General features: G+C 71.2%; 103 protein-coding genes, 1 tRNA gene, 2 pseudogenes and 1 riboswitch (2 of these 107 running past the window's edge). Of the genes and pseudogenes, 34 read left to right on the forward strand and 72 right to left on the reverse strand.

Annotated elements, in window-relative coordinates; translation table 11 throughout:
• Positions 1 to 103, forward strand: partial view of a hypothetical protein gene (locus OG738_RS01115; RefSeq protein ID WP_329050447.1) — the end only. It extends 740 nt beyond the left edge of the window; only the last 103 of its 843 coding nucleotides appear in the window; its start codon lies off the left edge, out of view; it ends in the stop codon at positions 101 to 103.
• Here the strand turns inward: OG738_RS01115 and ftsY are convergent.
• On the reverse strand, positions 100 to 1371 hold the full coding sequence (ftsY, locus tag OG738_RS01120) for a signal recognition particle-docking protein FtsY (RefSeq protein ID WP_329050449.1): 1272 nt from the start codon (positions 1369 to 1371) through the stop codon (positions 100 to 102). The genes OG738_RS01115 and ftsY overlap by 4 nt on opposite strands.
• Positions 1372 to 1510: 139 nt before the next feature.
• Between ftsY and OG738_RS01125 the strand changes: the two genes are divergently transcribed.
• The 3 genes from OG738_RS01125 to OG738_RS01135 all read left to right on the forward strand — a co-directional run bounded on the left by OG738_RS01125 (position 1511) and on the right by OG738_RS01135 (position 4878).
• Complete coding sequence (locus OG738_RS01125) at positions 1511 to 2713, forward strand: anhydro-N-acetylmuramic acid kinase (RefSeq protein WP_329050451.1); 1203 nt, start codon at positions 1511 to 1513, stop codon at positions 2711 to 2713.
• Positions 2714 to 2728: 15 nt separating this feature from the next.
• Entirely contained in the window at positions 2729 to 4294 is a 1566-nt protein-coding gene (locus OG738_RS01130; protein WP_329050452.1) for a sodium:solute symporter, read from the forward strand.
• Between the two features lie 83 nt (positions 4295 to 4377).
• Positions 4378 to 4878 carry a DUF3455 domain-containing protein gene (locus OG738_RS01135; RefSeq protein WP_329050453.1) on the forward strand — a complete coding sequence of 167 codons (501 nt, stop codon included), beginning with the start codon at positions 4378 to 4380 and terminating at the stop codon, positions 4876 to 4878.
• A 79-nt stretch (positions 4879 to 4957) separates the two neighbouring features.
• On the opposite strand, the gene smc is transcribed toward OG738_RS01135, so the two are convergent.
• Entirely contained in the window at positions 4958 to 8560 is a 3603-nt protein-coding gene (gene smc / locus OG738_RS01140; protein WP_329050454.1) for a chromosome segregation protein SMC, read from the reverse strand.
• Positions 8561 to 8729: 169 nt separating this feature from the next.
• Positions 8730 to 9017: an acylphosphatase gene (locus OG738_RS01145; protein ID WP_329050456.1), complete on the reverse strand. Its 288-nt coding sequence runs from the start codon at positions 9015 to 9017 to the stop codon at positions 8730 to 8732.
• 186 nt (positions 9018 to 9203) lie between these two features.
• Here OG738_RS01145 and OG738_RS01150 point away from each other — a divergent pair, with 186 nt between their 5' ends.
• Positions 9204 to 9830 carry a hypothetical protein gene (locus tag OG738_RS01150; RefSeq protein WP_329050458.1) on the forward strand — a complete coding sequence of 209 codons (627 nt, stop codon included), beginning with the start codon at positions 9204 to 9206 and terminating at the stop codon, positions 9828 to 9830.
• A gap of 143 nt (positions 9831 to 9973) precedes the next feature.
• Here the strand turns inward: OG738_RS01150 and OG738_RS01155 are convergent, their stop codons facing one another.
• A complete protein-coding gene (locus tag OG738_RS01155; protein WP_329050460.1) occupies positions 9974 to 10615 on the reverse strand; it encodes a TetR/AcrR family transcriptional regulator in 642 nt (213 codons plus the stop codon).
• 65 nt (positions 10616 to 10680) lie between these two features.
• On the opposite strand from OG738_RS01155, the gene OG738_RS01160 reads away from it, so the two are divergent.
• Positions 10681 to 11820, forward strand: coding sequence for an acyl-CoA dehydrogenase family protein (locus OG738_RS01160; RefSeq protein ID WP_329050462.1), 1140 nt, complete (start codon positions 10681 to 10683; stop codon positions 11818 to 11820).
• Positions 11821 to 11902: 82 nt separating this feature from the next.
• Here the strand turns inward: OG738_RS01160 and OG738_RS01165 are convergent, their stop codons facing one another.
• Genes OG738_RS01165 through kdpF form a run of 7 tightly spaced genes read right to left on the reverse strand, consistent with a single transcriptional unit; the run spans position 11903 to position 19865 of the window.
• Positions 11903 to 12127: a hypothetical protein gene (locus OG738_RS01165; protein WP_329050463.1), complete on the reverse strand. Its 225-nt coding sequence runs from the start codon at positions 12125 to 12127 to the stop codon at positions 11903 to 11905.
• Positions 12128 to 12157: 30 nt separating this feature from the next.
• Positions 12158 to 12856 carry a response regulator gene (locus OG738_RS01170; RefSeq protein ID WP_329050464.1) on the reverse strand — a complete coding sequence of 233 codons (699 nt, stop codon included), beginning with the start codon at positions 12854 to 12856 and terminating at the stop codon, positions 12158 to 12160.
• Positions 12853 to 15396 (reverse strand): sensor histidine kinase, encoded by a 2544-nt coding sequence (locus OG738_RS01175; RefSeq protein ID WP_329050465.1) that lies wholly within the window; start codon positions 15394 to 15396, stop codon positions 12853 to 12855. Before OG738_RS01175 ends, OG738_RS01170 begins: the two co-directional genes overlap by 4 nt.
• A 4-nt stretch (positions 15397 to 15400) precedes the next feature.
• Positions 15401 to 16012 (reverse strand): potassium-transporting ATPase subunit C, encoded by a 612-nt coding sequence (locus tag OG738_RS01180; RefSeq protein ID WP_329050467.1) that lies wholly within the window; start codon positions 16010 to 16012, stop codon positions 15401 to 15403.
• Positions 16013 to 16016: 4 nt separating this feature from the next.
• Positions 16017 to 18068 (reverse strand): potassium-transporting ATPase subunit KdpB, encoded by a 2052-nt coding sequence (kdpB, locus tag OG738_RS01185; protein WP_329050469.1) that lies wholly within the window; start codon positions 18066 to 18068, stop codon positions 16017 to 16019.
• Positions 18065 to 19726, reverse strand: coding sequence for a potassium-transporting ATPase subunit KdpA (gene kdpA, locus OG738_RS01190; RefSeq protein WP_329050470.1), 1662 nt, complete (start codon positions 19724 to 19726; stop codon positions 18065 to 18067). Before kdpA ends, kdpB begins: the two co-directional genes overlap by 4 nt.
• 37 nt (positions 19727 to 19763) lie before the next feature.
• Complete coding sequence (gene kdpF, locus OG738_RS01195; RefSeq protein WP_247062298.1) at positions 19764 to 19865, reverse strand: K(+)-transporting ATPase subunit F; 102 nt, start codon at positions 19863 to 19865, stop codon at positions 19764 to 19766.
• A 399-nt stretch (positions 19866 to 20264) separates the two neighbouring features.
• Here kdpF and asnB point away from each other — a divergent pair, with 399 nt between their 5' ends.
• Both asnB and OG738_RS01205 read left to right on the forward strand, forming a co-directional pair.
• The gene (gene asnB / locus OG738_RS01200) at positions 20265 to 22106 is read left to right on the forward strand and encodes an asparagine synthase (glutamine-hydrolyzing) (protein WP_329050471.1); all 1842 of its coding nucleotides are present in this window, start codon (positions 20265 to 20267) and stop codon (positions 22104 to 22106) included.
• A 34-nt stretch (positions 22107 to 22140) separates the two neighbouring features.
• The gene (locus OG738_RS01205) at positions 22141 to 22449 is read left to right on the forward strand and encodes a hypothetical protein (RefSeq protein WP_329050472.1); all 309 of its coding nucleotides are present in this window, start codon (positions 22141 to 22143) and stop codon (positions 22447 to 22449) included.
• Between the two features lie 15 nt (positions 22450 to 22464).
• Here the strand turns inward: OG738_RS01205 and OG738_RS01210 are convergent, their stop codons facing one another.
• A complete protein-coding gene (locus OG738_RS01210) occupies positions 22465 to 23475 on the reverse strand; it encodes a Gfo/Idh/MocA family protein (RefSeq protein WP_329050474.1) in 1011 nt (336 codons plus the stop codon).
• Positions 23472 to 24491, reverse strand: coding sequence for a LacI family DNA-binding transcriptional regulator (locus OG738_RS01215; RefSeq protein ID WP_329050476.1), 1020 nt, complete (start codon positions 24489 to 24491; stop codon positions 23472 to 23474). Before OG738_RS01215 ends, OG738_RS01210 begins: the two co-directional genes overlap by 4 nt.
• A gap of 114 nt (positions 24492 to 24605) precedes the next feature.
• On the opposite strand from OG738_RS01215, the gene OG738_RS01220 reads away from it, so the two are divergent.
• The 8 genes from OG738_RS01220 to iolD are packed head-to-tail and all read left to right on the forward strand — an operon-like array spanning position 24606 to position 32848.
• A complete protein-coding gene (locus OG738_RS01220; RefSeq protein ID WP_329050478.1) occupies positions 24606 to 25484 on the forward strand; it encodes a TIM barrel protein in 879 nt (292 codons plus the stop codon).
• 20 nt (positions 25485 to 25504) lie between these two features.
• Entirely contained in the window at positions 25505 to 26500 is a 996-nt protein-coding gene (locus OG738_RS01225) for a sugar ABC transporter substrate-binding protein (RefSeq protein ID WP_329050479.1), read from the forward strand.
• Positions 26497 to 27540 (forward strand): ABC transporter permease, encoded by a 1044-nt coding sequence (locus OG738_RS01230; RefSeq protein ID WP_329050480.1) that lies wholly within the window; start codon positions 26497 to 26499, stop codon positions 27538 to 27540. Before OG738_RS01225 ends, OG738_RS01230 begins: the two co-directional genes overlap by 4 nt.
• Positions 27537 to 28316 (forward strand): ATP-binding cassette domain-containing protein, encoded by a 780-nt coding sequence (locus OG738_RS01235; protein ID WP_329050481.1) that lies wholly within the window; start codon positions 27537 to 27539, stop codon positions 28314 to 28316. Before OG738_RS01230 ends, OG738_RS01235 begins: the two co-directional genes overlap by 4 nt.
• Positions 28313 to 29242 carry a 5-dehydro-2-deoxygluconokinase gene (gene iolC, locus OG738_RS01240; protein WP_329050483.1) on the forward strand — a complete coding sequence of 310 codons (930 nt, stop codon included), beginning with the start codon at positions 28313 to 28315 and terminating at the stop codon, positions 29240 to 29242. The genes OG738_RS01235 and iolC overlap by 4 nt, the downstream gene beginning before the upstream one ends.
• Positions 29239 to 30129: a Cgl0159 family (beta/alpha)8-fold protein gene (locus OG738_RS01245; protein ID WP_329050485.1), complete on the forward strand. Its 891-nt coding sequence runs from the start codon at positions 29239 to 29241 to the stop codon at positions 30127 to 30129. Before iolC ends, OG738_RS01245 begins: the two co-directional genes overlap by 4 nt.
• Positions 30126 to 31016 carry a 5-deoxy-glucuronate isomerase gene (iolB, locus tag OG738_RS01250; protein WP_329050487.1) on the forward strand — a complete coding sequence of 297 codons (891 nt, stop codon included), beginning with the start codon at positions 30126 to 30128 and terminating at the stop codon, positions 31014 to 31016. Before OG738_RS01245 ends, iolB begins: the two co-directional genes overlap by 4 nt.
• Positions 31013 to 32848: a 3D-(3,5/4)-trihydroxycyclohexane-1,2-dione acylhydrolase (decyclizing) gene (gene iolD, locus OG738_RS01255; protein WP_329050489.1), complete on the forward strand. Its 1836-nt coding sequence runs from the start codon at positions 31013 to 31015 to the stop codon at positions 32846 to 32848. The genes iolB and iolD overlap by 4 nt, the downstream gene beginning before the upstream one ends.
• 32 nt (positions 32849 to 32880) lie before the next feature.
• On the opposite strand, the gene OG738_RS01260 is transcribed toward iolD, so the two are convergent.
• A complete protein-coding gene (locus OG738_RS01260) occupies positions 32881 to 34269 on the reverse strand; it encodes a cytochrome P450 (RefSeq protein ID WP_329050491.1) in 1389 nt (462 codons plus the stop codon).
• Positions 34270 to 34348: 79 nt separating this feature from the next.
• Here OG738_RS01260 and OG738_RS01265 point away from each other — a divergent pair, with 79 nt between their 5' ends.
• Positions 34349 to 34921: a TetR/AcrR family transcriptional regulator gene (locus OG738_RS01265; RefSeq protein ID WP_329050492.1), complete on the forward strand. Its 573-nt coding sequence runs from the start codon at positions 34349 to 34351 to the stop codon at positions 34919 to 34921.
• On the opposite strand, the pseudogene OG738_RS01270 reads toward OG738_RS01265, so the two are convergent.
• The 28 genes and pseudogenes from OG738_RS01270 to OG738_RS01405 form a co-directional block, all read right to left on the reverse strand.
• Positions 34911 to 35856 (reverse strand): annotated as a pseudogene (locus tag OG738_RS01270) (hypothetical protein). The gene OG738_RS01265 and the pseudogene OG738_RS01270 sit on opposite strands and share 11 nt — an antisense overlap.
• Positions 35853 to 37082, reverse strand: a complete 1230-nt coding sequence (locus OG738_RS01275) for an MFS transporter (protein WP_329050494.1) — start codon at positions 37080 to 37082, stop codon at positions 35853 to 35855. Before OG738_RS01275 ends, OG738_RS01270 begins: the two are co-directional and overlap by 4 nt.
• A gap of 11 nt (positions 37083 to 37093) precedes the next feature.
• Entirely contained in the window at positions 37094 to 38686 is a 1593-nt protein-coding gene (locus OG738_RS01280; protein WP_329050495.1) for a discoidin domain-containing protein, read from the reverse strand.
• 408 nt (positions 38687 to 39094) lie between these two features.
• Complete coding sequence (locus OG738_RS01285; RefSeq protein ID WP_329050496.1) at positions 39095 to 40162, reverse strand: NAD(P)-binding domain-containing protein; 1068 nt, start codon at positions 40160 to 40162, stop codon at positions 39095 to 39097.
• 296 nt (positions 40163 to 40458) lie between these two features.
• On the reverse strand, positions 40459 to 41685 hold the full coding sequence (locus tag OG738_RS01290; protein ID WP_442875922.1) for a diguanylate cyclase: 1227 nt from the start codon (positions 41683 to 41685) through the stop codon (positions 40459 to 40461).
• 621 nt (positions 41686 to 42306) lie between these two features.
• Positions 42307 to 43053, reverse strand: a complete 747-nt coding sequence (locus tag OG738_RS01295; RefSeq protein WP_329050498.1) for an SRPBCC family protein — start codon at positions 43051 to 43053, stop codon at positions 42307 to 42309.
• Positions 43054 to 43138: 85 nt separating this feature from the next.
• Positions 43139 to 43993 carry an FAD binding domain-containing protein gene (locus OG738_RS01300; RefSeq protein ID WP_329050499.1) on the reverse strand — a complete coding sequence of 285 codons (855 nt, stop codon included), beginning with the start codon at positions 43991 to 43993 and terminating at the stop codon, positions 43139 to 43141.
• Entirely contained in the window at positions 43990 to 46431 is a 2442-nt protein-coding gene (locus OG738_RS01305) for a xanthine dehydrogenase family protein molybdopterin-binding subunit (protein ID WP_329050500.1), read from the reverse strand. Before OG738_RS01305 ends, OG738_RS01300 begins: the two co-directional genes overlap by 4 nt.
• On the reverse strand, positions 46431 to 46955 hold the full coding sequence (locus OG738_RS01310) for a (2Fe-2S)-binding protein (RefSeq protein ID WP_329050501.1): 525 nt from the start codon (positions 46953 to 46955) through the stop codon (positions 46431 to 46433). The genes OG738_RS01305 and OG738_RS01310 overlap by 1 nt, the downstream gene beginning before the upstream one ends.
• Positions 46956 to 47213: 258 nt before the next feature.
• A complete protein-coding gene (locus OG738_RS01315) occupies positions 47214 to 48326 on the reverse strand; it encodes an XdhC/CoxI family protein (RefSeq protein WP_329050503.1) in 1113 nt (370 codons plus the stop codon).
• Positions 48319 to 49431 carry a vWA domain-containing protein gene (locus OG738_RS01320; RefSeq protein WP_329050505.1) on the reverse strand — a complete coding sequence of 371 codons (1113 nt, stop codon included), beginning with the start codon at positions 49429 to 49431 and terminating at the stop codon, positions 48319 to 48321. The genes OG738_RS01315 and OG738_RS01320 overlap by 8 nt, the downstream gene beginning before the upstream one ends.
• Before the next feature lie 199 nt (positions 49432 to 49630).
• Positions 49631 to 49704, reverse strand: a tRNA-Arg gene (locus OG738_RS01325).
• Positions 49705 to 49962: 258 nt separating this feature from the next.
• A complete protein-coding gene (locus tag OG738_RS01330) occupies positions 49963 to 51669 on the reverse strand; it encodes a hypothetical protein (RefSeq protein WP_329050506.1) in 1707 nt (568 codons plus the stop codon).
• A 42-nt stretch (positions 51670 to 51711) separates the two neighbouring features.
• Positions 51712 to 52581 (reverse strand): AAA family ATPase, encoded by an 870-nt coding sequence (locus tag OG738_RS01335; RefSeq protein WP_329050508.1) that lies wholly within the window; start codon positions 52579 to 52581, stop codon positions 51712 to 51714.
• 55 nt (positions 52582 to 52636) lie between these two features.
• Positions 52637 to 53212, reverse strand: a complete 576-nt coding sequence (locus OG738_RS01340) for a nucleotidyltransferase family protein (protein ID WP_329056504.1) — start codon at positions 53210 to 53212, stop codon at positions 52637 to 52639.
• A 216-nt stretch (positions 53213 to 53428) separates the two neighbouring features.
• The gene (locus OG738_RS01345) at positions 53429 to 54259 is read right to left on the reverse strand and encodes an IclR family transcriptional regulator domain-containing protein (RefSeq protein ID WP_329050510.1); all 831 of its coding nucleotides are present in this window, start codon (positions 54257 to 54259) and stop codon (positions 53429 to 53431) included.
• Between the two features lie 9 nt (positions 54260 to 54268).
• Complete coding sequence (pcaC, locus tag OG738_RS01350; protein ID WP_329050512.1) at positions 54269 to 54673, reverse strand: 4-carboxymuconolactone decarboxylase; 405 nt, start codon at positions 54671 to 54673, stop codon at positions 54269 to 54271.
• Complete coding sequence (gene pcaD / locus OG738_RS01355; RefSeq protein WP_329050514.1) at positions 54670 to 55446, reverse strand: 3-oxoadipate enol-lactonase; 777 nt, start codon at positions 55444 to 55446, stop codon at positions 54670 to 54672. The genes pcaC and pcaD overlap by 4 nt, the downstream gene beginning before the upstream one ends.
• A 23-nt stretch (positions 55447 to 55469) precedes the next feature.
• The gene (gene pcaG / locus OG738_RS01360; protein WP_329050516.1) at positions 55470 to 56024 is read right to left on the reverse strand and encodes a protocatechuate 3,4-dioxygenase subunit alpha; all 555 of its coding nucleotides are present in this window, start codon (positions 56022 to 56024) and stop codon (positions 55470 to 55472) included.
• A complete protein-coding gene (gene pcaH / locus OG738_RS01365; RefSeq protein ID WP_329050517.1) occupies positions 56021 to 56758 on the reverse strand; it encodes a protocatechuate 3,4-dioxygenase subunit beta in 738 nt (245 codons plus the stop codon). The genes pcaG and pcaH overlap by 4 nt, the downstream gene beginning before the upstream one ends.
• Before the next feature lie 11 nt (positions 56759 to 56769).
• Entirely contained in the window at positions 56770 to 57951 is a 1182-nt protein-coding gene (locus OG738_RS01370) for a thiolase family protein (RefSeq protein ID WP_329050518.1), read from the reverse strand.
• Positions 57948 to 58679, reverse strand: a complete 732-nt coding sequence (locus OG738_RS01375) for a CoA-transferase subunit beta (protein WP_329056506.1) — start codon at positions 58677 to 58679, stop codon at positions 57948 to 57950. Before OG738_RS01375 ends, OG738_RS01370 begins: the two co-directional genes overlap by 4 nt.
• A gap of 23 nt (positions 58680 to 58702) precedes the next feature.
• A complete protein-coding gene (locus OG738_RS01380; protein ID WP_329050520.1) occupies positions 58703 to 59512 on the reverse strand; it encodes a CoA transferase subunit A in 810 nt (269 codons plus the stop codon).
• Between the two features lie 164 nt (positions 59513 to 59676).
• Entirely contained in the window at positions 59677 to 60978 is a 1302-nt protein-coding gene (locus OG738_RS01385; protein WP_329050522.1) for a glycoside hydrolase family 27 protein, read from the reverse strand.
• 26 nt (positions 60979 to 61004) lie between these two features.
• A complete protein-coding gene (locus OG738_RS01390) occupies positions 61005 to 61838 on the reverse strand; it encodes a carbohydrate ABC transporter permease (RefSeq protein WP_329050524.1) in 834 nt (277 codons plus the stop codon).
• Positions 61838 to 62791, reverse strand: coding sequence for a carbohydrate ABC transporter permease (locus OG738_RS01395; protein ID WP_329050526.1), 954 nt, complete (start codon positions 62789 to 62791; stop codon positions 61838 to 61840). The genes OG738_RS01390 and OG738_RS01395 overlap by 1 nt, the downstream gene beginning before the upstream one ends.
• Positions 62788 to 64077, reverse strand: coding sequence for an ABC transporter substrate-binding protein (locus tag OG738_RS01400; RefSeq protein WP_329050527.1), 1290 nt, complete (start codon positions 64075 to 64077; stop codon positions 62788 to 62790). The genes OG738_RS01395 and OG738_RS01400 overlap by 4 nt, the downstream gene beginning before the upstream one ends.
• An 11-nt stretch (positions 64078 to 64088) precedes the next feature.
• The gene (locus OG738_RS01405; protein ID WP_329050529.1) at positions 64089 to 65279 is read right to left on the reverse strand and encodes an ROK family protein; all 1191 of its coding nucleotides are present in this window, start codon (positions 65277 to 65279) and stop codon (positions 64089 to 64091) included.
• 76 nt (positions 65280 to 65355) lie between these two features.
• Between OG738_RS01405 and OG738_RS01410 the strand changes: the two genes are divergently transcribed.
• The 3 genes from OG738_RS01410 to OG738_RS01420 all read left to right on the forward strand — a co-directional run bounded on the left by OG738_RS01410 (position 65356) and on the right by OG738_RS01420 (position 69649).
• Entirely contained in the window at positions 65356 to 67443 is a 2088-nt protein-coding gene (locus OG738_RS01410) for an alpha-galactosidase (RefSeq protein ID WP_329050531.1), read from the forward strand.
• Positions 67444 to 67586: 143 nt separating this feature from the next.
• Entirely contained in the window at positions 67587 to 68531 is a 945-nt protein-coding gene (locus OG738_RS01415) for a 2-hydroxyacid dehydrogenase (RefSeq protein ID WP_329050533.1), read from the forward strand.
• Positions 68528 to 69649: a glycerate kinase gene (locus OG738_RS01420; RefSeq protein WP_329050535.1), complete on the forward strand. Its 1122-nt coding sequence runs from the start codon at positions 68528 to 68530 to the stop codon at positions 69647 to 69649. Before OG738_RS01415 ends, OG738_RS01420 begins: the two co-directional genes overlap by 4 nt.
• Before the next feature lie 108 nt (positions 69650 to 69757).
• Here OG738_RS01420 and OG738_RS01425 read toward each other — a convergent pair whose 3' ends face one another.
• A complete protein-coding gene (locus OG738_RS01425; RefSeq protein ID WP_329050536.1) occupies positions 69758 to 70051 on the reverse strand; it encodes an iron-sulfur cluster biosynthesis family protein in 294 nt (97 codons plus the stop codon).
• Between the two features lie 83 nt (positions 70052 to 70134).
• Complete coding sequence (locus tag OG738_RS01430; RefSeq protein WP_329050537.1) at positions 70135 to 70545, reverse strand: hypothetical protein; 411 nt, start codon at positions 70543 to 70545, stop codon at positions 70135 to 70137.
• A gap of 149 nt (positions 70546 to 70694) precedes the next feature.
• Between OG738_RS01430 and OG738_RS01435 the strand changes: the two genes are divergently transcribed.
• The 4 genes from OG738_RS01435 (at position 70695) to shbA (ending at position 72958) form a co-directional block, all read left to right on the forward strand.
• On the forward strand, positions 70695 to 71168 hold the full coding sequence (locus OG738_RS01435; protein WP_329050539.1) for a GtrA family protein: 474 nt from the start codon (positions 70695 to 70697) through the stop codon (positions 71166 to 71168).
• An 11-nt stretch (positions 71169 to 71179) separates the two neighbouring features.
• Positions 71180 to 71533 (forward strand): YidH family protein, encoded by a 354-nt coding sequence (locus OG738_RS01440; protein ID WP_329050541.1) that lies wholly within the window; start codon positions 71180 to 71182, stop codon positions 71531 to 71533.
• A 217-nt stretch (positions 71534 to 71750) separates the two neighbouring features.
• Positions 71751 to 72047, forward strand: coding sequence for a DUF202 domain-containing protein (locus OG738_RS01445; RefSeq protein WP_329050543.1), 297 nt, complete (start codon positions 71751 to 71753; stop codon positions 72045 to 72047).
• Positions 72048 to 72301: 254 nt separating this feature from the next.
• Positions 72302 to 72958 (forward strand): RNA polymerase sigma factor ShbA, encoded by a 657-nt coding sequence (gene shbA / locus OG738_RS01450; protein WP_329050545.1) that lies wholly within the window; start codon positions 72302 to 72304, stop codon positions 72956 to 72958.
• Between the two features lie 31 nt (positions 72959 to 72989).
• Here shbA and OG738_RS01455 read toward each other — a convergent pair whose 3' ends face one another.
• The 3 genes from OG738_RS01455 to OG738_RS01465 are packed head-to-tail and all read right to left on the reverse strand — an operon-like array spanning position 72990 to position 75156.
• Positions 72990 to 73847 (reverse strand): amidohydrolase family protein, encoded by an 858-nt coding sequence (locus OG738_RS01455; protein ID WP_329050547.1) that lies wholly within the window; start codon positions 73845 to 73847, stop codon positions 72990 to 72992.
• Positions 73844 to 74812, reverse strand: a complete 969-nt coding sequence (locus tag OG738_RS01460) for an aldo/keto reductase (RefSeq protein ID WP_329050548.1) — start codon at positions 74810 to 74812, stop codon at positions 73844 to 73846. The genes OG738_RS01455 and OG738_RS01460 overlap by 4 nt, the downstream gene beginning before the upstream one ends.
• Positions 74813 to 74817: 5 nt before the next feature.
• Positions 74818 to 75156, reverse strand: a complete 339-nt coding sequence (locus OG738_RS01465) for an L-rhamnose mutarotase (RefSeq protein ID WP_329050550.1) — start codon at positions 75154 to 75156, stop codon at positions 74818 to 74820.
• 80 nt (positions 75157 to 75236) lie between these two features.
• Between OG738_RS01465 and OG738_RS01470 the strand changes: the two genes are divergently transcribed.
• Positions 75237 to 75959, forward strand: coding sequence for a FadR/GntR family transcriptional regulator (locus tag OG738_RS01470; protein ID WP_329050552.1), 723 nt, complete (start codon positions 75237 to 75239; stop codon positions 75957 to 75959).
• Between the two features lie 111 nt (positions 75960 to 76070).
• Here OG738_RS01470 and OG738_RS01475 read toward each other — a convergent pair whose 3' ends face one another.
• From OG738_RS01475 to OG738_RS01500, 6 genes are all read right to left on the reverse strand, one after another.
• Positions 76071 to 77084, reverse strand: a complete 1014-nt coding sequence (locus OG738_RS01475; RefSeq protein ID WP_329050553.1) for an ABC transporter permease — start codon at positions 77082 to 77084, stop codon at positions 76071 to 76073.
• Positions 77081 to 78604 carry a sugar ABC transporter ATP-binding protein gene (locus tag OG738_RS01480; RefSeq protein ID WP_329050555.1) on the reverse strand — a complete coding sequence of 508 codons (1524 nt, stop codon included), beginning with the start codon at positions 78602 to 78604 and terminating at the stop codon, positions 77081 to 77083. Before OG738_RS01480 ends, OG738_RS01475 begins: the two co-directional genes overlap by 4 nt.
• Positions 78601 to 79632: a sugar ABC transporter substrate-binding protein gene (locus OG738_RS01485; protein WP_329056507.1), complete on the reverse strand. Its 1032-nt coding sequence runs from the start codon at positions 79630 to 79632 to the stop codon at positions 78601 to 78603. Before OG738_RS01485 ends, OG738_RS01480 begins: the two co-directional genes overlap by 4 nt.
• Positions 79633 to 79695: 63 nt before the next feature.
• Positions 79696 to 80439, reverse strand: coding sequence for an SDR family NAD(P)-dependent oxidoreductase (locus OG738_RS01490; protein ID WP_329050557.1), 744 nt, complete (start codon positions 80437 to 80439; stop codon positions 79696 to 79698).
• A complete protein-coding gene (locus OG738_RS01495; RefSeq protein WP_329050558.1) occupies positions 80432 to 81736 on the reverse strand; it encodes an enolase C-terminal domain-like protein in 1305 nt (434 codons plus the stop codon). Before OG738_RS01495 ends, OG738_RS01490 begins: the two co-directional genes overlap by 8 nt.
• Positions 81737 to 81738: 2 nt before the next feature.
• Positions 81739 to 82590 carry a fumarylacetoacetate hydrolase family protein gene (locus tag OG738_RS01500; protein WP_329050560.1) on the reverse strand — a complete coding sequence of 284 codons (852 nt, stop codon included), beginning with the start codon at positions 82588 to 82590 and terminating at the stop codon, positions 81739 to 81741.
• Between the two features lie 214 nt (positions 82591 to 82804).
• Here OG738_RS01500 and OG738_RS01505 point away from each other — a divergent pair, with 214 nt between their 5' ends.
• Complete coding sequence (locus tag OG738_RS01505; RefSeq protein WP_329050562.1) at positions 82805 to 84010, forward strand: multidrug effflux MFS transporter; 1206 nt, start codon at positions 82805 to 82807, stop codon at positions 84008 to 84010.
• Here the strand turns inward: OG738_RS01505 and OG738_RS01510 are convergent.
• Positions 84000 to 84254, reverse strand: a complete 255-nt coding sequence (locus tag OG738_RS01510; RefSeq protein ID WP_329050564.1) for a hypothetical protein — start codon at positions 84252 to 84254, stop codon at positions 84000 to 84002. The genes OG738_RS01505 and OG738_RS01510 overlap by 11 nt on opposite strands.
• A gap of 54 nt (positions 84255 to 84308) precedes the next feature.
• Between OG738_RS01510 and OG738_RS01515 the strand changes: the two genes are divergently transcribed.
• Positions 84309 to 85019, forward strand: a complete 711-nt coding sequence (locus OG738_RS01515; protein ID WP_329050565.1) for a MerR family transcriptional regulator — start codon at positions 84309 to 84311, stop codon at positions 85017 to 85019.
• On the opposite strand, the gene OG738_RS01520 is transcribed toward OG738_RS01515, so the two are convergent.
• On the reverse strand, positions 84988 to 86211 hold the full coding sequence (locus tag OG738_RS01520) for an NAD(P)/FAD-dependent oxidoreductase (protein ID WP_329050566.1): 1224 nt from the start codon (positions 86209 to 86211) through the stop codon (positions 84988 to 84990). The genes OG738_RS01515 and OG738_RS01520 overlap by 32 nt on opposite strands.
• Positions 86212 to 86416: 205 nt before the next feature.
• On the opposite strand from OG738_RS01520, the gene OG738_RS01525 reads away from it, so the two are divergent.
• The 3 genes from OG738_RS01525 to OG738_RS01535 all read left to right on the forward strand — a co-directional run bounded on the left by OG738_RS01525 (position 86417) and on the right by OG738_RS01535 (position 90804).
• Positions 86417 to 86620: a hypothetical protein gene (locus OG738_RS01525; RefSeq protein WP_329050568.1), complete on the forward strand. Its 204-nt coding sequence runs from the start codon at positions 86417 to 86419 to the stop codon at positions 86618 to 86620.
• A 60-nt stretch (positions 86621 to 86680) separates the two neighbouring features.
• Positions 86681 to 88660 carry an SDR family oxidoreductase gene (locus OG738_RS01530; RefSeq protein WP_329050569.1) on the forward strand — a complete coding sequence of 660 codons (1980 nt, stop codon included), beginning with the start codon at positions 86681 to 86683 and terminating at the stop codon, positions 88658 to 88660.
• 362 nt (positions 88661 to 89022) lie between these two features.
• A complete protein-coding gene (locus OG738_RS01535; protein ID WP_329050571.1) occupies positions 89023 to 90804 on the forward strand; it encodes a hypothetical protein in 1782 nt (593 codons plus the stop codon).
• Between the two features lie 47 nt (positions 90805 to 90851).
• On the opposite strand, the pseudogene OG738_RS01540 reads toward OG738_RS01535, so the two are convergent.
• Together OG738_RS01540 and OG738_RS01545 are read right to left on the reverse strand one after the other, a co-directional pair.
• Positions 90852 to 91187, reverse strand: a pseudogene (locus OG738_RS01540) (FAD-dependent oxidoreductase); the annotation flags it as partial.
• Between the two features lie 71 nt (positions 91188 to 91258).
• A complete protein-coding gene (locus OG738_RS01545) occupies positions 91259 to 92581 on the reverse strand; it encodes an aminotransferase-like domain-containing protein (protein ID WP_329050573.1) in 1323 nt (440 codons plus the stop codon).
• Positions 92582 to 93079: 498 nt separating this feature from the next.
• On the opposite strand from OG738_RS01545, the gene OG738_RS01550 reads away from it, so the two are divergent.
• Positions 93080 to 93736, forward strand: coding sequence for an O-methyltransferase (locus OG738_RS01550; RefSeq protein ID WP_329050574.1), 657 nt, complete (start codon positions 93080 to 93082; stop codon positions 93734 to 93736).
• Position 93737: 1 nt separating this feature from the next.
• On the opposite strand, the gene OG738_RS01555 is transcribed toward OG738_RS01550, so the two are convergent.
• Together OG738_RS01555 and OG738_RS01560 are read right to left on the reverse strand one after the other, a co-directional pair.
• A complete protein-coding gene (locus tag OG738_RS01555; protein WP_329050575.1) occupies positions 93738 to 95642 on the reverse strand; it encodes a transglycosylase domain-containing protein in 1905 nt (634 codons plus the stop codon).
• A 76-nt stretch (positions 95643 to 95718) separates the two neighbouring features.
• Positions 95719 to 96444, reverse strand: a complete 726-nt coding sequence (locus tag OG738_RS01560; RefSeq protein WP_329050576.1) for a FadR/GntR family transcriptional regulator — start codon at positions 96442 to 96444, stop codon at positions 95719 to 95721.
• 192 nt (positions 96445 to 96636) lie between these two features.
• Between OG738_RS01560 and OG738_RS01565 the strand changes: the two genes are divergently transcribed.
• Complete coding sequence (locus OG738_RS01565) at positions 96637 to 96813, forward strand: hypothetical protein (RefSeq protein WP_329050577.1); 177 nt, start codon at positions 96637 to 96639, stop codon at positions 96811 to 96813.
• A 29-nt stretch (positions 96814 to 96842) separates the two neighbouring features.
• Here the strand turns inward: OG738_RS01565 and OG738_RS01570 are convergent, their stop codons facing one another.
• From OG738_RS01570 to OG738_RS01600, 7 genes are all read right to left on the reverse strand, one after another.
• On the reverse strand, positions 96843 to 98210 hold the full coding sequence (locus OG738_RS01570) for an L-serine ammonia-lyase (RefSeq protein ID WP_329050578.1): 1368 nt from the start codon (positions 98208 to 98210) through the stop codon (positions 96843 to 96845).
• Between the two features lie 14 nt (positions 98211 to 98224).
• Entirely contained in the window at positions 98225 to 99226 is a 1002-nt protein-coding gene (gene lipA / locus OG738_RS01575; RefSeq protein ID WP_329050580.1) for a lipoyl synthase, read from the reverse strand.
• Positions 99223 to 100497, reverse strand: coding sequence for a serine hydroxymethyltransferase (gene glyA, locus OG738_RS01580; protein ID WP_329050582.1), 1275 nt, complete (start codon positions 100495 to 100497; stop codon positions 99223 to 99225). Before glyA ends, lipA begins: the two co-directional genes overlap by 4 nt.
• Positions 100497 to 100874 (reverse strand): glycine cleavage system protein GcvH, encoded by a 378-nt coding sequence (gene gcvH / locus OG738_RS01585; RefSeq protein WP_329050584.1) that lies wholly within the window; start codon positions 100872 to 100874, stop codon positions 100497 to 100499. Before gcvH ends, glyA begins: the two co-directional genes overlap by 1 nt.
• Before the next feature lie 12 nt (positions 100875 to 100886).
• On the reverse strand, positions 100887 to 101978 hold the full coding sequence (gene gcvT, locus OG738_RS01590) for a glycine cleavage system aminomethyltransferase GcvT (RefSeq protein WP_329050585.1): 1092 nt from the start codon (positions 101976 to 101978) through the stop codon (positions 100887 to 100889).
• Positions 101979 to 101985: 7 nt separating this feature from the next.
• A complete protein-coding gene (gcvP, locus tag OG738_RS01595; protein ID WP_442875923.1) occupies positions 101986 to 104817 on the reverse strand; it encodes an aminomethyl-transferring glycine dehydrogenase in 2832 nt (943 codons plus the stop codon).
• Positions 104818 to 104953: 136 nt separating this feature from the next.
• Positions 104954 to 105047, reverse strand: a riboswitch (glycine riboswitch).
• A gap of 78 nt (positions 105048 to 105125) precedes the next feature.
• Positions 105126 to 106430, reverse strand: a complete 1305-nt coding sequence (locus OG738_RS01600; RefSeq protein WP_329050588.1) for a helix-turn-helix domain-containing protein — start codon at positions 106428 to 106430, stop codon at positions 105126 to 105128.
• Positions 106431 to 106502: 72 nt separating this feature from the next.
• Here OG738_RS01600 and OG738_RS01605 point away from each other — a divergent pair, with 72 nt between their 5' ends.
• The gene (locus tag OG738_RS01605) at positions 106503 to 106700 is read left to right on the forward strand and encodes a hypothetical protein (protein ID WP_329050590.1); all 198 of its coding nucleotides are present in this window, start codon (positions 106503 to 106505) and stop codon (positions 106698 to 106700) included.
• On the opposite strand, the gene OG738_RS01610 is transcribed toward OG738_RS01605, so the two are convergent.
• The 4 genes from OG738_RS01610 to OG738_RS01625 are packed head-to-tail and all read right to left on the reverse strand — an operon-like array spanning position 106697 to position 110871.
• Positions 106697 to 107464 (reverse strand): 3-oxoacyl-ACP reductase, encoded by a 768-nt coding sequence (locus OG738_RS01610; RefSeq protein ID WP_329050592.1) that lies wholly within the window; start codon positions 107462 to 107464, stop codon positions 106697 to 106699. The genes OG738_RS01605 and OG738_RS01610 overlap by 4 nt on opposite strands.
• Positions 107464 to 108831, reverse strand: a complete 1368-nt coding sequence (locus tag OG738_RS01615; RefSeq protein WP_329050593.1) for an aldehyde dehydrogenase family protein — start codon at positions 108829 to 108831, stop codon at positions 107464 to 107466. The genes OG738_RS01610 and OG738_RS01615 overlap by 1 nt, the downstream gene beginning before the upstream one ends.
• Entirely contained in the window at positions 108828 to 109544 is a 717-nt protein-coding gene (locus tag OG738_RS01620; RefSeq protein ID WP_329050595.1) for a gamma-glutamyl-gamma-aminobutyrate hydrolase family protein, read from the reverse strand. The genes OG738_RS01615 and OG738_RS01620 overlap by 4 nt, the downstream gene beginning before the upstream one ends.
• Positions 109525 to 110871 (reverse strand): glutamine synthetase family protein, encoded by a 1347-nt coding sequence (locus tag OG738_RS01625; RefSeq protein ID WP_329056509.1) that lies wholly within the window; start codon positions 110869 to 110871, stop codon positions 109525 to 109527. Before OG738_RS01625 ends, OG738_RS01620 begins: the two co-directional genes overlap by 20 nt.
• A gap of 241 nt (positions 110872 to 111112) precedes the next feature.
• On the opposite strand from OG738_RS01625, the gene OG738_RS01630 reads away from it, so the two are divergent.
• On the forward strand, positions 111113 to 111637 hold the full coding sequence (locus OG738_RS01630; protein ID WP_329050597.1) for a general stress protein: 525 nt from the start codon (positions 111113 to 111115) through the stop codon (positions 111635 to 111637).
• A 129-nt stretch (positions 111638 to 111766) separates the two neighbouring features.
• Here the strand turns inward: OG738_RS01630 and OG738_RS01635 are convergent, their stop codons facing one another.
• Together OG738_RS01635 and OG738_RS01640 are read right to left on the reverse strand one after the other, a co-directional pair.
• A complete protein-coding gene (locus OG738_RS01635; RefSeq protein ID WP_442875924.1) occupies positions 111767 to 112672 on the reverse strand; it encodes an alpha/beta fold hydrolase in 906 nt (301 codons plus the stop codon).
• A gap of 181 nt (positions 112673 to 112853) precedes the next feature.
• Positions 112854 to 114050 carry the 3' portion of a DUF1700 domain-containing protein gene (locus OG738_RS01640; protein ID WP_329050601.1) on the reverse strand. The gene runs 24 nt beyond the window's last position, so 1197 of the gene's 1221 nt are visible here — the last part of the coding sequence; the start codon falls outside the window, past its right edge; its stop codon occupies positions 112854 to 112856.

Below are 114050 nucleotides of genomic sequence, written 5' to 3' on the forward strand. Positions count from 1 at the left end.
GCCCTTCGGCATCGGCAACACCGGGCTGTGCATGACGCACTACAACGCCTTCACCCGCGGCGAAACCGTGTACGACTGGAGCACCCGGCAGCCGATCACCTAGCCCAGGAGCGCGTCCACGAAAGCGCCCGGCTCGAACGGCGCCAGGTCGTCCGGCCCCTCGCCCAGCCCGACGAGCTTCACCGGCACGCCCAGCTCACGCTGGACCTGGAACACGATCCCACCCTTGGCGGTCCCGTCCAGCTTGGTCAGCACGATGCCCGTCACGTCGATGACCTCCGCGAACACGCGCGCCTGCATCAGCCCGTTCTGGCCCGTCGTCGCGTCCAGGACCAACAGGACCTCGTCGACCTTCGCCTGCTTCTCCACGACGCGCTTGACCTTGCCCAGCTCGTCCATCAGGCCCGTCTTCGTGTGCAGGCGGCCCGCCGTGTCGACCAGGACCGCGTCGACGCCGGTGTCGATGCCGCGCTTGACCGCGTCGAACGCCACCGCCGCCGGGTCCGCGCCCTCCTTGCCGCGGACGACCTCCGCGCCCACGCGCTCGGCCCACGTCTGGAGCTGGTCGGCCGCCGCCGCGCGGAACGTGTCCGCCGCGCCCAGGACCACCGTCTTGTCCTGGGCCACCAGGACGCGGGCGAGCTTGCCCGTGGTCGTCGTCTTGCCCGTGCCGTTCACGCCCGCCACCAGGACCACCGCGGGCTGCTTCTTGCCGTCGACGATGTGCGGCAGCGCCCGGACCGCGCGCTCACTGTCGGTGGACAGCTGCGCCGTCAGCACTTCGTGCAGCACCTCGCGGGCTTCGGCCGACGAGCGGATCGCGCGCCGGGACAGCTCGTCGCGCAGGCGCTCGACGATCTGGTTCGTGGTCGCCGCGCCCAGGTCGGCCATCAGGAGCGTGTCTTCGACGTCCTGCCAGGAGTCCTCGTCGAGGTCACCCGCGCCGAGCAGGCCGAGCAGGCTGGTCCCGAACACCGATCGCGACTTCGACAGCCGGCCGCGCAGGCGCTCCAGGCGGCCGGTCGCGGGCTCGATCTCCTCGGTGACCGGAGCCGCCGTGGGCTCTTCGGGCAGCTTAACGTCGCGGACCGTGCGCTGCGCCGAGTCGCGCGGCACCGCCGCGTCGTCGCCCACCGCGGGCTGGCCGTCGGTTTCCGGCCGGTCTTCGACGGGGTGTTCGGGAGCCTCGCCGCCGGGTGCGAGCGCGATGCCCCCGCTGGCGGCGTAGGAGCCGCCCTTCGGTTTCTCCTCGACCTCGCGCTGGGCGTCCAGGGTGATCCGGCGCCTGCGCGCGACCAGCAGGCCGGTCACCAGGAGGGCGACCAGCACGACGACGGCGAGGACTACGAACAGGAACCAGGTGCTCGACACCCGCCCATCCTTTCATCCGCGCCCGCCGGTGCCGGACACCCCGTCCGCACAGGCAATTCGTAACGACGTAGATCCCGATTGGGGCAAGACTTCACCACGCGGGTTGCGCCACCAGGGACCCTGCACTAAACCCCTCCGGATGGGGATGAGCGCGAGTCACGGCTTCCGGGTGATCGGGCTGATTTCGGGCACGTCGCTCGACGGCATCGACGTGGCCGCCGCCGATCTGCACGCCGAGGACGACACCGTGGTGCTGACCCCGCTCGGCGAGCTCGAGGTCCCCTACCCGGAGCCGCTGCGCGCGGGCCTGCTCGCCGCGTTGCCGCCGAACCCCTGCACCGCCGGCGAGCTGACGCGGCTCGACACCGGCGTCGGCCAGGCGTTCGCCGACGCGGCCCTGCGCGGGGCCGAAGAGCTGGCCGGCGGCGTGGACCTCGTCGCCTCCCTGGGCCAGACGGTGTTCCACTGGGTCGAAGACGGCCACGTCCGCGGCACGCTGCAGCTCGGCCAGCCCGCCTGGATCGCCGAACGCACCGGGCTGCCGGTAGTGGCCGACCTGCGCGCGCGGGACGTCGCCGCGGGCGGCCACGGCGCTCCCCTGGCGAGCACGTTCGACCGGCTGTGGCTGCGCGGCCTGGCCGAGGACGCCGGTCACCCGGTCGCCGCGCTCAACCTCGGTGGTATCGCGAACATCACCGTCGTCGCCGACGGCGAACCGGCGATCGCCTACGACACCGGGCCGGCCAACGCACTGCTCGACGTCGCGGCCCACCGCGTCACCGGGCAGCACCGCGACGTCGACGGCCGGCTCGCGCTCAGCGGGTCGGTGCGCTCCGACCTGCTCACGCGGCTGCTCGCCGACCCGTACTTCGCCGCCGCGCCGCCGAAGTCCACCGGCAAGGAGCACTTCCACGCGCCCTACCTCGACGCCGCCCTGGCCGGGTTGCCGCCGGTCGACCCCGGCGACCTGCTGGCGACGCTGACCGAGTTCACCGCGGTGACCGTGGCCGACCAGTGCCGGCGCCACGGCGTCACGACGGTGATCGCCTCCGGCGGCGGCGTAGCGAACCCGGCCCTGATGGCCGCGCTGGCCCGGAACCTCCCCGAGATGGTGCTCAAGACCAGCGACGACCTCGGTCTGCCCGGTGCCGGCAAGGAGGCGTACCTGACCGCGCTGCTCGGCTGGCTCACCTGGTGCGGCGTACCCGGTACGGTGCCGTCCGCGACCGGAGCCCACGGGCCGCGCCTGCTCGGCGCGCTCGTCCCCGGTGCCGGGCCCCTGATCCTTCCCGCCCCGCTGGGGGGCACCGTGACGCGGTTGCGAGTCGCGGAGAAGGTATGACAGTAGGAGAAGTCCATGCGCGGTGTTGACCTCGCCATCATCGTGGTCTACCTGGCGGCGATGCCGCTGATAGGCGTGCTCGTCGGCCGCAAGCAACGGTCGGCGGCCGACTACTTCGTCGGCGAGCGCAGCCTGCCGTGGGGAGCGGTGATGCTGTCCGTGGTGGCCACGGAAACCTCGACGCTGACCGTGATCAGCACGCCGGGCCTGGTGTTCGGCAACGCGTTCCTGTTCCTGCAACTGGCTTTCGGCTACATCATCGGCCGGACGATCGCCGCGTTCGTGCTGCTGCCGCGGTACTTCAAGGGCAACCTCGTGAGCGCGTACGCGTTCCTGGGCAAGCGGTTCGGCTCCGGGCTGCAGGGCACGGCGTCGGTCACGTTCGTGATCACCCGGCTGCTCGCCGAGGGCGTGCGCCTGTTCGCCGGCGCGATCCCGATCAAGGTGATCCTCGGGCACTACAACGTCCACCTCGACTACTGGGTGATCGTGGTGATCCTGACCGCGCTGACCCTGATCTACGCCTACATCGGCGGGATCAAGGCGGTCGTCTGGGTCGACGTCATCCAGCTGACGCTCTACCTCGGCGGCGCGGCGGTGGCCGCGATCGTGCTGCTGAACAAGCTACCGGGCGACTGGGCCTCCCAAGCGTCGGCGGACGGCAAGTTCATGCTCGTCGACTTCACGAAGAACCTGCTGACCAGCCCGTACGCGTTCGTGACGGCGGTGCTCGGCGGCGCCGCGCTGTCGATGGCCTCGCACGGCGCCGACCAGCTGATCGCGCAGCGGCTGATGGCCACGCGCAGCCTGCGTGACGGCCAGAAGGCACTCATCGGCAGCGGCATCATCGTGACCATCCAGTTCGCGCTGTTCCTGCTGGTCGGAGCGATGCTGTGGGTGTTCGACGGGCGCAAGTCGGTCGCGCAGCTCGGCCTGCAGAGCCCGGACGACGTGTTCTCGCGGTTCATCATCGACGACCTGCCGGTCGGCGTGTCGGGCCTGCTCATCGCCGGTGTGCTGGCCTCGACCATGGGCGCGCTGGCGTCGGCGCTCAACGCGCTTTCGACGTCCACCGTGGCCGACCTCTACCAGCGGTTCACCAAGCGCTCGGCGGAGGATTCGAAGCTGCTGCAGCACGGTCGCATGTGGACACTCATCTGGGCCGTGGTGTTCGCGGTGTTCGCGTCGCTGTTCTCCACCACGAAGAACTCGGTGATCGAGCTGGGCCTGGCCATCACCGGCTACACCTACGGCGCGCTGCTCGGGTCGTTCCTGCTCGGCCTGCTGATCAAGAAGGCCCGGCAGGCGGACGCGATCATCGCGTTCGTCGCCACGGTCATCGTGATGGCCTTCGTCATCCTCGGGGTGAAGTTCAGCGCGAAGACCGGCGGGCTGATCGGGGTCGACTTCTCGAAGGCGGCCGGGGACAAGGTGGCGCTCGCGTACCCGTGGTACACGCTGCTCGGCGTGGTGATCACGCTGGTCGTGGGCGGGTTGCTCTCGCTGCGGCACCGGACGCCGGACCCGAAGGCGGCCGAAGCCGAGGCCACGGGCGAGGCGGAAGAGGTCGCCGCCGCCTGATCCTGCTGAACCGTTTCCGGCGGGCTCCCGTGTTCACTGCGGGAGCCCGCCGGAAAGCGGCGGGAGGAATCGAAGGTGGGAACATGAAACGGATGACGGTGGCGCTCGCAGTCGGCGCCCTGCTCGTCGGCGGCGCGGCGACGGCTTCGGCCACCCCGGCGGCGGCGAAGGTCCCGGACACGATCAAGGTCCCCGACGGCAACCGCCCGCTGGCGACCTACCTCGGCGAGGGTGTGCAGATCTACGGCTGCACGAACGGCGCGTGGACGCTGATCCAGCCCGCCGCGGTGTTGTCGAACCACGGCCGCCCGGTGGCCCTCCACAGCAAGGGTCCGGTGTGGACGTCCACTGTGGACGGCAGCACGGTCGGCGCGGCGGCGGTGGCGAACGCGCCGCGGGAAGGCGCGATCCCGGAGCTGCTGCTCAAGGCGAACCTGAACACCGGCGACGGGGTCTTCGGCAAGGTGACCTACGTCCAGCGCCTGAACACCCGCGGTGGGGTCGCCCCGGCTGGAACGTGCGCGGCGGGAGCCCAGACCGCGGTCCGCTACTCGGCCGACTACGCCTTCTGGGTCGCCGGATAAGCAGGCGCCGCGCCAGGACGAGATGTGACGCGAAAGGGGCGGCCGCACCTGCGAGTGCGGCCGCCCTTTCAGCGTCGGCTCAGCCGGCCGGGACCGGCTCGTCCTCGGCCGTGCGCAGGCGCTGCGAGATCACCTTCGTGATGCCGTCGCCCTGCATGCTCACGCCGTAGAGCGCGTCGGCGATCTCCATGGTCGGCTTCTGGTGGGTGATGATGATCAGCTGCGACGAATCGCGCAGCTGCTCCAGCAGCCCGATCAGCCGGCGCATGTTGGTGTCGTCGAGCGCCGCCTCGACCTCGTCCATCACGTAGAAGGGTGACGGCCGGGCGCGGAAGATCGCGACCAGCATGCCCACCGCGACCAGTGACTTCTCGCCACCCGAGAGCAGCGACAGCCGCTTGACCTTCTTGCCCGGCGGGCGCGCTTCGACGTCGACGCCGGTGGCCAGCAGGTCGTCCGGCTCGGTGAGGACCATCCGGCCCTCGCCGCCGGGGAACAGCACGCTGAACACCGTCTCGAACTCGCGGGCCACGTCCGCGTACGCGCCGGCGAAGACCTCGAGGATCTTCTCGTCGACCTGCTTGATGACGGCTTCGAGGTCCTTGCGGGTGTCCTTGAGGTCCTCGAGCTGCGTCGAGAGGAACTTGTACCGCTCCTCCAGCGCCGCGAACTCCTCCAGCGCGAGCGGGTTCACCTTGCCCAGCAGGGAAAGGTCCTTCTCGGCGCGCTTGGCGCGGCGGGCCTGGGTGTCGCGGTCGTAGGGCATCGGCGGCGGCGGGGTGACGTCCTCGCCGCGGTCCTTGGCCGCCTCGTACTCGGCCATCTCGCCCGCGCTGGGCGGGACCGGGACGTCCGGGCCGTACTCCTGCACCAAGTCCGTGAGGCCGATGCCGAAGTCCTCGGCGATCTTCGCTTCGAGGGTCTCCAGCCGCAGCCGCTGCTCGGCGCGGAGCACCTCGTCGCGGTGGACGGCGTCGGTCAGCTTCTCCAGCTCGCCGGTCAGCTCGCGGACCTTGGCGCGGACGCCGGTCAGCGCCTGCTCGCGGGTCTGGCGGCGGGCCTGGACCTGGTCGCGTTCGGTGGCGGCGCGCTGGACGGAGTGTTCGATGCGTTCCAGCGCGATCTCGCCGCCGTTGACGACGGCGTTGGCGATCTCGGCGCCCCGCTTGCGGGCCGTGGCAGCCCGCTCGGCGCGCTCGCGGGCCTGCTGCTCGGCGTGCGCGGCGCGGCGGAGCCCTTCGGCCCTGCCCGCGATGCTGCGCGCCCGCTCTTCGGCGGTGCGCTGGGCGAGCCGCGCCTCCATCTCCTCCTGCCGCACGACGGCCAGCTCTTCGACGGCCTGGTCGCGCTCGGCCGTGTCCGGGTCGTCCTCGACGGGCTGTTCGGCGACGGCGGCGAGCCGCTCCTCCAGCTCGGCGAGCTGGGCCAGAGCCTGGACGCGGCTCTGCTCGACCTTCGCGCGTTGCCCACTGAAGCGTTCGACCTCGGCCTGCGCCTGGCGAGCCGCCTGCTGCAGCCGGCTGAGCCGCTCCGACGAGCGGGCCTTGCGGACCTTGGCGTCGCCGAGCGCGTCCTTGGCCTGCGAAACCTCTTCGCGCCGCGCTTGCTGCTCGGCGCGGGCGCCTTCCAGCTCGGCCGCGTACTGCTCCAGCTGGCGTTCGGCCGTCCGCAGCCGCGCCCCGGCCTCGTCGACGGCGGCCTGGACCTCGATGACACTCTCGCGCTTGCCGGAGCCGCCGATCGCCCAGCGGGCGCCGAAGACGTCACCTTCGGCCGTGACCGCGCGGACGTCCGGGTGCACTGCGACGAGGTGGCGCGCGGCCTCCAGGTCGCGGACCAGGGCCAGCTTGTCGAGGGCCTGCTCGACGGCGGGCCGCAGCTGCGCGGGCGCCGTGACGACCTCACGCGCCCAGCGCGCGCCTTCGGGCAGCGAGGGCCACGAGTAGGTGTCCACAGTGGACTCCGGGCCGCCCAGCAGGATGCCCGCGCGGCCGGAGTCCGTTTCCTTCAAGTACTTCAGCGCGCGCAGGGCGTCTTCGCCGCCGGTGACGGCGACCGCGTCGGCCACCGGGCCGAGCGCCGCGGCCAGCGCGACCTCGTACCCCGGCTCGACGGTGAGCAGCGCGGCGACCGAGCCGAGCAGGCCCGGCAGCTCGTGGGACGCGCCGAGCAGCGCGCCCGCGCCGTCCTTGCGCCGCAGGCCCATGGACAGCGCCTCGACGCGCGCCTTCTCCGACGCGATCTCGCGCTCGGCGGCGCGTTCGGCCTTGACCAGCTCTTCGACGCGCGCCTTGGCCGCGTTGTTGGCCTCGACCGCGCGGTCGTGGCGGTCCATCAGGCCGGCGTCGTCGGATTCCTCCGCGCCGCCCTCGGCCTTGGCCGTCTCCAGCTCTTCGACGGCGATCTCGGCGCGTTCGGCGGCCTCTTCGAGGGAGACGCTGAGGCGGTCGATCTCGTCGGAGGTGGCGCCGTTCTTGCTGCGTAGCGCCTCCACCTGGCCGGTCAGCTTGGCCATGCCCTCACGGCGGTCGGCGATGGCGCGGACGGCGGCCCAGTGCGCGCGCTCGGCGGCCTGGACGCGCTGCTCGAGGTCTTCGCGCCGCAGCACGGTCTGGGCGAGCAGCTCCCGGGCCTCCATGACGGCCTCGTTGAGCTCTTCCTCCTGCTCGGCGACGCGTTCGGCCTCTTCGAGCAGCTCTTCCGGGTCGCGGCCGCCGGTCGACGTCGAGACGTCGGCCGAGAGGTGGCGCTGCCGCTCGATGGCGAGGCGGACGGTGCCGCGCAGGCGCTCGGCCAGCGCAGAGAGCTTGTACCAGGTCTCCTGGGCGGTTTGCAGCAGCGGCGCGTCCTCCGCGAGCGAGGACTCCAGCTCGGCTTCTTCGGCGCAGACGATCTCGAGGTGCTGCTCGACCTCGGCGCGGCGCTGGCGGGCCGTCTTCTCGTCGGCCTCGTCGCGCGCGATGGTGTCCCGCTGGGTGACCAGGTCGTCGGCGAGCAGGCGCAGGCGGGAGTCGCGCAGCTCGGACTGCACCGACTGGGCCTTGCGGGCGATCTCGGCCTGCTTGCCCAGCGGCTTGAGCTGGCGGCGCAACTCGGTGGTGAGGTCGCCGAGGCGGTCGAGGTTGCCCTGCATGTTGGCCAGCTTGCGCAGGGTCTGTTCCTTGCGCTTGCGGTGCTTGAGGACGCCGGCGGCTTCTTCAATGAAGGCGCGGCGCTCTTCGGGCTTGGATTCGAGGATCGCCGAAAGCTGGCCCTGCCCGACGATGACGTGCATCTCGCGGCCGATGCCGGAGTCCGAGAGCAGCTCCTGGACGTCCATCAGGCGGCAGCGGTCGCCGTTGATCTCGTACTCGCTGGCGCCGTCGCGGAACATCCGGCGGGTGATCGACACTTCGGCGTACTCGATGGGGAGCGCGCCGTCGGCGTTGTCGATGGTGAGCGTGACCTCGGCGCGGCCGAGCGGGGCGCGGCCCGCGGTGCCGGCGAAGATGACGTCCTCCATCTTGCCGCCGCGCAGGTCCTTGGCGCCCTGGGTGCCCATGACCCAGCGCAGCGCGTCCAGCACGTTGGACTTGCCCGAGCCGTTCGGCCCGACCACGCAGGTGATGCCGGGCTCGAAGCGCAGCGTGGTGGCCGAGGCGAAGGACTTGAAGCCCTTGAGCGTCAGGCTTTTCAGGTGCACTGGGTGCTGACCCCTCTGGCTGCCGGTACGGGCGTTTCAATCGTCCCAGGCTACCCGGGGGCCTCCGGGGCCCGCCGGACGCGCCCCCTCATCGGCGCGCCCTAGCACATCTTCGGCAGCCTCAGCAACCTCCTGCGTCACTCCGGCCCCGGAAGTACCAAGACCCGCGTCAGCGTTCGAGGAAGCCACTGAGTCCCCCTTTCGGGTCAGACCAGCGCTCGACGACGTTCTCCACACTTCCGGGTGATTCTCCGGACCGCAGGGCGGTCAGCAACCGCTCACAGTGGTCTCGATCACCCTCCGCTATGACCTCGACACGCCCGTCCGGCATGTTGCGGGCACTGCCCACCAGTCCGAGCTCGAGCGCCCGGCTCCGGGTCCACCAGCGGAAACCGACACCCTGGACCCGCCCGCGGACCCACGCCGTCAACCGCGTGTTCGTTTGTTCCTCACTCACGCTTTCATCCTTTCCGGACTCCTCGACTGCGCACAGTGATCACGCAGGCCCACTACCTGGGCGAATACGGCACCGACGGTGATAACCTCGCCGCCGAGGTCGTCCTCCCGGGTTCCCCCGCCCGGGAAAGCAGTGATCGATTCACGGCCTCGCCCCGCGCCTTCCCGAACCCCCGAGGAGCCTGTAATGCCCCGCCCCGACGGGTCCGCCTCGAACTCGCCCGTGACCAGGATCGACACCGCCCCGCCGAAGAGCAGCAAACCGAACCGCACCGGGTACGTCGTGCTCGGGGTGGCCGGCCTGGTGGTCGCGACCGCGTTCGCCGCGGTCGCCGAGCTGGCCGGCCCGGACCCCGCCACCACCGCGGGCGGCACCGGCGGCACCGGCGGCCAGGGCACCTCGCAGGCCGGCCTCCAGACGGTCCCGAACACCCCGTCGTCGGCCGGCCCGTCGACCATCGGCAGCGTGCCGCCGAGCACCTCGGCCACGACGTCGTCGAGCGCGCCGACCACGGTCGTGTCGGTCAGCCCGGACGGCAAGACGACGACCACGGTGGTCACCCACGCCGACCCGCCCCCGCCGCCGCGCGACGACACGGGCAACCCGCCGCCGCAGTCTCCGTCGCCGTCGCACTCGAACCCACCCCCCACCACGACACCCAAGCCGCCGACGTCGACGACTCCCCCGCCGACCACGACACCCGAACCGCCGACCAGTACGACCGGAGGCGGCGGGACCAGCACCGCGGGCTCCCCGTCGCCGAGCACGAGCGACTCCCCGACCGCGAGCGGAAGCACCACGCACGCCCAGTGAGGCAGGCGACGCCGGGTCACGCGGACTGAGAGCCGCTGGGGCAGGCGGATTCGCCCTGGAGCATGACCTCGGCGTGACCGGGATTCGCTTCGCCGGCTGGGAAGCTTCGGAGGCCACCGCCGCGGCGGTGGCCTCCGGCATGTCTAGACCAGTACCGCCGCTACGATCGCGTCGCGCAGGAACCCGCGGTAGCGCTCCGGGGTCCAGCCGCGCCGCAGGCACAGCAGCTCGTACTGCTCCGGGGCGTGGTAGGTCCACAGGATGTCGCGGGCGTCGTCCGCGGCCAGGTCCGGCTTGACCTGGCCGGTGGCCACCAGGTCGGCCGAAAAGTACGTCATCGCCATCAGCATCTCCTGCCGCATCTGCGCCCAGACCTCGGCGGCCGCGGGGTCGGCGGCCGCCGCGTCGCGGGCCAGCAGCTGGACCGGGATCACCATCGGCGCGACCGCCGCGAAGTGGTCGAGGTACATCTCGATCTTCCGGGTCGCGTCCGGCTCGGCCTGGATCGCCGCGATGAAGTCGCGGCCGGCGATCGGGACGTCCTCGTCGTCGCCGGCGACCGTCACGTCGAAGACCGCCTTGAGCAGGGTCGCCTTGTTCGCGAACGCCTTGTAGACGGTCTGCACCGACACCCCCGCCGTCCTGGCCACCTCCGGCATCGCGGTACCCGCGTACCCCTTCTCCCGGAACAGCCCCGACGCCGCCGCGAGGATCCGGCGGCGGTTCTCGCGCGCCTGCTCCTGCCGCCGAGACGTGTCGTACCGGCGCTTGACAGGATCGACCATTTGAGTAGAGACTCCTCTATCGAATAGACGTCCATCTATCATGACACCCTGAGGGGGCGCTGACCATGATGGGACAAGCCACCACCGACGCCGTGACCGCCGCGCGGGAGCTCGCGCCCGAGCTGAGCGCGCGGGCCGTCGAAGGCGAACAGCTCCAGACGATGCCGCGCGACCTCGTCGAGCGGGCGCGGACCGCCGGGCTCTTCCACCTGGCGACACCCCGCGCGCTGGGCGGGCAGGAGCTGCCGCCCGCCGCGATCGTCGAAGTGATCGAGGAGCTGTCCCGCGCCGACGGGTCCGCGGGCTGGACGATCACCATCGGCAACGGCTCGGCGTTCCTCGCCTGGCTCGACCCGGCCGTCGCGGCGGACCTCCTGACCGGGACTCCGGACCCGATCGGCGGCGGCGTCTTCGCGCCGACGGGCCGCCTCACCCCGGACGGCGCCGGGAAGTTCGCACTCGCCGGGCGGTGGGCGTTCTGCAGCGGCAGCCCGCACGCCGACCTGTTCTTCAACGGCGCCTTCGCCGGCGGCGACCCGCGGGACTGGCGGCTCGCCGTGGTCCCCGCCGCCGAGGTGCGGGTGCTCGAGAACTGGGACGTCAGCGGCCTGCGCGGCACCGGCAGCCACGACGTCGCCATCGAGGCGATCGTGCGCGAGGAGCACACGATCTCGCCGTTCACCGAGCCGGCGCGCCACGACGGGCCGCTGTGGCGGTTCCCGTTCTTCACGTTCATCGGCACGCTGATGGCGGGCGTCCCGCTCGGCATCGCGCGGCGCGCGCTGGACGAGTTCACCGCGTTCGCGCCGGCGAAGTTCCGGCCGCCCGGCCCGGGTCCGATCGCCGAGGACGGCGACGTCCAGATCGCCCTGACCCGTGCGGAAGGACGGCTGCGCTCGGCCCGCGCGTTCGTCTTCGACGCGCTCGGCTCGCTGTGGGAGACGGCGTGCGCGGGCGACGTGCCGAACGTCCGCGAGCGCGGCCAGTTACTGCTGGCGACGCAGCAGGCGATGCGTGCTTCGCTGAGCGCGGTGAACATCGCGTTCGGCTTCGCGGGCGCGGGCGCGCTGCACGCGGACCAGCCGATGCAGCGCTGCTTCCGCGACCTCCACGCGGCGTCCCAGCACATCTACTTCTCCGCCGCGGCGTCCAAGCGGTACGCGAAGCTGCGGCTCGGGATCGACCAGCCGACGTTCTGGTTCTAGCGAACCCACGGCTTCTCACTGCCGAGCACGGCGTTCGCGGCCGTGCACGACCGCTTGCGCTCCTCGGCCGCTGCCGGTGGGATCAGCGCCGCAGCCGGTGGGCGAACAGCGTCCACAGGTAGACCGTCAACAAGACCCCGGCGCCCGTGGCCGCGACGCGCAGCCACCTCGCCCAGCCGACGTCGTCGCCGTCGAAGGCCGTGAGGATCCATCCGGACACACCGAAGGTCGCCCCGACGGCCAGCGTCAGGACGATCACCGGCGACGTGCGCTCGCCGCCGCTCAGCCACGTTTTCGACCCGTCCATGCCCGGTGAGGTACCCGCTGCAAGGCCGGCTCAGACCTCGAAGCGGTATCCCATGCCGGGTTCGGTGAGCAGGTGCCGGGGCCGCGACGGCTCCGGCTCCAGCTTGCGGCGCAGCTGGGCCAGGTAGACCCGCAGGTAGTGGGACTCCCGCTCGTACGACGGACCCCACACCTCGTGCAGCAGCTGCTTCTGCGCGACCAGCCGGCCGCGGTTGCGCACCAGCAGCTCCAGCACGCCCCACTCCGTCTTCGTCAGGTGGACCTCCGCGCCGTCGCTGAGGCGGACCTTCTTCGCGGCCAGGTCCACGCTGAACGACGCCGTCTCCACCACCGCGTCCACGTCGTCCGCGCCCGTCACCGCCGAGCGGCGGACCGCCGCCCGCAGCCGCGCCAGCAGCTCGTCCATCCCGAACGGCTTCGTGACGTAGTCGTCCGCACCGGCGTCGAGAGCCTGGACCTTGTCGGCCGAATCGCCGCGCGCGGACAGCACGATGATCGGAACCGTCGTCCAGCCGCGCAGGCCCGCGATGACCTCCGTGCCGTCCAGGTCCGGCAGCCCGAGGTCGAGCACGACGACGTCGGGCTTGGTCTCGGCCACCGCTTTCAACGCGGCCGTGCCGTCGTGCGCGGTGATCACCTTGTAGCCGCGGGCGTTCAGGTTGATCCGCAGCGCCCGCACGATCTGCGGCTCGTCGTCCACCACCAGCACGGTGGCACCCGGGTCGCTCATCGCACCCCCTCCTCGACTTCCTCGAACGTGACGCTGTGCTCGGGCAGCGAAACCACCACCGTGAGCCCGCCGCCGGGCGTGTCCTCGGCGCGGATCGTGCCCCCCATCGCCTCGGTGAACCCCTTCGCCACCGACAGCCCGAGCCCGACGCCCGGCGTCGCGTCCCGGTCGCCGCCGAGGCGCTGGAACGGCGCGAACGCCGAATCCGCGGCGCCCTTGCGCAACCCCCGGCCGTGGTCGACGATCCGCAGCTCCACGTGGCCCGAATGGGCGGACGCCCGGGCCGAAACCGGCGCCCCGCCGTGCCGGAGTGCGTTGTCCAGCACGTTCGCCACCACGCGTTCCAGCAGGCCCGGGTCGGCCAGCACCGACGGCAGCCGGTCGTCGACCGCGACCTCCACCTCGTCCGAAGAGTCTACAGTGGACAGAGCGTGCGCGACGACCTCGTCGTAGCCGACCGGACGCAGATGGGGCTTCACCGCGCCGGTGGCCAGGCGCGACGAATCCAGCAGATTGTCGATCAGCCCGGCCAGCCGGTCGGCCGACAGCTCGATCGCCTCCATCAGCTCGGCGGTGTCCTCTTCGGACAGTGCGAGGTCGGGCGCGCGCAGGCTGCCGATCGACGCCTTGATCGACGTCAGCGGCGTCCGCAGGTCGTGCCCGACGGCCGAGAGCAACGTCGTGCGCAGCTCGGTCGCCTCCGCCTTCCGCTCGGCGCGGGCCGCGGCGGCGGCCGTCCGCTGCTGGCGCAGGGCGAGCAACGCCTGGCCGGCGACGGCTTCCAGCACCCGCCGGTCGGCCGCCGGGAGCGCCCGCCCCCGCAGCGTGAGGTGGACGTCGGCGGTGACGGCGATGTCGGCGTCGGCCTCGTCCGGGTCGGCGCACGGGTGCTCCCCCGCGACCGCCACGCACCGCCACTCCCCCGCCTGCTTCTCCAGCAGCGTCACCGACGTCAGCGCGAAGTTCTCCCGCACCTTCTCCAGCAGTCGTTCGATCGGGTTCGTGTGGGTCAGCACGGTCCGGGCGTAGGAGGCGAGCAGCGCCGCTTCGGTCCGCGCCCGCGCCGCCTGCGTGGCCCGGCGCGCCGCCTGGTCGACGACCAGCGCGACGAGCACCGCGACCACGACCATCGCGATCAGCGTCACGAGGTTCTGCGGGGTGTGCACATTGAGCGTGTAGAGCGGCGGGGTGAAGAAGAAGTTGAGCAGCCCGGCGCCGAGCACGGCCGCGGCCAGGGCCGGGCCGAGCCCGCCGACCAGCGCCACGACGACGGTGGCCAGCACGTAGGAGATGACGTCGGTGGCGAAGTCCAGGCCCGTCGGCACGAAGACCCCGATCGCCGTGACCAGGATCGGCAGCACGAAGCCGAGCACCCAGCCCACGACCAGCCGCGAGAAGCCCAGCGGGCTCGCGCCCAGCCGGGCTCGCAGCCGCCCGCCCGCCTGGGAGTGGGTCACCATGTGGACGTCGATCGCGCCGGACTGCTGGACGACCCGCGCGCCGATGCCCTCGTCGAACAGCCGCGCCACGCGCGAGCGCCGCGAAGTGCCGATCACCAGCTGCGTCGCGTTGACGCCGCGGGCGAAGTCGAGGAGCGCCGTCGGGACGTCGTCGCCGACGACGGTGTGGAAGGTGGCGCCGACCTCTTCGGCCAGGGTCCGGCAGCGGGCGATCGCGGCCGGGCCGAGCCCGGACAGACCGTCGCCGCGCAGGATGTGGACGACCTGCAGCTCGGCGCCGGCCCGGGTGGCGATCCGGCTGGCGCGGCGGATGAGCGTTTCGCTTTCCGGGCCACCGGTGATGGAGACGACGACGCGTTCGCGCGCCTCCCAGGTGTCGGTGATCCGCTGCTCGGCGCGGTAGCGCTGCAGCGCGACGTCGACCTGGTCGGCGACCCAGAGCAGGGCCAGCTCGCGCAGCGCGGTCAGGTTGCCGGGGCGGAAGTAGTTGCCGAGCGCGGCGTCGATGCGCTCGGCCGGGTAGACGTTGCCGTGCGCGAGCCGCCGCCGCAGCGCCTCGGGCGTGATGTCGACCAGCTCGAGCTGCTCGGCCCGGCGGACGACCTCGTCCGGCACGGTTTCCTGCTGCGTGACGCCGGTGATCCGCTCGACGACGTCGTTGAGGCTCTGCAGGTGCTGGACGTTGACCGTGGACAGGACGTCGATCCCCGCTTCGAGCAGCTCCTCGACGTCCTGCCAGCGCTTGGCGTTGCGCGATCCCGGCACGTTGGTGTGCGCGAGTTCGTCGACGACGGCGACCTCGGGCGCGCGGGCGAGGAGGGCGTCGACGTCCATCTCGTCGAACTCGCGGCCGCGGTGCCCGGCGTGCCGCCGCGGGACGACCTCGAGGCCGTCGAGCAGCACCGCGGTCTTCTCGCGGCCGTGCGTCTCGACCAGCCCGACGACGACGTCGGTGCCGCGGTCGAGCCGCCGCCGCGCCTCGCCGAGCATCGCGAAGGTCTTGCCGACGCCCGGAGCCGCGCCGAGGTAGATCCTCAGCTCCCCGCGGCGCGGCTTGGACGTCGTGTTTTCGGTGGTCACGCTGTCAGTGTGCCCCTCCGGCCGCACCTTGCACGGCCAAGTTGAGCTGGAGCACATTCACGCCGGGGACGCCGATCCCCGCACCCGAGGTGTTCTGCTCGACCAGCTGCTTCACCCGGTCCACCGGCAGCCCGGTGTTCCGGGCGACGCGGGCGATCTGGAGGTCGGCGTAGGCCACGCTGATCGCCGGGTCGAGGCCCGACCCCGACGCCGTCACCGCGTCCGGCGGTACCTGACCGGGTGACACGCCTTCGCGCTTGGCGATGGCGTCACGGCGTTCCTGGATGGTCTTCACCAGGTCCTCGTTGTACGGGCCCTTGTTGGACGCGCCGGAGGTCGACGGGTCGCCGGGGCCGAGCGCGTCCTTGGACAGCGCCGACGGGCGGTTGTGGAACCACGGGTCGTGCGCCGGGTCGGCCGGCACCGGGTCGATGCCGATGAGCGACGACCCGACCGCCTGGCCGTTCTGCGTGACGACCGAGCCTTCGGCGTTGCCCTCGAGCCCGGGGATCCGGGCGATCGCCCACACGGCGAGGGGGTAGAGGATCCCCAGCAGGACCGTCAGCACGATGAGGACGCGCAGCCCGGCCCAGGTCTGCTTGACGAGAGTGTTCACGAAGTCACCCGATTCCAGGGATGAGGCGCACGAGCAGGTCGATCAGCCAGATCCCGAGGAAGGGGCTGACGATCCCGCCGAGGCCGTAGACGAGCAGGTTGCGGCGCAGCAGCGCCGAGGCCGACGACGGCTTGTACCGCACGCCGCGCAGGGCCAGCGGGATGAGCACGACGATGATCAGCGCGTTGAAGATGACCGCCGACAAGATCGCCGACTTCGGCGTGGCCAGGTGCATGATGTTCAGCCCGCCGAGCTGGGCGTAGATGCCGGTGAACATCGCGGGCAGGATCGCGAAGTACTTCGCGAGGTCGTTGGCGACGCTGAACGTCGTCAGCGCGCCGCGGGTGATGAGCAGCTGCTTGCCGATCTCCACGATCTCGATCAGCTTCGTCGGGTCGCTGTCGAGGTCGACCATGTTCCCGGCCTCCTTGGCGGCCGAGGTGCCGGTGTTCATCGCGACGCCGACGTCGGACTGCGCGAGCGCGGGCGCGTCGTTGGTGCCGTCGCCGGTCATCGCGACCAGCCGCCCGCCTTCCTGCTCCTGCTTGATGAGCGCCATCTTGTCTTCGGGCTTGGCCTCGGCGAGGAAGTCGTCGACGCCCGCGTCCGCGGCGATGGCCTTCGCGGTGAGCGGGTTGTCGCCGGTGATCATCACCGTCTTGATGCCCATCGCGCGCAGCTCGCCGAAGCGCTCTTTCATGCCCGGCTTGACGACGTCGGAGAGCCGGATAACGCCACGCACCACGGTGTCCTCGGCGACCACCAGCGGCGTGCCGCCCTGGGCGCTGATCTCGTCGACGACGCGTTCGGTCTCGTCGGGGAACTCGCCGCCGTTGTCCCGCACCCACGCGTGGACCGCGGACGCGGCGCCCTTGCGGATCCGCCGGTTCCCGATGTCGAGCCCGCTCATCCGCGTCTGCGCCGTGAAGGGGACGAACTCGCCGCGCTCGTCCTGGGCGGCGTAATCCGCCGTCAGCTCGACGACGCTGCGCCCTTCGGGGGTCTCGTCGGCGAGGCTGGCCAGCCGGGCGGCGCGCGCGAGTTCGTCCGGAGTGGACGATCCGACCGGGATCAGCTCGGTGGCGCGGCGGTTGCCGAAGGTGATGGTGCCGGTCTTGTCGAGCAGCAGCGTCGAGACGTCACCGGCGGCTTCGACCGCGCGGCCGCTGGTCGCGAGGACGTTGCGCTGCACCAGGCGGTCCATGCCCGCGATGCCGATGGCGCTCAGCAGCGCCCCGATCGTCGTCGGGATGAGACACACCAGCAGCGCGGTCAGCACCATCACCGATTGCTCGCTGCCGGAGTAGCGGGCCATCGGCTGCAGCGCCACCACGGCGAGCAGGAAGATGATCGTGAGCGTCGAGAGCAGGATCGTCAGGGCGATCTCGTTCGGCGTCTTCTGCCGGGACGCGCCTTCCACCAAGGCGATCATGCGGTCCACAAAGGACTCCCCCGGTTTCGTGGTGATGCGCACGACGACCCGGTCGCTCAGCACGGTCGTGCCGCCGGTGACGGCACTCCGGTCGCCGCCGGACTCGCGGATGACCGGGGCCGACTCGCCGGTGATGGCCGACTCGTCGACGGTCGCGATGCCCTCGACGACGTCGCCGTCGCCGGGGATCACCTGGCCCGCCTCGACCACGACCAGGTCGCCGATCTTCAGCTCGACCCCGGGCACCTGTTCTTCGGAGCCGGTTTCGGTGAGCCGGCGGGCAACGGTCTCCTTATTCGACTTCCGCAGCGACTCCGCCTGCGCCTTGCCGCGCCCTTCCGCGACGGCTTCGGCGAGGTTCGCGAAGAGGACCGTGAACCACAGCCAGACGGCGATCAGGATGGTGAACACGCTCGGGCCGGTGATCGCGAAGACCGTGGTGAGCGCGGAACCCACCCAGACCACGAACATCACCGGGTTGCCGAGCTGGTGCTTCGGGTTGAGCTTCCGGAAGGCGTCGGGCAGCGACGTCCAGAGCTGGCGGGGGCTGAACACCCCGGCGCCGACCCGGCCCGGCGCCTCTGGGGCGGGAGTCACCTGGGGTCGTTCTTCGGTGACGGTCATGCGAGTGCCTCCGCGATGGGCCCGAGCGCCAGCGCCGGGATGAAGGTGAGGGCCGCGACGAGCACCACCGTGCCGGTGAGCATCGTGGCGAACAGCGGCCCGGTGGTGGGCAATGTGCCCGCGGTTTCGGGCACCTTGCGTTGCGCGGCCAGGGAACCGGCCAGGCAGAGCACGGCGAGGATCGGCACGAACCGGCCGATCGCCATGGCGACGCCGAACGACGACTGGAACCAGTCGCTCGTCGCGGTCAGGCCGCCGAACGCGCTGCCGTTGTTGTTGCCGGTGGACGCGTAGCCGTAGAGGATCTCGGACAGGCCGTGCGCGCCCGGGTTGCCCAGCGCGCTCACGGTGTCCGGCAGCAGCAGCGCGATGCCCGAACCGAGAAGGACCACGGTCGGCATCGCCAGCATCGCGATCGCCGCGCAGGTGACCTCGCGCTTGCCGAGCTTCTTGCCCAGGTACTCCGGCGTGCGCCCGACCATCAGGCCGGCCAGGAACATCGCGATGATCGCCATCACGAGGATCCCGTAGAGGCCGGTGCCGACGCCGCCGGGCGAGATCTCGCCGTAGAGGATGTTCAGCAGCGGCCCCCCGCCGCCGAGGCCGGACAGGCTGTCGTGCGCGCCGTTGACCGCGCCGGTCGACGTGCCGGTGGTGGTGTCGGCGAAGATCGACGTCAGCCCGATGCCGAACCGCTGTTCCTTGCCCTCCATGCTCGCGCCCGCGGCCAGCGCCGCCGGGTTGTTCGCGTTGGCTTCGGAGAACCAGATGATCGCCAGCGACGCGGCCCAGAGGATGCCCATCACGCTGAGCAGGACGTACCCCTGCTTGGGCTTGCCGACCAGCTTGCCGAACGCGCGGGTCAGGCTGACCGGGATCACCAGGATGAGGAACAGCTCGATGAGGTTCGTCCACGCGGTGGGGTTTTCGAAGGGGTGCGCGGAGTTGGCGTTGAGGATGCCGCCGCCGTTGGTGCCCAGTTCCTTGATCGCCTCCTGGCTCGCCGCGGGGGCCAGGGCGATGGTGCTGTGGCTGCCGTCCGGGTTGGTGACGGCGACGCCGGCCTTGAGGCTCTGCACGACACCCAGCGCGACCAGCACGATGGCGAACACGAACGCCATCGGCAGCAGCACGCGGACCGTGCCGCGCGTGAGGTCCACCCAGAAGTTGCCGAGGCGGTCGGTCTTCGCGCGGACGAACCCGCGCGTCAGCGCGATCGCCACGGCCAGGCCGACGCCCGCGGACAGGAAGTTCTGCACGGTCAGCCCGGCCATCTGCACGAAGTGGCCCATCGTCGTCTCGGGGACGTAGGACTGCCAGTTCGTGTTGGTGACGAACGAAACCGCCGTGTTGAACGCGACGCTGGGGCTCACCGAGCCGCGGCCCAGGTTCCACGGCAGGAGCGGCTGCAGCCGCTGCAGCAGGTAGAGCAGGACGATCGAGACGAACGAGAAGCCGAGCACGCCCGCGGCGTAGGTCGGCCACCGCTGCTCGGAGTCCGGATCGACGCGGAAGAGCTTGTACAGGCCCTTTTCGACTTTCAGGTGCTTCTCGGTGGAGAAGACGCGCGCCAGGTAGTCGCCGAACGGCCGGTAGACCACGGCGAGGGCGGCGAGGAGGAGGCCGAGCTGGATGAGCCCGGCCGCGGTGTCAGTCATTCTTGCCCCTCCGCGGGGGTGAGTACGTCGGGGCGCATCAGAATTTCTCCGGCCTGATCAAGGCAACGAACAGGTAGACGAGCAGCCCCAGCGCCAGCAGTCCGCCGACGACGTTGGCCACGGTTCCCGCGCCGCTCACAGCTTCTCCAGCCCGCGCAGCGCCAACGCGAGCACCACGAACACGCCGATCAGCAGAACGGCGTAGAGCAAGTCGGCCACAGGCACCTCTCAAGACGGGTCACCGGGTTCGGTGACCGGACTCCTTCACCCTGCGGCTCCGGGACCCCATCCCGACCTGCGGCTGACGGCGCCTTGACGCCTTCCTGACACCCATTTACGCGGTCTTTATGGCAGGTGGCGGCCGTCACGCAAACGTTTGCCCAGTACTCACCGTATGCAGTTGGTTAGTGACTCGCGACACACCGAGTGACCGAACAAGCGCGGAACGTGCAATTCGGGCAGACAAGATCTTGGGGTCGTGTTACACCTGTGTTACCGATAGTTGTATCAGCTAAGCAAATTCAGGGAGGGGTTCACTATGTGCGGTATCGCCGGCTGGGTTTCCTACGACGCCGACCTCACCCGCCGCCAGGACGTGGTCGACGCCATGACGGCGACCATGTCCTGCCGCGGCCCGGACGACGAGGGCACCTGGGTCCGCGAGCACGTCGCGCTCGGGCACCGGCGCCTGGCCATCATCGACCTGCCCGGCGGCCGTCAGCCGATGTCCGTGCACACGCCGAACGGCGACGTCGCGATGGTCTACAGCGGCGAGGCCTACAACTTCACCGAGCTGAAGGAAGAGCTGACGAAGCTCGGCCACCAGTGGGAGACCGACAGCGACACCGAGGTCGTGCTGCACGGCTACCTGCAGTGGGGCGACGAGGTCGTCGACCACCTCAACGGCATGTACGCGTTCGCGATCTGGGACGAGCGCGACGACCGGCTCGTCATGATCCGCGACCGGATGGGCATCAAGCCGTTCTACTACTACCCGACCCCCGACGGCGTCCTGTTCGGGTCGGAGCCGAAGGCCATCCTGGCGAACCCCCTCGCGAAGAAGGTCGTCGACCTCGACGGCTTCCGCGAGCTGGCCGGCTTCACCAAGCGCCCCGGCTGGTCGCTGTGGAAGGACATGCGCGAGGTCGAGCCGGGCACGCTCGTCACCGTGTCCCGCGAGGGCATCAGGACGCGCACCTACTGGAAGCTGGACGCGAAGCAGCACACCGACGACCAGGAGACGACGGTCGCGCGCGTCCGCGAGCTGATGACCGACATCGTGCACCGCCAGCTCGTCGCGGACGTCCCGCGGTGCGTGCTGCTCTCCGGCGGGCTCGACTCGAGCGCCGTCGCCGGGCTCGCCGCCGCGCGGCTGGCCGAGCAGGGCGAGCAGCTGCGGACGTTCTCGGTCGACTTCTTCGGCCAGGAAGAGAACTTCAAGCCGGACGAGATGCGCGACACGGCGGACTCGCCGTTCGTCCGCGACGTCGCCCAGCTGGTCGACTCCGCGCACGAAGACGTCATGCTGAACCCGGCCGACCTGACCGACCCCGAGGTCCGGCGCGCGGTGCTGCGCGCCCGCGACATCCCGGCCGGGCTCGGTGACATGGACACGTCGCTGTACCTGCTGTTCAAGGCGATCCGCGGCCAGTCGACGGTGGCGCTCTCGGGCGAGTCGGCCGACGAGGTGTTCGGCGGTTACCGCTGGTTCCACGACGAGAAGGCCGTCAACGCGGACACGTTCCCGTGGCTGGCGTTCCGCACGTCGATGATGGACGAACGGGCGTCGCTGTACACGCCGGAACTGGTGCAGAAGCTCGACGTCGAGTCCTACATCGCCGACCAGTACCAGACGGCGGTTTCGTCGGTGGAGCACCTCGACGGTGAATCCGCGGTCGAGGCGCGGATGCGGACGATCTGCAACCTGCACCTGACCCGGTTCGTGCGGATGCTGCTCGACCGCAAGGACCGCGCGTCGATGGCGGTGGGGCTGGAGGTCCGCGTGCCGTTCTGCGACCACCGGCTGGTCGAGTACGTCTACAACACGCCGTGGTCGCTGAAGACGTTCGACGGCCGGGAGAAGAGCCTCCTGCGGCACGCGACCAAGCACGTGCTGCCGGAGTCGGTGGCCCAGCGGGTGAAGAGCCCGTACCCCTCGACGCAGGACCCGGGCTACGCGGCGGCGCTGCAGCAGCAGGTCAAGGAGGTCCTGGCCGAGCCGGGGCACGAGGTGTTCGGCCTGGTCGACAAGGCCTGGGCGCACCGCGCGTCCGAAGTGGACTCGGCGACCATGGCCCCGGCGATGCGCATCGGCCTGGACCGGCTGCTCGACCTGTACCACTGGATCGAGATGTACCAGCCCACGCTCGAACTCTCTTGACTTCAAGTGCCCTCGAGGTGTGAGCCTGGGCGGCATGAAGGTGCTGCTGTTCGGCCGCAACCCGGCCACGGTCTCGAGGGTGACGGCGGCGCTGTCCGCGGCGGGTCTCGCCGCGGACGGCGTCGCTTCGGAGGAAGCGGTGTTGACGCGCCTGGGCTTGGTCGACGCCCTGGTGCTGGGCGCAGGGGTGGTGGGTTCGCTGCGGGAGCGCGTCACCGCTGCGGCGGTGCGGCACGGGGTGGTGTGGGTTCAGGGTCCGCACATTCTCCCGGAGCGGGACGCGCTGGAGTACGTGCGGACGGAGATCCTGCCGCGGCTGGTCGTGAGTGGGAAACAGGGTTAGAACCCTGTTTCCCACTCACGAGGACGCTTGGCGGCGGACCTCCGCGAGGCCCACCGGACGTCGTTCGCGGCGGGACAGCTCGCACGCTTCAGCGATGTAGAACGCCTCCAGCGCGTCCGCCGCGACGCACGGCGAAGGCGCCCGGCCCGCGACGACGTCCAGGAACGCTCGCAGCTCCGTCGTGTACGCCGGGCGGAAGCGCTCCATGAACCCCGGGTACGCCGGCCCGGGCAGCGGCGCCACCCCTGGCTCCACCGAGCGCAGCGGCGCCCGGTCGTCCAGGCCGACCACGACACCCGACACCGAGCCGAGGACGTCGAGGCGGACGTCGTAGCCCGCGCCGTTGTAGCGGGTCAGGGACACCGTCGCCAGCGTGCCGTCGTCCAGGGTCAGCGTCGCGGCCGCCGTGTCGACGTCGCCTGCGTCCGCGAAGAACCGCTCGCCGCGGTTGGCGCCGATCGCGTACACCTCGGCCACCTCGCGGCCGCTGACCCAGCGGATGATGTCGAAGTCGTGGACGCCGCAGTCGCGGAACAGCCCGCCCGAATGGGCGACGTACTCGGCCGGCGGGGGCGCCGGGTCGAACGTCGTCGCGCGCAGGGTGTGCAGCCAGCCCAGCTCGCCTGACGCGACCGCCGCCTTCGCCGCCGCGTAGCCCGCGTCGAAGCGGCGCTGGAAGCCGATCTGGACCGGCACGTCCGAGGCGTCGATGCGGTCGATCACGGCGAGGGTGCCGGGGATGTCCGCGGCTACCGGCTTTTCGCAGAACACCGGGATACCCGCGTCGACCGCCGCGATGATCAGGCCGGGGTGCGCGTCGGTCGCTGCCGTGACGACCAGTCCGTCGAGACCCGCGGCGAACAGCTCCTCGAGGGAGGTCGCCTCGACGCCCAGCTTCGCGGCGGCGGACGCGGCTCGCGCGGTGTCGACGTCGGCCACGACGACCGACTCGACCTCCTCGAACCCCTTGAGCGTCTCCGCGTGCGCGGTGCCGATCCGGCCGGTGCCCGCCAGTCCCAACCTCATCGTGAATGCCCTCCTGTCACAGAAATCCCGGCGGTGGTCGCGCGGACCACCAAAGACGGGTGCAGCAGGTGCCGGACCGGCTCGGTCCGCTCACCCCGCACCCGCTCGATCAGCGCTTCGAAGGCCAGGCGGCCCATTTCGGTGCGCGGTTGGTCCACTGTGGTCAGTGAAAGGTGCCGCAGTGCCGCCAAAGACGTGTTGTCGTAGCCGACGACCGAGACGTCCTCGGGCACGCGCAGCCCTGCTTCCTCGAGAGCCGAGATCGCGCCGACGGCGTTGAAGTCGTTGCCCGCCACCAAACCCGTCGGCAGCTCGGCGCGCGAATACGTCGCCAGCAGCTCCCGCACGGACTTCTCGCCCGCGGTGTCGGTGTGCTCGCTGCGCACGACGATCGGTTCGAGGCCGTGCCGCCGCATCGCCGCCTGGAACCCGCGACGACGCTGGGCCGCCCCGGCCGCGCCGCCGCCGTCGAGGTGCGCGATGCGCCGGTGCCCGAGGGCCGCGAGGTGGTCGACGGCCAGCGCCGACCCCGCCTCGCCGTCGTCGTTCACGGTGTCCACACCGGACGCTCGCGACGTCCGGGACACCAGCACCACCGGGCACTGCCGGGCGGCGGCTTCGATGGCCGACGCGGGCACGACCGGCGAGAGCAGGATGACCCCCGCCGGCCGGAAGGAAAGCAGGCTGCGCAAGGCGTTCCCCTCGCGCGCGGGACTGCGGCCGCCGGTGTTGAGGACGAGGTCGAAGCCCGCGGCCTGCGCGGCCGCGTCCAATCCCTCGACGACATCGGCGAAGAAGGCGTTGCGCAGGTCGTTGACCATCACGCCGAGCACCGTGGACGTCCGGCTGGCCAGGGACCGCGCCATGACGTGCGGCTGGTAGCCGAGTTCTTCCGCCGCCCGCAGGACGGCCGCGCGCCGGGCGTCGGAGACCTTCGGTGAATTCCTCATCACCAGGGAGACCAGTGCGCGGGAAACCCCCGCCCGCGCGGCGACGTCCTCCATCGTCGGACGCATGCGGCGCACCTCCCCTGATCACCGGAAACTCGGCCTTGACTTGGTGTGACGGACGCTACAAGATTAGAGCGCTCTAATCAATAGAGCGCTCCAACGGACCAACGGAGGCCCCTTGTGACAGCGACGATCCGCGTAGCCGCCGCGCCGATCTCTTGGGGTGTCTGCGAAGTCCCGGGCTGGGGCCGGGTGCTGGACGCGGCGACCGTGCTCGGGGAGATGGCGGCGCTCGGGGTCCAAGCCACCGAACTGGGCCCGCCCGGGTACCTCCCGCGCGACCCGGCCGAACTGCGCGAGCTGCTGGGGCAGCACGGCCTGACGCTCGTCGGCGGCTTCCTCGCCGTCGTCCTCCACGAAAATCAGGAAGACGCCCTCAAGGAAGCCGAAGAGTCCGCCGCCCTGTTCGCCGCGTGCGGCGGTGACGTGCTGGTGCTCGCCGCCGCGACCGGGCTCGACGGCTACGACGACCGCCCGAAGCTCACCGACGCCGAATGGGCGACGCTCATCGCAACCGCCGCCAAGATCCGTGACATCGCCGCCGCTCACGGCCTGCGCACCGTGCTGCACCCGCACGTCGGGACGCACGTCGAGCAGCAGGCCGAGGTCGAGCGCTTCCTCGCCGATTCCGATCTCGGCTTGTGCCTCGACACCGGGCACCTGATGATCGGCGGGACGGATCCGGTCGAGCTGGCCAAGCGGTATCCCGAACGGGTGGGGCACGTGCATCTGAAGGACGTCCGAGAAGACCTGGCGGCCGAGGTCCGCAGCGGTCGGCTCGGGTACACCGACGCGGTCGGGCGGGGCATCTACACCCCGCTCGGCGCGGGGGACGTGGACGTGGCGTCGATGGTGCGCTCCGTCCAGGCGGCCGGCTACGACGGCTGGTACGTCCTCGAACAGGACACCGCCCTCGGCGACTCGAGCCCCGACGACACACCGCGGCGGGACACCGAGCGCAGCCTGGCCCACCTCGCGAAGATCATCGACTCCCTGTAATCGGTCCCAAAGGAGTGACTGTGTTCTCTTTCAAGAAGCTGGCCGGAGTGGCGGCGATCGCCGCCGCCGGGCTGGTCCTCTCCGCCTGCAGCGGCCCGAGCGCCGACAACTCGAACAGCAGCGCCAGCTCTCCGGCCCCGGCGGCGCCGAGTTCGGGCGGTCCGTTGAAGGTCGCCGTCGTCACCCACGGCAGCGCCGGTGACGCCTTCTGGAACGTCGTCAAGAACGGCGCCCAGCAGGCGGGCAAGGACCTGAACGTCGGCGTCGACTACTACTCCGACGGTGACCCGGGCAACCAGGCCAAGCTGATCGACAACGCCGTCGCGCAGAAGGTCGGCGGCCTGGTCGTCTCGATGGCGAACCCGCAGGCGCTGCAGACGTCGATCCAGAACGCGGTCAAGGCCGGCATCCCGGTGGTCACCATCAACTCCGGCGAGGACTCCAGCGCGGCGTTCGGCGCGATCGCGCACGTCGGGCAGAGCGAGGGCCTCGCGGGCCAGGGCGCGGGCCAGCGGCTCAAGGCGGCCGGCAAGACGAAGTTGCTGTGCGTCATCCACGAAGCCGGCAACATCGGCCAGAACCAGCGCTGCGACGGCGCGAAGCAGACCTTCGGCAACGTCACCACGCTGCAGGTCGACATCTCGAACCCGACCGACGCGCAGTCGCGGATCCGCGGCGCGCTGCAGTCCGACCCGTCGATCGACGCGGTGCTCGCGCTGAACTCGCAGGTCGCGGCCCGCGCGGTGAGCGCGGCGAAGGAAGCGAACTCGAAGGCCCAGGTGGCGACGTTCGACCTGAACGCCGACGTCGTCGCGGCCATCAAGGACGGCAGCATCCTCTTCGCCGTCGACCAGCAGCAGTACGAGCAGGGCTACCTGCCGATCGTGTTCCTCAAGCTGTACAAGGAGAACGGCAACACCATCGGTGGCGGCCACCCGGTGCAGACCGGCCCCGGCTTCGTCGACAAGACCAACATCGACACCGTGGCCCCGTACGCGCAGCGCGGCACGCGATGACCGCAGCCATCCAGGCACAGCCCGACGAACGCGTCGCCAAGAAGAGCCTGACCGATCGATTGGTGGTCCGGCCCGAGATCGGCGCGCTGCTGGGCGCCGTGCTCGTGTTCGTGTTCTTCTCCGTCGTCACCGGCCAGTTCCTCAGCCCGCTGGGCGTGGCGACCTGGCTCGACGACTCGTCGACGCTGGGCATCATGGCCGTCGTGGTCGCGCTGCTCATGGTCGGCGGCGAGTTCGACCTCTCCGCCGGCGTCATGACGGCGTCGACGTCGCTGGTCACGGCGATCCTGGCGACGCAGGCGGGCTGGAACGTCTGGCTCGCGCTGCTGGTCTCGCTGGCCTTCGCCCTCGGCGTCGGCGCGTTCAACGGCTGGCTGGTGATGAAGACCGGACTGCCCAGCTTCATCGTCACGCTCGGGTCGTTCCTCGCGCTGCAGGGACTCAACCTCGGCGTGACGCGGCTGATCACCAACACCGTCCAGGTCTCGGGGATGCGCTCGACCAGCGGCTACGAGTCGGCGGGCGGCCTGTTCGCGTCCACCTTCGACATCGGCGGCACGGAGTTCCAGTCGTCGATCATCTGGTGGATCGTCGTCACGGCCATCGCCGCGTGGCTGCTGGTGCGCACGCGCTTCGGCAACTGGATCTTCGCGGTCGGCGGGTCGCAGGTGTCGGCCCGCTCGGTCGGCGTGCCGGTGGTGCGCACGAAGATCCTGCTGTTCATGGGCACCGCGCTCGGCGCGTGGCTGGTGGGCTCGATCAACATCCTGCGGTTCGCGAGCGTGCAGGCGAACCAGGGCATCGGGCTGGAGTTCCAGTACATCATCGCGGCGGTGATCGGCGGCTGCCTGCTCACCGGCGGGTTCGGTTCGGCGGTGGGCGCGGCGATCGGCGCGCTGATCTTCGGCATGGCGCGCCAGGGCATCGTGTTCGCGCAGTGGAACAGCGACTGGTTCATGCTGTTCCTCGGGATCATGCTGCTGGCCGCGGTCCTGGTCAACAACGCCTTCCGGCGCCGCGCGGAAAGGGTCCGCCGATGAGCCTGATCGAAGTTCGTGAGATAGGCAAGACCTACGGCAGCGTGATCGCCCTGCGCGAGGTGTCCACTGTGGTCAACGCGGGCGAGGTGACCTGCGTGCTCGGCGACAACGGCGCCGGGAAGTCCACGCTGATCAAGATCCTGGCCGGCGTGCACCAGCACGACCGTGGCGAGTTCCTCGTGGAAGGTGAGCCGGTGCGGTTCGCCTCGCCGCGCGAAGCCCTCGACCGCGGGATCGCGACCGTGTACCAGGACCTCGCGGTGGTGCCGCTGATGAGCGTCTGGCGGAACTTCTTCCTCGGCTCCGAGCCGACGACGGGGTTCGGCCCGTTCCGGATGCTCGACCGGAAGAAAGGCCGTGAGACGACCAAGAAGGCACTGTTCGACATGGGCATCGACCTGCGGGACGTCGAGCAGCCGGTCGGCACGCTCTCCGGTGGGGAACGCCAGTGCGTCGCGATCGCGCGGGCGGTCTATTTCGGCGCGAAGGTGCTGATCCTCGACGAGCCGACCGCCGCGCTCGGCGTCAAGCAGGCCGGGGTGGTGCTCAAGTACGTCGCGCAGGCCAGGGACCGCGGGCTCGGCGTCGTGCTCATCACGCACAACCCGCACCACGCCTACCCCGTCGCGGACCGGTTCCTGCTGCTCAAGCGGGGTGCACCGCTCGGTTCGTACGAGAAGAAGGACATCGACATCAATGAGCTGACCCGGCAGATGGCGGGCGGTGCTGAGCTGGAAGCCCTCGAACACGAGCTGCGGCAGGTGGAGAAGGCGTGAGTCTCGAAGCGCTCACCGTGGGCCGGGTCGGGGTGGACCTCTACCCGGAGCAGAGCGGCGTGCCGCTGGCCGGGGTCAGCACGTTCGCCAAGTCGCTCGGCGGGACCGCGACCAACGTCGCGGTCGCCGCCGCGCGGCTCGGGCGGCGCACGGCCGTGCTCACGAAGGTCGGCCCGGACGGCTTCGGCGACTACGTCCGGCAGGCTCTCGAAGGCTTCGGCGTGTCCCCGGCGCACGTGGGCACCTCCGAAGACCTCCAGACGCCGGTGGTGTTCTGCGAGCTGAACCCGCCCGCGGACCCGCCGTTGCTGTTCTACCGCTCCCCCATCGCGCCGGACCTGACGCTCACCGACGACGACGTGCCGTGGGACGTCGTCACGTCGGTGCCGCTGCTGTGGGTCACCGGAACCGGCGTTTCCGCCGAACCCGCGCGCACGACCCAGCGGAAGATCCTCGAAGCGCGCGGACGCCGTGCGCACACCGTCCTCGACCTGGACTACCGGCCGATGTTCTGGCCGTCGGTGGAGCAGGCCCGCGAGGAGATCGGCGGGATGCTCGACCACGTCACCGTCGCGGTCGGCAACCGGGCCGAGGTGGAGGTCGCCGTCGGCACCGCGGACCCGGACGCCGCCGCCGACCGGATGCTCGAACGCGGTCTTCGGCTGGCTGTGATCAAGAAGGGCGCCGAGGGCGTGCTCGTGGCGACACCGGAGGGGCGCTGGACCGTCCCGCCGCAGCGTATCGAGGTCGTCTGCGGCCTCGGCGCGGGCGACGGCTTCGGTGGCGCGCTGATCCACGGCCTGCTGGCGGGCTGGGACCCGGTGCGCCTCGCGGAGTACGCCAACGCCGCGGGCGCGCTCGTCGCGTCCCGGCTGGCCTGCGCCGACGCCATGCCGACCGCGACGGAGATCGAGGAGCTGCTGTGATCCTCACCGACGAGCGGTGGCGCGAACTCCTCGACACCCGGGCGACGAACCCGGGTGCGGTCCGCCAGGCCTACGCGACGCGCAAACGCCGTTCGAAACTGCTGTCCGACGACGGCACCCTGTTCCTCGTCGCGGCCGACCACCCGGCACGAGGGGCGCTGGGCGTCGGCGACGACCCGCTCGCCATGGCCGACCGGCGAACCCTCCTCGACCGCCTGCTCGTCGCCCTCGCCAACCCGGCGGTCGACGGCCTCCTCGGCACCCCCGACGTCGTCGAGGAACTGCTGCTGCTCGGCGCGCTGCACGACAAGGTCGTCTTGGGCTCGATGAACCGCGGCGGCCTGGCCGGCGCGGACTGGGAGATCGACGACCGCTTCACCGGCTACGACGCCCGCACGCTCGTCGACTGCGGCCTCGACGGCGGCAAGATGCTGCTGCGGCTCGTCGACTCCGACCCGGGCACGATCCCGACGCTGCAGGCCTGCGCCGACGCCGTCACCGAGCTGGCCGCGTACGGGCTGGTGGCGATGGTCGAACCGCTCCCCTACCGGCGCTCGGCGGGAAAGCTCGTGCTGCAGGAGGATCCCGTGTCGCTGGCCCGCGCGGTCACGGTCGCGTCCGGGCTCGGGACGACGTCCGCGCACACCTGGCTGAAGCTGCCGTCCACCGACTCGGCGGCGGTCCTCGGCGCGACGACGCTGCCGGTGGTCGTGCTCGGCGGGGTGCCGTCCGGCGATCCCGCCGCCGACCTGGCCTCCTGGGGCCGGACGCTGCGCCACGACGTCGTGCGCGGCCTGGTCGTCGGCCGGACCCTGCTCTACCCGCCCGACGGTGACGTCGGCGCGGCTGTCGAAGCCGCCGCGAAGGTCTTGGAGGCCGCGAAGTGAGCAAGCTGCACCGTCCACTCGGGACACTGTCCGACGACGCCGATCCGGTCCGCCTGACTCCCGACACCGCGGGCTGGACGTACTGCGGCCTGCGGGTGCTCTCCCTGGCCCCCGGCGAGGTCCGGATCCTGCACACCGGCGAGTTCGAGGCGTTCGTGCTGCCGCTGTCCGGATCGGCGACGGTCCGCGTCGACGGCCAGGTCTTCGAGCTGCGCGGCCGCGAATCGGTGTTCACGCGCGTGACGGACTTCGCCTACGTGCCGCGCGAGGCCGAAGTCGAGTTGTCGACAGTGGACGGTCTCGAAGTCGCGCTGCCGATGGCCCGCTGCACGCGGCGGCTGGCAGCCCGCTACGGACCCGCCGAGGACGTCCCCGTGGAGGTCCGCGGCGCCGGGCAGGCGACGCGGCAGGTGACCAACTTCGGTGTCCCCGGGGTGTGGGACCACGCCGACAAGCTGAACGCGTGCGAGCTGATCACGCCGGGCGGCAACTGGTCGTCGTACCCGCCGCACAAGCACGACGAAGCGAGCGAGTGCGAGGTCGTCAACGAGGAGATCTACTACTTCCGCGTCGCCGGCCGCGACGGCGTGACGCCGTCGCGCGAGGGTTTCGGCCTGCACCGGACGTACACGGCGGACGGCGAGCTGGACGAAGACGTCGCCGTCCGCGACCACGACGTCTTCCTGATCCCGCGCGGCTTCCACGGGCCGTGCGTCGCGGCTCCGGGCTACCCGATGTACTACCTGAACGTCCTGGCCGGGCCGGCCGACGAGCGGTCGATGGCCTTCTGCGACGACCCCGCGCACGGCTGGGTCCGCGACACGTGGGCGTCGCAGGAGCTGGATCCGCGCTGCCCGGTGACGAGCCACGAAGGGCGTGTGCGGTGAAGCTGACGACGGCTCAGGCGCTGGTCCGCTGGCTCCTCGCGCAGCGTTCGGAAACGCTGGACGGGCGCGAAGTCCCGCTCTTCCCCGGCGTCTTCGCGATCTTCGGGCACGGCAACGTCCTCGGCCTGGGGACCGCGCTCGAAGAGCACCGCGGGGACATCCCGGTGTGGCGCGGGCACACCGAGCAGGGCATGGCGCTCGCCGCGGTCGGGTACGCGAAGGCCACGCACCGGCGGCAGGTCGGCGTCGTGACGTCGTCGATCGGGCCGGGTGCGCTGAACATGGTCACCGCGGCCGGGGTCGCGCACGCGAACCGGCTGCCGGTGCTGCTCCTGCCGGGCGACACGTTCACCGGCCGCGCGCCGGACCCGGTGCTGCAGCAGATCGAGCCGTTCGGCGACGGCACCGCGACGGTCAACGACGCCTTCCGCGCGGTCTCCCGCTACTTCGACCGGATCACCCGCCCCGAGCAGCTGATTTCGACGTTGCCGCAGGTCGCGCGGGTGCTCACGGACCCGGCGGACAGCGGGCCCGTGGTCCTGGCGCTGCCGCAGGACGTCCAGGTGGAGACGTACGACTTCCCGGACGCCCTGTTCGAGCCGGTGACGCACCGGCCGCTGCGGCCGCGGCCGGACCGGCGGTCGGTCACCGAGGCGGCCGGAGTCCTGCGGGCTTCGAAACGGCCGTTGCTCGTGCTCGGCGGCGGTGTCCGGTACTCCGGCGCCGGGCAGCGCGCCCTCGACTTCGCCGAGCGGCACGGGATTCCGCTGGTGGAGACGACCGCGGGCCGCACGCTGGTGCCACATTCCCATGACCTGCACGCGGGACCGCTGGGGATCACCGGCTCCTCGTCGGCGAACGTCGTCGCGGCCGCGGCCGACGTCGTCCTGGCCGTCGGGACGCGCCTGCAGGACTTCACGACGGCGTCCTGGACGGTCTTCTCCCCCGACGTCCGCCTGGTCGCGCTGAACGCGGCCCGGTTCGACGCGGTGAAGCACGGCGCGCTCTCGGTGGTCGGGGACGCCGACGCGGGGCTGGTCGACCTCGGCGCGCAGCTGGAGAGCTGGCGAGTCGACCCGTCGTGGACGTCGCGAGCCGCGACCGAACGCGCGTCCTGGGACGCGCACGTCGACTCGCTGCGTTCGTCTTCGGGCGCCCTTCCGTCGTACGCGCAGGTCGTCGGAGTCGTGAACGACCTGTCGGCGGCGGACGACTACGTGATGACGGCGTCCGGCGGGCTGCCGGGCGAGCTGATCGGCGGCTGGCGCGGTTCCGGCTCGCTCTCGATGGACGTCGAGTACGGCTTCTCGTGCATGGGCTACGAGCTGTCCGGCGCGTGGGGCGCGGCGATCGCGTGGCCCGGCCTGGTGACCACGCTCCTGGGCGACGGCTCGTACCTGATGCTGAACTCCGAGCTGTTCTCGGCGGCCTTCGCGGGGCACCCGTTCGTCGCGGTCGTCTGCGACAACGACGGCTACGCGGTGATCGCGCGGCTGCAGGAGGGTCAGGGCGGGAAGCCGTTCAACAACTTCTACGCCGACTGCACGACTTCGCACGCTTCGCCGCCGCGCGTCGACTTCGCGCGTCACGCGGAGTCCCTGGGGTGTCTGGTGTTCACCGCATCCACAGTGGACTCACTGCGGGAGGCTTACGGTTCGGCGCGCGAGGCTGCGGTGGCGGAGCGACGTCCGGCGGTGGTCGTGGTGAAGACGCAGCCGTCGACGTGGACCGAGGCCGGCGCGTGGTGGGAGGTCGGGGTGCCCGAGCACCTGGCCGGCCGGGACGGCTACGAGCGGGCGAAGGCGGATCAGGTGCGCTACCTCAGGTCCTGACCCCGGCCGCGGGGGCGCCCCCGTTTTCCACGTTACCGGAGGGCACCGACATTTCCGGCCGCCGCGCGCACCCGCGGCCGCAGCGTGAACCCGCTCGGCTTGAGCGTCAGCGATTCGACGATCTTCAGTTCGTACGCCGGATCGACGTCGAAGTCGTAGCGCTGCAACACCATCCCCAGCGCCAGGACGGCTTCGTGCACCGCGAACTGGCGGCCGATGCAGGCACGCTCGCCCGTCCCGAACGGCTTGTACGCCTGCGCCGGCCGCTTCTTCACCGCGGCGGGCTCGAACCGGTCCGGGTCGAACCGCTCGGGGTCCGGCCAGACCGCAGGATCGCGGTGCACCAGGGGCAGCGGCACGATCACCCAGTCGCCCTCGCGCATCTCGTACTTCCCGCCGATCACGACGTCTTCGCGTGCTTCGCGCGAGTAGCCGGGCGCGGTCGGCCAGAGCCGCATCGCTTCGTCGAGGCAGCGACGGACGTAACGCAGCTTCGCGACGTCGGCGAACGCCGGCTCGCGGTCGCCCCACACCGCGTCGACCTCCGCACGCGCCTTCGCCAGCAGCTCGGGGTGACGCGTCAGGTAGTACAACGCGAACGACAGCGCGCCGGACGTCGTCTCGTGGCCCGCGACGACGAACGTGATGGCCTGGTTGCGGATGTTCACCGGGTCCAGCCGCTCCCCCGTCACCGGGTGGCCCTCGCTGAGCATCAGGCCGAGCAGGTCACGGCTCTCCCCGCCTTCCTCGCGGCGGGCCTCGATGACTTCGTCGACCAGGTTCGTCATGGTCGCGATGTCGGCCTGGTTCTGCGCGGCCGTCCCGGCGAAGGCCCGTCGCACGAACGGGAGCTTGACGTTCTGCAGTTGCGCGTACCGCAGCGAGCGGATCATCGCCGTGACGAACGGGTGCGGTTCGGCGCGCTCGAAGGAGCCGAAGCGGTAGCCGAACCCCGCGCGGCCGATCGTCTCCAGGGTCAGCCGGGTCATGTCGGCGGCGACGTCGACCGGGCCGTCCGCCGCGTCCCAAGCCGCGGTCAGCTCTCGCGCGACCTCCAGCATCACCGGGTGGTAGCGGCGCATCGCCTCGGCGGAGAAGGCCGGCTGCAGGATGTCGTGGGCCAGCCGCCAGTTCGGCTCGTGGGTGTGCGCGGTGAAGAGGCCGTCGCCGGCGAGCGCGCGCAGGTTTTCGATGCCCATGCCGACGTGCTTGCCGAACTTCGTCTCGTCGTTCAGCTCGGTGACGAGGTCGACGCTGCCCGCGAAGACGATCTCGAAGCCGAAGATCTTGCGCGTGAAGATCGGGCCCAGCCGCCGGCCGATGCGCAGCGTGTCCTGCAACGGCGTGCGCGGGTTGGCGCCGATCAGGTCGCCGATCACCGGCAGCCGCCCCGGCCGGTGCGGAATCGCGCTCGTGTCCACGGCAAGCCCCTCTATTGAACCCGTATCCAATAGGGTCACGATCCCCCGCTACTGAACCCGTGTCAAGTAAGGTCGGGGGATGCGGACGAGGCTGAGCACCGAACAGCGGCGCGAGCAGCTCCTCACGATCGGAGCCGGGTTGTTCGCGAAGCGGCCGTACGACGAGGTGTGGATCGAGGAGGTCGCCGAGATCGCGCAGGTCTCGCGCGGGCTGCTCTACCACTACTTCCCGACCAAGAAGGACTTCTTCGCGTCGATCGTCCGCGCCCAGCGCGACCAGCTCCTGGCGATGAGCGAGCCCGACCCGGCGCTGCCCGTGGCGGAGCAGTTGCGGGCCGGGCTCGACGTCTACCTCGAGTTCGCGCGCACGCACCCGGACGGCTACCGGATCGTGCACCGCGCCGCGAGCGGCGCCGACCGCGAGATCCAGGAGATCCGCGAGGCCGGGATGACCGCGAACGCCACCCGCATCCTCGACGCCGTCAGCCTGCTGACGCCCGTCACCGACGTGACGCGGCTGGCCGTGCGCGGCTGGCTCGCGTTCGTCGCGACGACGATCCTCGAGTGGCTGGACCAGCCGACGGTCACCCAGGAGGAGCTGCGCGACCTGGGCGTCCGGACGTTGTTCGCGGCGGTCGGCGTCACGCCGTGACCGCGGGCGACGCCGCGCCATCGACCAGCTTCCGCGGTGCGCCGGAGCCGTCCGCCGGGACCGCCCACACGGCGTTGTCCCGCCCGTAGAGGACGGTGTGGTCGTCCTGCCAGAGGGCCTGGTCGTCGACGCTCTTCTGCTCCGCCAGCCCGGTTTCCCGCATCGTCTTCAGGTCGAGCACCGACAGCCGCCAGACGCCCTCGCCCACCTTCTTCTTGAAGGCGATCCGGGTGGCGTCCGGTGAGAGCGACGGGCATTCGACGTTCTCCCTGAGCGTCTTCCCGCGATAGCGCCGGTAGTCCGCTTCGACGAGGTAGGTCCTGCCCTTTGCTGCCGAGGGTGGCGTAGAAGCGGTTGCCGTCGGGGGCGAACGTGATGCCCCAGTAGTTGACGTCCGCGGCGAAGTACCGCTGGTCGCCGACGAACACCGGCAGCTCTTCGATCGTCTTGACGAGCCGCCCGGTGTCCACTTCGTACAGTCCGGCGCGCGTCGAGAACCCGGTCTCCGCGCACGAGTCACCGGTCACGAACAGCGTCCAGTAGACGCGCTTGCCGTCCGGGGACACCCGGGCGCGGCTCGGCGTGCCGGGCAGGGACTCGGTGTGGCGGACCGCGAGGTGGTCGTCGAGGACGAGGACGTCGGTCACCGCCGGGAGCGTCCCCGGCCGCACGGCCAGGCACACCGCGGTCAGCTTCGCGACCGCGAACCGGTCGCATTTCAAGCCGCCGAGCCGGGGTTTCTTGGCGGTATCACCCAAGGGGACGGCGCCGACGCGGCCGGTGGCCGTGTCGCGGAACAGCAGCTGCCCGGATGCGAGGGTGAGCTGCGCGGCCGGTTCGGCGTCCGCGGAGTCGTGGCGGGCGCTGACCGTGTAGCCGACGGCCGCGGCGATCAGGAGTGCCGCGCCGAGCAGGGCGACGACGAGCTTCTTCACGGGCGCACCGGTTTCACGAGGGCGGCGGCGAGGGCGGCGACGGCCAGGCAGGCCGCGGCGGCGAGCACCGCGGGCCGCAGGTCCCACAGCGTCCAGGCCAGTCCGAAGAGGACGGACGAGAGCATCCGGGCGGCGGCCTGCCCGGTCTGCACGACGGCCATCCCGGTGGCACGGAGCGCACGCGGGATGAGCGGGCCGGCGGCGGCCATGAGGACGCCGTCGGTCGCCGCGTAGAACACACCGTGCAGGCCGAGCGCGACGACGGCGAGCGCCGTGGCGGCCGGGCCGCAGAGGAGCACCAGTGCCAGGCACTGCGCGACGTGGCCGCCGAGGAACACCGGCCAGCGGCCGACGCGGTCGGCGAGCTTGCCGAGCGGCACGGCCAGCACGAGGTAGACCCCGGCCGTGCCCAGCGGCAGCAGCGGGAAGAACGTCGCCGCGATCTCCCAGCGCCGCTGCAGGACGAGGTAGACGAACGAGTCGCCGACCGTGACCAGGCCCAGCTGTGCCGCCCAGAGCGTCACGCGCCGGAAGTCGCTCCGCTTGAGGAGGTTTGCCGCCGTTCGCAGCGATACCGCGGCGCGGTCGACGTGGCCGGGATGGTCCTCGACGAACAACGTCAGCAGCAGCACGGCGATCGCCGCGACGCAGAAGCTGGTGACGAACACGCTGGGGTAGCTGCCGAGGCTCAGCGCGAGCACCGCCATCGCGACCAGCGGGCCGAGGAACGCGCCGACGGTGTCGAGCGCGCGGTGCACGCCGAACGACCGGCCGAGCGCGTCCGGCGTGCTGCTGAGGGAAATCAGGGCGTCGCGCGGGGCGGTGCGCAGGCCCTTGCCGGTGCGGTCGGCGGCGAGGACGACGCCGATCGCCGCGACCGACGAGCCGGCCGCGACGAGGCCGAGCTTGCACACCGCGGACAAGCCGTACCCGAACCCGGCGACGGCTTTGAGCCGCCGCCACCGGTCGGCGAGGTGCCCGCCGAGCACCCGCACGAGGGCGGTGGCGCCCGCGTAGAGCCCGTCGAGCAGCCCGAACTGCAGCGGGTTCAGGCCGAGGCCGAGCACCAGGTAGAGCGGGAGGACGGCGGTGACCATCTCCGCGGAGACGTCGGTGACCAGGCTGACCATCCCGAGCGCCACCACGTTGGCGGACACCCGTTTCAGGGAGGGCTTCCGCTCGGTGCCGGCCGCCACGTCCGAGGTACGGCTTGCCGCGATGTACATGCCCGCTCCTCCTACCGGTGGCAGGTGTAGGCCGGGCTGCTGTCGAGGACCTTGCCGTCGACACCGATGAGCTGCGACTGGAACGAGGTGTCCGTCATCGACAGCTTCAGGACGCCGTAGGTCTTCAGCAGCTTGGCGGTCGTCGGGTGGGCCGGGCTCAGGTCGTAGAGGTCCGCGCCGCCGGAGCCGCCGACGATCTCGACCGGGCCGCCGGCGTCGGCCTTGCCGTCGGCGTTCTGCGGGACGAACCGCTCGTAGTCGTGGTCGTGGCCGTTGAGGACGAGGTCGACCTTGTTGCTGGTCATGATGTTCCACAGCTCGATGCTGTCCGGGTTGTCGCCGTGGTCGCCCGAGCTCCACCGCGGGTGGTGGTAGTAGGCGGCGACGCAGCCCTTCTTGTTGTTCGCCAGGTCCTGCTTGAGCCAGGCCAACTGCTCGCTCGGGCCGAACTCGTGGGTGACGAAGTCGTTGGAGTCCAGGGCGATGAAGTGCCAGTTGCCCATTTCCCAGCTGTAGTAGCGCTGGCCCTGGGGCTTGGCGATGGCGCCGAAGTAGGCGTCGTAGCCCGTGAACTTGCTGTAGGACTCGTGGTTGCCCGGGATCGGGTGCGTGATGTTCTTGAACTGGCCCCAGGTCTTGTCGTAGTAGTTCTTGAAGTCGGTCAGGGTGGGTTCGTCGTACTGGTTGTCGCCCATGGTGATCACGGCCGCGGGTTTCATGTTCTCGACGAGCTTCGCGGTCTTGGGGTGGATGCAGCTCGAGCTGCTCGCGGTGCACTTTTCGGCGATGTCGCCGGCGGCGGCGAGAACGAAGCCGGTCCCGCTGCCCGCCTGGGTCTGCACGGTGACCGGCGTGCTCGTGCCCGAGACGTTCCCGGCGGCGTCGCGCGCGCGGACGGCGTAGGAGTAGCCGGTGTCGGGCGTGAGGCCGTTGTCGGCGTACGACGGGGTCGCGCTGGTGGCGACGACGGTGCCGTCGCGCAGGATGTCGTACCCGGTGACGCCGACGTTGTCCGTGGCCGCGCTCCAGGTCAGAGCGGCGCTGGTGGCGGTGGTCGGGCCGGCGGTGAGGCCGGTCGGGACGGTCGGGGGCTGGGTGTCGCCGGAGGAGTCCGTGCTGCCGAAGACCTGCATCTCCCAGAAGGAGTAGCCGTAGCTCGTCGCGCGGGTGACGCCGACGAAGCGCACGTACCGCCCGTGGGCGTTCACGGTGAGGTCGTCGGTCTTGCCGTCACCGTTGTCGACGGCCGTGGCGGTGGTGAAGTTCGTGCCGTCGTCGGAGACCTCGATGCGGTACTTCTTGGCGTAGGCGGCTTCCCAGTCGAGCAGCACGCGGTGGATCGCGGCGGACTGGCCGAGGTCGATCCGCAGCCACTGCGGGTCGGCGCCTTCGACGCTGGCCCAGCGGGTGGTGGCACTGCCGTCGACGGCCTTGGCACCGGCGTACGACGAGCTTTCGACGGTGGAGGTCGCGACCGGTTTCCCTTGGGAGAGCAGGACATCGGCCTGCGGCGTGCTGGCCGCGGCGATCGCCGAGGGCAGCAGGGCGATCGCCGCTATGACGGGCGTGAGGCGGGTGAATGTTCGTAGGCGGGTCAACGGCACGTCGCGCTCCTTCTGGGCCTGGCGGTGGCTGGTGGGCTGCGGCGTCGGACGAACTGTTAGGAAAGTTTCCTAACTAAGCGCACTGTATCGGTGACCGGTTTCGACTGACAAGACGTGTCTTGTCGTTGAATCGGTCAAGAGGGTGAGTTTGGGCGGATTTCCGCTGGTCAAGGCGGCTCCCGATGATCGGTACACCGGTCCGGCCTCCGGGATCGGCGCCACAGAGCCCCGACCTTTTCGGGTTTTGTCGGTGCCCTCCGCTAGCGTGGGAACCGGGGGCAGCGCCCATCGCTCGCGTGCACTTTCCCTTGGCTCACAAGGAAAAGCGCACCCGGTTCCGCCGCCGAGGTTCACCCGATTCAGCGATGATCTTCGCACATTTGTTCGGGTACCTTCGGGTGCATGACCTCAGTCGTCCGAACTCAGCAGCCTCTTGATCTCGGTGACCGCGGCGCGCCCCGCCCGGTTCGCCCCGACCGTGCTCGCCGAAGGCCCGTACCCCACCAGGTGCAGCCGCGGCTCTCGCACCACGCGCGTGCCGTCCATCCGGATCCCGCCCCCGGGTTCGCGCACGTGCAGCGGTGCGAGGTGGTCGATCGCCGCGCGGAACCCCGTCGCCCAGAGGATGACGTCGGCGTCGAACCTCGAGCCGTCCGCCCAGGCGATGCCTTCGGGCGTGATGCGCTCGAACATCGGCCGCCGCGCGAGGATTCCGGCGGCGCGCGCGGCCCGCACCTCCGGCGTCACGGCGAGGTCGGTCACGCTCACGACGCTTTCGGGAGGCAATCCGGCGCGCACGCGTTCGTCGACCTTCGCGACGGCGTCGCGTCCCCAGTTCTCGCTGAACGGCTCGTCGCGCCACACGGGCGGGCGCCGGGTCACCCACGCGGTCGCCCGGGCGAGCGGGCCGAACTCCATGAGTAGCTGAACGGCGGAAGCGCCGCCCCCGACCACGACGACCCGCTGACCGCGGAACTCCCCGGGACCGGTGTAGTCGGCCGTGTGCAACTGCCGTCCGGCGAAGGCGTTCTGCCCGGGGTACCGCGGCCAGAACGGCCGGTCCCAGGTACCGGTAGCACTGATCACGGCCCGGGCGGCCCACGTTTCGGCCGGGCTCGCCACCACCAGCCGCTCCCCCGCCCGCGTCACGGACTGGACGTCGACGGGCCGGAAGACCGGGAGGTCATAAACGCTTTCAAACCGCGCGAAGTATTCGGAGACGACTTCGGAGGCGGGACGCGTCACGTCCGGAGTACCGAAGGCCATGCCGGGCAGGTCGTAGATCCCGTGCACCTTGCCGAGCACAAGGGAGGGCCACCGATACTGCCAGGCACCCCCGGCCCGCTTCCCGTGGTCGAGCACGACAAAGCCACGGCCATTGGCGAACCCGGCCCGGCGAAGATGATAGGCGGCCGACAGCCCCGCCTGCCCCGCCCCGATCACCACCACGTCGGTCTCGTGATCCGCACCGCTCATGTGTGGTGCAACGGCTGACAAGCGACGGTATTTCGCGCCCTACATCACACGACGCCAGGGCCGCGCATCCAGCAGGGCCTCACCACGTGGCTGCGATCAGCCACGCCTCGACGCTGCCTCGCAAGTTCAACCGGCGACCCCACCCCGACCCAGCTTCGTGCGGCGCCAGCTCGGAATGTTCGCCCAGCCTCAATCGAACCCACCTCACTGCCCCCCGACCCACCGACCCGACTACCCGCGCCCACCGCGGCCAGCTCCCAGGAGCGAAGCCGCTCAACCCAGCCGCCGACCCCTGCTCACACGGCAACGCGGTTACGCCCAGCCTCCTTGGCCCGGTACAACGCCGCGTCCGCCGAACGAAGCACGTCGTCCAGTGTCGGGCCTGCGCCTGGGTGGCTGGCCACCCCGATCGACACCGACAGCCCGCTCACGCGGACCGTTCCCGTGCCCGTCGAGATCACCACGTTCAGCTCCCCCACCGCGACCCGCACGCGTTCGGCGATGCCGAGCACGTCGGCGCGGCCGATGCCCGGCAGCAGCACCACGAACTCCTCGCCCCCGAAGCGGCCGACGGTGTCGCCCTGCCGCACCGAGCTGGAAATCGCGACCGCCACCGCGGCCAGCACGTCGTCGCCGGTGAGGTGGCCGTACGTGTCGTTGATGCGCTTGAAGTGGTCGAGGTCGATCATCAGCACCGCGAACCCGCCGCCGGCCGGGCCGCGGCGCTGGGCGCGGGTGTGCTCGCGGACCGCCGACTCGTGCCAGCCGGCTGTGTTGAGCAACCCCGTCTTCTCGTCGGTGACGGCCGCGACCTGCAGTTGCTGCTTCAACAGCAGATAGCGGTGCAGCAGCAACAACGGCGCGACGACGAACACCACCAGCACCGGCTGCTCGGCCAGCGCGAGCGCGGCGAGGCCACCAAGGCAGAGGGTCGCCAGCTCGAAAGCGTTGTCCTCCCACGTGCCGATCAGGTCGGCCGCCGAGCGCTGGCTCGTGTACAGGTAGATCCCGGCGGCGACCAGGCCGATGTTCACCAGCTCGAACACCGCCGCGGCCAGGCAGAGCGCGAACAGCCCCCGCGCCGTCTGCAACGGCGTCCCGTGCAACCCGAAGAGCGCGAGAACGGACGAAGCAGCGAAGCACGAGAGCATCGCCCAGGCCGTACTGGCGACGAAGCGGTGCGCGGGCCGCGTACGGACCTGACGCCATACGCGCACCCACAAGTGCGTGTAGAGCACAACAGCCAGCAGTGCCACCCACGCCGGCGGCAGCAGGACGACGCCGGCGAGGTACCAGACCGACGTGACGTTGATGTGCGTCTGCCCGCTCATCCACCGCCGCAGCCGCTCGATGCGGCGCGACATCTCGGCCTGGGCCACGCCGAGCCCGACCAGCACCGCGAACCAGACCGGCCGGACGGCCCCGCCGAACCCGGTGACCAGCGCGGTCCCCGTCGCCACGACGGCGACCAGCTCACAGCCCAGCGCGTAGGTGATCCAGCGGGTCTTCGCCCCGGCCCACATCTCCCACCGCGCGGGCCAGCCCGGCCAGGTGGAAAGCGCTTCCCGGCGCACGGCGGCCTCGGCTCTCAAGAGCCGAGGCCACGGCAGTGACGGACCGGCATCGTGACGTACCCCTTGCGCGAAGTTCGGCCGACCAGGTAGCCCAGCGTAGCCGTTCCGACGACGCGCGTCGCCAGTCCGGGCGAATTGCGGGCAACGTACCTGCCCGAACACCCGCGCAGGGTAGATTCGCCCAGCTCAGCGGCTCCCGAGCGGATCATCGCCCCGGGAACACCGCCGCGAGAACGCCGAAGTGGGAATCCCACCCCCGCGATCCCGGACGCAGCGAAGTGCGCCTGCCACGACCTGCGCGGGGATCCAGCGGTCGAACCCGACGAAAGCACCGCGCGACGCGGGGCTGCCGCACGGGAGGCACAGACCGCCGACCAACTCGGGGACGGTCAGGAGCGCAACGCGATCCATCCCTGCGAGCCGGCGAAAGCCGGAGCGCGCCGGTCTGCCTCACCATCCGTGCGAGTCGGCGAAAGCCGCAGCGGGGCGGTTTTCCTCAACACCCACCGCACTCCAGCGGGCGGCATCACGTTGCACAGCGCGCAACAACGCCGTCCGGCGTCGGCAGTGCTACTTCCGCAGCGCCCGGATGATCGCCACCAGCCCGACCACCGCCGCGATGCCCACCAGGACCGGAGCCACCCGCTTCAGCACCGACTGCCCCGCGTAATCGAGCAAGTCGATCGCTTCCGTCTCGGGCGCCGCCGGGACGCTGTGGAGCTGGGGACGCTCCGCCGCGGGCTTCGGGTCCGTGTTGATCTCCGCCGTCGTCGGAGCCGGCTTCACCGCCGGAGCCGGCTTGGCCACCGGCTCCGTGGTCGCCGTCGGCTCGGGCGTCGGAGTCGCTGCCACCGGCGCGGGCGCCGGCGAAGCCGCGGGGGCCAGCTTGCCCGACAGGCAGCCCGCGAACGTGTCCAGGATCTTGCCGCCGACCTCGCTGATCAATCCGCGGCCGAACTGGGCCGGCTTGCCCGTGATCGACAGGTCCGTCGCCACCGCGCCGTGGGTTCCGCCGTCGGCCTCGGTCAGCGTCAGCGTCACCGTCGCCGCCGCCGTGCCCGCTCCTCGCGAATCCTTGCCCGATGCCTTGATCGTGACCTTGTGCGCGGTGTCGTCCTTCTCGAGGAACTCGCCGTTTCCCTTGTACAGCAACGAGATCGGTCCGAGCTTGACCTTCACCGTTCCGCTGAACCGGTCCCCTTCGACCTTCGTCAGGGTGGCCCCCGGCATGCACGGGGCGACGCGCTCGGGGTCGACGACCGCTTGCCAGACCTCGCCGATCGGAGCCGGGACGGTGAATTCGTGGTCGAGCCGCACGGGCCGACCTCCTTCCTGAAGACGGACGGGTCCGGTCCCACCCTAGCCGCCGCCGGAGCGGCGGCCAGGGGGACGAACCAGTGCGTCAGGCGCCGGCCGCCGCCGCGATCGCCCGGCCCGTCAGCACCTGGGCCAGGTGACGGCGGTATTCGACGTCGGCGTTGCTGTCGACCGGCGGATTCGTGCCCTCCGCCGCGTGCGAAGCCGCCGCGGCGATCGAGTCGGCCGAGGCCTGGACCCCGACCAGCGCCGCTTCGACACCAGACGCCCGCACCGGGGTCGAGCCCATGTTCGTCAGCGCGACGCGGGCCTCCTCGATGACCCCCGCTTCGGTGCGAACGGTGACCGCGACCGCGACCATCGACCACGCCTGGGCGACCCGGTTGAACTTCTCGTAGTGCGCCCGCCACCCGGTGTGCTTGGGCACGCGGACTTCGACCAGCAGCTCGTCCGCGGCCAGCGCCGTGGTGAACAGGTCCTGGAAGAATTCCGCGGCCGGCACCGTCCGGCGGCCGGACGGCCCGGCCACCACCAGCGAAGCCTCCAGGGCCAGCACCGGCGCGAGGAGGTCACCGGCCGGGTCGGCGTGCGCGATCGCGCCGCCGAGCGTGCCGCGGTGGCGGATCTGCGGGTCGGCGACCGTGTCCGTCGCCTCCTTGAGCAGCGCCGCGTGCTCGGCCACCAGCGCGTCCCGCTGGACGTCGTAATGCGTGGTCATCGCACCGATGACCAGCTCGTCGCCGTCCTCGCGCACGCCGCGCAGTTCCGCGACGCGCCCGAGGTCGACCAGCGTCGTCGGCGCGGCGAGGCGCATCCGCAGCACCGGCAGCAGGCTCTGCCCGCCCGCGATGACCTTGGCGTCCTCGCCCGCCGACACCAGCGCCTGCACCGCTTCGTCCACTGTGGACGGACGGACGTAGTCGAAGGAAGCCGGGATCACTGCGCACCTCCGGTGGCGTCGATGGAGCCGAGGCCGCCGCCGGCTTCGTCACGGCCGGGGCCGCCGGCGTCGGTGGTGCCGTGCTGGATGGCGTGCCACACCCGCATCGGCGTCAACGGCATCTCGATGTCGTTCACCCCGAACGGGCGCACCGCGTCGATCACCGCGTTGACCACCGCCGGGGTGGACGCGATGGTGCCCGCTTCGCCGACGCCCTTGGCGCCGAGCGGGTTCGTCGTCGACGGCGTCTCCGTGCGGTCGGTGGTGAACGACGGCAGGTCGGCCGCCGACGGCAGCAGGTAGTCGGCGAACGTGCCGGTGGTGAGCGTGCCGCTGTCGTCGTGCTCGGTGCCTTCGAACAGCGCCTGCGCGATGCCCTGCGCGAGCCCGCCGTGCACCTGGCCTTCGACGATCAGCGGGTTCACCGCGACGCCGACGTCGTCGACGCAGACGTAGGAGCGCAGCTTGATCCGGCCCGTCTCGGTGTCCACCTCGGCGGCGCAGAGGTGCGTGCCGTGCGGGAACGAGAAGTTCTCCGGGTCGAACGTGGCGTCCGAGTCGAGCGACGGCTCGATCCCGTCGGGCAGGTTGTGCGCGAAGAACGTCGCGAGCGCGACGTCGCCCATCGTCGTGGACGTGTCGGTGCCCTTCACGGTGAACTTGCCGCCGGCGAACTCCAGGTCGTCCTCGGAACATTCGAGCAGGTGCGCCGCGATCGGCTTGGCCTTCGCGACGACCTTTTCGGCGGCCTTGATGACGGCGATGCCGCCGACCACCAGCGACCGCGAGCCGTAGGTGTCCAAGCCCTTGTGCGACGACTGGGTGTCGCCGTGCAGGATCTCGACGTCCTCGAACGCGACGCCCAGTTGGTCGGCGACGATCTGGCTCCACGCCGTCTCATGACCCTGGCCGTGCGCGGAAGAGCCGGTCGTGACCTCGACCTTGCCGGTGGGGAGCATCCGGATCGACGCGTACTCCCAGCCGCCGGCGCCGTAGTCGAGTGAGCCGAGCACCCGCGACGGCGCGAGTCCGCACATCTCGGTGAACGTCGAGATGCCGATGCCGAGCTGCACCTTGTCCTTCGCCGCGCGGCGCTTCTCCTGCTCGGCGCGCAGGCCGTCGTAGTCGAAGAGCTGCTTGGCCTTCTCGGTGGCGGCCTCGTAGTTGCCGGAATCGTAGGTCAGCCCGCACACCGTGGTGAACGGGAACTCCTCGTGCTTGATCCAGTTCTTCTCGCGCAGCTCCAGCGGGTCCATGCCGAGCTCGACGGCGAGCTCGTCCATGATCCGCTCGACCGCGAACGTCGCCTCCGGCCGGCCGGCGCCGCGGTAGGCGTCGGTCAGCGTCGTCGTGGTGAACACGTTGGTGCACGCGAAGTGGTAGGCCGGGAACTTGTAGATCGCGTTGAACATGAACGCGCCGAGGATCGGCACGCCCGGTCCGACCAGGCCGTTGTACGCGCCGAGGTTGGCGAGCAGCTCGACCTTGAGGCCGGTCACCTGGCCGTCGCGGGTCGCGGAGATGGTGATGTCCTGGATCTGGTCGCGGCCGTGGTGCGCGGCGAGCATGGTCTCCGACCGCGTCTCGTTCCACTTGACCGGCTTGCCGAGCTTCTGCGCGACGAGCAGCGACATCATCTCTTCGGGCAGGACGCCGATCTTGCCGCCGAAGCCGCCGCCGACGTCGGGGGCGATCACGCGCAGCTTGTGTTCGGGGATGCCGAGCGTCAGCGCCGCCATCACGCGCAGCACGTGTGGCACCTGCGTGGCCGACCACATGGTGATCTGCGTGCTGGTCGGGTCGACGACGCAGGCGCGCGGCTCCATGAACGCCGGGACGAGGCGCTGCTGCCGGAAGCGGCGCTTGACGACGACCTCCGACGAGCTGATCGCGTCTTCGACGTTGCCGCCCGTGCCCGCTTCGCCGGAGTCGAAGACCCACACGGCGTTCTTGTTGGTGCCCAGCTCTTCGTGGACCAGCGGAGCGCCTTCGGCGAGCGCGGCTTCCATATCGAGGATCACCGGCAGTTCGTCGTATTCGACGTCGATCTCCTCAAGCGCGTCGTGCGCTTCGGCGGACGACCGTGCGACGACGACCGCGACGCCTTCACCGGCGAAGTTGACCGTGTCGGCGGCGAGCACCGGGCGGCGCGGCGCCTTCATGTCCGGCGTGATCGGCCACGCGCAGGGCATGCCGATCGCGCCGTCCGGGTCGAGGTCCTTGCCGGTGTAGACGGCGATGACGCCGGGCGCGCTCTTCGCCGCCGACGTGTCGATCGAGACGATCTTGGCGTGCGCGAACGGGCTGCGCAGGACCGCCATGTGCAGCAGGCCGGGCAGCGCGATGTTGTCGGTCCAGCGGGTGCGGCCGGTGATCAGCCGCTCGTCTTCCTTGCGGCGCCGGGACTTGCCGACTTCCGGTTCGATCGTGGCGGTCATCAGTCACCACCCACGCCGACGTGCTTGGCCTCGGCGATCCGCTCGGCTTCGGGGCCGGCGCCGGGGCTCATGTGCTGGGCGGCGTCGCGGACCGCGCGGACGATGTTCTGGTAGCCGGTGCAGCGGCAGAGGTTGCCTTCGAGCCCTTCGCGGACGGCTTGCTCGTCCGGGTCCGGGTTGTCGGCCAGCAGGTCGATCGACTGCATGATCATCCCGGGCGTGCAGAACCCGCACTGCAGCGCGTGGTTGTCGTGGAAGGCCTGCTGCACGGGGTGGAGCTTGCCGTCGCGGGCGAGGCCTTCGATGGTGGTGACCTCGCAGCCGTCGGCCTGCACCGCGAGGACGGAGCAGGACTTCACGCTGTGGCCGTCCAGGTGGACGGTGCAGGCGCCGCAATTGCTCGTGTCGCAGCCGACGACCGTGCCGACCTTGCCCAGTTTCTCCCGCAGGTGGTGCACGAGCAGGGTGCGCGGCTCGACTTCGTCGGTGTACTTCGTCCCGTCGACGGTGACGGTGATGCGCATCAGGCCTCCAAAAGCCGGTTCGGGAACGGCCTGCCCGACCGTGATCGGGCTCACAGACCTCCGAGCGTGCTACGCGACCTTCGCGCGGACAAGTCCTGATGTCACACGTTCAACTACCTGTTCCGCAGATGCGCGGGAATCCCCTGGGGAACGCCGTAGGTGCGGAAGTCCGGACGGGTGAACTTTTGTGGGCCACCCGGACCAGCGGCCTGCGGGCTTCGCCCCGGCCGGGGGCTCCCCACGCGGAACCCCGAAATCTCAGCCGTGAATCCGGCCGGACAGCTCGGCGAGCCGCTTGCCGCCACCGCCCCACCGCAGCGCGATGATCTCCGCCGCGATGGACACGGCCGTCTCCTCCGGCGTCCGAGCACCGAGGTCGAGGCCGATCGGCGACGACAGGTGTTCCAGCTCCGCCTCGGTGATCCCGGCTTCGCGCAGGCGGGCGAAGCGGTCGTCGTGCGTCTTGCGGGAACCCATCGCGCCGACGTAGCCGACGTCCAGGCGCAGCGCGACTTCCAGCAGCGGCACGTCGAACTTCGGGTCGTGGGTCAGCACCGCGATCGCCGTGCGCTGGTCGATGCGGCCGGCCTCGGCCTCCGCCTCCAGGTAGCGGTGCGGCCAGTCGACGACGACGTCGTGCGCGTCCGGGAAGCGGCTGCTGGTGGCGAACACCGGCCGCGCGTCGCACACCGTGACCTGGTAGCCGAGGTAGGCGCCCATGCGGGCCATCGCGGCGGCGAAGTCGATCGCGCCGAACACGAGCAGCCGGGGCGGTGGCTCGAAGGAGTTGACGAACACCGCCATGCCCTCGCCGCGGCGCTGCCCGTCCGGGCCGTAGTGCAGGGTGCCGGTGCGGCCGCTGGCCAGCAGGCCGCGCGCGTCGTCGGCCACCGCGTCGTCGATCCGCGACGACCCGAGCGAGCCTGCCGTCCGGTCCGGCCAGACGATCATGTGCTCGCCGACCAGGCCCGCGTGCTCGTGCTCGATGACCGTCACGACGGCGACCGGTTCGCCGCCGCGGACCGACGCGACGACGTCACCGAGCTCCGGCATCGACTCGCGGTCGACGTGCTCGACGTAGATGTCGATGATCCCGCCGCAGGTCAGGCCCACCGCGAACGCGTCGTCGTCGGTGACGCCGAAACGCTGCAGCACGGGCTTGCGCTCGGCGACGACCTCCTGCGCCAGCTCGTAGACCGCGCCTTCGACGCATCCACCGGACACGCTGCCGGCGACCGTGCCGTCGGGAGCGACGACCATCGCGGCGCCGGGCGCGCGCGGCGCCGACGAGAAAGTCGCGACCACGGTGCCGAGCCCGACGGTTTCGCCGTCGGACCAGCGGCGGAACACGTCGTCCAGTACGTCACGCATCGGCAATCTCCCCGAGCAGTCGTTCCAAGGTGGCCAGGGTGTGCCCGGCCAGCAGCCGGTCGATGTGGGGCAGTGCGGCCACGATGCCCGACTGGACCGGAGCGTACCCCGCACGGCCGGCGTGCGGATTCACCCAGAATACGGCGTGCGCGAGCCGGCGCAGGTGGGCGAGCTGCTCGCCGAGCAGCCCGGTGTCGCCGCGTTCCCAGCCGTCGGAGAACACCGTGACGACGGCGCGGCGGGCCACCCCGCGCCGGCCCCAGCGGTCGAGGAACGCCTGCAGCGTCTCGCCGAGCCGGGTGCCGCCGGCGAAGTCCGGCACCGCCGAACCCGCCGCAAGCATGGCGCGTTCCGGATCGCGGTGCCGCAGCTGGCGCGAGACCCGCGTGAGGCGCGTGCCGAGCGTGAAGACCTCGACGGACTGGGGCGCGCACCGCGTCAGGACGTGGGCGAACCGCAGCAACGCGTCGGCGTAGGGACTCATCGACCCCGAGACGTCGATGAGCAGCACCACCCGCCGCGGCCTGCTGGCGCGGCGGACGTACGCGAGCTTGAGGGGCTCGCCGCCGCTGGCGAGCATCGCGCGCAGCGTCCGCGAGGGATCGAGCCGGCCGCGCTTGGCCGGGGTCTTCCGCGCCGCGGGCCGCTTCGGCGGCGCGGGTCGCAAGGTGGCGAGCAGTTCGCGGAGGTGTTCGCGTTCGGCGGTGGTCAGCGCGGCGAGGTCGCGGTGACGCAGCACCTCCTGCGCACTCGCGGCGACTTTCAGCTGCTCAGGACCGTTGCCACCCTCGGCATCCGAGCCCTGCGCGTCGACGAGCGGCGCGATCCGAGCCTGCTTCGGCGCGGCGGCCTTCGCACGCTGCGGGGCGCTGGTTTCGATCGAAAACCACTGACTGAAGGCCTCTTCGTAGCACGGGAGGTCATCCGGGCTGGAGCACAAGGTGAGCCGGCCCGCCCAGTAGAGCTGGGTGGGCTCGGAGACGTCGATCTCGGCGACGGCGGCCAAGTAGGCCTGCACGCGGTGCGCGTCGCAGGAAACCCCGGCATCCCGCAGGGCGGCGGCGAACCCGGCGTACCCGGCGACGGGATCGGCGGCGGTGGTCATGACTCCATTGTGCGCTCGCCAGAGCGGGAAGGCCGGTGAGCGCCCAGCCGGGGCGACGCGGGTGCGCGGTTCGGCGCGGGTGCGCGGTTCGGCGCGGGTGCGCGAGTTCGGCGGCCGCTCAGGGCGCACGGGTGCGGCGGGGATCCTGCCAGTTCAGCACGGGTCGCGCGGGTGCGGCGCGGATCGTGCGATGTCTCTGTGTCCCGGCGAGGAGTCGAACCTCGGACCTCGGCGTTCGTAGCGCCGCGCTCTGTCCTGCTGAGCTACCGGGACGGGGCGGCCTGCGCGCACGTCCCTCCCCGGACGGGCGCAGACCGCGCTCTTCGCGGCGGCCGACCCGAGGTAGCGAGGGGTGGGCGCGAAGAGCCTTCAGGAAGATTCAGCGAACGGCACGGGAGATCGTGCCGCATCGGTGCGTCCGGGCTTCGGTCACGATCTCCTCCTCTCGGTGGCAGTGCTTGCGGTGCTGGAAAAAGGATGCCCGAGACCGCCCGGACGGTCAACGCAATTAACCGACTGTCCTTTGTGGACTTAAGCGGTGAACCCCGGGAAGATGGCCGCGCAGCCCCGGCTCCTCGCGACGTCGTTGCGCTCGAGGATCGGCGGCAGCGTCCGCTGCGCGAACGCCCGCAGTTCGGCGAGCTTCGCGGCGTCGACCAGGTCGCGGCGGACGTGGTAGCTGGCCTGGTTGCCCTTCTCGTCGTACACGAAGATCGCGGCGTAGTCGCGCTCGAACCGCGGATCCCGGTCGAACTGCAGCGTGCTGCTCCAGGTGCCGACGAACACGATCAGCTCGGGCCGCTCCGTCGTGAAGACGTGGTCGCGCAGGCCGGCGAAATCGGCGACGTGGAGGTAGTCGGCGATCGGGGCGTCGCCGAGGCCGGCCAGGTCGAGCAGCCGGAGCCGGCTGCCGAGCGCGGTGCCGCCGAGGTCGATCACCCCCGCCGACGCCGTGTCCGGGAGCCGCAGGATGTCCGCGAACCCGTTGATGGCGGTGTCGTCCCGCTCGGCGACGGCGCACATCGCCGTCTTGACGTCGGCCCGGTAGGACGTGGCCCGCGTGTAGTAGCCGCTGAGCGAGCTGACCGTCGCGGCCACGAGCAGGCAGGCCAGCACGACCCGGCCGCGAACCCGGGCCACCGCGAACGTCTCGACGACGGCGATCGCGCCGAGGAGGGCACCGACCGTCCAGACCGGCGTCGCGAACCGCAGGTGCCCCATCCAGTCGTACTCGAGGATGACGAACGCGGCGACGGCGAGGCCGAACGGCACCAGGAGCGCCACCAGCCCGGCGCGCAGCCGCGACGGCTTGACCAGCAGCGCGGCCAGGCACCCGACGACGACGGCCACGGCGAGCCAGCCCGCGTAGGCGACGATCTCCTCCGGGCGCGCGAGGTCGCCGAGGGTGGGCGGCTCCTGGCCCTTCGCCACCGCGGTGTTGGGCACCAGGCGGCCGAACTCGAACCAGCGGAAGACGAGGTAGGCGCCGTACGGCACGGCGAAGGCGACCACCGACACGAGGGCGGCGCGGACGCTGCGGGCGAGTACGTCCCGCTTCAGGAACAACGCGACGGTGATCGCGTACGCACCCGCGTAGACGACGCCGTCGGGCCGGGTCAGCGCGGCCAGGGCGGCGATCACCCCGGCGCCGGCGGCGACGCGGTAGCCGAGGAGCGTCCCGTTCCGAACCGCGCGCAGGACGAGCACGGCGAGCGCGGCGACGGTCAGCGCGTAGAACGAGTTCTCCAGCCCGGAGAAGCACCAGATGACGAACGACGGGTTCGCGGCGAGCGCCGCGCCCGCCACGAGGGTGACCAGAGCCGGACGGTGGCTGAGCGTCTTCGCGCCGGCGTGGAACAGGACGAGGACGCCGACGCAGCAGGCCAGGGCCAGTGCCTTCGGGAAGAGGATCTGGTCGGAGACGCCGAAGAGCGTGCCGTGGTCGAAGAGGCCGACGAGCTTGCCGAGGGCCAGGAGGAGCATCCAGGTGGGGTTGGAGTACCCCTCGACCGGCGCAGCGCCCGGCTGCAGCACGGGGCCGAAGCCGTCGGCGACGTTGCGCGAGTAGGCGAACGTGATGGCCGCGTCGTCGATCAGCCAGTGCCCGTAGAACGACGCGTGCAGGGCGATCAGCGCGGTGGCGCCGAGGACCGCGGCGAGCCCGGCCCACCACCCCCGCTGCCCGGTCGCGGTCTCGGCCGGTTCGGTCCGGGGTCTCGTTTCGGTCGCCACGCTCATCGGTCGGCTCGTTCCCCCTCGTCGTCGCCCCGGAACCGGGAATCAGGCGAACAGGGCGTCGAGTTTCGCCCGGACCCGGTCGAGGTCTTCGCTGTACTTCAGGACAGCACCGAGCGTCCGCGCCGCCGATGCCGCGTCCAGCTCGTCGCGATGCAGAGCCAGCAGGGCTCGCGCCCAGTCGAGCGACTCCGCCACCCCCGGCGGCTTCAGCAGGTCCATCTCGCGGAGACGGTGTACCGCTTCCGCGACCTGCCGGGCCAGGAGCTCGCCGATGTCCGGGATCCTACGGCGCAGGATCGTGACCTCCCGCACGAGGTCCGGGTGTTCCAGCCAGTGGTACAGGCAGCGGCGCTTGAGGGCGTCGTGCACTTCGCGGGTCCGGTTCGAGGTCAGGACGACGAGCGGCGGCTCCGCGGCGCGGACTTCGCCGTATTCGGGGATGGTCACGGCGTGCTCGTCGAGCAACTGCAGGAGGAAGGCTTCGAACTCGTCGTCGGCGCGGTCGATCTCGTCGACCAGCAGCACGCACGGCGCGGTGATCAGGGCCTGCAGCAGCGGGCGCGCGAGGAGGAAGCGCTCGGTGTAGAGGGAGCGCTCCGCGGTCTCGACGTCGACCCGGCCGTCCCCGGCGGCTTCGAGGGCCCGCAGATGTAGGAGCTGGCGAGGGAAGTCCCACTCGTAGAGCGCCTGGGCGGCATCGATGCCTTCGTGGCACTGCAGGCGGATGAGCGGCCGCCCGAGCGCGGTGGCCAGCGCGATGGCCAGGGAGGTCTTGCCGGTGCCGGGTTCGCCTTCGCAGAAGAGCGGGCGGCCCATGCGGAGGGCGAGGAACCCGGCGGTGGCGAGCCCGTCATCGGCGAGATAGCCGGTGGCGTCCAGCGCGGCGGCGAGTTCTTCAGGCGAGTCGGTCACGCTGTCGATCGTAGGCGGCGCGGCGGCCGTGGACACGACTCGCGTTGCTGGGGAGCTACTGGTCGGGGAGGTCGGCGCGGTGGTCGACGTCGCGGCCGCTGCCGAGGTCGGCGCACTCGACGAGCTTCAGGTCGGGACGTCCGGCCAGCCAGTCGCGGGCGCCGCGGTCACCTTGGGCGGTTTCGGCGATTTCGCCCCACCAGCGGCGGCCGAAGAGGACGGGGTGGCCGGGAACGCCGTCGTAGGCCGCGCGGGCGACGGTGTCCGCTGTGGCGTCGGCGGCGACCCGGGCGAGGATGTCGGCGCCGACCCAGGGCAGGTCGACCAGGTGCACCAGCGCGGCGACGGGGGCCGCCTCCTGGGCGAGGGCGGCGAGACCGGCTCTGAGGGAGGCACCCATGCCGCTCTCCCAGCCCTCGGCGAACACGCCTTGCCCGGGATCGGGCAGGAGGGCCCGCACCTGCTCGGCAGCGGCACCGAGAACGACTCGGATGGGCCCGCACCCGGCGGCGGCGAGGGTGCCGAGCGCGCGCAGGACGAGAGGCCGGCCATCGAGTTCGGCGAGGGCCTTGGGGCCACCGAACCGCCGCCCGGCCCCGGCCGCGAGGAGAAGCCCGGCCACGGGTGGCATGCCGGGTCCGGTGGAGGTCACGGGCACACCGGCTCTGCGCGAAGTGTCGTTGCGGGCATCGACGGGAGAGCAGATCGGCACGGTGCGGCGGCCCCCGGCCGCAGCGCGAACGGCGCTCGCGGAGCAGCAAACCGGCGCGATACGGCGACCGACAGCTGCCGCGCGGGCGGGACTGCAGCCGGCGCCCGTGGTGGTGTGGAAAGGGTGGGGCGGTGGTCAGCCATGGGCTCGGCCGGGGGCGCCTACCGCCAGGTCCGCTTCTATTGCCTGGGCCGTCTCGAGCAGCGGTGGCACCAGATCCTTCTGGACCGACTCCGCCGTGGTGCGGCTTGCGTGGGTCGACAGGTTGACCGCTGCCACCACCCTGCCCCGGCGGTCGTGGATCGGGGCCGCCACTGAGCGGAGGCCTTCCTCCAGCTCCTGGTCCACCATCGCCCAGCCCTGGTCGGTCACCTTCGCCAGTTCTGCGCGGAGGCGGTCCGGGGCCGTGACCGTGCGGTCCGTCAGGCGGTCGAGCTTCGCCACCACGAAGTACGCCTCCAGCTCCGCCCTGCTCAGGCCGGCCAGGAGGACGTGGCCCATCGATGTCGCGTACGCCGGGAAGCGGGTTCCCACGTTGATGCTCACCGTCATGATGCGCGAGACCGCCACCCGCGCCACGTACACGATGTCCGTGCCCTCGAGGACCGACACCGAACTGGACTCGTGCACTCCCGCCGACAGGTGCTCGAGGTGGGGCTGTGCCACCTCGGGCAGCGTCATGCTCGACAGGTACGAGTACCCCAGCTCCAGGACGCGGGCCGTGAGGGAGAAGTACTTGCCGTCGGTGCGGACGTAGCCGAGGTCGGTCAAGGTCAACAGGAAACGCCGGGCCGCCGCGCGGGTGAGGCCCGTCGCGCGGGCGACGTCGCTCAGGGTCAGCTCCGACGCGTCCGCGTGGAAGGCCTTGATGACGGCCAGGCCGCGCTCCAGCGACTGCACGTGGTGGGCGCCACGGTGCGCCGGCTCGCTGTCCAGCTCGGCTTCGATGTGCCTCCCCACGTCCATGTCCGCAGCCTATCCGGCGTCGGATGGCAGGGCGGTCGGCTCGCCGAGCTCGGCGAGCGTGCGCTGGGCGATGGCGAACGCCGCGTTCGCCGCCGGTGCGCCCGCGTAGACCGCCGTGTGCAGCAGGACTTCGCCGATCTCCGCTGCCGTCAGGCCGTTGCGGATCGCGGCCCGGACGTGCATCGCCAGCTCGTTGTGCGCCTGCAGCGCGGTCAGTGCCGCGAGCGTGACGCAGCTGCGCGTCCGGCGGTCGAGGCCGTCGCGGGACCAGACCGAACCCCAGGCGCCTTCGGTGATGTAGTCCTGGAAGGGGCGGCTGAAGTCCGTGGTTCCGGCGACCGCGCGGTCGACGTGCTCGTCGCCGAGCACCTCGCGCCGCACCTTCATGCCCTGCTCGTGCCGGTCTCCGGTCACTTCGCCTCCAGGTGCTCGAGGATCAGCCTGGTGAATTCCCCGGGCTGTTCGTAGTTGCCCAGGTGCGCGGCGTCCGGCACGACCTCCAGCCGCGCGCCCGGGATGCCCGCCGCGATGAGGTCGGCGTGGCCGTCCGGCGGGGTGGCCGGGTCCTCGGCGCCCGCGATGACCAGCGTGGGCGCGGTGATCTTCGGCAGCACGTCGAGGAGGTCCATCCGCTCGATCACGCCGCAGCAGGCCGCGTAGCCCTCGGCCGGGACGCCGGCGATCATCGACCGCAGGAACGCCGCGCGGTCCGGGTGCCGCTCGGCGTACCCCGGGGTCAGCCAGCGGCTCACCCCGGCCGCGGCCACCGCGGCGGTGCCCTCGGCGCGGACGGTGCGGGCCCGGTCGGCCCACATCTCCGGTGGGCCGAGCTTCGCCGACGTGCAGCAGAGCACCAGGCTCGCGATCCGGTCCGCGGCGTGGACGCCGAGCCACATGCCCGTCATGCCGCCGAGCGACAGGCCCACGAGGTGCGCCTTCGCGACGTCGAGGTCGTCGAGCAGCGCGAGGAAGTCGGCGCCCAGGTCCTCGAGGTCGTACGGCCCCGGCGGCACGGGGGAAGCGCCGTGCCCGCGCGCGTCGTACCGGACCACCCGGAAGCCACGCTCCAGCAGCGGCACGACCTGGGGTTCCCACATCCGGAGGTCACTGCCGAGCGATCCGGCGAACACCACCACCGGCCCGTCTTCGGGCCCTTCGACGACCCGGTGCACCTGCACGGCGCCCACGCCGTCACCTCCGCTCACGCTCGTCACACCCGGAAGAAGACCGTCTCACCGGCGCCTTGGAGGCGCACGTCGAAGCGGTAGCCGTCGTCGGTCTTCTTCGCGATCAACGTGCCGCGCCGCTCCTGCGGGACCGTCGCCAGCACCGGGTCTTCGGAGTTGTCCTGGTCCTCGAAGTAGATCCGCGTGACGCACCGGTTGAGCAGGCCGCGCGCGAACACCGACACGTCGATGTGGCGGGCCTGCGTGGTGCCACCCGGACCGGGCAGCACGCCCGGGAGCAGGGTGAGGATCCCGTACGTGCCGTCCGGGGTGGTCGGGCAGCGGCCGAAGCCGCGGAAGTCGCCGGACGCCTCACCCCGCGGGTCGTCGGGGTGGCGGAACCCGCCGTCCGGGTCGGCCTGCCAGGTCTCGATCATGGCGTCCGGGACCGGGTCGCCGTTGCCGTCGCGGACGATGCCCCGGATCCAGAACGCGCCGGGCGTGCCTTCGGGCACGACGTGCGGGCCGTCGGGCCAGGGCAGCCCGATCGACAGGTACGGGCCGACGGTCTGCGAAGGGGTGGGAAGCAGCTTGGTCATTCGTCGTCGTCCTCTTCCTCTTCGAACACCGACGCGTCGCGCCCGCGCAGCACGATGTCGAACTGGAACCCGAGCGCCCATTCGGACTGCGTGATTTCGTGGTCGTAGCGCGAAACCATGCGCTGCCGGGCCTTCTCGTCCGGAATGGAGTTGAAGATCGGGTCCTGGGAGAAGAGCGGGTCGTCCGGGAAGTACATCTGGGTGACCAGCCGCTGGGTGAAGGCCGAGCCGAACACCGAGAAGTGGATGTGCGCGGGGCGCCAGGCGTTGTCGTGGTTCTTCCACGGGTACGCGCCCGGCTTGATGGTGGTGAAGGTGTAGCGGCCGTCGCTGTCGGTCAGCGTGCGGCCGACTCCATCGAAGTTCGGGTCGAGCGGCGACGGCCAGCGGTCGCCGGTGTGGCGGTAGCGGCCGCCCGCGTTCGCCTGCCAGATCTCGATGAGCGAGTCGCGCACCGGACGGCCGTCGCCGTCCAGCAGGCGGCCGGTGACGATGATCCGCTGCCCCTGCGGCTCGCCCGCGTGCTGGCGGGTGAGGTCGTTGTCCAGCTCGCCGAGACGGCCGGGCCCGAGCAGCGGGCCGGTGACCTCGGTGAGCATCTGCGGGAGCAGCACCAGGTCCTGCTGGGAGTGGCGCAGCGCCGTGGAGCGGTAGCCGGGGTAGCCGAGCGGGGGGTGGGTGCCCTCGGGGTCTTCGCCGTAGCGGGGCAGCTTGAATTCGGTCGGAGTAGCCACGTCTTCTCTCCTTACCGGCCTTCGAGGACGACAGCCAGGCCCTGGCCGACGCCGATGCAGATGGCGGCGAGTCCCCAGCCTCCGCCGCGGCGGTGGAGGTCGTGCGCCAGGGTGCCGAGGATGCGGCCGCCGGACGCGCCGAGCGGGTGGCCGATGGCGATCGCGCCGCCGTGGGTGTTCACGATCTCCGGGTCGAGCTTCTTCCAGTCGCGCAGGCAGGCCAGCGACTGGGCGGCGAAGGCCTCGTTCAGCTCGACGGCGGCCAGGTCGTCCCAGCCGATGCCGGCGCGCTCGAGGGCGATCTCCGCCGCGCGCACCGGGCCGATGCCGAAGACGTCCGGGTCGACGCCCGCCGCGCCGCGGCCGGCGATCCGGGCCAGCGGGGTCGCGTTCAGCCGGCGCGCGCTCGCTTCGTCGCCGAGGAGGAGCGCCGACGCGCCGTCGTTCAGCGGGGATGCGTTGCCGGCCGTGACGGTGCCGTTCTCCTTGCGGAACGCGGGCTTCAGCTTGGCGAGCTTCTCCGGGCTGGAGTCCGGGCGGATGCCCTCGTCACGGGCCAGGTCCACGCCCTCGACCGGGACGACCATGTCGTCGTAGAAGCCTTCGTCCCACGCCTTCGCGGCGTTGACGTGGCTGCGGGCGGCGAAGGCGTCCTGCTCGTCGCGGCCGATGCCGTAGCGCTCGGCGAGCTTTTCGGTGGACTCGCCGAGGGAGATCGTCCACTGGGACGGCATCTCCGGGTTGACCATGCGCCAGCCGAGCGCGGTGTTGTAGAGGGTCTGGTTGCCGGCCGGGAAGGCCTTCTCCGGCTTGGGCAGCACCAGCGGCGAGCGGGTCATCGACTCGACGCCGCCGGCGACGACCAGCGCGGCGTCGCCGACCTGGATCGCGCGGCTGGCCTGCATCACCGCGTCGAGGCCGGAGCCGCACAGGCGGTTGACCGTGTTGCCCGGCACGCTCGTCGGCCAGCCCGCGAGGAGGGCGGCCATGCGGGCGACGTTGCGGTTGTCCTCGCCCGCGCCGTTCGCGTCGCCGAGGGTGACTTCGTCCACTGTGGACGGATCGAGGTCGTTGCGGTGCCGGAGGGCCTTGAGGACCCCGGCGGCCAGGTCGTCCGGGCGGACGCCCGCCAGCGCGCCGCCATAGCGGCCGAACGGGGTCCGGATCGCGTCGAGGACGTAGACGTCGGTCATGCGCTCGCCTTCTCGAGGTCTCGCAGGAGGGTCAGCTCCTGCTCCGTGGGGGCCGGGGTGGTCTTGAGGTCGTCCGACACCTTCAGTTTCCACCCCGTCGCCGCTATCGCCCGGTCGAGGTCCACACCAGGGTGCAGCTCCGTCAGGGTCAGTTCGGACGTCTCCGGGTCGGGACGCAGCAGGCCGAGGTCGGTGACGACCAGCGTCGGGCCCTGGCCGGGGAGGCCGAGCTTCTCGCGGTCGCCCTTGCCGGAACCGTGGCCGAACGACGTCACGAAGTCGACCTTCTCGACGAACGCGCGAGGGCTCTGGCGGAGCACGACGAACACCTCGCCGCACGACGCCGCGATCTCCGGAGCACCGCCCGCGCCCGGGAGGCGGACCTTCGGGTCGTGGTAGTCCGAGCCGATCACCGTCGTGTTGATGTTGCCGAACTTGTCGAGCTGGGCGGCGCCGAGGAAGCCGACGTCGATGCGGCCCGGCTGGAGCCAGTAGTTGAAGACCTCGGGGACGCTGACCACCGTGTCGGCGGTGTCGGCCAGCTCGCCGTCGCCGATCGACAGCGGCAGCCGGGACGGCTTCGCGCCCAGGCAGCCGGACTCGTAGATCAGGGTGAGGTTCGGGGCGTGCGCGCGGCGGGCGAGGTTCGCCGCCTTGCTCGGGAGGCCGATGCCGACGAAGCAGGACATACCGTCGCCGAGGGCGCGCGCCGCCGCGACGCTCATCATCTCGTCCGCGGTGTATTCAGTGCTCACGCCGAAACCCCCGTCAGCTCGTTCAGCCACTTCGTGAACTCCTCGCGGTCACGGCCCACTTCGTCCCACGCCTGGTACGCCGAGTTGTCGCGCTCGTAGTACCCGGCCGCGTACGACGGCTTCGCACCGCCCGGGACTTCGGCCACCGCGGTGACCACCCAGGACGGCAGGACCACCGCGCCGGGGCGGGGCTCCAGCTCGTCGACGATCTCCTCGACCGTGACGATCGAGCGCTTCGCCGCCAGGACCGCTTCCTTCTGGACACCGGTGATGCCCCACATCTGGACGTTGCCCGCGCGGTCGGCGCGCTGCGCGTGGACGATCGTGACGTCCGGGTTCAGGGCCGGAACCGCCGTGAGGCGCTCGCCGGTGAACGGGCACGTGATCGGCTTGATCGTCTCGGTCTGGGCGGGCAGGTCCGTGCCCGTGTAGCCGCGCAGCACCGCGAACGGCAGTCCGGACGCACCGGCGACGTACCGGTTCGCCATGCCCGCGTGGCTGTGCTCCTCGATCTCCAGGGGCACCGGCCACGAGTGCTGGACCGCGTCGCGGAAGCGGTGCAGCGAGCCCACGCCGGGGTTGCCGCCCCACGAGAAGATCAGCTTGCTCGCGCAGCCCGCGCCGATCAGCTGGTCGTACACGATGTCCGGGGTCATCCGCACCAGCGTGAGACCCCGCCGGCCCTGCCGGATGATCTCCTGCCCGGCCGCGACCGGGATGAGGTGCGTGAACCCTTCGAGCGCGACGGTGTCGCCGTCGTGCACCAGCCGGCCGACGGCCTCCTCCAGCGACAGCAGCTCTGCCATCCCACTCTCCGCATCCGTTCGCATCACGCACACTCGTTCTGCCACCGAACATAGCACGACGCCCGGCGGCCGACCAGACGTCTTCCATCGAATGGATGACGCAGGCACGACGAAGGGGACTTTCCTCGCGCAGGCAGCGAGAAAAGTCCCCTCGGAGAGAAACGTCAGCCGATCCGGATCAGCCGGGAGCCGTGCGGCGGGACCGAAGCCGCCGTCCACGAGCCCCGGAACCGCCCGAGGTCCGTCCGCGCGACGACGTCACGCACCGGCCGCGCCCCGCCGAGGTCCACCGTGATGTCCGCGGGCGTGGACCCCAGGTTGTAGACGGCCGCGTACATCCGCCCGTCCGGAGCGCGCTTAGTCCACACTTGGTGGTCGCCGCCGGTCACCTGCGTCGCATACGTCCCGGACTGGTCGACCTTGACGACCTCGGGGTTCGTCAGGATGGAAACCGCCGAAGAGTCGAGGAAGTAGATGTCGCCCCCGACGTACAGCGGTGAGGACGCCATGGACCAGAACGTCATCACGCTCTGCCGCTCGACGTCGGAGATCCCGTCCTGGATGCCGCTGCCGGTGTTGTTGCTGATCGGCATCGAGTCCAGGTCCGGCCGGTACCGCGGCCCGAACACGCCCTGCCAGCTCGGCAGGTCCGCCCACCGCGCCTTGACCGAACTGTCCCAGGTGGACACCGTTTCGCAGTAGCACTCGACATCCGTGTCGACGCGCACGCCGTTGGCGTAGGGAGCGAGCGAAGGCCCGGCCGAACGCGGCACCGGCCACGCGCTCGCGGTCAGCCACATCGGCCGTCGCGAGTGGTCGATCGCCAACGACCAGGCCGCGATGTCGGCGACATTGTCGGCGGTCGTCCCGTCGACCTTGATGAAGTCGACGCCCCACGAAGCGAACTTCGCGACGATCGAGTCGTAGTACTTCTGCGCGCACGGGTTGGTGAAGTCGACCTTCCAGTTGCCGCCCCAGCCGTTGGAGGGCGTCAACGGCCGGTACGCGATGTCCTGCGCGTGGCACGACGTCCCGACGATCGGCGCGTTCTTGGCGTAGACCTCCTTCTCGAGGCCCGTCACGGCGTACAGGCCCAGCTTGAGCCCGAGCCCGTGCACGTACGAGGCCAACGCGGGGATTCCGGACGGGAACCGCCCCGGATCAGGCGCCGGGATCCCGTTGACGTCGGTGTGGAACACCCACGAGAGGTCCGCGTTCCAGCCCGAGTCGATGTTGACGTAGGTGTACCCGGCCGACTCGAGCTTCGAAGCCATGGCCGAAGCGGCGTCGCGGACGTGCGACTCGTTGAGCCACGAAGTGCCGTAACCCGCGCGGGTCGACGACTCGAGGCTCCAGCTGCTCCAGCCCATGAACGGCTTGACGAACGGCGTCCGCGCGTCGGCGGCCGGAACCAGGAGCGACGACAAGCCGAGCACGGCGAGGAAAACGGAAAGGAGGCGCTGCACTGAACACTCCTCGGTGAGGTGGGGACCTACTCCTTGAGCCCGCTCGCCGCGATCCCGCGGACGATGAACCGCTGGGCGACCAGGAACATCGCGACCAGCGGCGCGATGGTGACCAGGGCACCGGCGAACAGCGCCGGCAGGTTGACCGACTGCGCGGTCAGGAACGTCGAGAGCGCGATCTGCGCGGTCCACGACGACGGGTCCTGCCCGATCACCAGCGGCCACAGGAACGCGTTCCAGCTTTCGATGAACATCAACGCGCCGAGCGACGCGATCATGCTCCCCGAGTTCGGCAGCACGAGCCGCCGGTAGACGCCGAGGTAGCCGAGGCCGTCGAGCCGGCCCGCCTCTTCGAGTTCGACGGGGAACCGCAGGTAGAAGTTGCGGAAGAGGATCACGGTGAACGCGCTGAACAGGTTCGGCGCGATGATGCCCCACTCGGTGTCGACCCCGCCCATCGAGCCGACGACGACGAACGTCGGCACGAACGTGACCGACTGCGGGATCATCAGCGTGACCAGCACGTACGTGAACACCGCACGGCGTCCCGGCACGTTGATCCGCGCCAGCGCGTACCCGGCCATCGAGCCGAAGAGCGTGCCGACCGGAGCGGTCACCACAGCGACCAGGAACGAGTTCCACAACGAGTGCGCCATCGGCACCGAGGCGTCGGCGAAGAGGTCGCCGAAGTTCACCCAGGAGAGGGGATCCGGCAGCCACGACCAGTCCGGCGAGCTGACCTGCTGGCGCGTCATCAGCGCGTTGCGCACCATGATGTAGAACGGCAGCAGGAAGATCAGTGCGAGCACGGACGCCAAGACGTACTTCGGCGCCTTCCGGGAAACCGGGAGGACGGCCATCAGTCCTTCTTCCCGAAGCCGACGAACCGGCCCTGCAGCAGGGTGATCACGACGATCAGCACGGTGAGCAGGAACGCGCCCGCCGAGCCGACACCGTAGTTCTGGTCACCGAGCGCGGAGTCGTAGAGGTAGACCAGCGGCGGCTTCACCGGCGCGGTCGCCGTGCCGGAAAGCCCGGTGCCGAACAGGTTGTAGAACTCGTCGAAAGCTTGGAACGCGGCGATGAGGATCAGCAGCAGCACCGCCACCGACGTGTTTCGCAGCTGCGGCAACGTGATGTAGCGGAAGGCCTGCCACTTCGTCGTGCCGTCCAGTTCCCCGGCTTCGTACAGGGAAGGCGAGATCGCCTGCAGCCCCGCCAGGAACAGGATCATGTACAGCCCGACCTGCAGCCACAGCCGCAGCGTCACCACCGCGACCCAGTACACCGGCGGGCTCGTCTCCGACAGCCACGGCACCGGGTCCGCGCCGAACAGCCCGCCGAGGAAATTCGCGACACCGGACGGCAGGCCGTTGAACAGCGCCATCTTCCACACCAGCGCGGCGACGACGTACGACACCGCGGCCGGGATGAGGAAAATCGTCCGGAAGAACGCCTTGCCGCGCTTGATGCTGTTGATCAGCACCGCGAGGCCGAGCGACGCGACGAAGGTGATCGGCACGATGAAGACCGTGAAGAGCGCGATCGTCGACAGCGACGTCAGGAAGGCGTCGTCGCCGAGCAGGAACGCGTAGTTGTCGAAGCCGATCCAGTGGCCGAGGCTGATCGTGCCGCGGGCGTCGTTGAAGCTGAGCAGGAAGCTCCACGCGATCGCGACGTACTTGAACAGCCCCAGCCCGAGCACCACCGGCCCGGTCAGCACCGCGAACGCGCCGATCGCCCGCCAGTCCCTTCGGCGACGACGCTTCTTCGCCGCCACCGTGACCGGCGGAGCCTCCATCAGGGCCGTCATGCCAGCTGCTTGTCGACTTCGGCCTGCGCCTTCTTCGCCGCGTCGCCCAGCTCCGCGGCCGGGTCGGCCTGCCCGTTCGCGATCTTCGTCGCGGCCTGCAGGAACAGCGTCGCCGACGCCTTGTTCCACAGCCCCGAGTAGGACTTGCCGTTCTGCTGCGAGATCGTCACGGCGTCCTTCGCCGGACCGCTGGAGAACTCCGTCGTCTGGGCCGCGACCTCCTTGCGCGCCGGGATGTGGAAGCCGTACTTGACGCACCAGTCCTTCTGCAGGTCGGCGTTCTTGATCCACAGCCAGTCGATGAACTTCTTGACGGCGTCCAAATTGGCACTCTTCGCGTTGGCGAGCTGGTACCAGCCGCCGACGCGGGCAACCTGCTTGCCGGCGTCGCCGAACTTCGGCCACGGGACGACGCCGAAGTCGTCGCCGAGCGCCTTCTTGATGTCCGGCAGCGACCACAGGCCGCCCCACTGCATCGCCGTTGCGCTGTTGGCGAACGCGCCGGGGTCGGACCAGTCGGTCGGGTAGCCCTGGAGCAGGCCACCGGTGTCGTGCAGCTGCTTGAGCCCGGCGATCGCGGCGACCGCCTCGGGCGACGCGAACGCGACCTTCTTGCCGGTGCCGTCGAAGAAGTCGCCGCCGGACGACCAGAGCAGGAGCGTCGCGGCCTCGCCGACGCCGTCGGTGCCGACGTACAGGCCCTTCTGCTTGCCGCTGGTCAGCTTCCGGGTGGCGTCGAGCAGCTCCGCGAACGTCTGCGGCGGCTGGACGCCCGCGGCCTGCAGCGCGCTCTTGCGGTAGTACAGCATCATGACGTCGTCGATCATCTTGACGCCGTAGATCTTGCCGTCGACGGTCACGGTGTCCAGCGCGGCCTGGCTGAAGTCGCCCTTGACCGGGTCCACGATGTCGTCGAGCGGCGCGAGCAGGCCGTTCTTGACGTTCTGGTACCGGAAGTCGCCGAGTTCGAACAGGTCCGGCGCCTGCGCGGTGAGCATCGCGGAGTTGAGCTTCGTCTCGTAGTCGCCGGCGATCCAGCTGACGTTGATCGCGATGTCCGGGTTGGCCTTGGTGAACTCCTGCGCGTAGCGCTGGACGGCCTGCTGCGTCCCGGATTCGCCGTACGCGTGGTACCACTGCTGCAGCGTGACTTTCGCGCCGGAAGAGGCGCCCGCGTTCTTGTTCAGCGGATCGCTCGTGCAGCCCGCGAGTGCGGCGCCACCGGCGAAGAGGACGGAACCGACCAGGAAGCTTCGGCGATTCAGTTTGAATGTCTCAGGGCTCACGCAGATTCTCCTTAGACGCTCTCGGCGACGAAAAGACTTTGGATGGCGACGGCGGCCGCGCCCCGCGCCCACTCCTCGAACGGCAGCGGCCGGATCACCAGGCCGCAGCGGGCGGCGCTGCCGAACGCCTGGACCGCGAAGGTCCGGCGGATCTGGTCCTCGAACAGGTCGTAGGTGGCGACGCCTTCCCCGGAGACGACGACTCGCTCCGGGCCGAACAGGTTGACCAGCGCGGCCAGGCCGAGCCCGATCGCGTGCCCGGCCCCGGCGAACACCCCGCGCAGCGACTCGTCGCCGCCGCGGGCGCGGACCACGGCGTCTTCCATGGTCAGCGCGGGTTCTCCGGAGATCTCGCGGGCGCGCGTCAGGATCGCTTCGGTGGACGCGATCGCCTCGACGCAGCCCTGCCCGCCGCAGTGGCACGGCGGGCCGCCGTCGGCGACCGGGACGTGCCCGATCTCGCCCGCGACGCCGTGCGCGCCGCGGACCAGGTCGCCGTTCACCACGAGCGCGCTGCCGATGCCCGTACCCACCGTGACCAGCGCGAACGACGACGCGCCGACGCCTTCGCCGAACCACTGCTCGGCCACGGCGAGGGCCTTGACGTCGTTTTCCAGGGTGACCGTGAGCCCGGTCGCGTCCTCCAGCAGCTCGGCGAGCGGGACGTCCCGCCAGCCGAGGAACGGCGAGTACCGGACGACGCCGGACGCGCGGTCGACGTCGCCGGACACCGCGACGCCGAGGCAGTAGGCGCGCTCGCGGAGGTTGCTGGTGCCGTCCGGGGTCGGGCCGGCCAGCAGCTCGCCGACGAGGTCGGCCAGCGCGCGGACGACGTGTCCGACGTCGTGGCCGGTCAGCGCGTGGTGAGCGCTGGCGCGGACGTCGGCGCGCAGGTCGGTGACCACGCCGATCAGGTCGTCACCGGTGATCTTGACGCCGACGAAGTACTCGCGGTCCGGGCGGATCGCGAGCGGGTTGGCGGGGCGTCCCGCGCCGGGCGTGGTGCGGCCTTCGGAGGCGAGTTCTTCGAGGTAGCCGGCTTCGATGAACGGCCGGGCCGCCTTGGTGACCGCGGCCGACGACAGGCCGGTGCGCCGGGCGACGTCGACGCGGGAAACCGGCCCTTCGGTCAGGACCGTGGTGAACACGGTCGCTGCCGCGGGGCTGGTGATCGGCGCCCTTGCCGGTGCACTGCGAGGCATGGCCGGAAGGGTAGGCAGGATTAATTAACTTCGTCAAGAATTTATTTTTCGGCTGGTCATGCCTACGCTCGTGACCATGTCGCTCGTCGAACACGACCCCGCGCGCCGGCTCTGGCTGCTGCGCACCCCCGACAGCTCCTACGCCTTCCGGCTCGACGCCGACGACCGGCCGCGGCACGTCCACTGGGGCGCGCCGCTGACGCTGCCCCAGGCCGCGCAGGTCGCCGCGCGCCGCAACCCGGCCGACAGCAGCTTCGACGAGCCGGGCGACGAGCGGCAGGAACTCCCGGCCGAGGGCGGCGCGTTCTTCGGCGTCGCGGCGCTGGCCGTGCGGTACGAAGACGGGACGTCCGCGCTCGAGTGGCGTTACGACGGCTTCGCGATCGAGGACGACGCACTCGTCGTGCGCCTCGCCGACCGCCACTACCCGCTGGAACTCTCGCTGCACTACCGCCTCCGCGGCGACGTCGTCGAGCGCTGGACGTCGTTGCGCAACACCGGCGACGCCCCGATCTCGTTGCTGCGCACGGATTCCGCGTCCTGGACGCTCCCCCGGCGCGACGGGGCGCGGCTCACCCGGACGTCCGGCGCGTGGAGCGCCGAGTACGGCGTGCTGCGCGAAGCCCTGCCGGTCGGCGAAACCACGTTGACCAGCCGCCGCGGCGTGTCCAGCCACCAGGTCAACCCCTGGGTGATGCTCGACGCGGGCGACGCGACCGAGACGGCCGGCGAAGTCTGGTCGACGGCGCTGGCGTGGAGCGGGAGCTGGCGGATCACCGTCGAGCACACGCACACCGGCCGCGTCACGTGGACCGGCGGATTCGGCCACGAGCACGTCGGCTGGTCACTGCGGCCCGGCGAAACCTGGGAGACGCCGGTGTTCGCCGGGCTCTACGTGACCGACGGCTTCGGCGGCACCAGCCGCCGGTGGCACGCCTACGTCCGCGAGTTCGTCCAGCCGCACCCCGGCGAGCTGCGGCCGATCGTCTACAACTCCTGGGAAGCGACCGGCTGGGACGTCGACGAACAGACCGAGACGTCGCTGGCCGACGCCGCGGCGAAGCTGGGCGCGGAGCTGTTCGTCATGGACGACGGCTGGTTCGGCGCCCGCACCGGCGACGCCGCCGGGCTCGGCGACTGGACGGTCAACGAGCAGCGCTTCCCGGCCGGGCTGCGGCCCCTGGCCGACGCCGTCCACGCGCACGGGATGCAGTTCGGGCTGTGGGTCGAACCCGAGATGGTCAACCCGGACAGCGATCTCTACCGCGCGCACCCGGACTGGGTGCTGCACATGGCGCACCGCGAACGCACCACGCTGCGCAACCAGCTCGTGCTGAACTTCGCCCGCCCGGACGTCGCGGACTGGGCGCACAAGTGGCTCGACCGGCTCGTCGGCGAGCACGGGATCGACTACCTCAAGTGGGACATGAACCGGGCGTTCACCGAGGCCGGGTGGCCGTCGGGCGAGGATCCGGGACGGCTGTGGGTCGACCACGTCCGCGCGGTGCACACCATCTTGGACCGGCTGCGTGCCGACCATCCGGCGCTGCGGATCCAGGGCTGCGCGGGCGGCGGCGGCCGCACCGATCTCGGGATCCTCGCGCGCACCGACGAAATCTGGGCGTCCGACAACACCGACGCCGCCGATCGGATCACCATCCAGCACGGCTACGGGCAGATCTACCCGGCCGGCACGATGTCGGCCTGGGTCACCGACAGCCCGAACCCGACGACCGGCCGCGAGGCGCCGCTGAGCTTCCGGTTCCACGTCGCGATGGCGGGCGTGCTCGGCCTGGGCGGCGACCTGCCGCGGTGGAGCGCGGCGGAACTCGACGAAGCGGCGTCGCTCGTCGCGCTGTACAAGGAGATCCGGCCGGTGGTGCAGCACGGCGAGCTGTACCGGCTGGCGGATCCGGCGACGTCGGCGCTGACCGCCGTCCAGTACGTCCTGGACCGCTCGGTCGTCGTGTTCTTCTGGCGACGGCCCACGGAGTTCGCCCGGCCGGTGACGCCGCCGCGTCTGGCGGGCCTGGATCCTTCCGCGCGCTACCGCGACCAGGACGGCGTCGTCCACGACGGCGCGGTGCTGCTGAGCCACGGCCTCGACGTCGAGCTGCCGGGGAGCGGATACGCGAGCGCGGTGGTGCGGCTGACCAGGGTCTGATCACAGTCCACTTCGGACTACCCGGACGAGCCGGCCGACGGGACGGACACTGCGGCGGAGGCGGCGCCGTCGCGCAGCCGCAGATCGTCCTCGACGCCGTCCGGCGAGGCCGAATTGTCGGTGCCGTGAACTAGGCTGTCGAGGTGGCCAAGATCGCGGTGACCCGATGGATTCCCGACGACGCGGTGAAGCTCCTCGCCGAGGCGGGCGACGTGGTGGTGTCGCCCGCCGATCGGCCGTTGACGCCGGGCGAACTGCACGAGTTCGTCTCTGGCGCTTCAGCCGTCGTCGGGATGCTGCACGACCGGCTCGACGGCGCACTGGCCGACGCAGCCGGGCCGGGGCTGAAAGTGGTCGCGAACGTCGCCGTCGGCTACGACAACGTCGACGTCCCGGCGCTGGCCTCACGCGGGATCGTCGTCACGAACACCCCGGGCGTGCTGACCGACGCCACCGCCGATCTCGCGTTCGGCCTGCTGCTCGCCGTCACGCGGCGGATCGGCGAGGGCGAGCGGCTGCTGCGTTCGCACACGCCGTGGTCGTTCCACCTCGGCTTCCTGCTCGGCTCGGGCCTGCAGGGCAAGACGCTCGGCATCGTCGGGCTCGGCCAGATCGGCCGGGCGATGGCTCGCCGCGCGGAGGCGTTCGGGATGTCGATCGTCTACTCAGGACGGTCGAAGCAGGACACCGACGCTGAATTCGTGTCGTTCGACGAACTTTTGTCGCGTTCGGACGTCGTCTCGCTGCACTGCCCGCTCACGCCGGAGACGCGGCACCTGATCGACGCGGCCGCGTTGCGCGCCATGAAACCCGGCGCCTACCTGGTGAACACGACCCGCGGCCCGGTCGTCGACGAGGCCGCGCTCGCGGACGCCCTCGAAGCCGGGGAGATCGCGGGCGCCGCGCTGGACGTGTTCGAGAAGGAGCCCGAGGTCGAACCGCGGCTGCTCGGCCGCGACGACGTCGTGCTGAGTCCGCACCTCGGGTCCGCCACGGTCGAGACGCGCACGGCGATGGCCGTGCTGGCGGCCCGCAACGTCGCGGCGGTGCTCGCCGGGCGTCCCCCGCTGACGGAGGTGAAGCCGTGACCAGGGTCGTCATCGCGCCCGACAAGTTCAAGGGCAGTCTCACCGCGGTCGAGGCCGCGGAGGCGATCGCGCTCGGCGTGCGAGACGCGCTGCCGGACGCCGAAATCGTCTCCTGTCCGGTCGCCGACGGCGGCGAAGGCACTCTCGACGTCCTCGAAGCGGCGGGCGCGCGGATCGTCCGGCTGACGGTCCGCGGGCCACTCGAAGACCCGGTCCAGGCGCGTTATGCCGTGCTGGACGGCACGGCCTACGTCGAATCGGCGCGCGCGTGCGGGATCGAGTTCGTCGAACCGAGCCCGGCGACCGCATTGGCCGCACACACGTGGGGCGTCGGGGAGCTGCTGGCGGACGCGCTGATCCACGGCGCCCGCCGGCTCGTCCTGACGGTCGGGGGCACGGCCAGCACCGACGGCGGAGCCGGGATGCTCGGCGCGCTCGGCGCCGGCGTGCTGGACGCGTTCGGCGCGCCGGTCGGCCTGGGCGGCGGCACGTTGTCGCGGGTGGCGTCGACCGAGCTGACCCCGGTGCGGGAACGCCTCGAGGGAGTGCGCGTCGCGGTCGCGACCGACGTCACGAACCTGTTGCTGGGCCCGTCGGGGGCGGCGGCGGTGTTCGGGCCGCAGAAGGGCGCGGGACCGTCGGAGGTGGCGTTGCTCGACGAGGCGCTGGGCCGGTGGGCGCACGCGCTTCAGGTCGGTGGCGCACCGGACGTGTCAAGGATCCCGGGATCGGGTGCCGGCGGCGGGGTCGCCGCGGGCGCGATCGCTCTCGGCGCGACGGTCGAGTCCGGGTTCGACCTCATCGCGGGGCTGACGGGCGTCGACGACGCCTTGGCGGGCGCCGATCTCGTCATCACCGGTGAGGGTTCGCTCGACGAGCAGAGCCTGAACGGCAAGGCGCCGGCCGGAATCGCCGACCGCGCGCGGTTGCGCGGGGTGCCGCTGCTGGCACTGGCCGGGCGGATCCAGCTCGATTCCGCCGACCTGGAGCGGCTCGGAGTGGTGGGGAGCAGCGCGCTGATCGACCACGCACCATCGCTCGACCACGCACGAGCCCATGCGGCGGAGCTGTTGCGGGCCCGGGCCGCGGAGCTGGTCCGTGAGTGGAGGTCCCGCTAGGTCGCACACGGCCCCACTGGCGCCCGCGCCGCGGAACTCGTCCGCGACTGGCTGCCCCCGCTGACGAACGGGCCTTCCGCGCCAGTGCGAAAGGCCCGTCCGCCGCAGTCAGCTCGTGTGCTGCGGCAGCACGGCGAAGGCGACTCCGCCTGCTTCGTCCTCTTGGACGTCGAGCACCTTGTCGTCGAGCAACGCCGCTGCCTGCGGTTCCAGGAAGACCTTCGGGCCTTCCTCGGCGCCCAGCACGCTGTCGCCCGCCGCGGGTTCGGGGGCGACGGACAGCGCCAGCTGGGCGCTTTCGCCCTCGGCGTTCTGGACCGCCAGGCGGAGCCCGGCTTCGCCCTCCCCCTGACTGGTCAGTGCGGTGATCGCCTCGGCGGCGGCTTCGGTCACGGTCAGCATCTTCGGCCTTCCCTTCGTCGCGGTCCGATGCACTGTGGTGCCCCACGCTAGGGGCGCCCGTCCGGACGTGCAGTCTGAGCGGATCAGCCTCGCCGGGCCTCGCGGATGGCGTCCGCCACAGAACCGCCGGCGTAGTCCGCGTGTTCGCGCGGGTCCGGGTCGGCGTGGCGGCGCGGGATCTCGTCGTCCGGGGTCACCGGCTCGAAGTCCGCCGGCGCGTCCTCGACGGTCTCGTCGAGCTGGTCGGCCGGGGTCACCGCGAGCGGGCGCTCCGGGACCGGCTCCGGTTCGCTGTCCGGGACCTCTTCGGCGAGGCGTTGCGCCATCGGCTCGCCTTCGCGGGCTTCTCGGGGCGTGGTGCCGAAGCGGTCGGCGGCACTCCAGCGCTCGGGCGGCTCGACGCCCGCTTCGAGGGGGTCCACGCGCAGCTCGTCCTCGTCCAGCGCCTCGCTGGGGTCCAAGCTTTCCGGTTCGGCCGCGTCACGGTCACTCACTGGTTTCTCCCGGCGCGTAGGCAGTAGTCATCGCCGGTGACCTACCCGGGACGCCGGGGGCCTCAAACCCGGGCGGTGTCGCCGGGATCACATTTCTTCAACCGGTTTAACATATTCACAAGTTTGTGAACGGAGGGTAGGTTCGGATCATGGCCACCACCAGGTGCGCACCGGGGCACCGGCTGCTCGCCACCGACCCCGACCGCCACCACGAGTTGGGCACGCACGCCGCGTGGTACGTGGTGGCCGGTGTCGTCACCACCGGCGTCCAGGCGGCGTTGTTCCTCCTGCTGCGCGACCGGCTCGGCTCCCAGGTGGCGAACCTGGTCGCGATCGCGCTGACCACGGTCGGGAACACGGAGTTCCACCGCCGCGTCACGTTCGCCGGGCGGCCGAGCAATGCCGGGAAGCGGCACCTGCAGGACCTGGTGACGTTCGCGTTCTACGCCAGCTACGGATCGGCGGTGCTGGCGATCCTGGACGCGGTCGTCGACCGGCCGACGTCGTGGGAGGAGACCGGCACGCTGCTGCTGGCCAGCCTGGTCGGCGGGTTCGTGCGGTTCGCGGTGCTGCGCTGGTGGGTGTTCGCGCACCGGGCGGCCACCCCGGCCCACACCGGCTAGCGTCTGCAGGCGTGGCCTCGGACGACATCACGCCTCACTCGGGCGGCAGTGAGCCGGATTATCGCTTCACGCTCGCCAACGAGCGCACGTTCCTCGCATGGCTTCGGACGGCGCTGGGGTTGCTCGCCGGCGGGGTCGCGGTACACCAGCTGGTGCCCGCCCCGGCGGCGGCGAGCGCGGTACTGGCCGGACTGTGCGTGGCACTGGCGGCGGCACTGGCCGCGACGGCCTATCCGCGGTGGCGGCGGGTGCAGATCGCGATGCGGGCCGGGGAGCCGTTGCCGCGAAGCTGGATGATCGTGGTGCTGACGGGCGGCCTGCTGGCGTTGATCGTCGCGGCGGCGGTGCTGCTGGTGTTGTCGTGAGCAACCCGGGAGGGGCGTTCGCGCGGCGGCCTGCCCCGGCCATCCGGCCACGGACCGCACACAGCGCTACGCCGTCCGGACACCCTCGCCGAACCCCGCGGGAAGCCGTTCCAGCCGTTCGGCGCAGTCCCGCCCCGGACCACCGCCGCCCTCGACTACCGCTGCTTCGCGATTATCGCGACGTCAGAAGTACCGTCATCGACCGTGGGACCCGCCCGTGACCGCCCCTGGTGGGGCCCAGGCCGAGCGCACCGGGCTCGCCTGGCGGCGGACCGCGCTCGCCTCCGCCGCCTGCACCGTACTTCTCCTGCACTCCGCCGCCCAGCGCCATTGGGGTGTCTCTCTGGTCCCCGTTCTGCTCGCCGCCGGCACATCGGCCCTGCTCGCGGCCGTCGGCGTGCGCCGCGAGCGGGTGTTGCGAGCCGCCCGGCCGGTGGCCATGAGCCCGATACTGCCCGCGATCGCGTCGCTCGCCGTGACCGTGACTGCCGCTTCCGTGGCCGTCTTCCACTGACGGGTGAAGTCGGCACATCCTGAAACCGATTAATCGCAATGTGCGGGGTCTGGTCGCGGGAACATCACGACCACTGCTGCTAACGGGGTATTGGTCGTTGAAATCTGGACTGATGGCCTGGGAGGTGCTTACGATTACCCAGCGTCGCACGGAACGCAGGTAAGGCCGGATCTCCCGGAGTATCTGCGATCAGAACGTCACAGAGAGTTGAGCCCCCGGCAGCGACGGTCGAGGGTCGGCCGGGGAGACGACTCATGACAGCACCGCCGAGGACCACCGAGCAATCCGCCAGTGAGTTCCGCGATTATCGCACTCCGGAGTCATTGCCGCGGCCCAGCGGACGGCTCACCAAGGAGGATCTCGACCCGCTCGTCAAGGACGCGGGCGAGGGCAACCCGGCCGCCATCCACCGCCTGCTCCAGATGATCGAGCCGGTCGTGGTGCGGTACTGCCGCGCGCGGATGGGCGGGCGCGACCTCTCCTACCTGTCGGCCGACGACGTCGCACAGGAAGTCTGCCTCGCGGTGTTGAAGGCCCTGCCCGATTATCAGGACCGCGGCGGCTCGTTCCTCTACCTCGTGCACGCGATCGCGGCCAACAAGGTCGCCGACGCCTACCGCGCCGTCGCCCGCGACCGCTCCGAGCCCGTCCCCGAACTCCCGGAGCGCCCGCTCGTCGCCGGCAACGAGCCCGAGACCCACGCGCTGCACCTCGACCTCGGCGCCCGCCTCGGCCGGCTCCTCGCCTCGCTGCCGCGCGTGCAGCAGGAGATCCTGACCCTGCGCATCGCGGTCGGCTTCTCCGCCCAAGAGACCGCCGAGGCGCTCGGCATCTCCGCGGGCAACGTCCGCGTGACGCAGCACCGCGCGCTGACGCGGCTGCGCGGCATGATCAGCGCCGAGGAGTTCTGAGCCACCCCAGCGGCGAGCGGGGAAACCCCTTTTACCCCCTGGAAGGGGTTTCCCCGCTCGCATCCAAGCCGTAAACGCGCCGGGCGTTGTGCTCGAACACGCCCAGCCGCTCGGCGTCCGAAAGCCCGCCGGTCAGCGAAATCGCCGCGTCCAGGACCAGCTCGTAGGACGCCGCCAGCTCGCAGACCGGCCAGTCCGAGCCGAACAGCAGCCGCGAAGGACCGAACGCGTCCAGCACGTGGTCGACGTAGCGGCGCAGGTGCCCGACCTCCCAGCCCGTCCAGTCCGCCTCCGTGACCAGCCCGGAGAGCTTGCAGACGACGTTTTCGCGCGCGGCCAACGCCGCCACCCCGGACGCCCACGGCTCCCACTCCCCCGCCGCGATCGGCGGCTTCGCCGCGTGGTCCAGCACGAGCCGCAGCTCCGGCAGCCGTAACGCCACCTCGGTCGCCGCGGGCAGCTGCGGCGGGCGCACGAGCAGGTCGTACGCGAGCCCGGCCGACGCCACCGCGCTCAACCCGGCGATCACCGCGGGGCGCAGCAGCCAGTCGTCGTCCGGTTCGCTCTCCACCTGGTGGCGAATCCCCGCCAGCGGGCCCTGTTCACCCAGAGCGGCCAGCCGCTCCGCGACGTCCGGGGCCGCCAGGTCGACCCAGCCGACGACGCCCGCGATCACCGGCTCCTCGGCCGCCGTCGCCAGGAATTCCGACGTCTCTTCGACCGACGACACCGTCTGGACCAGCACCGTCGCGTGCACGCCGGCCGCCTTGGTGACCGTGCGCAGGTCGTCCACCGTGTACGGACGGCGGATCGGGTCCAGGGCCGCCCCCGCCATCCACGGGTACTCGCGTCGCGACGGGTCCCACAGGTGGTGGTGTGCGTCGATCATGAGACTCCTTCGGCGATCACGGCGTCGGCGCGCAGCAGTCCCGCGTCGACCAGTTCGGTCCACAACTCCGGCGGCACCACGGCCCGCGCCCGACGCGCGTTCGCGCTGACCTGCGAAGGATCATGCGCGCCGACGACGACCGACGCCACCGCGGGATGCGCCATCGGCAGCGCCAGCGCGGCTTCCGGCAGCTCGACGCCGTGCCGCGCGCAGATCGCCGCGATCCGGCCGGCCCGCTCGACCAGCTCCCGCGGGGCTTCGGCGTAGTCGTAGACACGGCCCGGCTCGGCGGTCGCCAGGATGCCGCCGTTGAAGACGCCGCCGGCGACCACCCGGACGCCGCGGTCGAGGCAGAGCGGCAGCAGCTCGTCGAGCGCCGGCTGGTCGAGCAGCGTGTACCGCCCCGCCACCAGCAGCACGTCGAGATCGGTCCGGCGGACGAACTCCGCGAGCATCGGCGCCTGGTTCATCCCGGCGCCGAACGCGCCGATCACGCCCTGGTCCCGCAGCTCGCGCAACGCGGGAAAGGCGCCGCGCAGCGCTTCCTCGAAGTGGTCGTCGGGGTCGTGGACGTACACGACGTCGACGCGGTCGAGGCCGAGCCGCGTCAGGCTGTCCTCGAAGGACCGCAGGACGCCGTCGCGGCTGAAGTCCCAGCGGCGCTTGTACGCGGCCGGGACGGCGAAGCCCTGGTCGTCCTGCGCGCCGGCGCCGTCCGGATTCGGCTCCAGCACCCGGCCGACCTTCGTCGAGAGCACGTACTCGTCGCGCGGAAAGGACCGCAGGGCCGCGCCGAGCCGGGTCTCCGAAAGGCCGAGGCCGTAGTGCGGCGCGGTGTCGAAGTACCGGACACCCTCGTCCCACGCGCGGCGCACGGTCGCGGCTGCGGTCTCGTCGCTGATCGCGTGGTAGAGGTTGCCCAGCTGCGCGCAGCCGAGACCCAGCGGGGACAGGGAGAGTTCCAACGCCGTCACTCCTTCACCGGCAGTTCCCAGACCAGCCCGATGCCGGTGTCGCCGCCGGAATAGTCGTCCTCGACGGCCAGCAGCTCGGCCATCCTGGCCTGCCACGGGACGTTCGCGGGGTGATCCCGCAACGCCGCCCGCATCGCCGCGTAGTCGTCGACTTCGACGACGTGAAAGAGGTCGAGACCGTTACGCCAGATCCGCCAAGTGCGAACGCCGGCTTCGCGCAGCGCGGTGTCCAGCTCAGGTGGGATGACCGCGTGGACGGACTCGTACTCGGCTTCTTTGCCGGGCTTGAGCCGGGTGTGCAGGGCCACTCTTTGAGGTGCGGCACCGTGGGTCATGACCACTCCTTCGCCGGGACATGGCACGCTGGGGAGTAACACCGAAACATCCGAGGTCTGTTGCAGGGAAGGCGGACACGATGCCCGTCACCGATGTCGCGATCGACAAGATCAAGGACATGATCATCTCCGGCGAGCTGGCGCCGGGCGACCGGCTGCCGAAGGAGGCCGAGCTGGCCCAGCGGCTCGGGCTCTCGCGCAGCTCCCTGCGGGAGGCCGTGAAGGCGTTGTGCCTGATCAGGGTGCTCGACGTCCGCCAGGGCGACGGCACGTACGTCACCAGCCTCGAGCCGAACCTGCTGCTCGACGCGATGACGTTCGTGGTCGACTTCCACCGCGACGACACCGTGCTCGACTTCCTCGCCGTGCGGCGGATCCTCGAGCCGGCCGCCACCGCGCTGGCCGCGCTGCACATGAGCGACGACGACATCACCGAACTGGGCCAGCTGCTCGGGGAGCTGGAGGACTCGCCAACCGTCGAGGCGCTGGTCGCGAACGACCTGCAGTTCCACCGCAAGATCGCCGACGGCTCCGGCAACCCGGTGCTGTGCTCGCTGCTCGACAGCCTGTCGGGTCCGACGGCCCGCGCCCGCATCTGGCGCGGCCTCACCCAGGAGGGCGCGGTCGCCAAGACGCGGGAGCAGCACTCGGCGATCTACGAGGCGATCGCGGCACGCGAGCCGGAGCTGGCGCGCTCGTGGGCGACCGTGCACGTCGCGGGCGTCGAGCAGTGGCTGCGCAACGCCCTGGGCACCGCGGACGACCCGACGGCTCCCGACGAACCCGCCGCGGAAGCTTCCTAGCCGCACCTTCACCTCCCTGCGGTCGTGAGTGAGAAACAGTGTTCTCACCCTGTTTCTCACTCACGACCAGCCGCGGCAGACCCGGAACGTCGGATGATCACCGGGTGCGGGTCAGGTTTGGGGCTTGCCGCCCGCGTACCGGGCGATGATCAGCGCAACCAGGATGATGGCGCCGTAGATCGCGCCCTGCCACTCCGCTGTCACGTGCGCGTAGTTGAGCAGGCTCGACACCGACGCCAGCAGCAGGACGCCGGTGAGGGCGCCGACCAGGGTGCCCTTGCCGCCGTCGAGCGAGACGCCGCCGATCACCGCCGCCGCGAACACCTGCAGGATCATCCCGGAGCCCTGGTTCGCGCCCAGCGCGCCGACGTAACCCGTGTACGCGAGGCCGCCGATCGCCGCCAGGATCCCGGCGACGACGAACACCGCCCACGCGATCCGGTCCACCCGGACACCGGCTGCCCGCGCGGCTTCGCGGTTGCCGCCGATCGCGTACAGCGCGCGGCCGACGCGGTGGTAGCGCAGCACCCAGCCGGCGACGGCGAAGAGCAGCGCCGCCAGCCACACCGACATCGGCAGGCCGAGGAACGTCGTCGTCGCCAGGTTGGTGAACGAGTCGGGCAGGTTGAACAGCGTCTTGCCCTTGGTCGAGCCGACCTGGACACCGCGCAGCACGGTCAGCATCGCCAGCGTCACGATGAAGGCGTTCAGCTTCAGTTTCACGATCAGGAAGCCGTTGACGAACCCGACGAGTGCGCCGCACAGCGGGATCACCAGCAGACCGATAGCGGCCGGCAGTTCGACGCCGAAGCCCGCCGACGCCGCCGGGATCACGACCATCGCGCCGAGCGCCGGCGCCAGGCCCATCGTGGATTCCAGCGACAGGTCGAACTTCCCGGTGATCAGCACCAGCGACTCGCCGAGCACGACCAGCGACAGCGCCGCCGACGCGGTCAGGATGCTGACGATGTTGCTCCAGCCGACGAACGTGTCGTCGACCAGGCCGCCGATGACGAACACCACGACCAGTGCGGGTAGCAGCGCGAGTTCACGCAGCCACACGGCTTTGCGGCGCCGGGGTGGCGCGGGCAGCTCCGTCTGCGGAGAGGTCATCACGTCGGTCACGACAGCTCGACTCCTTCGATGTCGGCCACGAGGTCGCCGTCGGACCACCCGGCCTGGTGCTCGGCGACCACGGCCCCGGCGCGCAGCACCAGGACCCGGTCGCTCAGGCGCAGGTCGTCGAGCTCGTCGCTGACGATCAGCACCGCCTTGCCCTCGGCGCGCACCCGGTCGACGACCGCGAGCAGCGCCTCCTTCGACTTCACGTCCACCCCGGCGGTCGGGTTGATCAGCACCACGACCCGCGGGTCGCCGACCAGGGCCCGCGCCAGCACGACCTTCTGCTGGTTGCCGCCCGACAGGTCCGACACCGGCTGCTCGGCACCCGCGGCCACGATGTCGTAGTCCTTCAAAGCCTGGGTGGCCTTCGCGCGCCGGGCGGCCGGTGACGCGATCCCGCCGCGACCCAGTTTGTCCAGAATGGACAGTGTGGCGTTGTCGGCGATCGAGTGCTCCAGGACCAGGCCTTCGTGGTGCCGGTCGCGCGGCACGCAGCCGATACCTGCGCGGATCGCTGCCGGGATGTCGCCCGGCCGCAGCGGCGCGCCGTCGACGCGGATCGTCCCCGCGGACGGTGTCCGCAGGCCGTAGACCGTCTCGGCGACCTGGTGCTTCCCGCTGGCGTTGCTGCCCGCCAGCCCGACGACTTCCCCGCGGTGCAGGCGAAACGAGACGTCGCGGAAGCTGTCGCCGGACAGCCCGTCGACCGTCAGGATCTCCGCGGCGTTCTCTTCGAGCGACTCGCGAGAAGCGGCGTCGCGGACCGAGAGGCCGCCGGGTTCGCCGGTCATCGCGTCGACCAGCTGGGCCTTGCCGACCTCGGCGACCGGCGCGGTGAGCACGTGCTTCGCGTCGCGCAGGACCGTGACGGCCTGGCAGACCTCGTAGACCTCGTGCAGGTGGTGCGAGATGAACAGGAACGTCACCCCGCCCGCCTGCATCTGGCGCATCCGCTCGAAGAGCCGCTCGATGGCCTGCTTGTCCAGCTGCGCGGTCGGCTCGTCGAGGACGATGAACCGGGCGCCGTAGGACAGCGCGCGGGCGATCTCGACGAACTGCCGGTCCTCGACCGACAGCTCGCCGGCCGGGGTGTCGACGTCGACGTGCACGTCCCACGAGTCGAGCAGCTCACGGGCCTTGCGCCGCAACGACTTCCAGCCGATGGCGAACCCGCCGCCGGCCTGCCGGTTGAGGAACAGGTTCTCGGCGACGGTGAGCTGCGGGACGACCATCGCGTGCTGGTACACGCAGGCGACGCGCGCCTTCCAGTCGTCCTGCCTGGTCAGGGGCGGGGCCGGCGCGCCGGCGAACTCGACGTGCCCGGTGTCCGTGGCGGACAGGCCGGTGAGGATGGAGACGAGCGTCGACTTGCCGGCCCCGTTGCGCCCGACGAGCGCGTGCGACTCGCCGGGGTGCACGGTGAGGCTGACGTCGTGCAGCGCCACGGTCGGGCCGTAGCGCTTTCCGACACCTACAGCGCTGACCACCGGGACGGCGGTTTCGCCGGCGGGCAGCGCGGTCACAGGTTGTTCCCCCAGAGGGCCTTGTCGTCCACGTTGGCCTTGGTGATGACGGGCGCGGGCAGCTGGTCTTCGAGGATGCCGGGGCTGATCTCGACGATGGTGCTGTCGTGGTCGGTCGGGCCCGGCTTGAACGTCTCGCCCGCCATGGCCTTCTTCAGCCAGTACAGGCCGTACTTCGCGTACGCGTCGGCCGGCTGGGACACCGTCGCGTCCAGTTCGCCGTTGCGGATCGCGGCCAGCTCCTGCGGGATGCCGTCGTTGGACACCAGCACGATGTGCTTCGGGTCGCCGACCGGGAAGAACAGGTTCTTGCGCTTGAGCGCCTGCTCGGTCGGGGCCAGGTAGACGCCGCCGGCCTGCATGTAGACACCCTTGATGTCCGGGTTCGCGGTGAGCATGCTGTCCAGGCCGGACGACGCCTTGTCGGCCTTCCACTCGGCCGGGATCTCCAGCACCTGAATGTTCGGGTACTTGGACTTCATGCAGTCGCGGAAGGCTTCCGAGCGGTCGCGGCCGTTGACCGAGGCCAGGTCGCCCATGATCTGCACGACCTTGCCGGACTTGACCTTCTCGCCGATCGCGTCGCACGCCTTGGTGCCGTAGGCCTTGTTGTCGGCCCGGACCACCATGGCGACCTTGCCGCTCTCGGGAGCGACGTCGACCGCGACGACCGGCACGCCCTTGTTCTCCGCCTGCTTGAGCCCGGCGACGATGGCCGCAGAGTCCAGCGGCGTCACGACCAGGCCCTTGACGCCCTGGTTGAGGAAGGTGCCGATGTCGGTGATCAGCTTCGCCGGGTCGCTGTCCGCGTTGACCGTCGGGAGGACGTCGACGCCCTCCTGCTTGGCCATCTGCGGCACGTAGTTGTTGTAGGCCTGCCAGAACGGCGAGGTCAGCAGCGGCAGCGTCGCCCCGACCTTGCCGCCGGGGCTGCCGCCCGCCGCGGGCGCCGACGCGTTGTCCTTGGTGGACCCGCAGGCGGCCAGTACCAGGCCGCAGACGGCGGCCGTGGCGGCCACCTGGATCACCCTGTTGCCGAATGCCACAGTGCGCACCGCATCCTCCTTGATGACAGCGGAAATCAAGTCTGTTTACTGCTGAACGGGGCCGCGCGGGCGCAGGCCGTACATGCCGCCGTCGACCGCCAGCGCAGTGCCGGTGGTCGAAGCGGAAAGGGGGCTGGCGAGGTAGACGATGGCGTTCGCGACCTCGTCGGCGGTGACCAGCCGGCCCATCGGCTGGCGCGCCGCGAGGGCCGCGCGTTCGGCCGCCGGGTCGTCGGCGGCGTCGAGCAGCCGGCCCACCCAGGGGGTGTCCGCCGTCCCGGGGCACACGCAGTTGACGCGGATCCGGTCCGGCAGGTGGTCGGTCGCCATGGCCAGGGTCAGCGAGAGCACCGCGCCCTTGCTGGCCGAGTAGAGCGCGCGGTTGGGCAGGCCGGCCCAGGCCGCGATGGAGCAGGTGTTGACGATCGCCGCGGACGGCGAGTTCTTGAGGTGCGGCAGCGCGGCCCGGGCGAGCCGGACCATGCCGACGACGTTGACGTCGAACACGCGGTGCCATTCGTCGTCGTCGTTGGCCGTGACGTCGCCCTGGGCGCCGATCCCGGCGTTGTTGACGAGGATGTCGAGGCGCCCGAAGCGGTCCACGACGGCGTCGATCGCCTCGCGGACTTCATCATCCGAGGAGACGTCGCAGCGGAAGCCCGTGTCGTCCGGTTTCAGGTCGAGCACCGCCACCTGCGCGCCGCGCTCGGCCAGCAAGGTGGCGACGGCCTTGCCGATACCCGAGGCGCCTCCGGTGACGGCGGCCACCAGGCCCTCGAATTCACTCACTTGCGGTCTCCGTCCACTCGGGACCGTCCGGGAAGCGGAACCGGCGCAGCGTGGCGTCGTGCATGCGCGCGGAGAACCCGGGTGCGGTCGGGGCGAGGTACCGGCCGCGCTCGACGACGGCCGGGTCGGTGAAGTGCTCGTGCAGGTGGTCGACCCACTCGATGGAGCGGTCCGCGTCGGTGCCGGACACCGCCACGAAGTCGAACATCGAGAGGTGCCGCACGAGTTCGCAGAGCCCGACGCCGCCGGCGTGCGGGCACACCGGCACGCCGAACTTGGCGGCCAGCAGCAGGATCGCCAGGTTCTCGTTGAAGCCGCCGACGCGGGCCGCGTCCAGCTGCAGCACGGAGATCGCGTTCGCCTGCAGCAGCTGCTTGAAGATCACGCGGTTCTGGACGTGCTCGCCGGTCGCGACGCGGATGGGCGCAAGCGCTTTCGCGATGGCGGCGTGGCCGAGGATGTCGTCCGGGGAGGTCGGCTCCTCGATCCAGTACGGGTCGTACGGTGCGAGCGCGGTCATCCAGGTGACCGCGGCGGAGACGTCCCAGCGCTGGTTGGCGTCGACGGCGATCCGGACGTCCGGGCCGACGGTCTCGCGGGCGAGCTTCATGCGGCGGACGTCGTCCTCGAGGTTGCCGCCGACCTTCAGCTTGATCATCTCGAAGCCGTCGGCGACGGCCTGCTCGGCGAGCCGTACGAGCTTCGCGTCGGCGTACCCGAGCCAGCCGGGCGACGTGCTGTAGGCGCGGTAGCCGTTCGCCTCGAGCTGCTTCACCCGTTCGGCGCGGCCCGGTTCCGCCCGCCGCAGGATGTCCAGGGCTTCGGTCTCGGTGAGCGCGTCGGAGAGGTACCGGAAGTCGACGAGGCTGACCAGCTCCTCCGGCGTCATGCGCCCAGCGAACTGCCAGACGGGCAGGTTCGCGCGGCGGGCGGCGAGGTCCCAGGCGGCGTTGACGATCGCGCCGACCGCCATGTGCGCGACGCCTTTTTCCGGGCCCAGCCAGCGGAACTGCGAGTCGCCGACGAGCGTGCGGGACAGGGCGCCGAGCGCGGCCGCGTCCTCGGGGACGTCGCGGCCGACGACGTGCGGCGCGAGCGCGCGGATCGCCGCGGCCTGGACGTCGTTGCCGCGGCCGATGGTGAACGCGAGGCCGTAGCCGTCCGGGCCGCCGTCGGCGTGGAGCACGACGTAGGCGGCGGAGTAGTCCGGGTCGGGGTTCATGGCGTCCGAGCCGTCCAGCTCCCGCGAGGTCGGGAACCGGACGTCGAGCACCTCTATGCCGATGATCTTCGCCATGGTCAGGCCTGCCTCGCGGTCTGGCGCTGCCGCCCGAGGCCGTCGATCTCCAGCTCGACGACGTCGCCGTCGCGCAGGTAGGGCTTGGGGTCGGGCTGCCCGAGCGCGACGCCCTCCGGGGTGCCGGTGTTGATCAGGTCGCCGGGCCGCAGGACCATGACCTGGCTCAGGTGGTGGATGATCTCGGCCACGGTGAAGATCATGTCCTTGGTCGACGAGTCCTGCTTCTTCTCGCCGTTGACCCACAGCCGCAGGCCGAGGTCCTGCGGGTCCGGTACCTCGCTCGCCGGGACCAGCGCCGGGCCGAGCGGGTTGAAGTTCTCGCAGGACTTGCCCTTGTCCCACTGGGCGGTGCGGAACTGCAGCGCGCGCTCGGAAACGTCGTTCGAGACGACGTAGCCGGCGACGTGCTCCAGGGCTTCGTCGACGCTGTCGAGGTAACGCGCGGTCTTGCCGATGACGACGCCGAGCTCGACCTCCCAGTCGGTGCTGACCGACCCGCGCGGGATGAGGACGTCGTCGCCCGGGCCGACCACGACGTCCGGCGCCTTCATGAAGACGACCGGCTCGGTGGGCGGCGTCGCGCCGGTCTCTTCGGCGTGGCGGCGGTAGTTCATGCCGATGCAGACGACCTTGCCGGGCTGGGCGATGGGCGAACCGACCCGCAGTTCCTCGACGTCGGCCTTCGGCAGCTCCCCGGCGGCGAGCGCGGCGGCCACGCGGGCGACGCCGTCCGCGGCGAGGAAACCGCCGTCGATGTCGGCGGTCAGGCCGCCCAGCTCGTAGGTCGTGCCGTCGTCGGCACGCACGAACGGACGCTCACTTCCCGGCTCCCCGAGGCGCACAAGCTGCACGGATTTTCCCTTCACCCGCCCGACCAGACATCCGATGTATATCGCAGTCAGGTCTGGAGATCCACCCCCAAGACTCAGTCGCCGCCCAATCGGCCGGAAAATTGATCGGATCAGTACCGGTGCAGTGCTCGTTTGAGCACGGGGTGTCACCGCTCACAGCCGGAATAGCGCAGGTCGTCGCGTCGCTGTCGGAGTCAGGGACCCGAGGAGGCACATGACCACCACGGCGGAAGGTACCGCGACGAGCAGGCGGACGCAGCTGAAGTTCGTGCTCGTCCTGGGTGGCCTGACCGCGTTCGGGCCGCTGTCGATCGACATGTACCTGCCCGCGCTGCCGCGGATGGCGAACGACCTCCACGCGGCGGACGCGACGGTCCAGCTCACGCTCAGCGCGTTCATCGTCGGCCTGGCCCTGGGCCAGCTGGTGCTCGGGCCGTTGTCCGACGCGCTGGGACGCCGTCGCCCGCTGCTGGTGGGCCTGGTGCTGTACGTCGTGGGGTCGGTGCTGTGCGCGGTGAGCCCGGACGCGTGGCTGCTGGTCGCGGCGCGGGGCGTGCAGTCCCTCGGGGCGGCCGCCGGCATCGTGATCGCGCGCGCCACCGTGCGCGACCTGTACTCCGGCACGGCGATGACGAAGTTCTTCTCGACGTTGATGCTGGTCAGCGGGCTGGCTCCGATCCTGGCGCCGCTGATCGGCGGGCAGTTGCTGAACTGGACGTCCTGGCGCGGGGTGTTCGTGGTCCTGACGGTGTTCGGCGCGCTGCTGCTGGCCGTGGTCGTGTTCGCCTTCCCGGAGCCGTCGGTTTCGCGGTCTCCTGCGCGGCTCGGCCAGGTGATGCGGACCTACGGGCGGCTGGTGCTGGACCGGAGCTTCGCCGGGTACGCGCTGGCGGCCGGGCTGTTGTTCGCGTCGATGTTCGCCTACATCTCGGGGTCGTCGTTCGCGCTGCAAGGCGTGTACGGGCTCAGCCCGCAGGCGTACAGCGTGGTGTTCGGCGTGAACGGCGTCGGGATCGTGCTGGCGGGCCAGCTCAACGGACGGCTCGTCGGGCGGGTGCCGGAGCGGACCCTGCTCCTGTCCGGGCTGCTGCTCGGGGTGTTCGGCGGGGCATCGGTGCTCGTTTCGGCGGTGACCCGGGCTCCCTTGGCGGTGCTGCTGGTGTCGTTGTTCCTGCTGGTGTCGAGCATCGGGCTGGTCATGCCGAACGCGAGTTCGCTGGCGCTGGCGTCCCACGCGCGTTCGGCGGGGGCGGCGTCGGCGTTGCTGGGGGTGCTGCAGTTCGTGGTGGGCGCGGTGGCGACACCGCTGGTCGGGCTGGGCGGGCCGGGGACGGCGGTGCCGATGGCCGCGACCATGGCGGGGTTCGCGGTGCTGGCGTTGACGGCCTACCTGACCCTGGCGCGCGAAGTCAGCTCCTGAGCAGCCGTTCCAGCTCCTCACCGGCGGGTTCGTGGCCGGCGTCGGCGATCCGGTGCAGTTCGACGAGGTCGCCCGCGGCGACCGCGCGCCGGGTCAGCAGCTCACCGGCGTGGTCGCAGCCCTCGTCGAGCAGCTCGCTCAGCTCCTCGACGTCGCCGCGGGCGTCGGCGAGGTCGGCCAGCCGGTCGAGCGCGGTCTCGTTGCCCTCGTCGGCGAGCGCGCGCAGGGTTTCGTGGTCGGTCATGCCGCCATCGTGCGACCTTGCCCCTGGGACAACGTCAAGTGCGACGATGGCGGGGTGCTCACCATCGGACAGCTCGCCGGGTACGTCGGGGTGACGACCAAGACGATCCGCGTCTACCACGCCAAGGGACTGCTGCCGGAGCCCCCGCGCGACGCGGTCGAGCTGATCAAGATCCGCACGCTCGCCGAGGCGGGCGTCCCGCTGGCTCGCATCCGTGAACTCCGCGCCGGCGGCGGGCTCCGCGAAGCTCTCCGGCAGATCGACGACGACCTCGCCGCCCGGATCCGCGGCCTGCAGGACACCCGCTCGCGGCTCCGGCAGCTCGCCGACGGCCGGCTGTCGACCCTGCCCGCCGACGTGGTGGCCCACCTTTCCGGCCTGCGCGGCCTCGGGTTCAGCGAGCGTTGGGTGACGCTGCAGAACGACCTGTGGACGCTGGTGTTCGCCACCCATCCCGAGACGGCTCGCGCGAACTTCCGCGACCAGGCGTCGATGCTGACCGATCCGGCGCTGCTCGAGGTGGTCCTGGAGTACGACCGGCTGCACGACATCGACCCGCACGACCCCCGCGTCGACGCGCTCGCCGACAAGCTCGTTGCGGCGACGCATGCGCGCTACGGCACGGATTTGCCCGCGTACGAACAGGGTTCGGCGATTCCGGCGCTGGTGCAGGGCGCCGTCAACGCGTCGTCACCCGCCTGGCGACGGCTCGACTCGCTGCTCCGCGAACGCCTCAGCCGAGGGACGCCAGGTCTGCGGTCTTGAGCTGCTCCGCCGTCACCTTCGCGCGGCCGTCGACCAAGGCGCCCAACGCGTCCCCGTCGTCCCACATGTTCACGTTCATCGCCGCCGCGACTTCGCCGTCGCGCAGCCAGAACGCCGTGAACTCGCGCGAGGACAGGTCGCCCCGGACCACCAGCTCGTCCGCGACCGGGTCCGCCAGACCGCGGTACTCGCAGCCCAAGTCGTACTGGTCGGTGAAGAAGTACGGCGAACCGAGGAAGGGTTCGTTCTCCCCCAGCAGGTTCTGCGCCACGTGCGCGCCCTGCTCCTTCGCGTTCGCCCAGTGCTCGACGCGGATGCGGCGGCCGTAGCGCGGGTGGAAGTGGGCCGCGATGTCGCCCACCGCGTACACGTCCGGGGCCGCCGTGCGCAGGCCCGCGTCCACGCACACGCCGCCGTCGTCGGACAGTTCCAGGCCCGCCGCGTGGGCCAGCTCCACCCGGGGTGCCGCGCCGACCGCGATCAGGACCACGTCCGCCGTCAGCTCTTCGCCGCCGCTCAGGCGAACGCCGCGGACGCCGTCCGGGCCGCCGGTGATCTCCGCGACCTGCTCGCCCAAGCGGTAGTGCACGCCATTCGAGACGTGCAGGTCCCGGAACACCCCGCCGACCGTCTCGCCGACGACGTTCGCCAACGGGACGGCCACGGGATCCACGACCGTCACGTCGGCGTTGTGCGTGCGGGCCGCCGCGGCGGCTTCCGAGCCGAGCCAGCCGGCACCGACGATCACCACGCGCTCCGCTTCGGCGAACGCCGACCGCAGCTTGAGGGAGTCGTCGAGGCTGCGCAGCGTGTACAGGCCGGGGAGGTCGCCGCCGGGGACCGGGAGCGAGCGCGGCCGCGAGCCGGTCGCCAGCACCAGGCGGTCGTAGCGGTGCTCGCCACCCGCGTCGTCCAGCACCAGCCGGGCACCCAGCTCGAGCCGGGTCGCCGTGACGCCGGGGCTGAAGCGGATGTCGTGCTCCGCGTAGTACTTCTCTTCGTGCACCCAGTCGGGTTCGTCGGCGTTGCCGAGCAGGACGCCCTTCGACAGCGCCGGCAGCTCGTACGGCCGGTGCGGGTCGGAGCCCATCAGCAGGACTTCGCCGGCGTAACCGCGTTCGCGCAGCGCGGCCGCGGCGGACGCGCCACCCAGGCCCGCTCCGACGATGACGATCTTCCGCGGCTCCGACATCCCGGCCTCCCACATCGACGAGTTGTGGCGGACGCTACTCCCGAACCCGCTCTGCCACGACCGGGAGATACGCCGGAAATCCGCGAAGCGCAAGACAAAACCCGCGAGTAGGCAGATCGGGTGAACCGGCGTCATAGCGCCGTCGCGCCTCCATCCCTCCCTCGCACGAAGCACGACCACCAGGAGAAAACGGAGGGCGGCGACCATGAGTCGGGGCGAATGGTCGGTCGGCTGCCGGGATCTGGCCGGCAGGCGCAGGGACGTGACGGTGTTCGTCAGTCAGGACAAGGTGGTGCTGGTCGCGCCGCCGGGCGAGGCGGCCGTACTCGGGCCGCTCGACGTCGGACGGCTGCGGGCCGCCCTGCGCGACGCCGTCGTGGCGACGGCCGACGAGACGACCGAAACCTGACAACTACCGTTCCTACTTGTCAGTAGGTTAGAGTCGGCCCGACGACGGAAGGGACCGGCCATGACGACCTACTTCGTGACGGGCGCGACGGGCTTCATCGGGAAACGCCTGGTCGCCCGCCTGCTGCGGCGACCGGAGACGTCCGCCGTGTACGCCTTGGTCCGCGAAACCTCCCGCGAGCGCCTGACCACCCTGGCCCAGGACCGGCCGGACGCGGACAAGCTCCACCCGGTGGTCGGCGACCTCGCCGAACCCCGCCTCGGCGTCGACCCGGCCGAGCTGGAGCACCTCGACCACGTCGTCCACCTCGCCGCGATCTACGACCTCACCGCCGATGCGGACGCCAACCGGCGCGCCAACGTCGACGGCACCCGCCACCTGCTCGCCTTCGCCGCCGCGGCCGGCGCGGGGCTGGTGCACCACGTGTCCTCGATCGCCGTCGCGGGCGACCACGCGGGGCGCTTCACCGAGGCCGACTTCGACCTCGGCCAGCACTTCGGCTCGCCGTACCACGCGACGAAGTTCCAGGCCGAGAAGCTGGTCCGCGAGCAGTCCCTGCCCTGCCGCGTCTACCGGCCCTCGGCCGTCGTCGGCGACTCGCGCACCGGCGAGATGGACAAGGTCGACGGCCCGTACTACTTCCTCCCCGCCATCTCGCGGCTGGCGGCGCTGCCCGCGCGGCTCCCCCTCGCCGCGCCCGGCCTCGGCGCGACGAACCTGGTGCCGGTCGACTACGTCGTCGAGGCGATGGAATTCCTGATGCACCGGGACGCGCCGTCCGGGGCGACCTACCACCTCGCCGCCGCGCGGCCGCAGTCGCTCAACTCCGTCTACAACGCCTTCGCGCGCGCCGCGGGCGGGCCGACGATCCGGGCCGTGCTGCCCGCGCGGGCGTCCGGGGTCGTGCGGCGCGTCGGCGCCCGGCTGGCCCACGCGGCGGCTTCGGGCGTCGATCGCCTGCCCGGCGGCCGGGCCACTCGCGCGGCCGTCCTGGAGGAGCTGGGCGTTCCCCTCGACGTGCTGCCGCACCTGAGCATGGACGTCGTCTTCGACACCGCGCGCACCACGACCGCGTTGTTCGGCAGCGGCATCGAGCTGCCGGAGCTGCGGGACTACGCGGCGCCGCTCTACCGGTACTGGCAGGCCCACCTCGACCCCGACCGCGCCCGGCGCCGGCCCGGCTTGGCCGGGCGGACGGTGCTGATCACCGGCGCGTCGTCCGGGATCGGGAGGGCGTCGGCGCTCGCTTTGGCCCGCAAGGGTGCGAAGGTGATCCTCGTCGCCCGGCGCGTTTCGGAACTCGACGAAGTCCGCGACGAGATCACCGCGGCCGGCGGTGCCGCGGCGGCGTACCCGTGCGACCTCACCGACGGCGACGCCGTCGACGCGCTGGTCAAGGACGTGCTCGGCGAGCACGGCGCGGTCGACGTGCTGGTGAACAACGCCGGCCGGTCGATCCGGCGCTCGGTCGCGCTGTCCACGGAACGCTTCCACGACTACGAGCGCACGATGGCGATCAACTACTTCGGACCGGTGCGGCTGATCCTCGGTTTCCTGCCGTCGATGGCGCAGCGGCGGTTCGGCCACGTCGTCAACGTCACGACCCAGGGCCTGCAGACCGACACCCCGCGCTTCTCGGCGTACCTGGCGCCGAAGGCGGCGCTGGAGGAGTTCGCGCTCGTGGCCGGGCGCGAGACGCTCTCGGACGGCGTCACGTTCACCTCCGTGCGGATGCCGCTGGTGCGGACGCCGATGATCGCGCCGACCGGCTACCGCGGCATCCCGTCGAGCAGCCCGGAGCGCGCGGCCGCGCTCGTCGTGAAGGCGTGCGAGGAGCGGCCGGAGATCCTCAGCCTGCCCGAAGGCCGGGCGGCCGAGCTGGCGACGCTCGTCGCGCCGCGGCTCGCGCGGTTCGCCGCGCACCTGGCCTACCGGGCGATGCCGGAGTCCGCGCCCGAGGCCCGCGACCTCCCGCGCCGGCCCGCGCCGGCAGCGGTCGCGGCGGCGGTGACCCGCTCATTCTGGCGCCGTCGTGCTTGATCTCCGCGAATTCCGCCGAAACGCTGGATCCGGAGACGACGGTACTTCTACCCTCGCGCGAGTCCCGTACACCGGTACGGGCGTGAACTGGGGAGTTCGGAATGCGCGAACGCAGCACTGGGGACCGATCCGCCGTGGCCGACGAAACGGCCGCCATCGGCACGGCCAGGTAGCACCGGCGCAGGTCGGCGGTCGTGAGTGAGAAACAGTGCTAGAACACGGTTTCTCACTCACGACCGGCTGCGGCAGACCGGCTGAGCGGGGCCGGACCGCGGGGGCCGGGTGGTGCTGTCCATGCCGGTGACGGTCCCGGCCGCTACCATCGCTTCCCGGGCGTGATCGGGAGCGGAAGGCGGGCAGGCGTGGACGTGGCGAGTCCTCCGCGCGCCGCCGCGCCCGAGCCCGTAACCGTTAAACCGCGCCGGCCGCTGCTGCGCTGGGGCGTCCACGCCTGCTGGGTGGTGCTGCTCGCCCTCGCCACCGAACTGCGCGTCGGCCGCTTCGGGTTCCACCCCTCCGACCAGGGCTTCATCCTCGCCCAGGCCTGGCGCGTGCTGCACGGCGAAGTCCCGCACGCCGACATCATCTCCGCTCGCCCGCTCGGGTCCGCGGTGCTGCACGTCGTGGACTACGCCCTGCCGATGCCGCTGTTCTTCGGGTCGAGCTTCCTCTCGATGATCGAGATCATCGTCGCCACCATCGCCTTCGCCGCGCTCGTCACGCGCCGCCGGGTGCTCGACTGGGGCCCGGGCATGACCGCGATGGTCGCGGCGGCGTCGCTGATCAACCTCAACGCCTTCCCGCTGATGGCCTGGCACACCGTCGACGGCATCGCGCTCACCGCGTGCGGCGCGTGGGCGCTGGACACGGGACTGAGCAAGGGCCGCACCCTCGCCCGCCGCGGCGGGTTGGTGCTGCTCGGCTGCGCGGTGTTCGTCAAGCAGAGCTTTGCGCTGGCCGCGGTGATCGGCGTGCTGTGGCTGCTGCTGCACCCCGCCACCCGCACCGGCACGCGGCGCGTCGTCCGGCTGCTCCTCGACCTCCTTGCGGTTGGCGTGCCCGGCCTGGCCTACGTCGCGTGGGTGAGCATCGGCGGGGGCTTCTCCGAGATGGTCGAGCAGCTGACCGGCGGCGTGCCCGCGTACGGCGAACGGCTGCTCGGGCTGTGGCTGGAAGACCCCGAGGTGCTGACCCGGGCGCCGGTGCGGGAGCTGAGCTTCTTCGCGGCCATCGCCGTCGTGCTGCTGGCCGTCCGGCTGCCCGGCGACCGGCTCGGCGCGGCCGGGCGGATCGCGTCCTGGGTGCTCGTGCTCGCCGGGGCGGCGGCGATCGTCTGGACGGTCGTCGACGGCCGGTTCACCGGCTCTTCGCGCTGGGCGGACGTGCTGTGGTGGATCGTCGCGGTGAGCGTGCCGGTCAACGCGGCGGTCACGCGGAAGGTGCCCCTGCCCGGGCTGCTCGTGCTCGCCACCGGGTTCATGACCAGCCTGTCCTGGGGCAACGACACGCCTACGTTGCTCACCGGCACCCTCGCGCTGACGGCGTTGCTGCTGCTGAGCCACGTCATCCCCCCGCGGCCGCGGCTGGCCCGCCGCTGGGTGACGGCGACGGCAGGCCTGACCGCGGTGGCGGTGTGCGGCTGGGTCGTCGTCGCGCGCCACGACCAGGCGGCCTACCTCGACCTCGGGCACGACCGGCTGACGGCGGACCTCGGCGACGTCAGCCCGGCGATGGCCGGCATCCGCACCAACCCCTCGACGTTCACTTACGTCCGGCAGATCCGCGACTGCCTGGACCGCTTCCCCGCCGCGAAGACGGCGATCCTGCCGGACAGCACGTTCGCCTACCCCGCCTTCGGCCTGCGCAACCCCTTCCCGCTGGAGTGGCCGCTGCCGCTGGAGATCGTCGGCGACGCGCCGCAGCAGATGCTCGCGAAGGCCGACGAGCTGAGCCGCGACGGCGGCTACCTGGTGCTGTTCGAGACGGATTCGATCCGGCAGCTCGCCACCGGCGGCCCGGTGCCGGAGTCGATCCCGGCCGACACCCCGGTGTTCGACTACCTGGGCCTGGAGAAGGCGATCCAGGCCCGGCTCACCGGCCGCGCGATCACCTGCGGCAGCTTCGTCGGGAAGTACGCGCCCTGACCCTGCTCGCCCCGGACCACCTCGAGCAGGCTCTCCGGGACGTCGTCGAGCGCGTCGAGCAGCATGCGCCGCAGCTCGCCGCGTTGGACCTCGGGACGGCCGCCGGTGCCGTCGTCGACCTTCTCGTATAGGAGGTTTGCGTCCCGGTCGAGGATCCGCATCGCCTGGCGACCGTCCAGGACGAGCCCGCGGAACTCGTCCACCAGGCCGGCGGTTTCGACGGCGAGCTGCCCGTTGTAGTCGTGGATGTCGAGCATCCCACCCTGCATGCGGGCCATCGGGGAGGTCTCGGCTTCGTAGACGGTGACCGGGACGCCGTGGACGTGCAGGACGCGCGCCAGGGTGAGGCCGCCGAGGCCGGCGCCGATGATCGTGCCGGTCATGGATGCTCCTTCGGTTCGTTTCGCGACAACCGAAGACTGGTGCGGGCCGCACACCGCACTGGCACCCGGTGTCAGTCGGCGAGCAGGTCGTCCGGGCTGCCGCTCGCCAGCATCGCCAAGACGTCGAGGGCCGCGGCCAGCGTCGTCACCGGCGGAGCGGACACGGCGACGCGCACGGCGTTCGGCGCTTGCCCCGGCAGGACGGCGAACGCCGCCGCCGGCAGCAGCGCGATCCCCCGGCGGGCCGCCGCAGCGACGAACGTCTCCGCCCGCCACTGCTCCGGCAGCTCCCACCAGCGGTGGTAGGACGCCGCGTCGCCGCTCGCGCCGGGCAGCTTCGCCCGCACCACCGATGCCCGCTCGGCGGCGTCACGGCGTTTCGCGGCTTCGACCTCGGCGAGGGTGCCGGTGACGATCCACTGTGTGGCCGCTTCGACGGCGAAGCGCGACGCGGCCCAGGCACCCGACCGCACCGACGACGCCAGCCGCGCGGCCCACGCGGGTGGCGGCACCAGGAAGCCGGCGGTCAGGCCGGGCGCGACGCGCTTGGAGAGGCTGTCGACGAACACCGTCCGCTCCGGCGCGTACGCGGCGAACGGGCGGACGTCGTCGCGCAGGAACGTGTAGATGCCGTCTTCGATGACCGGCAGGTCCAGCTGTCTGGTGACGTCGGCCAGCTCCTCGCGGCGCCGCTGGGGCATGGTCGTGCCGAGCGGGTTGTGGAGGGTCGGCTGGACGTAGAGGGCGCGCACCGGCCGGGCCGCGGCCAGTGCTCCGGGAACGAGGCCGTGCTCGTCGGTCTCGATCGGCACCAGCTCGACGCCCAGCCGGGCCGCGACGGCCTTCACCACGGGGTAGGTCAGCGCCTCGACCGCGAGCCGCTCCCCGACCGGCACGAACGCGGCGATCGCGGCCGCGATGCCCTGCCTGCCGTTGCCGGTGAAGAGGATCGTCGCGGGGTCCGGGTGCCAGTCACCGCGGGTGAGCAGCGTCGCCGCGGCGTCCCGGGCGGCGGGCGTGCCTGCGGCGCCGATCGGGTGCAGGGCCGCGGTCAGGACGTCTTCGCGGAGCAGGGGTTGCAGTGCTTGGGCGAGCTTCGCGGTCTGATCGGGCAGGACGGCGAAGTTGAGTTCGAGGTCGACACGTGCGTCCCCGGGTTCGGCGAGCGCGGGTTCGGGCGGCGGCTTCGCGGCCCGGACGAACGTCCCGCGACCGACCTCCCCGACGGCCAGCCCCCGCCGGGCCAGTTCGCCGTAGACACGGGCGGCGGTGGAGTTCGCAATGCCGCGCTGCCGCGCGAACCGACGTTGCGGCGGCAGCCGGTCCCCGGGCCGCAGCCGCCCGGCCTCGATGTCGGCGGCAAGGGCGTCCGCGACGACGCGGTAGTCGTCCATGTCCACCTTCGCTTCCCGCCCGGTACGCCGTCGGTGGGCATGATCGCACCTCCGGCGGACGGGGCGCGCGGGCAGACAGGGTCGGCCCGCGTGTCCGGAAGCGGAACTCGCGTGTTCAGAGACGGGACTCGCGTGATCGAAAGCGGAACTCGCGTGATCAGGAACGGGACTCGCGTGATCGAAAGCGGAACTCGCGTGTTTGGAGGGGCATCTCGCGTGATCCGCCGGGCATCTCTCGTGATTCGGGAGGCATCTCGCGTGATTGAGCGGGCATCGGCGTGATGCCCCGGCAATCACGGGTGATGCCCGTCGGGACACATGCGATGCCCCGCTGATCACGGGTGATGCCCCTTGGCGCACGCGCAGCGAAAGTCGCGTGCGCGGCGAGCGCAGGCAGGACCTGGTCGCCGAGATGACCGGGCTCCCGGTGCGCGACGCCACGTCCGCCGTCCCCCGGTGCCTCGGGTGCCTGGCCGCTAGATTGGCCGTGGAGGTGTCATGACCGACAAGACCTGGGCCGAAGTCGACGACTACTTCACCGGCGCGCTGCTCGCCCCCGATCCGGTGCTCGACGCCGCGCTCGCCGACTCGGCCGCCGCCGGGCTGCCGCGGATCGCCGTCGCGCCCAACCAGGGCAAGCTGCTGAACCTGCTGGCCCGCCAGTCCGGGGCCCGCTCGATCCTGGAGATCGGCACGCTCGGCGGCTACAGCACCATCTGGCTGGCCCGTGCGCTCCCGGCCGGCGGCAAGCTGGTGACCTGCGAATACGAGCCGCGGCACGCGGAGGTGGCGAGGGCCAACCTGGCGCGGGCGGGCTTCGGCGAAGACGTCGTCGAGATCAAGGTCGGCGCCGCGCTCGCCACGCTGTCGACGCTGACCGGGCCGTTCGACTTCATCTTCGTCGACGCGGACAAGAGCAACCTCGCGAACTACGTGCGCGCGTCACTCGAGCTGGCGCGGCCGGGCACGACGATCGTCGTGGACAACGTCGTGCGGCAGGGCCGGGTGCTCGACGCGGCGAGCACCGACCCGGACGTCCTGGGCGTCCGGGAGATGGTCGAGGTCCTCACCGCCGAGCCGCGGCTGGACGCGACCGCCGTCCAGACCGTGGGCGCCAAGGGGCACGACGGGTTCGTGCTGGCCCTGGTCCGCTGACTCACCGCGGCGGCCGCACCACCGCCGGCGGGGCGACGGCCACCGGCACGCCCTGGTGCGCCGCCGTCATGAACCCGCGCCAGACGTCGGCCGGGACGACGTCGCCCGTGAGCTTCGCGCCGTTCGCGTCCCGCAGCAGCCGTTCGTCGTCGGAGCCGATCCAGACCGCGGCGGCGAGCCGCGGGGTGTAGCCGACGGCCCAGGCGTCCTGGTTGTCCGGGCTGTTGCCGTGCTCGGCCTCGCCGGTGCGCAGCGCGGCCCCGGGGCCGTCCGTCAGCGTGCCGGTGACCTCCTGGGCGATGCGGCGGCTTTCGTCGCCGTCTTCGTCGAACGCGGGACGCGCGGTGTCGGTGTGCTCCCAGACGACCGCGCCGCTCTCGTCGCGCACCTTCGCCACCAGGTGCGGCGTGGTGCGGACGCCGTCGTCCGCGAAGGTCGCGTAGGCGCCGGCCAGGTCCAGCGGCCGAAGCGGGTACCGGCCGATCGCGATGCCCGGCCCGATGAGGAAGCCGTCCTTCTCGCGCATCGTCGGCGTGCCGTCGACGGTCTCGGGGATACCGGCCTGCCGCGCGGTCTCGCTCAGCGCGTCCGGACCGAGCTTCTTCGCCAGCGCGACGAACGGGCCGTCGGCGTGCGCGCGCATCGCCGCGCGCGGGCTGCACTTCAGGCCGCAGACGTCCGGGTACTTGAACTTCTCGCCGAGGAACTCCTGCTCCTCGGGTGCCGGGACCGGCACGTCCGGGCCGTAGCCGCGGCGCAGGGCGGCGGCGAGTGTGAACGGGTAGAACGCCGAACCCGCCGCGTGCGGAGTGCCGGCGTAGTCCCGGACGCCCTGGTCGCCGCCCTGGTAGACGCGGACGGCGCCGGTCTTCGGGTCGACGGCGACCACCGCACCGCGGAACTCCTTCGGCTCGCCCTTCAGCCTGTCCTGCAACGCTTTCCTCGCGGCGTCCTGCATGCCGCGGTCCAGCGTCGTCTCGACGGTCATGTTGCCCTGCTGAAGCCGGCCGAGCGGGAAACCGTCCTGCTCGAGCTCGGCCAGGACCTGCTGCTTGACATGGAATTCGTCGTAGGTGATGCGGCCGGCGCGGGTCTCCGACGGCGCCTGGATCTCGTCGCCGGGATAGGCCATCGGTTCGCCGGAGTTGACGTAGCCGCGGGCCACGAGCTTGTCGTGCACGTACTGCCAGCGCCGGGCGGCGTGCGCGTCGCCGGACGCGGCCGGGTCGTGCACCGACGGCGACTGGATCATCCCGGCGAGGAAGGCGGCTTCGCTCCAGGTGATCGAGTCGTCGAGCTTCTTGCCGAAGTAGGCGTTCATCGCCGCGGCAGGCCCGAACGTGCCGCGGCCGAAGGAGATGATGTTGACGTAGCTTTCGAAGATCTGCTCCTTGCTCTGCTCCTGCGTGATCTTCGTGGCCAGCACGAGCTCGGCGAACTTGCGCCCGAGCGTGGCGTCGTCGTCGCCGGTGGACTTCTTGATGTACTGCTGGGTGATCCCGGAGCCGCCGCCGACGCCGGTGAGGAACGCGCGGCCGATGCCGGTCGGGTCGAAGCCCTGGTTGTCCCAGAAGGTCGGGTCCTCGGTCGCGATGATGGCGTCACGCAGCTTCGCGGGCACCTGCGCGTAGGGCACGAACGTCCGGTCGCCGTCGGCCGGCAGGACCTTGAGCAGCGGCGACCCGTCCGAGTACTGCAGGACGACGGTCTTGTCGAGCCCGGCGAGGACGTCCTGCGGGCTGCGGACGTCGAGCACGAGGTAGGCGACCCAGAAGGCGATCAGCGGGACGCCGATGAGCAGCCCGACGCTCCAATAGCCGATCCGCCGGATCCGCCGCCACCGCCGTCGGCGCGGGGTGTCCGGCTTGGCGGGGGTTTCGTCTTCTTCCTCCGTCGGCAAGGTCACGAATGGGTGACGTCCGGACGGGTGAAGAAGTTCTGTGGAGAACCAACGAGGTTGTTCGAATCCTGTCAAGGCGCCGTCAGGCCAGGAACGCGCGCAGGAGCGACGCCGTGCCTTCGATGTGCTCGGCCATCGCCTGGCGTGCGGCGGGGGCGTCGCCGGCCAGGATCGCGTCGACGATCGCCTCGTGCTGGGCGTTGGAGTGTTCGAGGTTGGGCGGCAGCAGCGGGATCCGGTCGAGCAGCTGGTTGACGCGGGTACGGGCATCGGCCATCGCCGTGGTCAAGGAGCTGGACGCGGTCACCTCCGCGATCGCGAGGTGCAGCCGGGAGTCCTTGCGGCGGTAGTCGTCGAGGTCCGCGCCGGCGGCTTCGGCGAGCGTGCCGGTGAGGTGCTGCCGGTCGGCCGGGCTGAGCGAGCGGGCGGCGGCCATCTCCGCGACGCCCGTCTCCAGGACGTAGCGGAGGCTGAGGGCGTCCTCGAGCACAACGGCGTCGACCTTGCCCCCGGGTGAGCGTTCCGGCGGTCCGGGCAGGGTGTCGTGCACGAAAGTGCCGCCATAGCGCCCCCGCCGTGACTCCACGTAACCGGCGTCGGAGAGGGCCCGGATGGCTTCGCGGAGCGTGACGCGGCTGACCCCGAGACGCTCGGCGAGCTCCCGTTCCGACGGCAGCCGCTCCCCCGCGCCGACCACGCCGAGGCGGATGGCCTGGAGCAGCCGCTCGACGGTCTCCTCGAAGGCGTTGCCCGCACGCACCGGCCGGAACAGCGCTTCACCGGCATTCGCCACCGAGGTCGGTTCCATCCCGCGAGTTTAGGCCGCGCCGCGGGGCCCGGCGCCGCCGCGGCGCACCTTCGGAGTGGCCGCGGACGGTCGCTGTCGGTGACACTCGTGTTCGCGTGCGGAAAAACCGGTGGAACCGGACGGCCACGGTCGGCGACGATGGCACCACCGACACCGAACATCGACGCAGGGGGCGATCCGGTGCACTTCCTGATGGCTGAAGATCTGGTCCACGAGCGCGAGAACGAGCTACGCCACGGCGTCCGCAACGACCCCCCGGGCCGGGCGACGCCGAGCCGCAGCCCGGGAACGCGGAAGCAGCAGCTGGGCTGGCGCCTGGTGGAGGTGGGCCTGAGGCTGGCGGTGGAGGACGAAGACCGGCGGAACTGACGTAGCTTTCCCGGGAAAGCGCCGCCGGGTCAGCACTCGATGACGTTCACCGCCAGGCCACCCCGAGCCGTTTCCTTGTACTTCACGCTCATGTCCGCGCCCGTCTCGCGCATCGTCTTGATCGCCTTGTCCAGCGTCACCACGTGGCTGCCGTCGCCGCGCATGGCCATGCGGGCCGCGTGGATCGCCTTGGACGCTCCCACCGCGTTGCGCTCGATGCACGGGATCTGGACCAGGCCGCCGACCGGGTCGCAGGTGAGGCCGAGGTGGTGCTCCACCCCGATCTCCGCCGCGTTCTCCACCTGGGCCGGCGAGCCGCCGAGCACCTCGGTCAGGCCCGCCGCCGCCATCGCCGACGCCGAGCCGACTTCGCCCTGACAGCCGACCTCCGCGCCCGAGATCGAGCCCGTCTGCTTGAGGATCGAGCCGATCGCGCCCGCCGTGAGCAGGAACGTCACGATCCCGTCGTCGGTCGAGTGCCGGATGAAGCGCTGGTAGTAGTGCAGCACGGCCGGGATGATCCCGGCGGCGCCGTTGGTCGGCGCGGTGACCACGCGGCCGCCCGCCGCGTTCTCCTCGTTGACCGCCAGCGCGTACAGGCTCACCCAGTCCATCGCGTACAACGGGTCGTCCGCGCCGTCTTCGGCCAGGAGCTTCTCGTGCAACGCCTTCGCGCGTCGCGGCACCTTCAGGCCGCCCGGCAGGACACCTTCGTGCGTGCAGCCGTTGCGGACGCACTCCGCCATGACGGCCCAGATGTCCAGCAGCCCGGACCGCACCTCCGCGGCAGTGCGCCACGACAGCTCGTTCGCCAGCATGATCTCGCTGATGGGCAGGCCGGTGGCGGCGCAGTGCCCCAGGAGGTCAGCGCCGGTGCGGAACGGGTACGGCACCGGCGTCGAGTCCTCGACGAACACCGCGTCCGTCTCGTACGACTCGTCGCGGACGAACCCGCCGCCGACCGAGTAGTACGTGCGCTCCCGCACCAACGAGCCCGAGGCGTCGAACGCGCGGAACACCATGCCGTTCGGGTGCGCGGGCAGGGACTTGCGGCGGTGCATGGTGAGGTCGGTGTCCTCGTCGAACGCGATCTCGTGCGTGCCGCCCAAGAGCAACCTGCGGGACTCGCGGATTGCCGAGATGCGCCCGGGCACGGTGTCGGTGTCGATCTCTTCGGGACGTTCACCGGACAGCCCGAGCAGGACGGCTTTGTCGCTGCCGTGGCCGAAGCCGGTCGCGCCGAGCGAGCCGAACAGCTCGGCCTGCACGCGCGCGGTCCGGCCGAGGTCGTTGCCGAGTCCGTCCACAAAGGTCAGTGCGGCCCGCATCGGCCCGACGGTGTGGGAGCTGGACGGGCCGATGCCGATCGAAAACAGGTCGAAGACGCTGATCGCCATTGATCTGCCCCTTCCTATCGCGCCAGCAGGGAGCTGGCTTCTTGCGCGGCCGGGCCCTGGTCGGCGAGGTGCCGCAGGTTTTCCGGCAGCTCCTCTCCACGGTAACCCTTGGTCTGGGCGTAGAGCCGTCCCGCGCGGTAGGACGAGCGGACCAGCGGTCCCGCCATCACACCCGCGAAGCCCATCGCCTCCGCAGCCTGCGAATGCTCGACGAACTCCTCCGGCTTCACCCACCGATCCACCGGATGATGCCGAGCAGACGGACGCAGATACTGCGTGATCGTCAAGATCTCACAGCCCGCATCGACCAGATCCTGCATCGCCGGAGCCACCTCATCCGGCGTCTCACCCATGCCCAGAATCAGATTCGACTTCGTCACCAAACCGGCCGCACGCGCCGCCGTGATGACCTCCAACGACCGCGCATACCGGAACCCAGGACGGATCCGCTTGAAAATCCGCGGCACCGTCTCCACATTGTGGGCCAGCACCTCCGGCCGCGACCCGAACACCTCCGCCAACTGCTCCCGATCCGCGTTGAAGTCCGGAATCAGCAACTCCACACCCGTACCCGGGTTCAAAGCATGAATCTCCCGCACGGTCTCGGCATACAGCCACGCACCACCATCGTCCAGATCATCCCGCGCCACACCGGTGACCGTCGAATACCGCAAGCCCATCGCCTGCACCGACTCCGCCACCTTCCGCGGCTCACTACGGTCCAGCTCAGCAGGCTTACCCGTGTCGATCTGACAGAAATCACACCGACGCGTGCACTGATCCCCACCGATCAGGAACGTGGCCTCACGGTCTTCCCAGCACTCGTAGATGTTGGGACACCCCGCCTCTTCACACACCGTGTGCAAACCCTCACGGCGCACCAAACCCTTGAGCTCGGTGAACTCCGGCCCCATCCGCACCCGCGTCTTGATCCACGGCGGCTTCTTCTCGATCGGCGTCTCACTGTTGCGAACTTCCAGACGCAGCAGCTTCCGGCCCTCGGGCAGCGCGCTCATCGCGAAAGGTCCGCGTACAACGGGTGCTTCGCGGCCAGTGCCTCGACGCGGTCGCGCAGCTTCGAGCGCAGGGCGTCGTCGAAGTCCGGTTTGAGCGCCTCGGCGATGACGTCGGCGACCTCGGTGAAGTCCTCGGCCTGGAACCCGCGGGTGGCGAGCGCCGGCGTGCCGATGCGCAGGCCCGACGTGATCATCGGCGGGCGCGGGTCGAACGGGACGGCGTTGCGGTTGACCGTGATGCCGACCTCGTGCAGCCGGTCCTCGGCCTGCTGGCCATCCAAAGTGGACTGGACGAGGTCGACGAGCACCAGGTGGACATCGGTGCCGCCGGTCAGGACCCGCACCCCGGCGTCGGCGCAGTCCGACTGCGACAGCCGCGCGGCGAGGATCCGCGAGCCTTCGAGGGTCCGTTCCTGACGCTCGCGGAACTCGTCGCTCGCGGCGATCTTCAACGCGACGGCCTTGGCCGCGATGACGTGCTCCAGCGGGCCGCCCTGCTGACCCGGGAACACCGCCGAGTTGATCTTCTTCGCCAGGTCTTGGCGGCACAGGATCAGGCCACCGCGCGGGCCGCCGAGGGTCTTGTGCGTGGTCGTGGTGACGATGTCGGCGTGCGGCACCGGCGACGGGTGCAGCCCGGCCGCGACCAGCCCGGCGAAGTGCGCCATGTCGACCATCAGCCGCGCGTCTACGAGATCGGCGATCCGGCGGAACTCGGCGAAGTCCAGCTGACGCGGGTACGCGGACCAGCCGGCGATGATCAGCTTCGGCTGGTGCTCGACGGCCAGGCGCTCGATCTCCGCGAGGTCGACGATCCCGGTCTCTTTGTCGACGTGGTAGGCGACGACGTTGTAGAGCTTGCCCGAGAAGTTGATCTTCATCCCGTGCGTCAGGTGGCCGCCGTGCGCCAGGTCGAGCCCGAGGATCGTGTCGCCCGGCTTGAGCACCGCGAACATCGCGGCCGCGTTGGCCTGCGCGCCCGAGTGCGGCTGGACGTTGGCGTGCTCGGCGCCGAACAGGGCCTTCGCGCGGTCGATGGCGAGCTGCTCGACGACGTCGACGTGCTCGCAGCCGCCGTAGTAGCGGCGGCCGGGGTAACCCTCGGCATACTTGTTGGTCAGCACCGAACCCTGCGCCTCGAGCACGCCCACGGGCGCGAAGTTCTCGGAGGCGATCATCTCCAGGGTCGACTGCTGGCGGGTCAGTTCGTCGGCGACGGCCGCGGCGACCTCGGGGTCGACTTCGGACAGGTGCTGGTCGAACGTCGTCATCAGTTCTCCTGGGTGAGCGCGGCGTACGCGGCGGCGTCGAGCAGTTCCGGCACGTCCCCGGTCAGGCGCACCTTGAGCAGCCAGCCTTCCGTGTAGGGGTCCGAGTTGATGACCTCGGGGGTGTCCGAAGTGGCGCCGTTCACCTCGACGACCTCGCCGGAGACCGGCGCGTACAGCTCGCTGACCGACTTGGTCGACTCGACCTCGCCGAACACCTCGCCCGCGGTCACGGTCGCGCCGGCGTCGGGCAGCTGGACGAACACGATGTCACCGAGCGACTCGGCGGCGAAGGCGGTGATGCCCACGGTCGCGACGCCGTCTTCGACGGACAGCCACTCGTGTTCCTTGGTGTACTTCAGGTTCTCGGGGATGCTCACAGCTGGGAGTCCTTACGCGCGGGAGTAGAAGGGCAGGGCGACGACCTCGACGGGCTCGATCCTGCCCCGGATGTCGACGGACAGCTCGGTGCCGGGCTCGGCGTACGCCCGATCGACGTACGCCATGGCGATCGGGTAACCCAGCGTGGGCGACAGCGCGCCGCTGGTCACCTCACCGATCTCGGTGCCCTCGGCCAGCACCGCGTAGCCGTGCCGCGGCGCGCGGCGACCAGCTCCGCGAAGACCGACCCGTACGCGGGGGACGTCCTGCTTGGACCGCTCCTCGAGGGCCGCGCGGCCGACGAAGTCGCCCGGCTTCTCGAACTTGACGACCCGGCCGAGCCCCGCCTCGAACGGGCTCTGCTCGACGGTGAGTTCGTTGCCGTACAACGGCATCCCGGCTTCGAGGCGCAGCGTGTCGCGGCAGGCGAGCCCGGCCGGGACCAGACCGTGGGGCTCCCCCGCCTCCAGCAGCAGCCGCCACAACGCGGGTGCCTCGTCCGCGTCGACGAACAGCTCGAAGCCGTCTTCGCCGGTGTAACCGGTGCGGGCGAGCAGGACGTCGTGGCCCTTCACCGACGCCGGGACGCTGGCGTAGTACTTCAGCGCGTCCAGGTCGGCGTCGGTGACGGCGCCGAGGATCTCGACGGCCTTCGGGCCCTGGACGGCGATCAGCGCAGTCGTCTCGCTGCGGTCGTCCACGACGGCGTCGAAGCCCGCGACCCGCTCGGCGAGAGCGTCCGCGACGACCTGGGCGTTGCCCGCGTTGGCGACGACGAGGTAGTGCTCGTCGGCCAGGCGGTAGACGACGAGGTCGTCCAGGACACCCCCGGACTCATTGCAGATCATCGTGTACCGCGCCCGGCCCGGCTTGACGCCGGTCAGGTTGCCGACCAGCGCGAAGTCCAGGACGTCCGCCGCCTGCTTGCCGGTGACGTGGATTTCGGCCATGTGCGAGAGGTCGAACAGCCCGGCCGCCTCGCGGACGGCCTTGTGCTCGGCCAGCTCGCTGGCGTAGCGGACCGGCATGGACCAGCCGGCGAAGTCGGTGAACAGCGCGCCGAGTCCCTTGTGGACTCCGTGCAGGGAGGTCTCTTTCGACACGTCGGGATCAGCCTTCGTAAGCGTTGAGGGGCGGGCAGGAGCACACGAGGTTTCGGTCGCCGCGGGCGCCGTCGATGCGCCGCACCGGCGGCCAGTACTTGTTCTTGCGCGAAACACCCGCCGGATACACGGCCAGCTCGCGGTCGTACGGCTTGTCCCACTCGCCGACCAGCGTCTCGGCGGTGTGCGGCGCCCCGCGCAGCGGCGACTCCTCCGCGCTCCAGCGGCCCTGCGCCACCTCGTCGATCTCCGCGCGGATGGCGATCATCGCGGCGATGAACCGGTCGATCTCGCCCAGGTCCTCCGACTCGGTCGGCTCGACCATGAGCGTCCCCGCGACTGGGAACGACATGGTCGGCGCGTGGAAGCCGTAGTCGATGAGCCGCTTCGCGACGTCGTCGACCGTCACGCCGGTCTCCTTGGTGATCTGCCGCAGGTCGAGGATGCACTCGTGCGCCACCAGGCCGTCCTGGCCGGTGTAGAGCACCGGGTAGTGCGGCGCCAGGCGCGAAGCAACGTAGTTCGCCGCCAGCACGGCGACCTTCGTGGCCGCGGTCAGGCCGGGTGCGCCCATCATCCGCACGTAGGCCCAGGAAATCGGCAGGATCGACGCCGAGCCGTACGGCGCGCCGCTGATCGGGCCGACGCCGGTCTCGGGACCCGCGGCCGCGAGCAGCGGGTGGTTCGGCAAGTAAGGCGCGAGGTGCGCGCGCACCGCAACCGGGCCGACGCCCGGGCCGCCACCGCCGTGGGGGATGCAGAACGTCTTGTGCAGGTTCAGGTGCGAGACGTCGCCGCCGAACTCGCCCGGCTTGGCCAGGCCCAGCAGAGCGTTGAGGTTCGCGCCGTCGACGTACACCTGGCCGCCGCCGTCGTGGACGATCTTGGCCAGCTCGTCGATGTCGTGCTCGTACACGCCGTGGGTGGACGGGTAGGTGACCATGATCGCGGCGAGCGTGTCGCGGTGGGTGTCCACCTTGGACCGCAGGTCGACCAGGTCGACGTTGCCTTCGTCGGTGCACTTGACCACGACCACGCGCATCCCGGCGAGCACCGCGGACGCGGCGTTGGTGCCGTGCGCGGACGACGGGATCAGGCAGACGTCGCGGGCGTCGTCGCCGTTGGCGCGGTGGTAGGCGCGGATCGCGAGAAGCCCGGCCAGCTCGCCCTGGCTGCCCGCGTTCGGCTGCAGCGACACCTTGTCGTAGCCGGTGACCTCGGCCAGCCAATCGGCCAGCTGCCCCACGAGCGTGTGGTAGCCCGCAGCGTCTTCGGCCGGCGCGAACGGGTGGATGCCCGCGAACTCGCGCCAGCTGATCGGCTCCATCTCGGTGGTGGCGTTGAGCTTCATCGTGCAGGAGCCGAGCGGGATCATGCCGCGGTCGAGCGCGTAGTCCTGGTCGGACAGCCGGCGCAGGTAACGCAGCATCGCCGTCTCGGAGCGGTGGGTGCCGAAGACCCCGTGGCCCATGAAGCCGCTCTCGCGGGCCAGGCCATTCGGCAACGCGACGCCGTCGCCGGCCTCGTCCTCGACGCCGAACGCGCGCAGGACCTTCGCGGCGATCGCGGGCGTGCTGACCTCGTCGAAGGCGACGCGGACGTGGTCGGCGTCGACGTGACCGAGGTTGATCCCGGCCTCGCGCGCCGCGGCGTGGACCTCGGCGGCCTGGCCCGGGACGCGCGCGACGACCGTGTCGAAGAAGGACTCGTGGACGACCTCGACGCCGGTCTTGCGAAGAGCATCTGCGAAGCCCGCGGCGAGGCCGTGGACGCGCTGGGCGATCTTCTTCAGGCCGTCCGGACCGTGGTAGACCGCGTACATCGCGGCGAGCACGGCCGGGAGGACCTGCGCGGTGCAGATGTTGGACGTCGCCTTCTCGCGGCGGATGTGCTGCTCCCGCGTCTGCAGCGCGAGGCGGTAGGCGGGGTTGCCGTCGGCGTCGACCGAGACGCCGACCAAGCGGCCGGGCAGCGACCGCTCGAGCCCGGCGCGGACCGATATGTACCCGGCGTGCGGGCCGCCGTAGCCGAGCGGGACGCCGAAGCGCTGCGTCGACCCCGCGGCGACGTCGGCGCCGAACTCGCCGGGGGCGGTGATCAGCGTCAGCGAGAGCAGGTCGGCGGCGACGGTGAACAGCGCGCCCGCGGCCTTCGCCGACTCGGAAATCGCGTGGTAGAAGCCACGGCCGCGCAGCACGCCGGACGCGCCCGGGTACTGGACGACGACGCCGAAGAAGTCGTCCGGCAGGCCGGTGAGCAGGTCGCGGACCTCGACCTCGATGCCCAGCGCCTCGACGCGGGTGCGCACGACGGCGATCGTCTGCGGCAGGCACTCGGCGTCGAGCACGACCTTGTTCGACTTCGACTTGGACGCGCGGCGCATCAGCGTGACGGCCTCGGCGACGGCCGTCGACTCGTCCAGCAGGGACGCGTTCGCGGTGGCCAGGCCGGTCAGATCGGCGACCATCGTCTGGAAGTTGAGGAGCGCTTCGAGCCGGCCCTGGGAGATCTCCGGCTGGTAGGGCGTGTACGCGGTGTACCAGGCCGGGTTCTCGAGGACGTTGCGGCGGATGACGCCGGGCGTGACGGTGTCGGAGTAGCCCAGGCCGATCATCTGCGTCATCGGCCGGTTGCGCGCGGCGAGGGCGCGCAGCTCCGCGGTGGCGTCCTCTTCGGACGCGGCGGGCGGGAGCCGCAGGTCAGCGGTGGCGCGGATGGCGCTGGGCACGGCCGCGCCGACCAGGGCGTCCAGGCTGCCGTAGCCGCACTCGGCCAGCATCTTCGCGCGTTCGGCCTCGGACGGGCCGATGTGGCGGGCGTCGAACTGCGTGGAAGTGATGGGGAGCTCCTCGGGCCTGGGCACACAGCGGTGCGCTGGGAACTCCCCCTCTGTCATGGCACCTGAGAGTTTCACCGCGTGCGACGCGGCTTTCACCTTGGGTGAGGCGCGGGTGCGCCTGCTTTCCAGAGTGGCCTCGCGCGAAGCGGTAACAGGTACCTGAGAGATTCTGGGGAGTTTGCTCCTTCGGTGCCCCACTGACTTCGTGAGGGCTCTCCCGCCTCGGCTCGACGGCCCGATCTGCAGTTGTGGCGGCTACGGTACCCGCCGGGTTCGAGGTCCGTCTACTTCACCCGGGCAACGCCACATCACCGTTCGAGCGCGGTTCGACCCGCGACCCGCCGCACCACGCGCCCGGCCAGCGCCGGTGGCCGCCGGACCCGGCCCGAGGGCAGGACCAGGCGTTTCAGCGGGCCACCCAGCGGCACCAGCGGGTGCCCGGCGCCCAGCAGCACCTGCTCGACGATCTGCTCGGCGAACCACGCCACCGAGTCGTTGAGCCGGTCGAGCGAAGGACGGTCACCGTCGAAGACGTCCTCGTCGGCGAGCGTCACGTCGAAGTACGCGCAGTCCGGCGAGACCGAGATCGCTTCCTCGATCGCCCGCGCTCCCTCCAACGGGTCCGCGAAGCCGGCTTCGAGCAGCGGCTCGCGGTAAATACGCGCTGCCCGCTCGCGCATGCGGGGGCCGTAGCGGACGACGACGGGGAGCCGTCCGGTCAGGTCGGGCACGGCCAGGCCGTGCAGCAGCATGATCGGCGGCACCGAGTGCACCAGCCGCGGCGCGGGCGCGGCCAGCTCGCGGGCGGTGATCCGGACGCGGTCGGCCATCGCGTCCGGGAGGCCGAAGTAGCGGAAGTCGACGTTGCCGAACCCGAGGCCGTCGGCGACCAGCGACGCCAGCAGCTCGCCGTACCCCCAGATCGGCGACAGCACCACGACCGGCGGCGCGGCAACCACCGGCGACGACGCGGGCGGCCGCGTCGCCTCCTGCTCGGGCACCTGGATGACCAGCCGCGGCGGCTGGTGCCAGTCGTGCACCTCGGCCACCCGCCAGTAGAGCCCGAGCGGGCGCCACAGCTCGCCGAGGATGTCGTGCTCGACGATCCGCCGCACCTCGGCGTCGTCGTGGGGAAAGCCCTGCGGCGGCACGATCCCGACGTAGTGGTGGTAGGTGACGCGGACCTCGTCGCCGCGGGTGGCGGAGCGGATCCGCATCTCCCAGTCGATCGGCGACGCGGCGATGGCGTTGGCCACCTGCGTGCCGGGCGAGGAGTAGACGAGGGCGGTGGCCTGCCGGAGGAACTGCCCGGCCTGGTCGATGCCTTCCCGCAGCGCCTTCGCGGCCTGCGCGACGTGCACCGGGCTGGCGAGGCTGTCCGGAAGCACCCCGGCGACGCGCAGCAGCTCGGCCTCGCCGAGGCCGGTGACCTCGGCGAGTTGAGCCCAGTGGTCGAAGACGGTCACCTTCGGCGCGTGCCGGTGTTCGATCCAGCTCCGCAGCGTCGACGTGGGGACGCCGATGCGTCTGGCGGCCTCGTCCAAGGAAAGCCCGCGGGAACGGATCCCGGCCCGGACCGCTTCCGCCCACTCGTCGGCGCGCCAGTGCGTCACCTCACAAAGCTAACGAAACCGGCTAGCTTTGCGCAGGGACAACCCGCCCGCACCGCATCGACGCTGGTCACCATGACCACCACCATCATCGCCCTGACGCTCATCGTCGGCGTCCTGACCTTCGCCGCCGGTGCGTTCCTCGCCTCGGAGATCGCCGTCCGCGTGCTGCGCCGCCGCGAGAAGCTCGTGTCCGAGGAGCGCAAGAAGCTCAACGCCGCCTGGAACTACCTGCGGGAGGTGTACGGCGTCAAGAAACCGACGCGCCGTTAGAGCGGGGTGACGTACGCGCCGGAGATGCCGCCGTCGACCAGGAACTGCGACGCCGTGATGAAGCTGGCGTCGTCGCTGGCCAGGAACGCCACCGCGGCCGCGATCTCCGACGGCTCGGCGAACCGGCCGACCGGGACGTGGACCAGGCGCCGCGCCGCGCGTTCCGGGTCCTTCGCGAACAGTTCCTTGAGCAGCGGCGTGTTCACCGGTCCCGGGCACAGCGCGTTGACGCGGATGTTCTCCCGCGCGAACTGGACGCCCAGCTCGCGGCTCATCGCCAGGACACCGCCCTTGGAAGCGGTGTAGGAGATCTGCGACGTCGCCGCGCCCATCACCGCGACGAACGACGCCGTGTTGATGATGGACCCGCGCCCCTGCCGCTGCATGTGCGGCAGGACGGACTTGCAGCAGTGGTACACCGACGTCAGGTTGACGCGCTGCACCCGCTCCCACGCCTCGATGCCGGTGGTCAGGATCGAGTCGTCCTCGGGCGGGGAGATGCCGGCGTTGTTGAACGCGACGTCGACCGAGCCGAACTGCTCGACCGTGCTGTGGAACAGGTTCTCGACCTGCTCGGCGTCGGTGACGTCGGTCTGGATGAACGCGCCGCCGACCTCGTCCGCGGCCGCCTTGCCCTCGGCCGGCGTCAGGTCGCCGATGACGACCTTCGCGCCTTCGCTCGCCAGGCGGCGGGCCGAGGCGAGCCCGATGCCGCTCGCGCCGCCGGTGATCACCGCGACGCGGCCTTCGAAACGCTGGACCATTACTCCTCCGTGCTCAGAAAGACGTTCTTGGTTTCGGTGAACGCCGCCGCGGCGTCGGGGCCCAGCTCGCGGCCGAGGCCGGACTGCTTGAACCCGCCGAACGGCGTCCAGTAGCGCACCGAAGAGTGCGAGTTCACCGACAGGTTGCCGGCCTCGACGCCGCGCGCCACGCGGAACGCGCGGCCGGCGTCGCGGGTCCAGATCGACCCGGACAGGCCGTACTCGGTGGCGTTCGCCATCCGGACGGCGTCGGCTTCTTCGGCGAACGGCACGACGGCGACGACCGGGCCGAAGACCTCCTCCGCCACGGCGGGGTGCCGCAGGTCGGGCGGGGTGAGGACGGTCGGCGGGAACCAGTAACCGGGGCCGCTCGGAGCACTGCCGCGGAACGCGACGGGCGCGTCGTCCGGCACGTACGACGCCACCTTCTCCCGGTGCGCGGCCGAGATCAGCGGCCCCATCTCGGTCTTCTCCTCGGCGGGGTCGCCGACGACGACGCCGTGCACCGCCGGTTCGAGCAGTTCCATGAACCGGTCGTACGCGCTGGCCTGCACCAGGATCAGCGACCGCGCGCAGCAGTCCTGGCCCGCGTTGTCGAAGACGCCGTAGGGCGCGGTCGCCGCGGCCTTCTCCAGATCGGAGTCGGCGAAGACGATGTTCGCGTTCTTGCCGCCCAGCTCGAGCGTCACGCGCTTCACCTGCGCCGCGCAGCCGGCCATGATCTGCTTGCCGACCTCGGTGGAGCCGGTGAAGACGACCTTGCGCACGCCCGGGTGGTCCACGAACCGTTGTCCGACGACGGATCCCTTGCCCGGCAGCACCTGGAAGACGTCCTCCGGGATGCCCGCCTCGCGCGCCAGCTCGCCCAGCCGGATCGCGGTCAGCGGCGTCAGCTCGGCGGGCTTGAGGACCACGGTGTTGCCGGCGGCGAGCGCGGGCGCGAAACCCCAGCCGGCGATCGGCATCGGGAAGTTCCACGGCACGATCACGCCGACCACGCCGAGGGGTTCCTGGAAGGTGACGTTGACCCCGCCCGGGACCGGGATCTGCTTGCCGATCAGGCGTTCCGGCGCGGCGGAGTAGTAATTGAGGACGTCACGGACGTTGCCCGCTTCCCAGCGCGCGTTGCCGATCGTGTGCCCGGAGTTGGCGACCTCCAGCCGCGCGAGGTGCTCGATGTCGGCGTCGACGGCGTCGGCGAAGCGGCGCAGCAGCCGCGCGCGGTCGCCGGGGGTGACGTCGCGCCACGCCGGGAACGCCGCCTGCGCGCGGGCGATCGCCGCGTCGGTCTCGTCGGCGCCGGCCAGCGGGACCGTCCGCACCACCTCCTCGGTGGCGGGGTTCAGGACGTCAAAGCTGCTGGTCATGCCCTCTCCTTGCTCGCGTCGACGAGGGCCGCGAAGAGCCGGACGTCGTCGCTGTCCTGCTCGGGGTGCCACTGCACGCCCAGCGTGAACTCGCCCGGTACCTCGGCGGCCTCGATCGTGCCGTCGGCGGCCCAGCCGACCGCCTCCAGGCCGGTACCGAGCCGGTCGATGGCCTGGTGGTGGTAGCAGAGCGTCTTGGTTTCGGTGCCGAGGATCGCCGCCGCCCGGCTGCCCTCGGCCAGCGTGACCGTGCCCCGGCCGAACGTCGCGGGCGCGGGCTGGTGCTCGGTGGTTTCCTGCGCTTCCGGCAGGTGCTGGACCAGTGTGCCGCCGAGGGCGACGCTCATCACCTGCAGGCCGCGGCACACGCCGAGCACCGGCTTGCCCGCCCTGCGCGCGGCTTCGAACAGGCCGAACTCGAACGCGTCCCGGTTCGGCCGCGTGTAGGTCGCCTGGTGCGGTTCCTGGTCGTAGCGCGCGGGTTCCACGTCCGCGCCGCCGGTGAGCACCAGTCCGTCCACAATGGACACAAGCCGGTCGAACGCGTCCGACACCGGCGGCAGCAGTACCGGGATGCCGCCGGCCGCGACGACGCAGTCGACGTAGAACCGGTGCAGCAGCACGGCTTCGGTCTCCCAGACCAGGAACTTCGCGGGTTCGAGGTAGCTGGTGAGGCCGATGACCGGCCGGTCGTCAGAGTCGCTCGAAGCCACGGACCAGCTCCCAGTCGGTGACGGCGGCGTTGTAGGCGTCCACCTCGATCTTCGCCGCGTTCAGGTAGTGCTCGACGACGTCTTCGCCGAACGCTTCGCGCGCCAGCTCGCTCCCCGCGAGCGCGGCGGCGGCTTCGGGCAGCGTGGTCGGGACGGTGCGTCGATCGGAGTGGTAGGCGTTGCCGGTGAAGGGCTCTTCCAGCTCCAGCTCGTTCTCGATGCCGTGCAGCCCGGCGGCGATCAGCGCGGCGACGGCCAGGTACGGGTTGACGTCCCCGCCCGGCACGCGGTTTTCGACGCGCAGCGACTCGCCGTGCCCGACGACGCGCAGCGCGCACGTGCGGTTGTCGGTGCCCCACGCGATCGCGGTCGGCGCGAAGCTGCCGGGCACGAACCGCTTGTAGGAGTTGACGTTCGGCGCGAGGAAGTACGTCAATTCGTGCAGCGCGGCCAGCTGGCCGGCGAGGAACTGCTCCATCAGCGTCGAGAAGCCGTGGTCGTGGTCGCCCGAAAGCACCGCGCGGCCTTCGGTGGAGCGCAGGCTGATGTGGATGTGGCAGGAGTTGCCCTCGCGCTCGTTGTACTTCGCCATGAAGGTGAGGCTCTTGCCCTCCTGCGCGGCGATCTCCTTGGCGCCGTTCTTGTAGACGCTGTGGTTGTCGCACGTGCTGAGCGCGTCGGTGTAGCGGAAGGCGATCTCCTGCTGGCCGGGGTTGCACTCGCCCTTGGCGGACTCGGGGTAGAGCCCGGCGCCGGCCATCTCGTTGCGGATGCGGCGCAGCAGCGGCTCGAGGCGCGCGGTGCCGAGCATCGAGTAGTCGACGTTGTACTGGTTGGCGGGCTTGAGGCCGTGGTAGCGCTTGTCCCACGCGGCTTCGTAGCTGTCGTCGAAGACGATGAACTCCAGCTCGGTCCCGACGTAGGCGGCGAGCCCGCGCTCGGCGAGCCGCTCGAGCTGACGGCGCAGGATCTGCCGCGGCGACATCGGCACCGGGCCGCCCTCGACGCGCTCGACGTCGGCCAGGACCAGCGCGGTGCCCTCGTGCCACGGGATCTCGCGCAGGGTTTCGAGGTCGGGCCGCAGCACGAAGTCGCCGTAGCCGCTCTCCCAGGAGGAGAGCGCGTAGCCGTCGACGGTGTTCATGTCGACGTCCACCGCGAGGAGGTAGTTGCACGCCTCGGTGGCGTGGCCGACGACCTCGTCCAGGAAGTACTCCGCCGAGCAGCGCTTGCCCTGGAGCCTGCCCTGCATGTCCGTGATCGCGACGAGCACGGTGTCGATCGTGCCCGCGTCCACCCGCGCCCGGAGCTCGTCGAGCGTGAGCATGCCTCGCCTGCGTGCCATCAGCCGCCCCAAAGGTTTGATGCGAATCCTTTGCGGGTCCTTCCTACCCGGTGACGTCGGCCGGGTCAACCGGAGCAAAGGTATTTTCTTGAACCATTGAAGCGGGCTGGTGCCGGGCAGCCGGAATGTCCGTGATGCCCGGCTGAGAAGAGTCTGTGAATCCGGCGCGGCGGGAGGAATCCCGGGTACTCCGACGTTGTACCGGGCAGGAGAGGTGAGATCGATGACCACAGCATTCACGCAGCAGAACGCGATCGGACAGCAGCAGGCGCGGCCCCAGCTGCCCACCCTGCCCACCGGCTGGCCGATCGGTTCCTACGAGTCCTACGAGCAGGCGCAGCGCGCGGTCGACCACCTCGCGGGCGCGGAGTTCCCGGTCACCGACGTCACGATCGTGGGTGTCGAGCCGATGCTCGTCGAGCGGATCGCGGGCAAGATGTCCTGGGGCAAGGTCCTCGGCAGTGCCGCCACGTCCGGCGCGATGTTCGGTGTCTTCCTCGGCCTGGTGCTGAGCCTGCTGAACCCGGGCGCGGGCCTGGTCCCGATCGTGATCGGCCTGGTCGCCGGTCTCGGGTTCAACCTGCTGTTCGGCGCGCTCGGCTACGCGGCGAACCGCAACAAGCGCGGCTTCATCTCCCAGAGCCAGCTGGTGGCGCGCCGCTACGACGTGCTGTCCCAGCCTCGCAACGCCGAGAAGGGCCGCGCCCTGCTGGCGGACCTCGCGGCGCGCAGCGCCTTCCTGCACTGACGGCCCTGACGCCGTGAAGAGCGAAGGCCACCTCCCGCGGGAGGTGGCCTTCGTCGTGCCTGGGGACAACTCCGCTCGCGACCCCTGGAAGTGTCGGTGCCCACCGGTAGCGTGGAAAACGGGGGCTGCTCAGGTCCCCGACGACACCGTCGGCACGTCCGGGAGCGCCCCCGGGTCCGGCAGCTGCGCTGCCCGGCCCTCGCGCAGCAGCTCACCCCAGCGCGCCCGGTCGTACTCGGCCGGCGGCGTCTCCGCCAGGAACTCCCGCAGGATCTCCAGGAATCGGCGCGGGTCCGATCGGTGCGGGAAGTGGCCGGCGCCCTCGAACAGCACCAGCCTGCTGCCCGGCATCGCCCGGTGCGCGCGCAGCGCGTGGCCGCTCGGCACGACGCGGTCGTCGGTCCCCCACACCAGCAGCGTCGGGATCCCCTCGGTCAGGTAGCAGCGGTCCAGCATGTTGACGACCTGGCCGCGCCAGTCGACGACCGACCGCAACGAGCGCAGGAACGCCGCGCGCGTGCTCGGCTCGAGCAGCCGGACGTAGCGGGTCAGCACGTAGTCGAGGTCCGGCCCCAGCCCCAGCCCTTCCGACACGCGCAGCAGCTCGGCGAACCCGCGCAGCACCGTCAGCACCGGCCGCGTGCCCAGCAGCGGCAACGCCAGTCCCGCGCCCGGCGCGGCGGCCAGCCGCAGCAGCGGGTGCACGCTCGCCCCGACGCCGCCCGAGCCGACCAGCACCAGCCGTTCACAGCGTTCCGGGAACTGGTAGGCGAACTGCATCGCGACGCCGCCACCGAGCGAGTGCCCGACCACGGTGACCCGGTCGACGTCGAGCGTCGTCAGCAGGTCGCGCATGCCGCAGGCGTAGGCGGCGACGGAGTAGTCCGCGCGCGGCTTGGCCGAAGCGCCGTGGCCGAGCAGGTCGGGCGCGATCACCGTGTGGTCGGCCGAGAGCGAGGCCAGCAGCTCCAGCCACGTCGCCGAGTCGTCGCCGATGCCGTGCAGGAACAGCAGGGCCGGCCCGCGCCCGGCCATCCGGTAGGCGCGCTCGTACCCGTGGACGACGCGTGTGCGCGGGGCGAAGGTGTCCGCCCCGACCTCCGTGAGTGGCACGGACCCAGCTCAGCACGTCCGCGTTCGCGGGACGTTTCGCGCACGTTGGCATCGGGTGAACGCCGGGAGGGGCCCGATCCCGCTCCCGGCGTCCGTTCCCCCGTTACTTCGTCGGCGTCGGCGTGGCCGGTGCGGACGAAGACGTCGGCGCGGTGGTCGTCGGCGGCACCGTGACCTTCGGGATCGCCGCGCTGAACGGCACGCCCGCGTTCTCGCGGCAGGCCGAGCGGTACCCGTTGTAGCCGTTGTAGTTGCCCTGGTCGTCGGTGACGCCCTGCTCGATCTTCGGCCGCGGGAACCGGTTGTCCGCGCCGATCTTCTCCTTCGTGCCGCTCGACCGCTCGCAGCCGTAGCGGGTCAGTGTGAGCGGCCTGCCCTCTTCGTCGTAGAGGTAGACCTCGGTCAGCGGCTTGCCGTCGGCGTCGAACGCGTAGACGTTCTCGATCTCGTGACTGCCGTAGCTCAGCTCAGCGTTGCCGTACTGGTCGGACGTCGGGAAGTACGTCCGGGCCGGGGTCGGGTAGGAGTTCCGGGTCGAGATCAGGTCGACCGCGGCACCGAACCCGCCCAGGATGCCGCCGATGACGAACGCCGAGATCGGCACCGCAACCCACAGGAGCCGCCGGTCGCCACGCAGCCGCGGGCCCGCCCACACCGCCGCGCCGCCCGCGACGAGCAGGAACGGCAGCAGCAGCACCGCGCTGCGCGAACGCAGCATGAGCAGCAACCCGAAGGCGACGAGTACGACGGCGCACACGATCCACCACGCCGGCTTCAGCGAAGCGAGGTAGCTCAGCGCCTTGCCGGAGTCCTCCTGCTTGCGCCCCTTGGCCAGCGCCTGCCGCAGCCACGCCACCTCCGGCAGCGCCAGCACCGGCTCGATGCCGCCGCGCAGCAGCAAGAGAAGGCTGACCAGGAACACCGGCAGGAAGAGCGCGGCGCCCAGGAGCACGTCCGGCTTGAGGGTGACGGCGGAGCCGAACGCGAACAGCGCGAGCGCCACCGCGCAGAGCACCAGGCCCCACAACGCGATCCGCGGCTTCGCGAGGCTCGGGTTCGCGGTGGTGGCGAGCACCTGCGTCGCACCTTCGGCCTGCGGCGGGTACCCGCCGGACGCGCGCAGCTCGGCGGCGTAGCTCTCGGGCGTGCCGAGCCGCTCGATCAGCGCCTCGACGCGGGCGCTCTCGCCCAGCTCGGCCTCGAGCTCCGCCAGGTGCGGGCGGACGTCCTCGAGGATTTCTTCGATCTCGCTCGCGGGCAGGTCGGCGAGCGCGGTGCGGACCCGCGCCAGATACACCCG

The organism is Amycolatopsis sp. NBC_01488 (assembly GCF_036227105.1).
GTDB lineage: Bacteria > Actinomycetota > Actinomycetes > Mycobacteriales > Pseudonocardiaceae > Amycolatopsis.

Excerpts from the sequence above, each read along its gene's own strand:
- OG738_RS01125 (WP_329050451.1), top strand. The coding sequence starts at position 1,511 with ATGGGGATGAGCGCGAGTCACGGCTTCCGGGTGATCGGGCTGATTTCG.
- OG738_RS01130 (WP_329050452.1), top strand. The coding sequence starts at position 2,729 with ATGCGCGGTGTTGACCTCGCCATCATCGTGGTCTACCTGGCGGCGATG.
- OG738_RS01135 (WP_329050453.1), top strand. The coding sequence starts at position 4,378 with ATGAAACGGATGACGGTGGCGCTCGCAGTCGGCGCCCTGCTCGTCGGC.
- OG738_RS01150 (WP_329050458.1), top strand. The coding sequence starts at position 9,204 with ATGCCCCGCCCCGACGGGTCCGCCTCGAACTCGCCCGTGACCAGGATC.
- OG738_RS01155 (WP_329050460.1), bottom strand. The coding sequence starts at position 10,615 with ATGGTCGATCCTGTCAAGCGCCGGTACGACACGTCTCGGCGGCAGGAG.
- OG738_RS01160 (WP_329050462.1), top strand. The coding sequence starts at position 10,681 with ATGATGGGACAAGCCACCACCGACGCCGTGACCGCCGCGCGGGAGCTC.
- OG738_RS01165 (WP_329050463.1), bottom strand. The coding sequence starts at position 12,127 with ATGGACGGGTCGAAAACGTGGCTGAGCGGCGGCGAGCGCACGTCGCCG.
- OG738_RS01170 (WP_329050464.1), bottom strand. The coding sequence starts at position 12,856 with ATGAGCGACCCGGGTGCCACCGTGCTGGTGGTGGACGACGAGCCGCAG.
- kdpB (WP_329050469.1), bottom strand. The coding sequence starts at position 18,068 with ATGACCGTCACCGAAGAACGACCCCAGGTGACTCCCGCCCCAGAGGCG.
- kdpA (WP_329050470.1), bottom strand. The coding sequence starts at position 19,726 with ATGACTGACACCGCGGCCGGGCTCATCCAGCTCGGCCTCCTCCTCGCC.
- asnB (WP_329050471.1), top strand. The coding sequence starts at position 20,265 with ATGTGCGGTATCGCCGGCTGGGTTTCCTACGACGCCGACCTCACCCGC.
- OG738_RS01205 (WP_329050472.1), top strand. The coding sequence starts at position 22,141 with ATGAAGGTGCTGCTGTTCGGCCGCAACCCGGCCACGGTCTCGAGGGTG.
- OG738_RS01210 (WP_329050474.1), bottom strand. The coding sequence starts at position 23,475 with ATGAGGTTGGGACTGGCGGGCACCGGCCGGATCGGCACCGCGCACGCG.
- OG738_RS01215 (WP_329050476.1), bottom strand. The coding sequence starts at position 24,491 with ATGCGTCCGACGATGGAGGACGTCGCCGCGCGGGCGGGGGTTTCCCGC.
- OG738_RS01230 (WP_329050480.1), top strand. The coding sequence starts at position 26,497 with ATGACCGCAGCCATCCAGGCACAGCCCGACGAACGCGTCGCCAAGAAG.
- OG738_RS01235 (WP_329050481.1), top strand. The coding sequence starts at position 27,537 with ATGAGCCTGATCGAAGTTCGTGAGATAGGCAAGACCTACGGCAGCGTG.
- OG738_RS01265 (WP_329050492.1), top strand. The coding sequence starts at position 34,349 with ATGCGGACGAGGCTGAGCACCGAACAGCGGCGCGAGCAGCTCCTCACG.
- OG738_RS01275 (WP_329050494.1), bottom strand. The coding sequence starts at position 37,082 with ATGTACATCGCGGCAAGCCGTACCTCGGACGTGGCGGCCGGCACCGAG.
- OG738_RS01285 (WP_329050496.1), bottom strand. The coding sequence starts at position 40,162 with ATGAGCGGTGCGGATCACGAGACCGACGTGGTGGTGATCGGGGCGGGG.
- OG738_RS01290 (WP_442875922.1), bottom strand. The coding sequence starts at position 41,685 with ATGTGGGCCGGGGCGAAGACCCGCTGGATCACCTACGCGCTGGGCTGT.
- OG738_RS01305 (WP_329050500.1), bottom strand. The coding sequence starts at position 46,431 with ATGACCGCCACGATCGAACCGGAAGTCGGCAAGTCCCGGCGCCGCAAG.
- OG738_RS01310 (WP_329050501.1), bottom strand. The coding sequence starts at position 46,955 with ATGCGCATCACCGTCACCGTCGACGGGACGAAGTACACCGACGAAGTC.
- OG738_RS01315 (WP_329050503.1), bottom strand. The coding sequence starts at position 48,326 with ATGCGTGACGTACTGGACGACGTGTTCCGCCGCTGGTCCGACGGCGAA.
- OG738_RS01320 (WP_329050505.1), bottom strand. The coding sequence starts at position 49,431 with ATGACCACCGCCGCCGATCCCGTCGCCGGGTACGCCGGGTTCGCCGCC.
- OG738_RS01330 (WP_329050506.1), bottom strand. The coding sequence starts at position 51,669 with ATGAGCGTGGCGACCGAAACGAGACCCCGGACCGAACCGGCCGAGACC.
- OG738_RS01340 (WP_329056504.1), bottom strand. The coding sequence starts at position 53,212 with ATGCCACCCGTGGCCGGGCTTCTCCTCGCGGCCGGGGCCGGGCGGCGG.
- OG738_RS01345 (WP_329050510.1), bottom strand. The coding sequence starts at position 54,259 with ATGGACGTGGGGAGGCACATCGAAGCCGAGCTGGACAGCGAGCCGGCG.
- pcaG (WP_329050516.1), bottom strand. The coding sequence starts at position 56,024 with ATGACCAAGCTGCTTCCCACCCCTTCGCAGACCGTCGGCCCGTACCTG.
- OG738_RS01370 (WP_329050518.1), bottom strand. The coding sequence starts at position 57,951 with ATGACCGACGTCTACGTCCTCGACGCGATCCGGACCCCGTTCGGCCGC.
- OG738_RS01375 (WP_329056506.1), bottom strand. The coding sequence starts at position 58,679 with ATGATGAGCGTCGCGGCGGCGCGCGCCCTCGGCGACGGTATGTCCTGC.
- OG738_RS01380 (WP_329050520.1), bottom strand. The coding sequence starts at position 59,512 with ATGGCAGAGCTGCTGTCGCTGGAGGAGGCCGTCGGCCGGCTGGTGCAC.
- OG738_RS01390 (WP_329050524.1), bottom strand. The coding sequence starts at position 61,838 with ATGGCCGTCCTCCCGGTTTCCCGGAAGGCGCCGAAGTACGTCTTGGCG.
- OG738_RS01395 (WP_329050526.1), bottom strand. The coding sequence starts at position 62,791 with ATGACGGCCCTGATGGAGGCTCCGCCGGTCACGGTGGCGGCGAAGAAG.
- OG738_RS01405 (WP_329050529.1), bottom strand. The coding sequence starts at position 65,279 with ATGCCTCGCAGTGCACCGGCAAGGGCGCCGATCACCAGCCCCGCGGCA.
- OG738_RS01410 (WP_329050531.1), top strand. The coding sequence starts at position 65,356 with ATGTCGCTCGTCGAACACGACCCCGCGCGCCGGCTCTGGCTGCTGCGC.
- OG738_RS01425 (WP_329050536.1), bottom strand. The coding sequence starts at position 70,051 with ATGCTGACCGTGACCGAAGCCGCCGCCGAGGCGATCACCGCACTGACC.
- OG738_RS01435 (WP_329050539.1), top strand. The coding sequence starts at position 70,695 with ATGGCCACCACCAGGTGCGCACCGGGGCACCGGCTGCTCGCCACCGAC.
- shbA (WP_329050545.1), top strand. The coding sequence starts at position 72,302 with ATGACAGCACCGCCGAGGACCACCGAGCAATCCGCCAGTGAGTTCCGC.
- OG738_RS01455 (WP_329050547.1), bottom strand. The coding sequence starts at position 73,847 with ATGATCGACGCACACCACCACCTGTGGGACCCGTCGCGACGCGAGTAC.
- OG738_RS01465 (WP_329050550.1), bottom strand. The coding sequence starts at position 75,156 with ATGACCCACGGTGCCGCACCTCAAAGAGTGGCCCTGCACACCCGGCTC.
- OG738_RS01470 (WP_329050552.1), top strand. The coding sequence starts at position 75,237 with ATGCCCGTCACCGATGTCGCGATCGACAAGATCAAGGACATGATCATC.
- OG738_RS01495 (WP_329050558.1), bottom strand. The coding sequence starts at position 81,736 with ATGGCGAAGATCATCGGCATAGAGGTGCTCGACGTCCGGTTCCCGACC.
- OG738_RS01505 (WP_329050562.1), top strand. The coding sequence starts at position 82,805 with ATGACCACCACGGCGGAAGGTACCGCGACGAGCAGGCGGACGCAGCTG.
- OG738_RS01510 (WP_329050564.1), bottom strand. The coding sequence starts at position 84,254 with ATGACCGACCACGAAACCCTGCGCGCGCTCGCCGACGAGGGCAACGAG.
- OG738_RS01520 (WP_329050566.1), bottom strand. The coding sequence starts at position 86,211 with ATGTCGGAGCCGCGGAAGATCGTCATCGTCGGAGCGGGCCTGGGTGGC.
- OG738_RS01525 (WP_329050568.1), top strand. The coding sequence starts at position 86,417 with ATGAGTCGGGGCGAATGGTCGGTCGGCTGCCGGGATCTGGCCGGCAGG.
- OG738_RS01530 (WP_329050569.1), top strand. The coding sequence starts at position 86,681 with ATGACGACCTACTTCGTGACGGGCGCGACGGGCTTCATCGGGAAACGC.
- OG738_RS01545 (WP_329050573.1), bottom strand. The coding sequence starts at position 92,581 with ATGGACGACTACCGCGTCGTCGCGGACGCCCTTGCCGCCGACATCGAG.
- OG738_RS01550 (WP_329050574.1), top strand. The coding sequence starts at position 93,080 with ATGACCGACAAGACCTGGGCCGAAGTCGACGACTACTTCACCGGCGCG.
- OG738_RS01560 (WP_329050576.1), bottom strand. The coding sequence starts at position 96,444 with ATGGAACCGACCTCGGTGGCGAATGCCGGTGAAGCGCTGTTCCGGCCG.
- OG738_RS01565 (WP_329050577.1), top strand. The coding sequence starts at position 96,637 with ATGGCTGAAGATCTGGTCCACGAGCGCGAGAACGAGCTACGCCACGGC.
- OG738_RS01570 (WP_329050578.1), bottom strand. The coding sequence starts at position 98,210 with ATGGCGATCAGCGTCTTCGACCTGTTTTCGATCGGCATCGGCCCGTCC.
- lipA (WP_329050580.1), bottom strand. The coding sequence starts at position 99,226 with ATGAGCGCGCTGCCCGAGGGCCGGAAGCTGCTGCGTCTGGAAGTTCGC.
- glyA (WP_329050582.1), bottom strand. The coding sequence starts at position 100,497 with ATGACGACGTTCGACCAGCACCTGTCCGAAGTCGACCCCGAGGTCGCC.
- OG738_RS01605 (WP_329050590.1), top strand. The coding sequence starts at position 106,503 with ATGACCACCACCATCATCGCCCTGACGCTCATCGTCGGCGTCCTGACC.
- OG738_RS01610 (WP_329050592.1), bottom strand. The coding sequence starts at position 107,464 with ATGGTCCAGCGTTTCGAAGGCCGCGTCGCGGTGATCACCGGCGGCGCG.
- OG738_RS01615 (WP_329050593.1), bottom strand. The coding sequence starts at position 108,831 with ATGACCAGCAGCTTTGACGTCCTGAACCCCGCCACCGAGGAGGTGGTG.
- OG738_RS01625 (WP_329056509.1), bottom strand. The coding sequence starts at position 110,871 with ATGCTCACGCTCGACGAGCTCCGGGCGCGGGTGGACGCGGGCACGATC.
- OG738_RS01630 (WP_329050597.1), top strand. The coding sequence starts at position 111,113 with ATGACCACAGCATTCACGCAGCAGAACGCGATCGGACAGCAGCAGGCG.
- OG738_RS01635 (WP_442875924.1), bottom strand. The coding sequence starts at position 112,672 with ATGGCCGGGCGCGGGCCGGCCCTGCTGTTCCTGCACGGCATCGGCGAC.